This is a genomic window from Ornithinibacillus bavariensis, from assembly GCF_018333235.1.
GTDB classification, from domain to species: Bacteria; Bacillota; Bacilli; order Bacillales; family Amphibacillaceae; genus Ornithinibacillus; species Ornithinibacillus bavariensis.
In genome coordinates this window covers 692,060-807,402 of sequence record NZ_BORP01000001.1, presented here as the reverse complement: position 1 = coordinate 807,402, position 115,343 = coordinate 692,060, and the positions used below count along the sequence as shown (strand labels likewise).

The 115,343-nt window shown below is 36.6% G+C and carries 118 protein-coding genes (2 of these 118 running past the window's edge); 4 read left to right on the top strand and 114 right to left on the bottom strand.

Annotated elements, in window-relative coordinates; translation table 11 throughout:
* The 75 genes from truB to smc form a co-directional block, all read right to left on the bottom strand.
* Window positions 1–426, bottom strand: the 5' portion of a protein-coding gene (gene truB, locus KI338_RS04085; protein ID WP_212919681.1) for a tRNA pseudouridine(55) synthase TruB. 468 nt of this gene lie to the left of the window's left edge; only the first 426 of its 894 coding nucleotides appear in the window; its start codon is at window positions 424–426; its stop codon lies off the left edge, out of view.
* Window positions 427–501: 75 nt separating this feature from the next.
* Window positions 502–846 carry a 30S ribosome-binding factor RbfA gene (gene rbfA / locus KI338_RS04080; protein WP_280530719.1) on the bottom strand — a complete coding sequence of 115 codons (345 nt, stop codon included), beginning with the start codon at window positions 844–846 and terminating at the stop codon, window positions 502–504.
* Window positions 847–883: 37 nt separating this feature from the next.
* The gene (locus KI338_RS04075; RefSeq protein ID WP_212919679.1) at window positions 884–1,162 is read right to left on the bottom strand and encodes a DUF503 domain-containing protein; all 279 of its coding nucleotides are present in this window, start codon (window positions 1,160–1,162) and stop codon (window positions 884–886) included.
* Window positions 1,159–3,417 (bottom strand): translation initiation factor IF-2, encoded by a 2,259-nt coding sequence (gene infB, locus KI338_RS04070; RefSeq protein ID WP_212919678.1) that lies wholly within the window; start codon window positions 3,415–3,417, stop codon window positions 1,159–1,161. Before infB ends, KI338_RS04075 begins: the two co-directional genes overlap by 4 nt.
* Before the next feature lie 20 nt (window positions 3,418–3,437).
* On the bottom strand, window positions 3,438–3,743 hold the full coding sequence (locus tag KI338_RS04065) for a L7Ae/L30e/S12e/Gadd45 family ribosomal protein (protein ID WP_212919677.1): 306 nt from the start codon (window positions 3,741–3,743) through the stop codon (window positions 3,438–3,440).
* A complete protein-coding gene (gene rnpM / locus KI338_RS04060; protein WP_212919676.1) occupies window positions 3,730–4,002 on the bottom strand; it encodes an RNase P modulator RnpM in 273 nt (90 codons plus the stop codon). The genes KI338_RS04065 and rnpM overlap by 14 nt, the downstream gene beginning before the upstream one ends.
* 14 nt (window positions 4,003–4,016) lie before the next feature.
* Complete coding sequence (gene nusA, locus KI338_RS04055) at window positions 4,017–5,117, bottom strand: transcription termination factor NusA (protein ID WP_212919675.1); 1,101 nt, start codon at window positions 5,115–5,117, stop codon at window positions 4,017–4,019.
* Between the two features lie 17 nt (window positions 5,118–5,134).
* Window positions 5,135–5,605 (bottom strand): ribosome maturation factor RimP, encoded by a 471-nt coding sequence (rimP, locus tag KI338_RS04050; protein ID WP_212920043.1) that lies wholly within the window; start codon window positions 5,603–5,605, stop codon window positions 5,135–5,137.
* Window positions 5,606–5,858: 253 nt separating this feature from the next.
* Entirely contained in the window at window positions 5,859–6,728 is an 870-nt protein-coding gene (locus KI338_RS04045; RefSeq protein WP_212919674.1) for an STAS domain-containing protein, read from the bottom strand.
* Between the two features lie 187 nt (window positions 6,729–6,915).
* Window positions 6,916–11,205, bottom strand: coding sequence for a PolC-type DNA polymerase III (locus tag KI338_RS04040; RefSeq protein ID WP_212919673.1), 4,290 nt, complete (start codon window positions 11,203–11,205; stop codon window positions 6,916–6,918).
* Window positions 11,206–11,385: 180 nt separating this feature from the next.
* The gene (gene rseP / locus KI338_RS04035) at window positions 11,386–12,651 is read right to left on the bottom strand and encodes an RIP metalloprotease RseP (RefSeq protein WP_212919672.1); all 1,266 of its coding nucleotides are present in this window, start codon (window positions 12,649–12,651) and stop codon (window positions 11,386–11,388) included.
* A gap of 62 nt (window positions 12,652–12,713) precedes the next feature.
* Entirely contained in the window at window positions 12,714–13,511 is a 798-nt protein-coding gene (locus tag KI338_RS04030) for a phosphatidate cytidylyltransferase (RefSeq protein ID WP_212919671.1), read from the bottom strand.
* Between the two features lie 15 nt (window positions 13,512–13,526).
* Window positions 13,527–14,288, bottom strand: coding sequence for an undecaprenyl pyrophosphate synthase (gene uppS, locus KI338_RS04025; protein ID WP_212919670.1), 762 nt, complete (start codon window positions 14,286–14,288; stop codon window positions 13,527–13,529).
* 226 nt (window positions 14,289–14,514) lie between these two features.
* Entirely contained in the window at window positions 14,515–15,072 is a 558-nt protein-coding gene (frr, locus tag KI338_RS04020; protein WP_212919669.1) for a ribosome recycling factor, read from the bottom strand.
* A 3-nt stretch (window positions 15,073–15,075) separates the two neighbouring features.
* Window positions 15,076–15,798, bottom strand: a complete 723-nt coding sequence (gene pyrH, locus KI338_RS04015) for a UMP kinase (RefSeq protein WP_212919668.1) — start codon at window positions 15,796–15,798, stop codon at window positions 15,076–15,078.
* A 94-nt stretch (window positions 15,799–15,892) separates the two neighbouring features.
* Complete coding sequence (gene tsf / locus KI338_RS04010) at window positions 15,893–16,780, bottom strand: translation elongation factor Ts (protein ID WP_212919667.1); 888 nt, start codon at window positions 16,778–16,780, stop codon at window positions 15,893–15,895.
* A gap of 111 nt (window positions 16,781–16,891) precedes the next feature.
* A complete protein-coding gene (rpsB, locus tag KI338_RS04005; protein WP_212919666.1) occupies window positions 16,892–17,638 on the bottom strand; it encodes a 30S ribosomal protein S2 in 747 nt (248 codons plus the stop codon).
* 168 nt (window positions 17,639–17,806) lie between these two features.
* The gene (locus KI338_RS04000) at window positions 17,807–18,241 is read right to left on the bottom strand and encodes a DUF6115 domain-containing protein (protein ID WP_212919665.1); all 435 of its coding nucleotides are present in this window, start codon (window positions 18,239–18,241) and stop codon (window positions 17,807–17,809) included.
* Window positions 18,242–18,246: 5 nt separating this feature from the next.
* On the bottom strand, window positions 18,247–18,549 hold the full coding sequence (locus KI338_RS03995) for a hypothetical protein (RefSeq protein WP_212919664.1): 303 nt from the start codon (window positions 18,547–18,549) through the stop codon (window positions 18,247–18,249).
* Window positions 18,550–18,563: 14 nt separating this feature from the next.
* Entirely contained in the window at window positions 18,564–19,961 is a 1,398-nt protein-coding gene (locus tag KI338_RS03990; protein WP_212919663.1) for a flagellar assembly protein A, read from the bottom strand.
* Window positions 19,962–19,987: 26 nt separating this feature from the next.
* Entirely contained in the window at window positions 19,988–20,758 is a 771-nt protein-coding gene (locus tag KI338_RS03985; RefSeq protein WP_212919662.1) for a FliA/WhiG family RNA polymerase sigma factor, read from the bottom strand.
* Window positions 20,759–20,794: 36 nt separating this feature from the next.
* Window positions 20,795–21,295, bottom strand: coding sequence for a chemotaxis protein CheD (locus tag KI338_RS03980; RefSeq protein WP_212919661.1), 501 nt, complete (start codon window positions 21,293–21,295; stop codon window positions 20,795–20,797).
* Window positions 21,285–21,923, bottom strand: coding sequence for a chemotaxis protein CheC (locus KI338_RS03975; protein ID WP_212919660.1), 639 nt, complete (start codon window positions 21,921–21,923; stop codon window positions 21,285–21,287). Before KI338_RS03975 ends, KI338_RS03980 begins: the two co-directional genes overlap by 11 nt.
* A 1-nt stretch (window position 21,924) precedes the next feature.
* Window positions 21,925–22,398, bottom strand: coding sequence for a chemotaxis protein CheW (locus KI338_RS03970; protein WP_212919659.1), 474 nt, complete (start codon window positions 22,396–22,398; stop codon window positions 21,925–21,927).
* A 23-nt stretch (window positions 22,399–22,421) separates the two neighbouring features.
* The gene (locus KI338_RS03965) at window positions 22,422–24,455 is read right to left on the bottom strand and encodes a chemotaxis protein CheA (RefSeq protein WP_212919658.1); all 2,034 of its coding nucleotides are present in this window, start codon (window positions 24,453–24,455) and stop codon (window positions 22,422–22,424) included.
* Window position 24,456: 1 nt separating this feature from the next.
* On the bottom strand, window positions 24,457–25,515 hold the full coding sequence (locus KI338_RS03960; protein ID WP_212919657.1) for a protein-glutamate methylesterase/protein-glutamine glutaminase: 1,059 nt from the start codon (window positions 25,513–25,515) through the stop codon (window positions 24,457–24,459).
* A gap of 9 nt (window positions 25,516–25,524) precedes the next feature.
* Window positions 25,525–26,400 carry a MinD/ParA family protein gene (locus tag KI338_RS03955; RefSeq protein WP_244853331.1) on the bottom strand — a complete coding sequence of 292 codons (876 nt, stop codon included), beginning with the start codon at window positions 26,398–26,400 and terminating at the stop codon, window positions 25,525–25,527.
* Window positions 26,381–27,505 carry a flagellar biosynthesis GTPase FlhF gene (flhF, locus tag KI338_RS03950; protein ID WP_212919655.1) on the bottom strand — a complete coding sequence of 375 codons (1,125 nt, stop codon included), beginning with the start codon at window positions 27,503–27,505 and terminating at the stop codon, window positions 26,381–26,383. The genes KI338_RS03955 and flhF overlap by 20 nt, the downstream gene beginning before the upstream one ends.
* Window positions 27,502–29,538 (bottom strand): flagellar biosynthesis protein FlhA, encoded by a 2,037-nt coding sequence (gene flhA / locus KI338_RS03945; RefSeq protein ID WP_212919654.1) that lies wholly within the window; start codon window positions 29,536–29,538, stop codon window positions 27,502–27,504. The genes flhF and flhA overlap by 4 nt, the downstream gene beginning before the upstream one ends.
* Window positions 29,539–29,557: 19 nt before the next feature.
* Complete coding sequence (gene flhB, locus KI338_RS03940) at window positions 29,558–30,637, bottom strand: flagellar biosynthesis protein FlhB (RefSeq protein ID WP_212919653.1); 1,080 nt, start codon at window positions 30,635–30,637, stop codon at window positions 29,558–29,560.
* A 2-nt stretch (window positions 30,638–30,639) separates the two neighbouring features.
* Window positions 30,640–31,419, bottom strand: a complete 780-nt coding sequence (gene fliR / locus KI338_RS03935; protein WP_212919652.1) for a flagellar biosynthetic protein FliR — start codon at window positions 31,417–31,419, stop codon at window positions 30,640–30,642.
* A 3-nt stretch (window positions 31,420–31,422) separates the two neighbouring features.
* Window positions 31,423–31,692: a flagellar biosynthesis protein FliQ gene (gene fliQ, locus KI338_RS03930; RefSeq protein WP_212919651.1), complete on the bottom strand. Its 270-nt coding sequence runs from the start codon at window positions 31,690–31,692 to the stop codon at window positions 31,423–31,425.
* Between the two features lie 36 nt (window positions 31,693–31,728).
* Complete coding sequence (gene fliP / locus KI338_RS03925; protein WP_212919650.1) at window positions 31,729–32,394, bottom strand: flagellar type III secretion system pore protein FliP; 666 nt, start codon at window positions 32,392–32,394, stop codon at window positions 31,729–31,731.
* A complete protein-coding gene (locus KI338_RS03920) occupies window positions 32,387–33,052 on the bottom strand; it encodes a flagellar biosynthetic protein FliO (protein ID WP_244853328.1) in 666 nt (221 codons plus the stop codon). The genes fliP and KI338_RS03920 overlap by 8 nt, the downstream gene beginning before the upstream one ends.
* Before the next feature lie 17 nt (window positions 33,053–33,069).
* A complete protein-coding gene (locus KI338_RS03915; RefSeq protein WP_212919649.1) occupies window positions 33,070–33,432 on the bottom strand; it encodes a response regulator in 363 nt (120 codons plus the stop codon).
* A 21-nt stretch (window positions 33,433–33,453) separates the two neighbouring features.
* Window positions 33,454–34,647, bottom strand: coding sequence for a flagellar motor switch phosphatase FliY (fliY, locus tag KI338_RS03910; RefSeq protein WP_212919648.1), 1,194 nt, complete (start codon window positions 34,645–34,647; stop codon window positions 33,454–33,456).
* Window positions 34,637–35,635, bottom strand: coding sequence for a flagellar motor switch protein FliM (gene fliM, locus KI338_RS03905; protein ID WP_212919647.1), 999 nt, complete (start codon window positions 35,633–35,635; stop codon window positions 34,637–34,639). The genes fliY and fliM overlap by 11 nt, the downstream gene beginning before the upstream one ends.
* A 32-nt stretch (window positions 35,636–35,667) precedes the next feature.
* Complete coding sequence (gene fliL, locus KI338_RS03900) at window positions 35,668–36,087, bottom strand: flagellar basal body-associated protein FliL (RefSeq protein WP_212919646.1); 420 nt, start codon at window positions 36,085–36,087, stop codon at window positions 35,668–35,670.
* On the bottom strand, window positions 36,080–36,298 hold the full coding sequence (locus KI338_RS03895) for a flagellar FlbD family protein (RefSeq protein WP_212919645.1): 219 nt from the start codon (window positions 36,296–36,298) through the stop codon (window positions 36,080–36,082). The genes fliL and KI338_RS03895 overlap by 8 nt, the downstream gene beginning before the upstream one ends.
* A gap of 61 nt (window positions 36,299–36,359) precedes the next feature.
* Window positions 36,360–37,505, bottom strand: a complete 1,146-nt coding sequence (locus KI338_RS03890; protein WP_212919644.1) for a flagellar hook-basal body complex protein — start codon at window positions 37,503–37,505, stop codon at window positions 36,360–36,362.
* A 77-nt stretch (window positions 37,506–37,582) separates the two neighbouring features.
* A complete protein-coding gene (locus KI338_RS03885; RefSeq protein ID WP_212919643.1) occupies window positions 37,583–37,957 on the bottom strand; it encodes a TIGR02530 family flagellar biosynthesis protein in 375 nt (124 codons plus the stop codon).
* Window positions 37,958–37,986: 29 nt separating this feature from the next.
* The gene (gene flgD / locus KI338_RS03880) at window positions 37,987–38,511 is read right to left on the bottom strand and encodes a flagellar hook assembly protein FlgD (RefSeq protein WP_306345293.1); all 525 of its coding nucleotides are present in this window, start codon (window positions 38,509–38,511) and stop codon (window positions 37,987–37,989) included.
* Window positions 38,512–39,735, bottom strand: a complete 1,224-nt coding sequence (locus KI338_RS03875; RefSeq protein WP_212919642.1) for a flagellar hook-length control protein FliK — start codon at window positions 39,733–39,735, stop codon at window positions 38,512–38,514.
* A 30-nt stretch (window positions 39,736–39,765) separates the two neighbouring features.
* Window positions 39,766–40,353: a MotE family protein gene (locus KI338_RS03870; protein WP_212919641.1), complete on the bottom strand. Its 588-nt coding sequence runs from the start codon at window positions 40,351–40,353 to the stop codon at window positions 39,766–39,768.
* Window positions 40,354–40,362: 9 nt separating this feature from the next.
* The gene (fliJ, locus tag KI338_RS03865; RefSeq protein ID WP_244853325.1) at window positions 40,363–40,809 is read right to left on the bottom strand and encodes a flagellar export protein FliJ; all 447 of its coding nucleotides are present in this window, start codon (window positions 40,807–40,809) and stop codon (window positions 40,363–40,365) included.
* Complete coding sequence (gene fliI, locus KI338_RS03860) at window positions 40,809–42,128, bottom strand: flagellar protein export ATPase FliI (RefSeq protein ID WP_212919640.1); 1,320 nt, start codon at window positions 42,126–42,128, stop codon at window positions 40,809–40,811. Before fliI ends, fliJ begins: the two co-directional genes overlap by 1 nt.
* On the bottom strand, window positions 42,125–42,859 hold the full coding sequence (gene fliH / locus KI338_RS03855) for a flagellar assembly protein FliH (protein WP_212919639.1): 735 nt from the start codon (window positions 42,857–42,859) through the stop codon (window positions 42,125–42,127). The genes fliI and fliH overlap by 4 nt, the downstream gene beginning before the upstream one ends.
* Window positions 42,852–43,865: a flagellar motor switch protein FliG gene (gene fliG / locus KI338_RS03850; RefSeq protein WP_212919638.1), complete on the bottom strand. Its 1,014-nt coding sequence runs from the start codon at window positions 43,863–43,865 to the stop codon at window positions 42,852–42,854. The genes fliH and fliG overlap by 8 nt, the downstream gene beginning before the upstream one ends.
* Window positions 43,866–43,877: 12 nt before the next feature.
* The gene (gene fliF, locus KI338_RS03845; RefSeq protein WP_212919637.1) at window positions 43,878–45,443 is read right to left on the bottom strand and encodes a flagellar basal-body MS-ring/collar protein FliF; all 1,566 of its coding nucleotides are present in this window, start codon (window positions 45,441–45,443) and stop codon (window positions 43,878–43,880) included.
* A gap of 161 nt (window positions 45,444–45,604) precedes the next feature.
* Window positions 45,605–45,907: a flagellar hook-basal body complex protein FliE gene (gene fliE, locus KI338_RS03840; protein ID WP_212919636.1), complete on the bottom strand. Its 303-nt coding sequence runs from the start codon at window positions 45,905–45,907 to the stop codon at window positions 45,605–45,607.
* Window positions 45,908–45,918: 11 nt separating this feature from the next.
* Window positions 45,919–46,374 (bottom strand): flagellar basal body rod protein FlgC, encoded by a 456-nt coding sequence (gene flgC, locus KI338_RS03835; protein WP_212919635.1) that lies wholly within the window; start codon window positions 46,372–46,374, stop codon window positions 45,919–45,921.
* Between the two features lie 2 nt (window positions 46,375–46,376).
* Window positions 46,377–46,772 (bottom strand): flagellar basal body rod protein FlgB, encoded by a 396-nt coding sequence (flgB, locus tag KI338_RS03830; RefSeq protein WP_212919634.1) that lies wholly within the window; start codon window positions 46,770–46,772, stop codon window positions 46,377–46,379.
* Window positions 46,773–47,123: 351 nt separating this feature from the next.
* Entirely contained in the window at window positions 47,124–47,903 is a 780-nt protein-coding gene (codY, locus tag KI338_RS03825; RefSeq protein WP_212919633.1) for a GTP-sensing pleiotropic transcriptional regulator CodY, read from the bottom strand.
* 28 nt (window positions 47,904–47,931) lie between these two features.
* Window positions 47,932–49,326 carry an ATP-dependent protease ATPase subunit HslU gene (gene hslU, locus KI338_RS03820; protein ID WP_212919632.1) on the bottom strand — a complete coding sequence of 465 codons (1,395 nt, stop codon included), beginning with the start codon at window positions 49,324–49,326 and terminating at the stop codon, window positions 47,932–47,934.
* Between the two features lie 18 nt (window positions 49,327–49,344).
* Entirely contained in the window at window positions 49,345–49,890 is a 546-nt protein-coding gene (gene hslV / locus KI338_RS03815) for an ATP-dependent protease subunit HslV (protein ID WP_212919631.1), read from the bottom strand.
* Between the two features lie 17 nt (window positions 49,891–49,907).
* Window positions 49,908–50,822 carry a tyrosine recombinase XerC gene (gene xerC / locus KI338_RS03810; RefSeq protein WP_212919630.1) on the bottom strand — a complete coding sequence of 305 codons (915 nt, stop codon included), beginning with the start codon at window positions 50,820–50,822 and terminating at the stop codon, window positions 49,908–49,910.
* A 422-nt stretch (window positions 50,823–51,244) separates the two neighbouring features.
* On the bottom strand, window positions 51,245–53,323 hold the full coding sequence (topA, locus tag KI338_RS03805) for a type I DNA topoisomerase (RefSeq protein ID WP_212919629.1): 2,079 nt from the start codon (window positions 53,321–53,323) through the stop codon (window positions 51,245–51,247).
* 212 nt (window positions 53,324–53,535) lie between these two features.
* Window positions 53,536–54,450: a DNA-processing protein DprA gene (dprA, locus tag KI338_RS03800; RefSeq protein ID WP_212919628.1), complete on the bottom strand. Its 915-nt coding sequence runs from the start codon at window positions 54,448–54,450 to the stop codon at window positions 53,536–53,538.
* Between the two features lie 105 nt (window positions 54,451–54,555).
* Window positions 54,556–55,458 carry a succinate--CoA ligase subunit alpha gene (gene sucD / locus KI338_RS03795; protein ID WP_212919627.1) on the bottom strand — a complete coding sequence of 301 codons (903 nt, stop codon included), beginning with the start codon at window positions 55,456–55,458 and terminating at the stop codon, window positions 54,556–54,558.
* 55 nt (window positions 55,459–55,513) lie between these two features.
* Window positions 55,514–56,680, bottom strand: a complete 1,167-nt coding sequence (gene sucC, locus KI338_RS03790; RefSeq protein WP_212919626.1) for an ADP-forming succinate--CoA ligase subunit beta — start codon at window positions 56,678–56,680, stop codon at window positions 55,514–55,516.
* A 91-nt stretch (window positions 56,681–56,771) separates the two neighbouring features.
* Complete coding sequence (locus KI338_RS03785) at window positions 56,772–57,053, bottom strand: EscU/YscU/HrcU family type III secretion system export apparatus switch protein (RefSeq protein WP_212919625.1); 282 nt, start codon at window positions 57,051–57,053, stop codon at window positions 56,772–56,774.
* Window positions 57,050–58,777, bottom strand: a complete 1,728-nt coding sequence (locus KI338_RS03780) for a hypothetical protein (protein ID WP_212919624.1) — start codon at window positions 58,775–58,777, stop codon at window positions 57,050–57,052. Before KI338_RS03780 ends, KI338_RS03785 begins: the two co-directional genes overlap by 4 nt.
* 1 nt (window position 58,778) lies before the next feature.
* Window positions 58,779–59,552 carry a ribonuclease HII gene (gene rnhB, locus KI338_RS03775; RefSeq protein ID WP_212919623.1) on the bottom strand — a complete coding sequence of 258 codons (774 nt, stop codon included), beginning with the start codon at window positions 59,550–59,552 and terminating at the stop codon, window positions 58,779–58,781.
* Between the two features lie 79 nt (window positions 59,553–59,631).
* The gene (ylqF, locus tag KI338_RS03770) at window positions 59,632–60,486 is read right to left on the bottom strand and encodes a ribosome biogenesis GTPase YlqF (protein ID WP_212919622.1); all 855 of its coding nucleotides are present in this window, start codon (window positions 60,484–60,486) and stop codon (window positions 59,632–59,634) included.
* Between the two features lie 7 nt (window positions 60,487–60,493).
* Window positions 60,494–61,042 (bottom strand): signal peptidase I, encoded by a 549-nt coding sequence (gene lepB / locus KI338_RS03765; RefSeq protein ID WP_212919621.1) that lies wholly within the window; start codon window positions 61,040–61,042, stop codon window positions 60,494–60,496.
* A 153-nt stretch (window positions 61,043–61,195) separates the two neighbouring features.
* Complete coding sequence (gene rplS / locus KI338_RS03760; protein WP_212919620.1) at window positions 61,196–61,540, bottom strand: 50S ribosomal protein L19; 345 nt, start codon at window positions 61,538–61,540, stop codon at window positions 61,196–61,198.
* A gap of 184 nt (window positions 61,541–61,724) precedes the next feature.
* A complete protein-coding gene (gene trmD, locus KI338_RS03755) occupies window positions 61,725–62,459 on the bottom strand; it encodes a tRNA (guanosine(37)-N1)-methyltransferase TrmD (protein ID WP_212919619.1) in 735 nt (244 codons plus the stop codon).
* Window positions 62,459–62,974 carry a ribosome maturation factor RimM gene (gene rimM, locus KI338_RS03750; protein ID WP_212919618.1) on the bottom strand — a complete coding sequence of 172 codons (516 nt, stop codon included), beginning with the start codon at window positions 62,972–62,974 and terminating at the stop codon, window positions 62,459–62,461. Before rimM ends, trmD begins: the two co-directional genes overlap by 1 nt.
* 13 nt (window positions 62,975–62,987) lie before the next feature.
* Entirely contained in the window at window positions 62,988–63,377 is a 390-nt protein-coding gene (locus tag KI338_RS03745) for a YlqD family protein (RefSeq protein ID WP_212919617.1), read from the bottom strand.
* Window positions 63,378–63,546: 169 nt separating this feature from the next.
* Complete coding sequence (locus KI338_RS03740) at window positions 63,547–63,774, bottom strand: KH domain-containing protein (RefSeq protein ID WP_212919616.1); 228 nt, start codon at window positions 63,772–63,774, stop codon at window positions 63,547–63,549.
* A gap of 14 nt (window positions 63,775–63,788) precedes the next feature.
* A complete protein-coding gene (gene rpsP / locus KI338_RS03735; protein ID WP_212919615.1) occupies window positions 63,789–64,061 on the bottom strand; it encodes a 30S ribosomal protein S16 in 273 nt (90 codons plus the stop codon).
* Window positions 64,062–64,363: 302 nt separating this feature from the next.
* Entirely contained in the window at window positions 64,364–65,713 is a 1,350-nt protein-coding gene (gene ffh, locus KI338_RS03730; protein ID WP_212919614.1) for a signal recognition particle protein, read from the bottom strand.
* A gap of 13 nt (window positions 65,714–65,726) precedes the next feature.
* Window positions 65,727–66,053, bottom strand: a complete 327-nt coding sequence (locus tag KI338_RS03725; protein WP_212919613.1) for a putative DNA-binding protein — start codon at window positions 66,051–66,053, stop codon at window positions 65,727–65,729.
* A gap of 141 nt (window positions 66,054–66,194) precedes the next feature.
* The gene (ftsY, locus tag KI338_RS03720) at window positions 66,195–67,199 is read right to left on the bottom strand and encodes a signal recognition particle-docking protein FtsY (RefSeq protein ID WP_212919612.1); all 1,005 of its coding nucleotides are present in this window, start codon (window positions 67,197–67,199) and stop codon (window positions 66,195–66,197) included.
* A gap of 16 nt (window positions 67,200–67,215) precedes the next feature.
* Entirely contained in the window at window positions 67,216–70,782 is a 3,567-nt protein-coding gene (smc, locus tag KI338_RS03715; protein ID WP_212919611.1) for a chromosome segregation protein SMC, read from the bottom strand.
* A gap of 194 nt (window positions 70,783–70,976) precedes the next feature.
* Between smc and KI338_RS03710 the strand changes: the two genes are divergently transcribed.
* The gene (locus tag KI338_RS03710; RefSeq protein WP_212919610.1) at window positions 70,977–71,198 is read left to right on the top strand and encodes a DUF1128 domain-containing protein; all 222 of its coding nucleotides are present in this window, start codon (window positions 70,977–70,979) and stop codon (window positions 71,196–71,198) included.
* A 74-nt stretch (window positions 71,199–71,272) separates the two neighbouring features.
* Here KI338_RS03710 and rnc read toward each other — a convergent pair whose 3' ends face one another.
* The 9 genes from rnc to sdaAB all read right to left on the bottom strand — a co-directional run bounded on the left by rnc (window position 71,273) and on the right by sdaAB (window position 79,257).
* Window positions 71,273–71,956: a ribonuclease III gene (rnc, locus tag KI338_RS03705; RefSeq protein ID WP_212919609.1), complete on the bottom strand. Its 684-nt coding sequence runs from the start codon at window positions 71,954–71,956 to the stop codon at window positions 71,273–71,275.
* 68 nt (window positions 71,957–72,024) lie between these two features.
* Window positions 72,025–72,261, bottom strand: coding sequence for an acyl carrier protein (gene acpP, locus KI338_RS03700; RefSeq protein WP_010093481.1), 237 nt, complete (start codon window positions 72,259–72,261; stop codon window positions 72,025–72,027).
* A 33-nt stretch (window positions 72,262–72,294) separates the two neighbouring features.
* Window positions 72,295–73,035 carry a 3-oxoacyl-[acyl-carrier-protein] reductase gene (gene fabG / locus KI338_RS03695; RefSeq protein WP_212919608.1) on the bottom strand — a complete coding sequence of 247 codons (741 nt, stop codon included), beginning with the start codon at window positions 73,033–73,035 and terminating at the stop codon, window positions 72,295–72,297.
* Window positions 73,035–73,973: an ACP S-malonyltransferase gene (gene fabD, locus KI338_RS03690; protein ID WP_212919607.1), complete on the bottom strand. Its 939-nt coding sequence runs from the start codon at window positions 73,971–73,973 to the stop codon at window positions 73,035–73,037. Before fabD ends, fabG begins: the two co-directional genes overlap by 1 nt.
* Window positions 73,970–74,977, bottom strand: a complete 1,008-nt coding sequence (gene plsX, locus KI338_RS03685) for a phosphate acyltransferase PlsX (protein WP_212919606.1) — start codon at window positions 74,975–74,977, stop codon at window positions 73,970–73,972. Before plsX ends, fabD begins: the two co-directional genes overlap by 4 nt.
* Window positions 74,974–75,552, bottom strand: a complete 579-nt coding sequence (gene fapR / locus KI338_RS03680; RefSeq protein ID WP_212919605.1) for a transcription factor FapR — start codon at window positions 75,550–75,552, stop codon at window positions 74,974–74,976. The genes plsX and fapR overlap by 4 nt, the downstream gene beginning before the upstream one ends.
* 106 nt (window positions 75,553–75,658) lie before the next feature.
* On the bottom strand, window positions 75,659–77,692 hold the full coding sequence (gene recG, locus KI338_RS03675) for an ATP-dependent DNA helicase RecG (protein ID WP_212919604.1): 2,034 nt from the start codon (window positions 77,690–77,692) through the stop codon (window positions 75,659–75,661).
* A gap of 15 nt (window positions 77,693–77,707) precedes the next feature.
* On the bottom strand, window positions 77,708–78,583 hold the full coding sequence (gene sdaAA / locus KI338_RS03670) for an L-serine ammonia-lyase, iron-sulfur-dependent, subunit alpha (protein ID WP_212919603.1): 876 nt from the start codon (window positions 78,581–78,583) through the stop codon (window positions 77,708–77,710).
* An 11-nt stretch (window positions 78,584–78,594) separates the two neighbouring features.
* Entirely contained in the window at window positions 78,595–79,257 is a 663-nt protein-coding gene (gene sdaAB / locus KI338_RS03665) for an L-serine ammonia-lyase, iron-sulfur-dependent subunit beta (RefSeq protein ID WP_212919602.1), read from the bottom strand.
* Window positions 79,258–79,404: 147 nt separating this feature from the next.
* Here sdaAB and KI338_RS03660 point away from each other — a divergent pair, with 147 nt between their 5' ends.
* The gene (locus tag KI338_RS03660) at window positions 79,405–80,676 is read left to right on the top strand and encodes an NCS2 family permease (protein WP_212919601.1); all 1,272 of its coding nucleotides are present in this window, start codon (window positions 79,405–79,407) and stop codon (window positions 80,674–80,676) included.
* Window positions 80,677–80,757: 81 nt separating this feature from the next.
* On the opposite strand, the gene fakA is transcribed toward KI338_RS03660, so the two are convergent.
* Together fakA and KI338_RS03650 are read right to left on the bottom strand one after the other, a co-directional pair.
* Window positions 80,758–82,419, bottom strand: a complete 1,662-nt coding sequence (gene fakA / locus KI338_RS03655; RefSeq protein WP_212919600.1) for a DAK2 domain-containing protein — start codon at window positions 82,417–82,419, stop codon at window positions 80,758–80,760.
* Window positions 82,420–82,451: 32 nt separating this feature from the next.
* Window positions 82,452–82,814 carry an Asp23/Gls24 family envelope stress response protein gene (locus tag KI338_RS03650; protein WP_212919599.1) on the bottom strand — a complete coding sequence of 121 codons (363 nt, stop codon included), beginning with the start codon at window positions 82,812–82,814 and terminating at the stop codon, window positions 82,452–82,454.
* A 279-nt stretch (window positions 82,815–83,093) separates the two neighbouring features.
* Between KI338_RS03650 and rpmB the strand changes: the two genes are divergently transcribed.
* A complete protein-coding gene (rpmB, locus tag KI338_RS03645) occupies window positions 83,094–83,282 on the top strand; it encodes a 50S ribosomal protein L28 (protein WP_212919598.1) in 189 nt (62 codons plus the stop codon).
* 334 nt (window positions 83,283–83,616) lie between these two features.
* Here rpmB and spoVM read toward each other — a convergent pair whose 3' ends face one another.
* The 15 genes from spoVM to KI338_RS03570 form a co-directional block, all read right to left on the bottom strand.
* A complete protein-coding gene (spoVM, locus tag KI338_RS03640) occupies window positions 83,617–83,700 on the bottom strand; it encodes a stage V sporulation protein SpoVM (protein WP_212920039.1) in 84 nt (27 codons plus the stop codon).
* A 47-nt stretch (window positions 83,701–83,747) separates the two neighbouring features.
* Window positions 83,748–84,392 carry a thiamine diphosphokinase gene (locus KI338_RS03635; protein WP_212919597.1) on the bottom strand — a complete coding sequence of 215 codons (645 nt, stop codon included), beginning with the start codon at window positions 84,390–84,392 and terminating at the stop codon, window positions 83,748–83,750.
* Window positions 84,393–84,402: 10 nt separating this feature from the next.
* Window positions 84,403–85,059 (bottom strand): ribulose-phosphate 3-epimerase, encoded by a 657-nt coding sequence (rpe, locus tag KI338_RS03630; protein WP_212919596.1) that lies wholly within the window; start codon window positions 85,057–85,059, stop codon window positions 84,403–84,405.
* Between the two features lies 1 nt (window position 85,060).
* Complete coding sequence (rsgA, locus tag KI338_RS03625; RefSeq protein ID WP_212919595.1) at window positions 85,061–85,942, bottom strand: ribosome small subunit-dependent GTPase A; 882 nt, start codon at window positions 85,940–85,942, stop codon at window positions 85,061–85,063.
* Window positions 85,943–87,961 (bottom strand): Stk1 family PASTA domain-containing Ser/Thr kinase, encoded by a 2,019-nt coding sequence (gene pknB / locus KI338_RS03620; RefSeq protein WP_212919594.1) that lies wholly within the window; start codon window positions 87,959–87,961, stop codon window positions 85,943–85,945.
* A complete protein-coding gene (locus KI338_RS03615) occupies window positions 87,955–88,716 on the bottom strand; it encodes a Stp1/IreP family PP2C-type Ser/Thr phosphatase (RefSeq protein WP_212919593.1) in 762 nt (253 codons plus the stop codon). Before KI338_RS03615 ends, pknB begins: the two co-directional genes overlap by 7 nt.
* A 103-nt stretch (window positions 88,717–88,819) precedes the next feature.
* Window positions 88,820–90,169, bottom strand: coding sequence for a 16S rRNA (cytosine(967)-C(5))-methyltransferase RsmB (rsmB, locus tag KI338_RS03610; protein ID WP_212919592.1), 1,350 nt, complete (start codon window positions 90,167–90,169; stop codon window positions 88,820–88,822).
* Between the two features lies 1 nt (window position 90,170).
* Complete coding sequence (gene fmt, locus KI338_RS03605; protein ID WP_212919591.1) at window positions 90,171–91,115, bottom strand: methionyl-tRNA formyltransferase; 945 nt, start codon at window positions 91,113–91,115, stop codon at window positions 90,171–90,173.
* A gap of 14 nt (window positions 91,116–91,129) precedes the next feature.
* Window positions 91,130–93,538 carry a primosomal protein N' gene (gene priA / locus KI338_RS03600; protein WP_212919590.1) on the bottom strand — a complete coding sequence of 803 codons (2,409 nt, stop codon included), beginning with the start codon at window positions 93,536–93,538 and terminating at the stop codon, window positions 91,130–91,132.
* Window positions 93,535–94,740: a bifunctional phosphopantothenoylcysteine decarboxylase/phosphopantothenate--cysteine ligase CoaBC gene (gene coaBC, locus KI338_RS03595; RefSeq protein ID WP_212919589.1), complete on the bottom strand. Its 1,206-nt coding sequence runs from the start codon at window positions 94,738–94,740 to the stop codon at window positions 93,535–93,537. Before coaBC ends, priA begins: the two co-directional genes overlap by 4 nt.
* A gap of 108 nt (window positions 94,741–94,848) precedes the next feature.
* Complete coding sequence (gene rpoZ, locus KI338_RS03590; protein ID WP_212919588.1) at window positions 94,849–95,046, bottom strand: DNA-directed RNA polymerase subunit omega; 198 nt, start codon at window positions 95,044–95,046, stop codon at window positions 94,849–94,851.
* Window positions 95,046–95,663 (bottom strand): guanylate kinase, encoded by a 618-nt coding sequence (gene gmk / locus KI338_RS03585; protein WP_212919587.1) that lies wholly within the window; start codon window positions 95,661–95,663, stop codon window positions 95,046–95,048. The genes rpoZ and gmk overlap by 1 nt, the downstream gene beginning before the upstream one ends.
* Before the next feature lie 27 nt (window positions 95,664–95,690).
* Window positions 95,691–95,951, bottom strand: coding sequence for an extracellular matrix/biofilm regulator RemA (remA, locus tag KI338_RS03580; protein ID WP_212919586.1), 261 nt, complete (start codon window positions 95,949–95,951; stop codon window positions 95,691–95,693).
* Between the two features lie 123 nt (window positions 95,952–96,074).
* Window positions 96,075–96,956, bottom strand: a complete 882-nt coding sequence (locus KI338_RS03575; protein ID WP_212919585.1) for a YicC/YloC family endoribonuclease — start codon at window positions 96,954–96,956, stop codon at window positions 96,075–96,077.
* Window positions 96,957–97,110: 154 nt separating this feature from the next.
* Window positions 97,111–99,807 (bottom strand): calcium-translocating P-type ATPase, SERCA-type, encoded by a 2,697-nt coding sequence (locus KI338_RS03570; protein WP_212919584.1) that lies wholly within the window; start codon window positions 99,805–99,807, stop codon window positions 97,111–97,113.
* 77 nt (window positions 99,808–99,884) lie between these two features.
* Here KI338_RS03570 and KI338_RS03565 point away from each other — a divergent pair, with 77 nt between their 5' ends.
* On the top strand, window positions 99,885–101,588 hold the full coding sequence (locus KI338_RS03565) for an Rqc2 family fibronectin-binding protein (RefSeq protein WP_212919583.1): 1,704 nt from the start codon (window positions 99,885–99,887) through the stop codon (window positions 101,586–101,588).
* A 51-nt stretch (window positions 101,589–101,639) separates the two neighbouring features.
* Here the strand turns inward: KI338_RS03565 and KI338_RS03560 are convergent, their stop codons facing one another.
* The 13 genes from KI338_RS03560 to ileS all read right to left on the bottom strand — a co-directional run.
* Window positions 101,640–102,500, bottom strand: a complete 861-nt coding sequence (locus KI338_RS03560; RefSeq protein ID WP_212919582.1) for a LysR family transcriptional regulator — start codon at window positions 102,498–102,500, stop codon at window positions 101,640–101,642.
* A gap of 74 nt (window positions 102,501–102,574) precedes the next feature.
* Window positions 102,575–103,204, bottom strand: coding sequence for an orotate phosphoribosyltransferase (pyrE, locus tag KI338_RS03555; protein ID WP_212919581.1), 630 nt, complete (start codon window positions 103,202–103,204; stop codon window positions 102,575–102,577).
* A gap of 1 nt (window position 103,205) precedes the next feature.
* Window positions 103,206–103,907: an orotidine-5'-phosphate decarboxylase gene (gene pyrF, locus KI338_RS03550; protein WP_212919580.1), complete on the bottom strand. Its 702-nt coding sequence runs from the start codon at window positions 103,905–103,907 to the stop codon at window positions 103,206–103,208.
* Window positions 103,904–104,818: a dihydroorotate dehydrogenase gene (locus KI338_RS03545; protein ID WP_212919579.1), complete on the bottom strand. Its 915-nt coding sequence runs from the start codon at window positions 104,816–104,818 to the stop codon at window positions 103,904–103,906. The genes pyrF and KI338_RS03545 overlap by 4 nt, the downstream gene beginning before the upstream one ends.
* Window positions 104,815–105,564 (bottom strand): dihydroorotate dehydrogenase electron transfer subunit, encoded by a 750-nt coding sequence (locus KI338_RS03540; protein WP_280530718.1) that lies wholly within the window; start codon window positions 105,562–105,564, stop codon window positions 104,815–104,817. Before KI338_RS03540 ends, KI338_RS03545 begins: the two co-directional genes overlap by 4 nt.
* Window positions 105,561–108,761 carry a carbamoyl-phosphate synthase large subunit gene (carB, locus tag KI338_RS03535; RefSeq protein ID WP_212919578.1) on the bottom strand — a complete coding sequence of 1,067 codons (3,201 nt, stop codon included), beginning with the start codon at window positions 108,759–108,761 and terminating at the stop codon, window positions 105,561–105,563. The genes KI338_RS03540 and carB overlap by 4 nt, the downstream gene beginning before the upstream one ends.
* Window positions 108,754–109,854: a carbamoyl phosphate synthase small subunit gene (locus KI338_RS03530; protein ID WP_212919577.1), complete on the bottom strand. Its 1,101-nt coding sequence runs from the start codon at window positions 109,852–109,854 to the stop codon at window positions 108,754–108,756. The genes carB and KI338_RS03530 overlap by 8 nt, the downstream gene beginning before the upstream one ends.
* Window positions 109,847–111,136 (bottom strand): dihydroorotase, encoded by a 1,290-nt coding sequence (gene pyrC, locus KI338_RS03525; RefSeq protein ID WP_212919576.1) that lies wholly within the window; start codon window positions 111,134–111,136, stop codon window positions 109,847–109,849. The genes KI338_RS03530 and pyrC overlap by 8 nt, the downstream gene beginning before the upstream one ends.
* Complete coding sequence (locus KI338_RS03520; protein ID WP_212919575.1) at window positions 111,096–112,016, bottom strand: aspartate carbamoyltransferase catalytic subunit; 921 nt, start codon at window positions 112,014–112,016, stop codon at window positions 111,096–111,098. Before KI338_RS03520 ends, pyrC begins: the two co-directional genes overlap by 41 nt.
* A 233-nt stretch (window positions 112,017–112,249) precedes the next feature.
* Entirely contained in the window at window positions 112,250–112,822 is a 573-nt protein-coding gene (pyrR, locus tag KI338_RS03515) for a bifunctional pyr operon transcriptional regulator/uracil phosphoribosyltransferase PyrR (RefSeq protein WP_244853322.1), read from the bottom strand.
* 189 nt (window positions 112,823–113,011) lie between these two features.
* Window positions 113,012–113,920 (bottom strand): RluA family pseudouridine synthase, encoded by a 909-nt coding sequence (locus tag KI338_RS03510; RefSeq protein ID WP_212919573.1) that lies wholly within the window; start codon window positions 113,918–113,920, stop codon window positions 113,012–113,014.
* Window positions 113,920–114,393, bottom strand: a complete 474-nt coding sequence (lspA, locus tag KI338_RS03505) for a signal peptidase II (protein ID WP_212919572.1) — start codon at window positions 114,391–114,393, stop codon at window positions 113,920–113,922. Before lspA ends, KI338_RS03510 begins: the two co-directional genes overlap by 1 nt.
* Window positions 114,394–114,553: 160 nt before the next feature.
* Window positions 114,554–115,343: the final stretch of an isoleucine--tRNA ligase gene (gene ileS / locus KI338_RS03500; RefSeq protein ID WP_212919571.1), read on the bottom strand. The gene runs 1,967 nt beyond the window's last position; the window shows 790 of its 2,757 coding nt (coding positions 1,968–2,757); its start codon lies beyond the right edge, outside the window; the stop codon is at window positions 114,554–114,556.

Here is a 115,343-nt window from a genome sequence, read left to right as displayed (position 1 = left end):
CTTGGGGCGTTCAACAGTTTGATTAGCTCGAGCATACTCATATAGTTTTTTGCCTGCAACCTTTACAGCTGAATACATCGGTGGAACTTGAACAATTTCTCCCATAAATGATTGTAACACGTTTTCAATTTCCTGTTTAGTAGGAAAATGTTCAACAGTAGCCTCTTCCACAATGCCTCCGTACGCATCTTCTGTTTCCGTAGTAGAACCAAGCTTAACCTCGGCAATATAAACTTTCTTTGTATCGGTGAGAAATTGAACAATTTTTGTAGCTTTTCCAATACAAATTGGAAGAACTCCTTCAACCTCTGGATCAAGTGTTCCTGTATGTCCTACCTTTTTAGTTTTAAATAGCTTCCTTATTTTCAAGACACAATCATGAGATGTCATGCCCTTTGGTTTCCAAAGTGGTAAAATACCGTTCATTTATTAACACTCCAAACAGAAAAACTATTTCTGAATAAAAATCTGACTCCTCGGAGCCAGATTTTTATGAAAAGATTAGTGGTTATTTAAATCCTTGAGAATTGTCTCAATTCGATTACCATACTCAAGCGCTTCATCAAATTCAAAGCTAATTTCTGGAGTCTTACGTAATCGAATTCGACTACCTATTTCAGAACGGATATATCCCTTTGCTTTTGCAAGACCTAGTAATGTATCCTTTTTCTTGTCTTCATCACCAAGAACAGAAATATAAACGGTTGCTTGTTGTAAGTCGCCTGTCACCTCTACATCTGTAACAGTTACAAAACCAACGCGAGGATCTTTAATTTTTCTTGTAAGGATTTCTCCTAACTCTTTTTTCATTTGTTCTGCTACTCGATTTGCTCGTAAGTTACTCACAAAATCACCTCTCAACACGAACATACGTCAAAAAAACCTATAGGAATTCTATATTTGTGATTGTTCTGTCCAATTCAGAGTAAGTGTCAATTACTCGAAGTATTTCCTGCATTACCTTTTCACCATGGCTATATTCATTAGTTATGGTTACAATTCCAAGCTTCGTGCGTTGCCATAAATCATGAAAGTCTAATTCAGTTATACTGACATTAAAATCCTTCTGTATCCTTGCAATAAGGCGTTTAATTACGGAGCGCTTTTCTTTTAATGAATGACCATCGTATAGCATGCATTCTACTTCAAGAAGAACAATCATTGACGTTCTATTTCCTCCATGACGTATGCTTCAATAATGTCGCCTTCTTTAATATCATTATAATTCTTAATTGTAATTCCACATTCGTAGTTTTGGGCAACTTCCTTCACATCATCTTTAAAACGTTTTAATGTATCAATTTCACCCTCAAACAGTACGACTCCGTTACGAATTAATCTTGCACCAGCATCTCTTGTAATTTTACCGTCTGTTACATAGCTTCCGGCAATTGTTCCTACCTTTGAAACTTTGAAGGTTTCTCTAACCTCAGCTTGCCCAATAACTTTTTCTTCAAATTCAGGATCAAGCATTCCCTTCATAGCTGCTTCAATTTCTTCAATTGCCTTATAAATAACGCGGTGGAGACGAATATCAACATTCTCAGATTCAGCAGTGTTCTTAGCATTTGCATCTGGACGTACATTGAAACCAATTACAATCGCGTTAGATGCTGAAGCAAGTATGATGTCAGACTCTGTAATAGCTCCTACACCGGTGTGAATAATTTTTATTTTAACGCCTTCTACTTCAATCTTTTGTAAAGAAGAAGCTAGTGCCTCAACGGATCCTTGTACATCAGCCTTGATAATGACATTGATTTCTTTCATTTCACCTTGTTTAATTTGCTCAAATAAATCATCGAGACTGACTTTTGTATGCTCATGACGGTTTTCCTGGATAAATTTCTGGTTACGAGCTTCTCCAATTTGTCTTGCTTTTTTCTCATCGTCAAATACTAGGAATTGGTCACCTGCTTGAGGAACATCATTTAATCCAGTTATTTCAACTGGTGTTGATGGTCCGGCTTCCTTTACTCGCTGTCCAAGATCATTAACCATTGCTCTAACTCTTCCATAGGTATTACCAACAACAATCGGATCCCCAACGCGCAATGTTCCATTTTGGACTAGTAAGGTCGCAACAGAGCCACGCCCTTTATCCAGCTGAGCCTCAATTACAGTTCCTGTTGCATTTCGTTTAGGGTTCGCTTTTAATTCCTCAACTTCTGATACTAGAATAATCATTTCTAGTAAATCGTCAATGCCCTCACCCTTTAATGCAGATATAGGTACAAAGATAGTATCTCCGCCCCAATCCTCCGGTACTAATTCATATTCCGTTAATTCTTGCATGACACGGTCAGGGTTAGCAGTTTCCTTATCCATTTTATTAACGGCTATAATTATTGGTACCTCTGCAGCTTTAGCATGGTTTATTGCCTCAACCGTCTGTGGCATTACTCCATCGTCTGCAGCAACAACCAAGATAGCAATATCAGTTACTTGTGCACCACGTGAGCGCATGCTTGTAAACGCAGCATGCCCAGGTGTGTCCAAAAATGTAATCTTTTTACCATTGCGTGTCACTTGATATGCACCAATATGCTGTGTAATACCTCCAGCTTCTCCAGCGGTAACCTTTGTATTACGGATAGAATCTAGTGTAGTTGTCTTACCATGGTCAACATGCCCCATAATTGTTACAACTGCTGGACGTTCTACTAAATCCGCTTTGTCATCCTCTTCCATATACTTATCAAGATCAGTATCTTCTAAGATAATTTCTTTTTCTACTGCTACATCATATTCAGCGCATATTAATTCAATAGCATCATCATCTAAATCTTGGTTTTTGGTTGCCATTACACCTAAGAACATAAGCTTTTTAATAATCTCAGACGCTTCTTTATTCAACTTTTCTGCTAATTCACTTACGGTTAATGAACCATGATATTTGATTTCTTTTGGTGTCTCTTTCACTACTGGTTGCTGACCCTCTTTTTGTTTATTCTTTTTATTTTTTGGACCTTTATTTTGTTGATATTTATTTTGTTGTTGTTTATTTTGTTGTTGTTTATTTTGTTGTTGTTTATTGTTTTGTGGTTTGTTGTTCTGTTGTTGCTTATTGTTAGGCTTTGGCTTATTATTCGTTTGCTTCTTATTTTGATGTTCTTCGCGCTTTGTATTCAAACTCGAATTAGAATTAGAAGGCTTAGAATCTTTCTTTTTGCTATCACTATTAACCGGACGGTTCGTTTCAGGTAGCTTCTTTTCTGGACTAGCTTTGACAGATCCTTGAACGACCTGTTTATCTTGTTTTGGGTTAAATTTATGGTCAAGCTTATCAATCGTTTCGCCTTCAATTGTGGACATATGATTGGCAACCTCTATATTATTCTCTTTCAAAAAGTTAATAACATCCTTACTGGTAATATTTTGCTTCTTTGCATACTCATATACACGCATCTTACGCATATGTTCACCCCCGAATTTATTTACCCGAGTAACGATTTCAATTTTCCTGCAAAGCCTTCATCTAAGATGGCGATAGCTACTCTTTGGGATTTTCCGATAGCATCAGATAATGTATCTCGATCATCTGCTACGACTATAAAAGGAACTCCATAAGAATTACATTTATCCGTAATCTTCTTTCGTGTTTGGGGACCTACATCATTTGCAATTAGTATTAGTTTTGCTTTTCGCTTTTGTATGTCTTTCACAATCGTTTCTTCCCCAGTAGAACATTTACCTGCTCGAAACGCTAAACCGACAATATTTAAGTAATTATTTTTCGTCATGTACGAACGACCTTAATTCTTCATAAATACTTTCTTCGATTTGCACATTTAGATGCTTACTTAGGATACCAGTTTTTTCTGCCTTATTTATTACATCTAAATCTTTCGTCAAATAAGCGCCTCTACCATTTTTCTTTCCTGTTGAATCAACAAAGACTTCCCCTTCTTTGTTGCGAACGATACGGATTAATTCTTTCTTAGGTTTCATTTGATTTGTGACTACACATTTACGCTCTGGAGTTTTACGCTTTTGAACCATGAAAAATCTCTCCCTTATTCGAATAAGTCCTCTTCGAAATTTACGTAATCTTCTTCCGGTTGTTCTGATAAAAGCCCCTCTTCACGAGCTTCAGTCTCACTCTTAATGTCTATTTTCCAGCCTGTTAATTTAGCTGCTAATCGAGCGTTTTGACCACGCTTTCCAATCGCTAAAGATAGTTGATAATCAGGAACGATAACAGTAGTAGATTTTTCTTCCTCATCTACTAACACTTTAATGACCTTTGAAGGACTTAATGCGTTGGAGACATATGTCACTGGGTCTTCTGACCATTCAACAATATCAATTTTTTCTCCTTTTAGCTCGTTTACAATAGCCTGAACACGCTGTCCCTTCTGACCTACACATGAGCCTACTGGATCAACTTCTGGATTTTCAGCATACACGGCAATTTTTGATCGATCACCGGCTTCTCGTGCTACTGACTTTATTTCTACAACACCATCATAAATTTCAGGTACTTCCATCTCAAACAAGCGTTTTAATAATCCAGGATGTGATCTTGAAATATAAATTTGCGGACCTTTGCTTGTATTTTCAACCTTTGTCACATAGACCTTAATACGGTCATGAACTTGATAATCCTCGGTTGGCATTTGCTCTGCCTCTGGTAATTTAGCTTCGATTTTTCCTAAATTCACATATACAAAACGTGGATCAATACGTTGAATAATACCAGTCATGACATCTTCTTCTCGATCAACATATTCACTAAAGATGACACCACGTTCTGCTTCTCGAACTCGTTGGGTAACGACCTGCTTAGCAGCCTGTGCAGCAATTCTTCCAAAGTCCTTAGGAGTAACCTCAACTTCTATAACATCATCAATGCCATAATTCGGATTTATATGCTTCGCTTCGTCCAATGAAATCTCTTGTTGGTGATCCTCAACATCCTCTACAACGGTTTTGCGTGAGAATACTCGCATTGTTCCAGCATCTTCATCTAATTCAACCCGAACATTAGTAGCTGATTTAAAATTCTTTTTGTATGCAGAAATTAGAGCTGCTTCTAAAGCCTCGATTAATACTTCCTTTTCAATTCCTTTTTCTTTACCCAAATTTTCAATTGCATCAAACAATTGACTACTCATTTCCTTCTTTTCCCCCTTTATAATACAACTGCTAATCTTGCCTTAGCGATTTTATCAAATGGAATTTCCACTTGTTTAGTTCGAGTCTTTTCTTTATATTCGATTGATGCGATGTTATTAGAAAAATCTTTTAAGATACCTTGATATTCTTTTTGCCCATCGATTGGCTCATATAATTTCACAAAAACATTTTTATCGATGCTTTTTGTAAAATCTTCTGCTGTTTTTAATGGACGTTCAACACCAGGAGAAGACACCTCTAGAAAATAGGCCTCTTTTATTGGGTCTATCTCATCCAGTTTTTCACTTAATATCTCCGAAACCTCTCCACATTCGCTAATATCGATTCCACCTTCTTTATCGATAAAAACACGTAGGAACCAATTCTTGCCTTCTTTTACATATTCAATATCCACTAATTCAAGATTTTTTTCAGCCAAAATTGGTAGCACTAATTCTTCGGTTGTTTTTACAACTTGGGAGCTCAAACTCATTAACCTCCTTTTCCTGTAACAATCCTCATATTTGTTATTATGGGCAATCTGGTCTATTTTCATTTCGCCTTCCAATCAATACAAAACCCTTGCCAATAGGCAAGGGAAGTTTCAACAGAGCGAGCAATTTACGAAGAAAGAGTGGGAATACCCACTCTTCATGACCGATACTATCATTGACTTACTACTAAAATATACCATATAATATGGTACCATGCAAGAGTGTATACTATATTAAAATATAGTTTTATCTTGAAAACAAATGATTATTCGACTCCTTAGAGGATTTATCTACAGGCAAATAATCCTGAAGTGCTTTTTGTAATGTAGCCTTCGTTGTTGCCTTCGTTCCAAATTCAACATCTAGCTTGATCATATTCCGAACAATTTCTGGTCTTAAACCAGTTATCACAAGCTTACTTCCCATCATAGATACCCCATCAAGAAGCTTTAAAAACAGCTTAATCGCCTCATTATCCATCTCGGCAATACCAGATAAATCCATAATCAAAGTCTGAATACGTAGTCGACCTACCTCAAATAACACCTTTTCTTCAATGACATTGGCACGATTAGTATCAATAGTACCAATCAGTGGTAATATACTAACATCAGGAGTAATGGGAATGATTGGTGCGGATAGATTGTTAACCAGCTTCTGCTGTCTATCAATTAATTCATCTTTATATTTGGAGTAGCTAATAAAGAATCCATTAATAAATGAGTCAATTAATTCATTATAATGGCTTGTTTCCTTATAGAAGTCATCACTTAGCTTTTCTGTTTTTCCACTTAGTACATCAAAGTGGAATAAAAATTCCCACAATGTCTTTCGAATAGCACGTAGCCATTCCAACTTAAAACTAAGCGTCATTGAATATTTTGCCCATACGATGCCTTCTTTTCTAGCAAAGCTATTAACTTCCTCTTCCTTTTGATCTACAACTAACAGAACTAGATTGTGTGCATTATCTAGTAAATTGATATTACCAATTAAATGTATTTCATTAATTTTATCTCGAACATTTACTGCTTCATTTAGTAAGCTTTCTTCAAATAATGGACGATTATGTACAAGAAATTCATGTATATCATTGCTCTGTATAAACTTAGACACCGAATCACTTCCTAACAGTAATTTATTCGTTATGTAATGAATGTGAAATAATTGTGAACTAATTATACATACATATCATGTTGTTTATCAAGATATTTAGTAATGAGGAATTATAAGAAACCCGCACTCTAAAGCACGGGCTTCAATCTAATATTACGATGTCTTTCAATCCATTTTTGTTAATAGATTAGAATAAGGATAATTGGTTTTTCTCTTCCATTCCTTCTAGACAACCAAGATTATCTAAATATTCAAGAATAGTCTTAGATATTTTACTGCGCTCTCGTAAATCCTCTTTTGATAGGAATTCCCCTTGTTCTCTTGCATTTACAATGTTGATTGCCGCATTAGTACCCAGACCTTCAACTGCATCAAAAGGAGGGATAAGTGTGTTACCTTCCACTATAAACTCAGAAGCTTGTGACTTATATAAGTCAACCTTCTGGAAGGAAAAACCACGTTCACACATCTCAAGTGCAATTTCTAATACTGTTAGTAAACTTTTTTCTTTTGGAGACGCATCATTACCTTTAGCATTAATATTCTCAATCCGCTTACGAATAGCATCTGAGCCTTTAATCATGGTTTCTAAGTCATAATCACCTGCTCTAACAGTAAAATAAGCAGCATAGAAATATAATGGATAATGTACTTTAAAATAAGCAATACGGACCGCCATTAATACGTAAGCAGCTGCATGGGCTTTCGGGAACATGTATTTAATCTTCTTACAAGATTCAATATACCAATCTGGAACATCATGCTTCTTCATTTCTACTATCCACTCATCCTGCAGTCCCTTACCCTTACGAACAGATTCCATTATTTTAAATGCTAACGATGCCTCAAGTCCTTTATGCATTAAATAAACCATGATGTCGTCACGACAACCAATAACATCCGGTAATTCACAAATACCTTCATTAATGAGCTCTTGCGCATTTCCAAGCCAAACATCAGTACCATGGGATAAGCCAGATATGATAACAAGCTCTGCAAACGTACTTGGTTTTGTATCTTCTAACATTTGACGAACAAACTTAGTACCAAACTCTGGTACACCTAAAGTACCTGTTTTACAATTTATCTGTTCCTCTGTGACACCTAATGATTCGGTAGAAGAGAATATTTTCATTACTTCTTTGTCATCAGTAGGAATAGTTTTCGGATCGATTCCACTTAAATCTTGAAGCATCCGAATGACTGTCGGATCATCGTGTCCAAGTATGTCCAGCTTAAGGAGGTTGTCATGAATAGAATGGAAATCAAAATGGGTAGTACGCCATTCACTTTTCCGATCATCGGCCGGATATTGGATCGGAGTAAAATCAAATATTTCCAAATCTGCAGGTACTACAATAATTCCCCCTGGATGCTGTCCGGTTGTCCGTTTAACCCCTGTACAACCTTTTACTAATCGATCGACTTCTGCATTTTTAAAGACCAGTCCTTTATCAGATGCATAGCCTTTTACATAGCCATATGCCGTTTTTTCAGCAATGGTACCAATTGTTCCTGCTCGGTATACATTATCCTCTCCAAACAATACTTTCGTATAATTATGCGCTTGAGGCTGATATTCACCTGAGAAGTTCAAATCAATATCGGGAACCTTATCCCCTTTGAAGCCAAGGAAAGTTTCAAAAGGAATATCTTGCCCATCCTTATTAAAAGCTGTGCCACATTCTGGACAAATTTTATCCGGTAAATCGAATCCACTAGCATACGATCCATCTGTGATAAATTCACTATGATAGCAATTCGGACAAACGTAATGTGGTGGTAAAGGATTAACCTCTGTTATCTCCGTCATGGTAGCGACAAAGGAAGATCCTACTGAACCCCTGGAACCTACCAAATAACCATCATCTAACGATTTTTTAACTAGTTTATGGGCAATTAAATAAATAACAGCGAATCCATTACTAATAATACTATTTAACTCTTTTTCTAGACGATCCGTTACGATTTTCGGTGCTGGCTCACCATAGATTAATTTAGCTCTTTCATAGCATAACTCCCTAATCTCTTGTTCAGCACCTTCAATGGTTGGTGTATAAAGATCATCTTTAACAGGCGAAATTTCTTCTATTTCATCAGCTAAGGCTTGTGTGTTTGTAACTACAATTTCTTTTGCCTTTTCTTCCCCTAAAAACATAAAACAATCTAGCATTTCATTCGTTGTTCGAAATGGTGTATCTGGTAATGTGACACGGTTTAGAGGATTACCAGATTGAGAAGCAATTAGTATCTGCCGGTACATCTTTTCGTGGTTATCAATATAATGTACATTTCCTGTTGCTATTACTTTCTTGTTCAACTTTTTCCCTAATTCTACTAACTTATTAAGAATATCTAGTAATTGTGCCTCATTTTGGACTAACTCTTTCTCAATTAAATGACTATAATTTCGAGGGGGCTGTACTTCAATATAATCATAGAATTCGGCTACCTTTTCTGCCTCATCAGCTGATTTTTGCATCATGGTTTCGAACACTTCTCCATTATCACATGCAGTCCCAACTAAAATACCATTGCGATGCTTTTGTAAAACAGATCTTGGAATTCGTGGGACTCGGTAAAAATAATCAATATGAGCGTAAGAAACGAGTTTATACAAGTTTTTTAAGCCCTCTTGGGTTTTAGCAATAAGTGTACAATGGAAAGGTCTAGAACGTTGATAAGCATTTCCTTCTCCCATATGATCATTAAGTTGATTATGATTCGTTACATCCTTTTGTAAAACTAGCTGTATTAATTTCCAAAGCAAATATGCCGTTGCTTCCGTATCGTAAATAGCACGGTGGTGTTGAGTTAATTCAATGTCTAAATGCTTACATAATGTATTTAAACGGTGGTTTTTTAAACCTGGAAGTAAAAATCTGGACAATTCTAATGTATCAATGATTGGATTACTTACCTTTTCATAACCTATCTTACTAAATCCTTGGTTAAGAAAACCTATATCGAATGTAGCGTTATGTGCAACAAAAACAGCATCCTGACTCCAAGTGTAGAAATCACGTAGCACATCATCTACTTCAGGTGCATCTTTCACCATATCATCTGTAATTCCAGTCAAATCAATAATTGTCTGTGATAGTGGCTTATGTGGATTAGCGAATGACTCAAATCGATCAATTATTTCACCCTTATGAATCTTTACAGCTGCAAGTTCAATAATCGTATCATAAACAGCCGAAAGCCCAGTCGTTTCAACGTCAAAAACCACATATGTTGCATCCTCTAATCCAATGTCCTTTTCGTTATACGCAATCGGTACACCATCATCAACTAGATTTGCCTCCACACCGTAGATTACCTTTATACCATTTTTCTTACCGGCTCCATGTGCTTCTGGAAACCCCTGAACCCCAGCATGGTCGGTAATCGCTATTGCTTTATGTCCCCATTTAGCAGCCTGTTCAACTAATCTTCCCGGTGAAACCACTGCATCCAATTGACTCATCGTTGTATGTGCATGAAATTCTATTCGTTTTTCACCTTCGGGGGCGTTATCCTGCCTAGTTTCAACCTTTATTTCATGAATATCATTCGCCATCATTGCAAGCTCATTAGAATACATATCTGTCTGAATACTTCCTCTAGCCTTTATCCACATTCCCTTTTTTAATTGTTCAAATTTTAATGCATCCTCATCACCCTTGGAGAACATCTTAATCTGAAGTGAATCCGTATAATCCGTCACCTTCGCAATCAACAGACTTCTACCTGAACGAAGCTTGCGGATTTCGACATCGAATACATACCCTTGAACTGCTTTTCTTTTTTCTTCTTCTTGAATATCTCTCATTTCAGTAATTTCGTCTTGAATTTTATAGCCAATCGCAAATGGTTGGTTCTCCTGAACAGGTTTTTCCTTTTCTCGCTTTTCCTTCTCTTGAATGGATTTTAAGATTATTTGTTGATCCTCTAATGCGGTTTGCTGGCGGAAACGTTGAATTGCTTCTTCTTCTTCCTTCACATCAACTGTCAAAGGATAATAAGCAAGCCCAACCTTTTGACAGAATAATTTAAAGCTCTCGTCTAGTCTCTTTTTTAATGCAGTTGCCTCTGCTTCATTCCTTGCAGTTAACATAATCTTATTACCGTTAACTCTAGGCGTTTGATTTAATACTAAATCACGATATGCAGGTGAAATATCTGGGGTTAATTGTAAATAGAGTTGCCAGTATTCACTTACTATGCTTTCATCCACGGATTTATCACGTGTATGTATCGTTAATTCCACTGTAGCTATTTGCTGAAAAGCTCTCTTAATGCTAGCAGTTAATTCTTGATATATAGCTGTTGGCAATACTTGATTTACCTCTATATAGAAATGCCATAACTTTTGTAATTTAAAGATATCAAGTTTTAACAGAGAACTATCTTGAAAATAGTTCTGGATAACCTGATCTTCTATTTTAATTTGTTGGAGTAACAAACCCATTTTCTCTTTACTAGAAATATCCATTCTCATATCCTCCTGCAGCTTGTACCATTTTCATAACATCAGGAATCATTAAAAGATGGAAACCCTTGTCAAATTGAAGAAGACAAGGGTCCATGTAAATTAATTATTCTATTTCTATAGTAACTGCTTTATAAATGAGATACAACCTTTTTAAACACGTAAAAATTTGTATCGGTACTTTTATAAAAACAATCGTTGTATATCATTCCATGTAACGATAATCATTAGAAGCATTAATAAAGCAAAACCAACAAAATGAAAAATACCTTCTTTTTCGGGTTCAATTGGTTTTCCTCGTAGAACCTCAATACCTACAAATAGTAAACGTCCACCATCAAGTGCAGGTAAAGGAACTAAATTAACCACTCCTAGGTTTATACTTAGAATCGCCGTCCATAATAGGAAGTTAACAAAACCAGTTTGTACCACCTGATCTGTGGCATCGTAAATTCCTACAGGTCCAGAAAGCATATCAATACCTAATTGGCCAGTAACTAGCATCGCGAGATTCCTTAAAATCATTGAGGTGGTTTCATAAGTTTGTATAGCACCATACTTGAACGAGCCTAGAAATGACTTTTCATTTGCTTGATATACCCCTATTTGTCCTATCGCCTTTTCCCCTTCAGGTCCAGTAACAGAATTAGGAACAACAGTTATTGTTATTGTTTCACTATTACGCAATACTTTCAATGTAAGTTCTTCACCAGGATTCTCCCTTACGATAGAAGTAAATTCCTTCCATGTTGACACTGGTTGATCATCGATTTGAATGATTTCATCGTTAGCCAGTAATCCCGCCTTCTCCGCCGGACTGCCTGGTTGAACTTGACCCATTTTAGCTTCATCAACTGGAACACCATGGGCAACTCCGATAATGATGAAAATAACGATAGCAAGAATGAAGTTCATCATTGGCCCTGCAAACAACTGCATTGCTCTTTTGCCAGCTGATTTAGATGCAAACTGCCGATCATATGGAGCAATTAACATTTCCTTTTCATCCATTACAAAAAGAGCGCGTCGATCAACATCAAAGTGTAATAGATTCTCTTCTTCGTCTATTTCATAGCCTTTAATAATTAATTCATGATCCAAGTCAACTTTTTCCACTTCAATTACACGTGCATTCGGATGCTTCGATTTATTATTAACAATAATCTTATTTACCTTTCCCTCATCATTAAATTCAAGCCCTATATGATGCCCTGGCTTTAAATCTATGATTTCCGGGTCATCTCCAGCAACACGAACATAACCACCTATTGGCAGTAACCGAATCGTGTACAGTGTATCACTTTTTGTAAAAGCGAATATTTTTGGTCCAAACCCTATCGCAAACTCTCGAGCTAACATACCAGCACGCTTTGCAAAAATCAGATGTCCGAGTTCATGAACAAATACCAAAAGTCCAAACATGCAAATAAATGCTATAACGGTTGTCAAACTGTAACACCTTCCTTTTCCTGAAGTGAAAAAAGCTAGCCTTATTAAAAGTCAACTATAACCTATAAAAGCTGTAATATAAACTGAAGAACTGGGAAAACAAATATAGCACTATCAAATCGGTCTAAAATTCCACCATGTCCTGGAAGGATTTTTCCAGAATCTTTTACATTATAATGCCGTTTAAATGCAGATTCTACTAAGTCACCAATTTGTCCAAAAACAGAAACTACTATTGAAATAATAATGACCGTTACAATACTAAATGGAAAAGGGAAAATCAAATGAAAGATAACCCCAACAATACTAGCAAGTATTATACCACCAATAGCACCTTCAATAGTTTTATTTGGACTAATCTCCGGCCATAGTTTATGCTTTCCAATTGCCCTACCGGTAAAATATGCACCTGTATCTGTAGACCAAATTAAGATAAGTGTAAAGAAAATTTGAGCCAGTCCATTTACTGCATTTCTTGTTTCCAGAAAATAAAAAAATCCCATTCCAACATATAAGACAGCTAATAAAATGAAACCAACATCATCAAAGGTAAACTTATTCTTCAGTAATACAGTATAAGCTAATAAAAGTAGGACAAATAAGACAATATTTTCAGCTGTGCTAGTTGCTAAATTAATATTGTGTATCCCATTAGTTGCTGGGTATAAAAGGAGCCAGAGAAAAATTATCGCAAGTAAGCCAGGAAATGAATTCCATTCAACTTTATGCATTTTCAGTAGCTCCGTTAAACCAATTGTCGCTAGTAGGTAAATTGCAACCGCAAACGGCCAACCACCATAGATAACAAATGGTATGAATAATATTAGTGCTACAATTGCTGTTAAAATTCGTTGTTTCATCTACCATTCATCACCTTATATACCTCCAAATCGCCTTGCTCTCTTTTGATATTCTAAGAGCGCCTCCGAAAATACTTGTTCATCGAAATCTGGCCATAATACATCTGTAAACCAAAATTCCGTATAAGCCAATTGCCAGAGTAAAAAATTACTTAGCCGTTTCTCACCACTTGTACGAATTAAGAGATCAGGATCTGATAAGCCTTCCGTATATAAATATTTTGAGATTAAATCCTCATCAATATTATCCATAGAGACTTTATCATCATCCAAATCATTCATTATAAGCTTAATTGCTCTCATTATTTCACTGCGACTACCATAATTTAGTGCAAAGTTCAGTAATAAACCATCGTTATCCTTCGTCTTTTCCTTCGCATATTGAACTGCTTCCTTTGTATAGGGAGGTAGTGAGTCAAAATCACCAATAGTTTCAATTCGTACATTATTTTTCATTAAGTCAGGTAAATAGATGTGTAAAAATTCCTTAGGTAGTCTTAATAGAAATTCTACTTCGGGCTGAGGTCTTTTCCAATTTTCTGTTGAAAAAGCAAATAGCGTCAAGATTTTTACATTATATTTGATCGCCGCCTCGACAATATTTTTGACAACATCCATACCTGCTTTATGACCTGCTACTCGTGGAAGTCCCCTCTTTTTTGCCCAACGACCATTTCCGTCCATAATAATTGCTACATGTTCTGGGACATTTGTTAATTCGTTATCTTGTAAAGGGTTTTCCTGTTTTGATCTAAAAAAAGGAATTTTAATCGACATAATCTGTCCTCCGAACACTGATGTTTATCCATTTAAAAATACGATTATAATTATGCTTAAGAATATACATATATGACACTATACCAATTGTATATTCTATCATAAGTTTGTCGTTCATCACTAGCAAAAACAAACTATTTTCCATTTTATTATAACGGTAAACCGAAAAGAATACAAAAGCCCCCTTGAATAAGAGGGCTTAAACAGTTGAATTAATGAAGATAATTTATACTTCCATTATTTCCTTTTCTTTATCTTTAGCTAATTGGTCGATTTCAGCAATATGCTTATCAGTCTCTTTTTGTACATCGTCTTGAGCAAGTCGTAGCTCATCCTCAGTAAGACCACCGTTTTTTTCTTCTCGTTTTAAGGCATCATTTGTATCACGGCGTACATTTCTCACTTGGACACGATATTCCTCTGCATACTTTCCAACAACCTTTACAAGATCTTTTCTACGTTCCTCTGTTAATGCAGGGATATTAATACGGATAACATTGCCATCATTTGTTGGCGACAGACCTAAATCCGCTTTTTGAATAGCTTTTTCGATATCATTCATTGCTGTTTTATCATAGGGAGTAATGACAAGCAATCTAGCTTCTGGAGCACTTATCGTTGCTAATTGATTTAATGGTGTGTTAGCTCCATAATACTCAACAAATACGCTATCTAATAGACTAGGATTTGCTCTACCAGCACGCACAGTTGCCAAGCTTCGTGAAAATGACTGAACAGCCTGTTTCATTTTATCCCGACATGAGCCTAGAATTTGTTCTGACATAAATTATTTCCCCCTTATCGTGGTTCCGATTGTCTCACCTTGGACAACCCGTTTAATATTTCCTTCTTCTGTAATAGAGAATACTACAAGTGGTATATCATTTTCCATACATAAAGTGGAAGCAGTTGAATCCATTACACCTAAGCCTTCATTTAACATATCCATATACGTAATATTGTCATATTTCTTCGCACTTTTATTAATTTTTGGATCATCAGTGTATACACCATCGACATTATTTTTTGCCATTAAAATTACTTCTGCCTCAATTTCTGCTGCTCTTAATGCAGCGGTTGTATCCGTTGAGAAGTATGGATTTCCAGTTCCTGCAGCAAAAATGACAACGCGTTTTTTCTCTAGATGACGAATGGCTTTTCTTCGAATATAAGGTTCTGCAACTTGACGCATTTCAATGGAGGTTTGCACCCGAGTCGGAATACCAATTGTTTCCAAGGAATCTTGTAATGCCAACGAGTTCATGACTGTTGCTAGCATCCCCATATAGTCAGCTGTTGCCCGGTCCATTCCCATTTCACTACCGACTTTTCCTCTCCAGATATTTCCTCCGCCTACAACGACTGCAACCTCTACACCTAGTTCTACAACTTCTTTAATCTGAGTTGCGATAGATTGAATTATTTTGGGTTCAATGCCATATCCTTGGTCTCCGCTCAAGGCTTCACCGCTTAATTTTAATACAATTCTACTGTAATGAGCTGTTGTCATAGTAACCTCCACAAGAATAGATTTTTATGTTAACTTAATTGGTTGTACTATGTAATGGTGAAATAGGGAACATTAAATGTTCCCTATTGATCAATTAGTTATTCTTTACTTGACTCATTACCTCTTCAGCGAAGTTGTCAGAACGTTTTTCCATTCCTTCTCCAACCTCATAGCGAGCAAAGGATTTAACAGTTGCTCCTTTTGCAGCAACATACTTCTTAACCTTTTGGTCTGGATCTTTTACAAAGCTTTGTTCTAATAAACAAATTTCTTCGAAGAACTTACCTAAACGGCCTTCAACCATTTTCTCTACGATATTTTCTGGTTTACCTTCGTTTAGTGCTTGTTGTTTTAATACTTCACGCTCGTGATTAATAACATCTTCTGATACTTCTTCACGTGACACGTATTTAGGATTAACAGCAGCAATATGCATTGCAATATCTTTAGCTAATGTAGAATCAGTTGTACCCTCTAATAAAGCAAGCACACCAATTCTTCCGCCCATATGAAGGTATTCACCAAACGCATCATTGTCTGTTTTTGTTATAATTTCAAAGCGACGTAAGGAAATCTTTTCTCCAATTTTAGCAACTGCAGCATTAATAAATGTTTCAACAGTATCTCCATCACCATTAATCTTTTGTTGCAAAGCTTCTTCAACTGAAGATGGTTTTTGAGAAAGCAGGTGATTACCTAAAGCCTCAAGTAAATCTTTAAATTGTTCATTTTTCGTTACAAAGTCTGTTTCACAGTTTACCTCTAATAGCACAGCAGTATTGCCATTAGAAGCGATGTATGTAGAACCTTCCGCTGCAATACGGTCTGCTTTTTTAGCTGCTTTAGCAATACCTTTTTCACGTAAGTAATCAATTGCTTTATCCAAGTCACCGTTTGTTTCTGTTAGTGCCTTTTTACAATCCATCATACCAGCACCTGTTTTTTCACGAAGTTCTTTTACCATTTGTGCAGTAATAGCCATTATAAATCCTCCTTATATAGTAACATTATTATCTAGGTTTACGTTTTTTATAGTTGTCTTTAAAAAAGGTGATAAAAGGCATATCCTCTTATCACCTGACCTTTTCAGAAATTAAGCTTCTTCCGTTTCAAGAACTGGATCTTCAACTACAGCCTCTTCAGCTACTTCTAATTCTTCGCCTTGTTTAACTTCAAGGATAGCATCTGCAATTTTAGCAGTTAGAAGTTTAACAGCACGGATAGCATCATCGTTAGCTGGGATCACATAATCAATTTCATCTGGATCACAGTTAGTGTCAACGATTCCGATAATCGGAATGTTTAATTTGTGTGCTTCTGCAATTGCGATGCGTTCTTTACGTGGGTCAACCACAAATAGAGCATCTGGAAGCTTCTTCATATCTTTAATTCCACCTAGGAATTTAACAAGACGTTCTTTTTCTTTTAATAGTCCTACTACTTCTTTTTTCGGTAAAACATCAAAAGTTCCATCTTCTTCCATTTTTTCAATCTCAACAAGACGGTTAATACGTTTGCGGATTGTTTGGAAGTTTGTTAATGTACCACCTAACCAACGTTGGTTTACATAGTACATTCCAGAGCGGATTGCTTCTTCTTTAACGGAATCCTGCGCTTGTTTTTTTGTACCTACGAAAAGAACTGTACCACCTTCTGCTGCAAGTTCTTTCACATAGTTATAAGCCTCTTCAACCTTCTTTACAGTTTTTTGAAGGTCGATAATATAGATACCGTTACGTTCCGTAAAGATGTATTTTTTCATCTTTGGATTCCAACGGCGAGTTTGGTGTCCAAAATGTACACCAGCTTCAAGTAATTGCTTCATTGAAATTACTGACATAATAAATTTCCTCCTTGGTTTTTTCCTCCGCTTGCATCATTTCTGTATAAAGACCTAACAAGGCACCATTTATACAAATCAACAAACGTGTGTGGTTATAAATAATTAATTTGTATTTACACCAAAAATAAATATAACATACCAGTTTATTGTTATCAAGGATAAATCTTATTTTTCTTCATGAAATTTAATGATTAATTCAACCTCAGTCTTACCACAGGATAGCTCACGTGCAATATCTTCAGGAGAAAGCCCTTCTTTATGAAGTTTTAAGATTTTCGACTGTAGTGATACTTCAACTTGATCTAAGGGTTCATCTTCTATACTAGAAAATGGCAATACTTCTTTTACATCTTCATTCCTAAGCGTTGTTTGCATCACGGTAGTATGTTTCCTAGAGGAATCATTATTATCCCTTTCAGCAAGCCTGTCCTGAAGCATTTTATTTTCCTCTTTTATTTCTTCTAAATAGGATTCCATTAAAGCTACTATTTCTGTAGTGTCATTTTTCTTTTCAACACGTAACTGCTTACTTAAGGCATATATAGCTGTAATAGAAATAATGTGTAATAAAAAGCTAATAATAAGCAAAAATGAAGTCATAAATGTTAACTCCTACTATCAAAGTGATTACCTAAATATGGATGTTGTATATTCTGGTTATTGGTTTTTAATTCTTCTTTGGCCTGATCCTGATTGATTTTCTGATTTGTTTCCGATTTATCATCCTTTAGTAAATGAATGTCTTCAAATTCTTGTACTTTTTTTCTTTTTTGATTTTCTTGAATGACCTGTGTTTGGGCAAGTGCCTCCTGGAAATGCTGATTTTGCTTTAGTATTTGATCCTGAAATTTTCCCGCATCTGTTGTTCTAGGAAGCGCAACCTGCATTTCAACAGATTTCCAACTCATAACCTTCACTTCCTTTAAGCGAAAGAATCCTCCAGAGAACGCATATATATTTCGTTTCGTACTAGCTCAAATTGAACCTTATTATATGATGTGTCAATCATTCGCTTATATTTTCCAAATGCTACAACTGTATTAGCAAATATATTACCTATTACGATTAGTTTAGCATACTTCTCATTCGTTTCATGGTTTAACGATTCCAGCTTTTCCTTAATGGAATCCAGAAGTTCAACGTTTTTATCGTAAGATGCCTTTTGTCTCTGGAGAGCCTGGAATAACTTCGGGTTAGATTCTATATTAGGTACTTGTGATAATTTTTCACCTAAAACCGCTAACTTTTTTAACGTATCCTCGATTTCTTTTTTTTGGCTTTGTAGCTCTTCTGTCTCTTGTAATTCCTTATGATTTTGACCAAGAATTAACTCTGTCCTTGTATTCATATGATTTCCAACATGCTTAATTTGGATAGAGTTACCAGCTGAAGAGTGTCCACCTATCACACTACCTCTTTGACAAATAATCTCATCACCAGCTATACATTCACTATGAAGGATAGAATTTTCTACAAACAATTTATTCGTTGCATAGACATTACCTTGATTAATATAGCCTATTTGTATTGTTTCTCCCGCTTCAATTGTTCCTTTTTGCTGACCTGCTAGTCCTTCAGCCACATAGACAGACCCTTCCGCTTTCACAGTAGCAGCTTCAACCATTCCATAGATTTTAATATCTCCACCTGCTTTTATGGTATAGCCAGAAGGGACATCCCCCTTTATGATAACGGTACCAATAAAATCTATATTCCCTTCCTTCATCGAAAGTGAATCAGACACCTCATAAACCGGATGAACATGTATCGTATTCCCTTGAACATTTGCTTGTCCAACAGATTCTGAATAAAATGTTAAAGATTTTTCCTCAAATCTTACATTTTTACCCGCTTTCATCCGAATAGGCTTACCTGGCTTACTACGTACTAAATTACCATACACATTTGTCCCATCTGTTCCTTCTGTTGGTAAAATAAGTTTAGCAAGTATTTGATTTACTTCTACAGAAGGGATTCGCATTACTTCACGGAAGTCCCATCGATCATCATTTAAGTCCTTTTCAATCATAGGATTAAAATTAATCGTATACTGCACTTTCCCGTCCAAACCAGGTATTGGTTCTATTCCTCGTGCAATGACCATAGGGAAGTCTTCTAAAGGAACCCCCCCAGAGACCACCTTTTCAATACTTCCCTCATCTAAACCAAAGATAATTTTATTATTATGTAGAAATTGCGTGAATTCTTCCATCGTGACATTAAGCTCTTGATGCATTAAATACTCATCTGTGTAGTGGAGTTCAGCAATCATTTGATCATTGGAAACTTTTAATATAAATAGCTGACTAAGTTCTGCCATTGCTATGCCACTCCTTTATCAAGATACTATAAAGCTTCTTTCAGTGTATTACGCAATTTATAAATAGCTTTTTTATGAATCTGAGATATTCTCGATGTAGTTAAGCCTAAGACTTGACCAATTTCCGTAAATGTTAGACCATCGTTATAAAACAAGCTAATAATCATTTGCTCATTTTCTTTCAAACCTTTAATACTTTTTGCAAGCTCTTTATACTCTTCAACCTTTTCCATATGTGCATCTGGTTGGATACTTGTTGAATCTGGAATCGTATAGCCAATACCCTCTTTATGACTGCTATTTCCGTCTTTCGGTTTTTCCTCTATGGAAAGCATATTCGCAAACAATGCATCACGTACATAAGATTCTACTTCTTCTTGTGAGATATCTAGTACGCTTGCAATTTCTTCCAGACTAGGTTCACGTTGATACTTCTGCTCAAGCATTTGTGTAACCTGTTCAATTTTTTTTGTCTTTTCACGGATTGACCTTGGTAACCAATCCTCTTTCCTCAGTCCATCAATAATTGCTCCACGTATACGGAAAGAAGCGTACGTATCAAATTTAAGATCCCTCTCAAGATCAAACTTCTTCAATGCGTCGAATAGTCCTAATAGCCCTAGACTACGTAGGTCATCTTTCATAACAGTACTAGGTAAGTGACTGATCGTTCTTTCAACATGATAAGAAACTAAGTACATATAATTTTGAATTAATTCATTGGCTGCTTCTTCATCTTGATGCTTTTTCCAACGTTCCCATAATTCTTGTTCCAGAGGAGAGATTTTTGTACCCAAACGACATGCTCCTCCCTATCCATATTTTTGTAGGCATTATATGATTTCTTCACCTTTTGTAATGGTTTTTATTCGAAGATTTGCAGTTGCTGGATCGAATTCAATTGTTCTTCCGAAATTCCCTCCAACATCTGATGCAATAACGGGTATATGATGTTCTGCTAATTTTTGTAAAACAGCTTCAATATTCCTTTGCCCAATGCGCATCATATCGTTATTCGAAGAAAATTGAAACATTTGTGCTCCTCCAGCTAGTTTAGCTTGTAGACTGGACTTACGTAATCCTTTTCGGCAAAGCTGGTCTACTAAAATATCAATTGCTGTATCTGCGTATTTATATAAATTTAAGTTAGTTTGTTTCGCTAATTTAGAATTCGGTAGCATGATATGGGCCATGCCTGCTATCTGTTTTGGTTGGTTATATAATACGACCCCAACACATGAGCCAAGTCCAGTTGTTCGTATACAGTCTGGCGCTGAAACAATATTTAAATCTGCTATACCGACTTTTACAATTGTATGCTCGTTATTTATCATCCTGAATACCTAAAGCCTGAAATATTTTAGTGAATGATTCAGGCGAAGGTAGTAACAGAAATTGACCATTAACACCATTATGTTCTCCCTGGACATCATTCATTTTAGTATTAATAATAATTGCATAATCGGTAAATTCAGATATTGGAAGTAATCCAACTGTTAAAATAGCTCCTGCCATATCAATGCTTAAATGTGGAATGGATGGCTGCATATTGATATTAGTAAAATCAGATAGTGCAGATAAATAAGATCCTGCTAGAATATTCCCTGCTTCTTGAAGTGCAGAAAAGGCAATACTGTTTGGTTCTTCACCGTTATATAAGGTCATGCTATTGTCATTAGTCATCTGCTTCACTAATAGTTCCGCTTCCTCCAAAGAAAATAATAGATATACTATTCCAGGTGCTTTCCCATGAATTTCAAACAGAATTCCGACAACCAAGTTCTCAGCTCCGCCTACCATCTCCATTACTTCATCAAAAGCAACAATATTGATATTGGGAACCTCCATATCAACCTTTTTTTGAATAAGTTTTGACATGGAAGTAGCTGCATTGCCAGCCCCAATATTCCCAATTTCTCTTAACGCATCCAATTGAATTAATGAGAGCTGTTCATATTTCATGCTATTGACCTTCAACCATTTTCAACTCGCCGATTTCTTCATTTGTTAATACCTTTTTCAGGTCTAAAAGAATTAGTAAACGGTTATCTAGTTTTGCTACTCCATCAATGTAGTCTGCATTAACCGCACCGATTACTTCTGGAGCTGGTTCGATAACAGTAGAAGGGATATCCATAACATCATTAGCTGCATCCACAATTAGCCCTACTTCCATCTCTTCCAAATTAACAATAATAATACGTGTCGATTCATTATAAGGAGATTCCTCTATACCAAGACGTGTACGTAAATCAATGATTGGGGTAACGACTCCACGTAAGTTTATTACTCCTTTAACAAAGTCAGCAGTATTCGGTACTCGAGTGATAGTTACCATTCGTTCAATCCCGCCTACCTGCTGTACCGATACAGCAAATTCCTCATCCTTTAATTGAAAAACTATAACCTTATTCTCAGTTACTAACTCGTTACTCATTATACTTTCCTCCAGTTCTTCACCTATTTTATAATGGCATTGCTATCGACTATAAGTGCGACTTGTCCATCTCCAAGAATGGTAGCACCTGAAATTGCAAATGTATTACTTAAATAAGAACCAAGTGATTTTAACACTACCTCTTGTTGTCCGATGAAGGAATCAACAACCAATGCTGCCAATTTATCGCCTTTTTTAACAATTACTATGGAAGTGTATGATTCATCCTCATTAGTATTCGGACAGTTAAAGATTTCCTTTAGGTCAATTAAAGGAACTACCTTGCCTCGGAAGTCAATCACTCTCTTATGGTGTGCCGACAAAATTTGATCTTTGGAGATAATTGCTGTTTCAATGATTGATGACAATGGAATCGCATATTTTTCTTGATTTAGTTCTACGAGTAAAACGGAAATAATCGTTAAGGTGAGTGGTAACTGAATAGAGAAAACTGATCCGTTACCCAAGCTAGAATTAATGGAAATATTTCCACCAAGTGATTCTATTGTATTTTTAACTACATCAAGCCCTACTCCACGTCCAGATATATCTGAAATTTTATCTGCTGTGGAGAAACCACTCTCTAATATTAATTCGTAAATCTTCTGCTCTGGTAATGTTTCTGCTTCTCTTTCTGTTAATAACCCATTTCCGATTGCCTTTTTAAGTACTTTGTCCTTATTAATTCCTGCCCCATCGTCAGTAATCTCAATAAAAACATGGTTTCCACTATGATAAGCCTTTAAAGTAATGGTTCCCTTTTCTGGTTTCCCATTCTTTATTCTTTCTTCCTTTGTTTCAATACCATGATCGACCGCATTACGAAGTAAATGGACAATTGGATCACCAATTTCATCTATGACGGTTCTATCCAGTTCTGTATCAGCACCGATAATTTCTAAATCTATATTTTTATGTAAATCTCTCGCAAGCTTTCTAACCATTCTCGGGAATCTACTAAACACATGGTCAATTGGAACCATTCGCATGGTCAAAATAATATTTTGTAGATCACTAGAAACCCTAGCCATTCTCTCCACAGTTTCCTGAAGGTCATTATTCCTTAAATCTGAAGAGATTTGTTCAAGACGTCCTCTATCAATAATAAGCTCCTCGAATAAATTCATTAGGATGTCTAGTTTTTCAATATTCACTCGAATTGTCTTTTGGTGTGCTCCTTTTATTGAATCATGATCTACTGTATTAGATTTTGACTTGTTTTCTTCTGTATTAGTTTCTACTATTTCTAGTATTCCACTAGCTACTTCTTGTTGTGCCATAGATTCACGATATTGGTTTACCGAAAAAGCATTCACAACGACAGAATCGATTTCAGATACCTTCTTAATTTTTTCTTCAATTTCGGTTTCCTCATTTTTACTAACAAGTATTATAGAAAATGTTGATTCAAAGTTTTCCTCTTCCAGATCATTTACGGAAGGCACAGATTTAATTACTTCACCTAATTGTTCAAGAACCTCAAATACCATAAATACGCGAGCACCTTTTAAAAGACAGTCCTCCCTTAATTGGACGGTTACCTCATAATTATGAAAACCTCGTTCATGGGACTCATTTAAGATCGATAGCTCAAACTCATCTAGTTGTGTGAAAACGTTCGATATGGTTTCCTTCTGAACATTGTCATTTGTTAATCCATCGCTTTGAACTGGCATAGTCCCTTTTTCAATTGCTTCTAACTGTTTGGCAATTTCTGTGATATTCAATGAACCTTTACCCCCGCTGGCAATATCCTCTACCATAGCATTGAGACTATCAACTGTATCTACCAATAAATCAATCATACTAGATTGTACTTGCACCTTGTCATAGCGAATGGCATCAAAAACATTTTCAAGTGTGTGGGTTAAGGTTGCTAAATCGGAAAACCCCATCGTAGCTGACATACCCTTTAACGTATGTGCTGCTCTAAAAATTTCTTCTATAATAGCCTTCTCACCAGGATTTTTCTCCAGCTCTAGTAATTTCTGATAGAGAACCTCAATATGCTCATTACTCTCATCAATAAAAACGTCTAAATACTGTGAAGTATCCATTCTACATCCCTCCGGATTTGTCGGTTAGTGCATGTATCATATTACCCATTTGGTGTAAATGTACGATATGGTTTACAGCATTTGTTTTAACTGCTGCTTTTGGCATCCCATAAATTATGGCTGAATCCTCAGACTCAGCTAAAACAACAATTTCTGGATCTTTTTGTTTTAATGAAATAATGCCTCGTGAACCGTCACTACCCATTCCCGTAAGTATTACGACAATTTTATTGACTTTTTCTATCTCAGCTGCTGATTCCAAGAGGACGTCAACAGACGGTCTATGGCCGAATCTTTCTTCTTCCTGAGTTAGTTCGATTGCAGTGGCAGTACCAACCTTTCTAAGCTTCATATGAAAGCCACCAGGTGCAATATATACTGTTCGATCCGCTACAATTTCACCATGTGATGCTTCCTTTATATGTAAATGTGAAAGGTTATTTAATCTTTCTGCAAGCGATTTAGTAAATCCAGCAGGCATATGCTGTACAATTAATACCGGTGCGGTAAAATCTTCAGGAAGATCTAGTATGACACGCTGTAATGCTCTTGGTCCCCCGGTAGAAGAGCCCACTAATACCATTGACCTCGAATAGCGCTGCTTATTACTTTTAGCTACTGGATCTGGTGATTCGATCTGTGCTTGATTTCTAGTAACATCGACATTTGCTGCTGCAACCACCTTCTTGACAATCTCTTGCTTAATGGTTGCAATATCAAGCGATATTGATCCAGACGGCTTTTGAATAAAGTCGACTGCTCCGGTTGTTATAGCTTGGAGTGTATTTTTAGTGCCTTCCTTTGTTAAACTCGAAAGCATGACTACAGGAATTGGATGTTCCTTCATTATGAATGACAAAGCTGTTAGCCCATCCATAATTGGCATTTCTACATCGAGGGTTACAACATCAGGTGCAAGCAATTTTATTTTTTTAATTCCTTCTTCCCCATTCCTAGCTGTTGCAATTACTTGTATCCGTTTGTCACTATCTAATATATCTGTAATCATCTTGCGCATAAAAGCAGAGTCGTCTATGACAATTACTCGAATGGGAGTCATGTTTTTCACCTACCTATTCTTTAGGAGATTTTTTAGCCTTTCAACAAATGAAGTTGGGTGTACACTTTCTATTTCTAACTCCTTTTGAGAATAATTATTTACTAATTGCTTCATTGCTTTGGCAACTGGTGCCTTTTCATTAGTAAGTACAAATGGGGCTTGTTTCATGACTGCAGAAGGAACTGTTTTATCCTCTGGCAAAATTCCCAATAGCTTTAATTCAATTCCTAAAAATCGTTCGATTACTGTTTGAAATCGGTTCACCGTACGTAAACCACTCTTTATACTTTCAGCACGGTTTAGGACCATTTGGATTGGTATATTTTTCCCTGATGCCACTAAATGTTTAATCATACTATAAGCATCAGTAATGGAAGTAGGCTCACTCGTAGTAATTACAATACATTCATCAGAAGCAAGTACGAAATCAATACTAGCTTGACTCGCACCGGCACCTAAATCAAAAATAATATAATCAAATTTGTGTACAATAGATTCATATTGCTGAAGGAAATAATCCATCTTTTCCCCACTCATCGAAAAAATATTACTCAAACCGGAGCCGCCCGCAATAAAGGATAGATTCATAGGTCCTGATTCCATAATATCCGTAATAGGTAAATTGACTTGCAACATTTCTACTATCGTCTTTTTCGCTTGTAACCCAAGAAGTATTTCTACATTGCCCATTCCAATATCCAAATCAATTAACAGTACTTTTTTTCCCAATTTGCATAGCGAAAGCGAAAAATTAACTGCTATATTTGATTTTCCAACTCCACCCTTTCCACTTACAAAAGATATCGTCTTGGCGTGCTTTGGAGTTTTCATCATCTTTAATTGTCTTCTTAAACTATCAGCTTGATCATGTATCAATAAGATCACCTACTATATACTCACTGATGAGTTCTTCTGTTGGTTTTAAAATGTTATCGGGAACTTCCTGGCCATTTGTGATATAGGCAATCCCAATTTGGTGTGCTAACGGTATGTTCAGTAAACCCCCGTATTGTCTTGTCTCATCAATTTTTGTAAAAATTAATCCATTCAGCTTTATATGTCTAAAGCTATGATAAATATCATTCATATCTTTGGATTTAGCTGTTAAAGAAAGAACTAGAAAATTAATAGCCTGATCGTGTCCGTCTATATTTACTGATAGTTCTTTAACAAACTTGTCATCACGATAATTTCTTCCTGCTGTATCAACTAAAATTAGATCGTAGTTCTGAAACTTTGTAATAGCATGATGGTAATCCACCGCGGAGTATGCTACCTCTACCGGTACTTCTAAAATTTTGGCATATGTCTTTAACTGTTCAATAGCTGCAATACGGTATGTATCCATCGTAATGAATGCTACACTCTTTTTGTCTTTAAGCATACTGTTCGCCGCTATTTTCGCTATTGTAGTAGTTTTCCCAACTCCTGTTGGACCAAGAAAATGGATAACCTTAGCATTACTAGGAATACCATCGAATGATAGTCCACCTAACTGTCTTTCTATTTCTAGTTTTAATTCCTGTGCTATTTTAGCAGGGGTCTGAGTAGCCCCTACTTCTGTCAGGTGTTGTTTTACATTTTCTACAATATTTGTAGCTACCCTCTCATCTACCTCTTGGTCAAGAAGATATTGATAGACTACTTGATAATCAAGCTCGAACTTATTATTTTGACCATGTGCCTGTTGTTCGAGAATACGTCGCATATTCTTAATCTCTTGCATCATGTCATTATCTATTGATAGGTGTTGCTTCTTATAATTCGACCTATTCTCATTTTTATTTACAGTTGCTTTTATTTGTTTTGATGGAAGTGGTGCCTTATCCAATGCGGCAACTACTTCTATTTTACGTTTCTTAAAGAACCCTAGAAATCCACCTTCTTCTATTTCCTTAGAGCTCAAGATAACTGCATCGGAACCGAGTTCTTTACGAATTTTGCTCATTGCTTCAGGCATTGTTGGTGCTATATATTTTTTTACCTTCATGCTACATTCACCACTCCAACACTTTGGACTTGTACTGACGGTTCTAGTTCGTTATAGGATAAGACAATAACTTGAGGTAAAAATCTATCTAGTAATTGTTTCAAATACATTCGTATTGCAGGAGAACATAATATAATTGCATTTTCTTCTTGAAGGGTTAGTTTTTCTACCTCTTCATTTATTGCCTGTATGATCTTCTGTTGGGTATCTGGATCTAATGCTAAATAATTCCCATGCTCAGTAGTTTGAATACTCTCTGCAATTATTTTTTCTACCTTACCTGATACTGTTACGACACGTAAAGAATTATCCTGACTCGTATACTGTTTTGTTAACTGAATGGATAACGCTTGTCTTACATATTCTCCTAAAAGCTCAGGATCATTGGTTAGCTTCCCAAAATCAGCTAATGTTTCAAAAATAATAGGCAGATTTCGTATGGAAACATTTTCCCTGAGTAATTTTGCAAGTACTTTTTGAATATCTCCTATAGACAACGGATCTGGTGTTACCTCTTCTACTAATATTGGATAATTTTCTTTTAAGTGGTCAACCAGTTCTTTCGTTTCCTGTCTACCGAGTAATATATGAGCATGTCGTTTAATTACTTCTGTAATGTGAGTTGAAACAACCGATGGTGGGTCTACAACAGTATATCCGGATAGCTCCGCCTCATCTTTAAAATCCTCACTAATCCATTTAGCAGGGAGACCAAATGCTGGTTCCACTGTTTCTATACCTTCAATTAAATCATTATCCATGTCTGGAGTCATTGCCAAATAATGATCAAGCAGTAGCTCTCCCTTAGCAACTTCATTCCCTTTTACTTTTAAGCGGTATTCATTTGGATTTAGTTGTATGTTATCCCGTATTCTTACTACAGGAATTACAATTCCAAGTTCAATGGCTAATTGTCGCCTAATCATAATAACCCGGTCTAATAAATCTCCACCCTGTTTAGCATCTACTAACGGGATGAGAGCATAGCCAAACTCAAATTCAATTGGGTCCATACTTAATAAATTGATAACATTTTCTTGTGTTTTAAGTGCGGTGGTTTCTTCTTGGTCTTCTGCTTCTTCATCCTTAACAAGTGGCTCCTTCTTCTTTTGTAGCATATAGAAAGCTCCAATTGCTAGCAGACCAGAAATTGTTGTCGTTAAAAAGAAGTTAATTGGTGTTAAACCAAGCAAAAATATTGTTCCAGCAGCTATAAATAGTAATCTTGGATATTGCAATAATTGTGCACTCACATCGGTACCAAGATTATCTCCTGTAGCAGAACTTCTTGTTACAACAATACCTGTCGCGGTAGAAATTAATAAGGCAGGAATTTGACTAACTAGTCCATCACCAACCGTTAATCGCATATACGTATCAATTGCTTCTGGAAAGGAGAAGCCCATTTGCGTCATTCCAATAATTAATCCAAAAACGATATTAACTAGAACAATGATAATTCCAGCTATTGCATCACCTTTTACAAACTTACTAGCACCATCCATTGAACCGTGAAAATCTGCTTCATTTTCTACCTTTTTACGTCTCTCTCTAGCTTCTTGCTCAGATATTAAACCTGCATTTAAGTCTGCATCAATACTCATCTGCTTACCAGGCATGGCATCTAATGAGAATCTTGCAGCAACTTCAGAAACACGTTCCGAACCTTTTGTAATTACTAAAAAGTTGATAATAACTAAAATAATGAAAACAACAAAACCAACTAAAGGATTATTACCAATTACAAACGAACCAAAGGTATCTACTACTCCACCAGCTTCTGCATTACTTAAAATTGAACGTGTGGTAGAAACGTTCAATGCAAGCCTAAACAAGGTTAATAGTAATAATAGCGTTGGAAAAACAGAAAACTGTAACGGTTCCAGAGTATTCATGGAAACTAGTAATACAATTAACGCTAGAATAATATTTATTAAAATAAGTACGCTAAGTAGCCATCCAGGTAGCGGGATGACTAACATGACAATTACTAATATGACACCTATTAAAACAGATAAGTCACGGGCTTTCATGGATGTCTCTCCTTAATGGTTAAACTTTTTTCTCCATTCTATACACATAAGCTAGTATTTCTGCTACTGCTTGATAGAATTCTTCTGGAATTACTTCACCTATTTCTACCGATGCATAAAGCGATCTAGCAAGAGGCCTGTTTTCCACAGTCATTACATTGTTCGCTTTTGCTATTTCCCTAATTTTAAAAGCTATATGATCAACACCCTTCCCTATGACATAGGGTGCACTTGCTTCTGTTTCATCATATTTAATAGCAACAGCAAAATGCGTAGGGTTGGTAATTACAACGTCAGCATTCGGAATTTCACTCATCATTCGACGCATCGCAATTTGGCGCTGTTTTTCTTTAATTTTCGATTTAATGAGTGGGTCACCTTCAATATTTTTATATTCATCTTTTATATCTTGCTTTGACATGCGAATATTCTTTTCAAAATCGTAGCGTTGGTATGCATAATCGAAAACTGCTAATACCATCAAAGCAATGATGGCACTAATTCCCATGACAAGAGTTACTTGACCAAAGAATTGTAGCGCACTTTCGGCATTTTTAAAAGCTACCATAAGCATGTCATCTTTATACATCCAAATTATCGAAAAGGTAATGGTACCGATAACTGCTATCTTGAAAATAGATTTAAGCAGTTCAACGATAGCACGTAAAGAAAAGATTCGTTTTGCTCCTTGGATTGGATCAATTTTCTTCAAATCAAACTTTAATGGTTCAGTTGTGAATAAAAATCCTATCTGCATTAAATTCGAGGCAAATCCAGCGATAATTGCAATTAAAAAAACTGGACCGACAATCTTTAATAATTCAATGGCCACTTCTGTAAAAATTTGAAAAAGCGTCTTCTCATTTAATTCCCAATGGATATACTCTGTAAAAGAATGTTGATACAAAGCAAGCATATTATCCTTCATAAAGCTTCCAAATATCGCCATAACAATTAATGAAAAAAGTAATAATAATGCTGTATTTACGTCTTGGCTCTTCGCCACTCTTCCCTTTTTTCGTTCGTCATGTTTTCTCTTTGGAGTTGCTTTTTCTGTTTTTTCGCCTGCAAAAAATTGCAAATCCAATCTTAGTAGCAAGGTTAAGCACCTCCAAATAATTGCATTAACCCACGAATTGTATCAAACATAATATGAAAGAGATTTTTCACTAGGACTACATAAAGACTTATAAAAACAAGTAAAGCAATAAAGCTAACAAGAATTTTGAGTGGTAGTCCTACAACAAATACATTTAATTGCGGTACAGTCCTAGAAACGATACCGAGCGCAATATCCACTAAAAACAAGCATCCAACTATCGGGATTGATATTTGGAAAGCGATTAGAAACATCGTATTAAATGCCTGAATAACAAATTCAACCAAATTTCCATCATGAAACGGTATGTAGGAATCGATTGGAATATATTGATAGCTATTTACTATTCCATCTATTAACAAATGGTGGCCATCGACCGATAATAAAAATAAAAGTGCGATAATATAGAAATATTGACCCGTAATAGGACTCTGTGCCCCAGTTTGAGGGTCCATTACGTTGGCAATTGCAAAGCCCATTTGAAAATCGATGAACCCACCAGCTACTTGAACTGCTGATAGAATGATATAGCCAATTAGTCCTATTAAAACTCCAACTAATATTTCTTTCAAAAGTAAAAAGAAATACATTTCATTGATGGTTATCCCAGTAGCATCAACTGTATAAAACATAATAAAAGCTAAAAAGAAACTAATCCCTATTCGAAATGGTAGTGAGATTGAGCGATAAGAGAATAAAGGCATCGTAACAAAAAATCCTAAAACACGAACTAATATTAATAGAAAGATTGGGAAATTGTTGATACTAATTAATTCAATCATGGCTTACCCTACAAATCGATTTAAATTTTGAAATATATCTAATGTAAATTCAACCATATTCGTAAGCATCCATGGTCCGAAAACTACTAGTCCCACTAAAACAGCAACGATTTTAGGTATAAAAGCAAGGGTTTGTTCCTGAATCTGTGTAGTTGCTTGAAAAATTGAAACAAGTAAACCAACTGCTAACGCTAATATAAGCAGTGGTCCAGTCACTAATAAAACCGTATAAATACCTTTTTCTGCAATGTTTAATACAAATTCACTGCTCATTACAAATACCCCTTCCTTAATATTACTGTCTAATCACTAAAATCCTGACAACAAGGAATTGGTAATTAAGTACCAGCCATCTACCATGACGAATAATAAAATTTTAAACGGTAGTGAAATCATTACAGGTGGCAACATCATCATACCCATGGACATCAGAATACTAGCTACAGCCATATCAATAATTAAAAATGGTATAAATATCATAAATCCCATTTGAAATGCTGTTTTTAGTTCACTAATTGCAAATGCTGGAACTAATGCAGTAATTGGTACATCTTGTATGCTTTCTGGTTTCTCAATTTGTGCATAGCTTAGGAATAATTCCAGATCCTTTTGTCTTGTATGCTTTGCCATAAAATTTTTAATTGGCTCACTTGCACGGTCATATGCTTCATCGAGTGTTATTTCTTCATTAAATAGCGGCTGTAGGCCCTGCTCATAAACCTCACTAAAAGTAGGAGCCATAATAAAAAATGTCAGAAATAAAGCAAGCCCAATTAACACTTGATTTGGTGGCATCTGTTGTGTAGCAAGTGAAGTACGAACGAATGACAATACAATAATGATTCGTGTAAAGCTAGTCATCAATATTAAAATACCTGGAGCTAATGAAAAGACTGTAAGTAATAATAGTAGCTTTATAGATGTCGAGACGTTAGTCGGATCAGAACTAGAAAACATATCTATAAATTCATTCATGGTAATCTTCCTTCTCGGCATGTTTATTCATTAGCTTTTTACGATTAAGCTTTAATTTCTCTAATTCACTAGAGAACAGTTGCTGAAAGTCCCCGGATGATTCCTTTGATGGCCTTTCTTGCTTTGTCAGCTTTTGTTGGAATGAGGTAATTATATTCCCCGGCTTCATCGAACTTTGTTGCTCATAACTGTTCAATATCTCAGCCTTTAATTGTTCATCTTCAATCTCTTCAAGTAATTGAACATCTTCCCCTACGCCGACAAGAAATAGCTTACTTCCTACTCTAACTATTTGAATGGATTTGCTAGGTCCTACAGAGATTCCACCCAAATTCTCTAGAGCCTTCACTTGATTAAGAAGCTTATTCCGTTTATTTAAAAACTTGAGCAGTATGTATATTAAAACAAGAATTAGGAATAGAGCAAAAACCATTTTTACTAAATTAAATACTAGTTCCCCAGTCCCAGTATCCTCTGAGTCATTTTTTTGAGCGTTTTTCGTTTCAGTAGTTTTTCCTTCATTTTGTTTGTCAACAGAGTTGTCATCCCCGTCAAACATATCAATGACCATATTACTATCAGCAAAGATCTCTATAGGGGCACTTAAGAGAATTAATAGAAATCCTGTAAGTATCCCCACCCAAACTTTTTTAATCAATGTAACCCACTCGTTTCTTAATCCAATGCTTTTTGGATTGCTTCAATAACACGGTCAGCCTGGAAAGGTTTTACGATAAAATCTTTTGCGCCTGCTTGAATAGCATCAATTACCATTGCTTGCTGACCCATTGCAGAGCACATAATAACCTTGGCGTTTGGATTTGCTTCTCTAATTTTCTTCAGAGCAGAAATTCCATCCATTTCTGGCATGGTAATATCCATTGTTACCAGGTCAGGGTTTAGTTCCTTGTATAATTCAACTGCTTGTGCACCATCCTGTGCTTCTCCAACTACCTCAAAACCATTTTTTGTTAAAATGTCCTTTATCATCATACGCATAAAAGCTGCATCATCTACGATTAAGATGCGTTTACCCATGTAATTTTCCTCCTAGTATGATTATTTCAGCTTCATTAAACGATCCGTCTGACTAATAATATCTGTCACACGTACACCAAAGTTCTCATCAATGACTACTACTTCCCCTTGAGCTATTAATTTCTCATTAACAAAAATATCAACAGGTTCACCTGCAAGCTTATCTAATTCAATAATAGAACCTGCAGTTAAATCTAAAATGTCTTTAACAGTACGCCTTGTTCTTCCTAGCTCGACCGTAACCTTAAGTGGAATATCTAGAAGCATATCTAAATTCCTTGGTTGACTAACTACAGTCTCTTGTTGTTCAAAGGAAGAAAACTCTGCTTGCTGTATATTAGCATTAGTTTGAATTACATTATTTCCAATAAATTGTGGACTAGTTTTTTGCATCATTGGTTGCATACCTACATTACCATTTCCATTCATTTGATTATTCATTGTCGTGGTCGCAAATGAATTTGTTTCTTCTTGGACTAAAGTCGAATGATCGCTTGCCTCTAAGGATACAGCTACTTCAGAATGTGATTCCTGGTCTTGATTCATTAAATCCTCCACTAATTGTTTGGCAAAATGAACCGGCATTAACTGCATAATATTAGAATCGATTAAATGACCTACCTTTAGTTGGAAGGAAACTTTTACAAATACATCTTCTTGCATGTTATCAGCTTCAACTGTAAAGTTTGATTCTGTAATGGAAGGTGGAGATATATCAACCCGTTTATCAAACACCGTTGACATACTAGTAGCTGCCGCCCCCATCATCTGATTCATTGCCTCTTGAACAGCGCTTAAATGAATTTCATTTAGCTCTCCAAAAGGTCCCTCACCAGTCCCACCGAGCATAATGTCTGAAATGACTGCTGCATCTGAAGCTTTAATTACGAGAACATTCTTCCCTGAGAAACCTTCCACATAATTCACTTGGACACTTACATGTTCAAACTGAAAATCCTCTTCAATTTGATTTCGATGTATAATAGATACCTTAGGTGTTGTGATTTCTACTTTTTGATTTAATAGTGTCGAAAGCGTGGTAGCAGAGCTTCCAAATGAAATGTTTCCAATCTCACCTAGTGCATCTATTTCAATAGTTGAAAGATATTCACTACTGTTTAACATGTTGTTGATTGTACTTTCAGGCTCATCTTCAGCCCCTACGTTTAAAAGAGCATCGATTTCATCCTGGGAAAGCATTCCGTCACTCATCATTTTCAGGCTCCTCCCTTATTTCTTCCAACACCTGTACAGATAATTTATTTTTATATTTTCCAGGCTGAACGTGGAATTTAGGTTCATCATTAATTTTTAACATCAACGGCTGATCAACGGATTGATTTAAGGTAATCAAATCACCAGTTGATAGCATTAGTAATTCATTCATGTTAATTCTTGTTTCACCAAGAATTGCTTTTGCATCGATAAAGACTTTTTCTATGTTTCTAGCAAGCTTATCAACAGCCTCTGGATCTCGTTTCTTAGTAGCATTTTGCATCCAATATTGTACAGAGAGTCGAGATATAATAGGCTCTAATACAATGTGAGGAATGCAAATATTTATCATACCGCTAACTTCTCCAATTGCTGTATTGAGTGAGACGACTACAACTGTCTCATTTGGTGAAACTAGCTGTAAAAACTGTGGATTTATTTCTAAATCCTCTAAAACTGGATCTATATCAATTAAAGAAGACCAAGCTTCCTTTAAACTATGGGTCGCTTTATCAAATAACTGTGTGATAAGTATGGTCTCTATTTCCGTTAAGTTCTCAATCTTATTAATAGAATCTCCTCTACCACCTAGTAATCTATCAAGCATTCCATAAGCAATATTCGGATTTACTTCCATAATAATTCGTCCATCAAGCGGGGAAACATTATAGAGATTTAAGACGGTTACTTTCGGTATAGATCGAATAAATTCTTCATATGGAATTTGGTCGACAGAAGCAACCGTAATATTGACATAGGTTCTTAGCTGTGAAGAAAATAACGTTGTTAATAACCTCGCATAATTCTCATGAATTCTCCCGATACTTCGGATTTGGTCTTTTGAAAATCTGAGAGCCCGTTTAAAATCATAAACCCGAACTCTTTTTTCGTTTTCTTCTTTTTTAAGCTCTTCTGCATCCATATCTCCAGTTGTTAATGCGGATAAAAGGGCATCGATTTCATGTTGCGAAAGAACTTCATCTGCCAAAGATACTCACCTCCATATCGGAGTAATATTAATTACTGTAAAATTTTACTTATTGTATAAACGTCTACTACTTTACCTTTTTTCATTACTTTATTTAGTTCGACTTGGAGAATATCCTCTACATCGCTTAATCCGGATTTAAAGGATTCCTCATCCATTTTTGCCAATTCTTTAATTAAAATGTTTTTAACTTGAAAATCACGTTTTTCAATCTCTTTTCTAGCCTTCTTACCATCAGTTACAATTTGAAATTGCACTCGAACAAAACTTCCATCACTAAGGTCGGTTGTAATTTCAGGTGTTTGATAGGAATACTCGACAATTTCGTCAATGGTCTGTTCATTGCCCTTATCTCGCTTTTCCAATACGTTTAAAACTATCACTGCTGCAACTACACCTACTAATATAATGATAACTAGTGATAAAAGCATAGTTTTTACTAATTTACTCACTTGATCTTTCCACCTCGCTTAGTGAATATACAATTCCTATCCGCCTATAATAAGATGTTATCCGTTCAGTAACCTCTTTTTCAGATTCCTTAACAACTATTTTTTTGCCATTAAGTAACGTAATAGTAGTATCTGGATAGGATTGAATTTGTTCTATCATAAAAGCATTTAAGGTAAATTCATCACCATTAAGTCGCTTGAGTTTTATCATGGTATCAGATGATGTCTCATAGAAGGCTTATCCCCCTATGAGACATCATCCTACCTCCCTATTATCGTTTTAAGTTTACTAGTTCTTGTAAAATCTCATCTGATGTAGTAATAATACGAGTGTTCGCTTGGAAACCACGTTGAGCTGTAATCATTTCAGTGAACTCTTCTGATAGGTCAACATTAGACATTTCAAGTGCGCCACTGACAATTGAAGCACCTTCTGATTCAGGGAAAATAAGACCGGTGTAGCCTGCGTTTGTACTATTTAAAAATAGGTTACTACCAGCCTTTTGAAGACCAGCAGGGTTTGAAAAGTTTGCTAGCGCAATTTGCCCAGCAATCCGTGTATTTCCATTTTCATCAACATAATTTACAATTCCATTCGCTTGAATACTAAAGCTTTGAGCGTTTTCTGGAATTTGGATAGTACCTACCTGTCCGGTTGTATTAATGCTGTCTACCGGGATATTAGAGGTAGTGTAGTCTGCAGGTGCATCAAAATCAACCGTGCCAGAGCCTCCTGTTATACTAACAATACTTGTCCCATCAAGCGTAATTGTTGTACCATCTGATGGTAATGTATATGTTCTCGTTGTACCATTATCAGTGACAGTCACTCCTGTTTCAGTAACGACTTCTCCATTGCTATCAACATACTGTACAGTAGTTTCACCATTTACTGTGGTAATAGAAATTTCATTTCCATTAGCATCTTTAGCATTATATTGAGTTGCATTACTTTCCACCTTGGTAAATCCCATAAGATATAACCCTTGAGGATTAACAATCCTACCATCTTCATCAAGATAAAAATTACCTGCACGAGTGTATGCAACGTTTGAATTTTGTAAATCACCCGGAACAAGATCGGTAGCAAGTACGAACATGCCATCTCCTTCAAGTGCAAAGTCTAATGGATTATTCGTTGTTTGCCGAAACCCTTGTGTGTGTATATTGTCAATTGAACCTAATTGTGAGCCTAAGCCAACTTGAGCTGGATTAACTCCACCTCGAATTAAATTCCCATTGATGCCAACAGTGGGTGCCTGAGCTCCATGTGTCATCTGGCTCATCATATCTTGAAACGTCACACGGCCTTTTTTAAATCCAGCTGTATTCACGTTTGCGATATTGTTACCAATAACATCTAATTTAGTTTGGAAGTTTTTCATTCCTGAAATACCAGCGTACATTGAACGTAACATATTTTTTCTCCCCTTTTAATTGGTTATATAGCTGTATCAATCAGTCAACAGCTTATGGCTTCCCATAAGGGTCCAGCCTAATCATTTATTAAAATAGTTCCATTAATGTTTGTAAAAATTCTATTGGATGCTTCTTCCAAATTCATAGCTGTCACAACCGTATTATTTCTTGTGCTTACTACCAAGGCAGCATTGTTCATCACAACAAGAGAATCCGTTATTCCCTTTTCTTTTGCCTCAGACACCTTGTCATTAATCAATTGCCATTGTCTGTCGTTTAATTGAATATTTCTTTCTTGAAGTCTTTCATTCGCATGCTTGCTTATTTTAAGTTCCTGCTGTTCCTTGAGAACTGTTTTAAAGTCAAGACCGGATTCCGTTGACTTTGGCTTTTTAATGCTAGGAAATTGTAAGGCATACTGTCTTGGTACCTGATGAATACGATGATCCATAACGCTCACTTCCTTTGTTGTAGACCATATTACTCTATAGCGGATTCAGAATCCTCAGGAGTTTCAGGAGCTTCAGGATCTTTAGGATCTTTAGGATCTTCAGTAGACTCCCCTATTGCTTTTACCTCCAGAATGGCATCCGCATATACCCTTTCACCATTTTCCAATTCCAGAACGGCATATCCTTGATGCTGGCTGACTGCTATTACCTTGCTTGTCTTATTTCCTAAACTTTCACCAGTTTCTATATCAAAGCTTTGATAGGTTACTATTTTACCAATCATATGACTATATTGAACTATTGGCGAAATCAATTGGTTTTCTACAAGTGTATTAATAGATTTGGTCATATTCATCATTTGTTCTAAAGAAGAAAACTGAGCCAATTGAGATATAAATTCTCGATCCTCCATTGGATTAGTTGGATCCTGGTTTTGTAATTGGACCATTAAAATTTTCAAAAATTCATCCTTCCCAAGTTCGTTACTTGGAACTCGAGTATTCGATTGATTCTTTAAATATAATGTGGGATCAATTACCGGCAACTTATTCACCTACACTTTCTCATAAATCAATTCACTTAGACGAGCTTCAAAATCTTCCCCGTTTGAATTCTTTTCTGGATGATTAGATTGGTCAGAATTACTTTGTCCTTGTTCATTAAATGATGGTTGATCATTGTCTTCTTTCGACTGATTCTGGGCTTGTCCACCAGTAACATCTTGTCTTTCAATAATGACTTGTTGTGGTGAAAACATATGTCTTAATTGATGCATATTAGATTCAAGCATTTCTTTTGCAGCTTGAGTTGAAACAACAATTTTAACAGTCATCTCACCATTAATTTCTGTTAAACGAACCATCATCTCACCAAGATTTTCTGGTCTAAGCGCAATTGATAATTGATTTATCCCATTCGGCATCGCTAGAAACTTACTTGTTTTAATTACTTGCTGAAATTGTTCCATTAACTGTTGCTCAACAGTGTGCCCACTTTGATTCGGATTAACATAGATGACATATTGCTCTAACTTATGCATCACTCCATTATTCTGGTAGTTCATCTCTCCAGACACAATAGGTTTATCAGATAACGGTTGATTCTTCAGAGCATTTTCAATCCACTTTACTACATCCTTTGTAGTCACTTGGGCATCACTTTGGAATTGCTGTTTAGACATTAGTTTCGTACGTTTTTGGTAAGCTTGAAGAATATCATGCCATGCTTGATTAACCTTTACATTAGTTCCTTCACTCTCTATTACCTGATCAGTAACTGTATTTGAACTTAGCATTTTTTGCTCAATCATTGACCATTGTTGTAAGAGCTCTAAAATTTTTGGAGCAATTTTCTTAATATCCTCAGAAGCTTGAGCAGTTGATAGTAAGTCTTCAAAGTTTGCTAATATAGCAACTAATTGTTGACCAAGTTTTGCATACTCTTCCTGATTCAATTGTATAGGACTTTCCACCAAAATGGATTGAAGATAATTCTCTATCTTATCTTCATCAACCTTCATAAATTCCTCTGAATCTAAGTTCAAGCTCTTAAATAAATCTAATAAGCTTAGTTCAGCACTTTCTGATTCAGTTGATGAGTTCAGAGGATTTGGGATGTTGTCAGAAAAAATCGGATTATCAGTTCCCATTTTTGCTAACAGAAAGGAAAATAATGCGTCCTCTTGCCCTGCATCCAAAGTATTAACCGTCTTTTGAGATTTAGTTGTAATTTCTCCAGTTAATACTGTTGGTTGCATTAACATTCTCACCGCGTCCATTTCTTCACCTCCTTTCAAGTACTTCCATTCTTAATTTGCATTAATAAAGAATTTAGTAATTTCTGCTGCTACTTGAGGGGACATATTTTCCATAATGGAACCACGATCATCAGTTGACATTTCACTTAATATGACGTAAGCAGTTCCTGGTTCGAGCTGTTCCAATATTAAAGCAGCCTGTTTTCCTTTCATATTCGTAAAGGATTTCGAAATTTGTTTAACGGTTTTTTTATCGTCTTCTTGTCCAGGTTTTTGACGTGCAGCATCAAGATCTCTTTCAAGCTTTGTAATCTGTTGCTTTAATTGCTCAACGGTTCCCTCAAGCTCCTTTTTCTCCTGACTTACCTTTTCTATTTCGGCATCCTTCGCGTCTAGTCTCGATTCTATACTTTCTTGCTGTGCTTTCTCTCTTGCCTCATCATCAGTTGTAATAAGCGAAGAAAGAACTGGTATATTATTACCTGTATTCTTTGCCCAGCTTACGACATCTACCCCAGCCACAGCGAACACAACAACCGTTAATGTTATCGCAATTATCACTGGTATCACGATAGCAAAAAGGAACCAGAGAAAAGGATTCATTTTTTCTTTTTCATTTAAAGCTTTTTCTTTCGCCATTGTACTCACCTATTTTTTGTGACTAAGATATTGTTGAATAGACAATTCATTCATGAAGGATTCTTCCATTTTATTTCTCATTATTGTCTCTTCGTTGTTACGAACTTCAATAATCTTTTCGAACTTTTTTGTTTCGACATGTGCTTCGGAAAGTTTTTGTTGTTTAAATTCCATTATTGAACGAGCCTGTTGTACTTGTTTCTGTAGCTCATCAATCCGTTTCGTTAAGGTATCTATGTATGTTAGCTGATCTTGAATAAAATCAAGATGCATACTAGAAAGAAGAGCTTCTTCATAGGCTGCCTCAGCTGCTTCTTTTTTTTGTAATAGATTGAAAAGCTTCGTTGCGATATCCTCAAATACATCAACAGCTTTGTAATAATCAATCTGTGCATCTTTTTTCTCTCGTTCTCTAATATCTAGTATTTTTGATAAGACAGCTGTTCCTGCCATCATCAATTACCCCCATTTAGCACATCCTTAAGTTTTTCTACTGTTTCCTCAAATGTTAATTTTTCATAAATGCTTTGCTTTAGAAATGTCATTATTTGAGGATGATATTTAATCGCCTTATCAATTTCATTATCAGAGCCACGTTTGTAAGCACCAATCTGGATAAGATCCTTATTCTCCTCATACTTAGCAAGTAGAGTCCTTACTTCTTGTGCTAATTTCAATTGTTCTTCTGAAACGACCTGATTCATGACCCTGCTAATGGATTTTAACGTGTTAATAGCGGGATATTGCCCTTGCTCCGCTAATTTTCGATCCATTACAAAGTGACCATCCAAAATACCTCTTACTGTATCAGCAATTGGTTCATTCATATCATCACCATCAACCAATACCGTATAAAACGCAGTAATCGTTCCATTCTTGTTCGTGCCTGTTCGTTCAAGAAGCTTTGGCAAAACAGAAAAAACAGAAGGTGTATATCCCTTTGTCGTTGGAGGCTCACCAGTTGCAAGACCAATTTCTCGTTGTGCCATTGCCACACGCGTTACGGAATCCATCATGAGATTAACGTTATAGCCCAAATCACGAAAGTACTCGCTAATTGCCGTTGCGGTATATGCTCCTTTAATTCTCATGAGTGCAGGTTGATCAGATGTTGCTACAACAACTATGGATTTTTCTAACCCCTCAGGACCTAAGTCCTTTTCAATAAATTCATTTACTTCTCTTCCCCGCTCACCAATTAGTGCAATGACATTTATATCAGCTTTACTGTTTCTAGCAATCATGCCAAGTAATGTACTCTTTCCTACACCACTACCAGCAAATAACCCGATTCGCTGTCCTCTACCAACTGTAAGTAGTGAATCTATTGCCTTAACTCCGACTTGTATTGGTTCAGATATAGTTGGTCTAGACATAGGATTTGGTGGTGATTGTTCGGTCAGATAGCTGGTCAAGCCTTTTGGTAAGGGTGAGCCATCAAGTGGAGTTCCTAGAGAATCAACTACTTTACCAATAAGACCTCTACCAACTTTTACAGTTAATGGCTTCCCAGTAGACTCTACTAAGCAGCCTGGTCCAATTTCAGACACCTCGTTATAGGGCATTAATATAATATTTTCATTATTAAATCCTACAACTTCTGCTAGAACAGGCTTTCTGTTGTTTTTAATACTAGAGTGAATATAGCAGACCTCTCCGATGTTTGCTGCGGGGCCGATAGATTCAATCATGATACCAATTACGCGCTGAACCTTTCCGTAGCGTTTGTATAAATCTGCTTCTTCAATTACTGTTTGGTAAATTGATAGCTTCATTCTCCCTGCTCCATTACAAGTTCATATAATACTTGTTTAACTTGACTTAACTGTGTGTCAATGCTTGCATCGATTCTCCCAAATGGATGTTCTATCACACAACTGCCATCTTGAAGGCTTTCATTGACTAAAATTGACAGTTCAGCACTCGAATCAAGAACCCTTTCCAGCTCACTCTTTTGAGCAAGTACAAATTCATAATTAGAAGGGCTAAGGTATATAGAAAGAACTCGTTGATCCTTTATGGCTTGAATCGCATCCTTGACAATGGGTAAAAATGATTCTGGCTCCTCGCTAAGCTTTTGTTTCATAATCTTCTCTGCCACTTTAATTGCTAGCATAAGCATCGATTCTTCACTTTTTTCCAAAGTGGCTTCATAGTCCTTTTTAGTTGCTAGAATAATAGAATTAGCTTGTTCGATTAATTGTTTAAATTGGAAAAGACTTTCTGCTTTCCCTTGCTCAAATCCCGCTTGATAACCCGCTTCATTAGCCTGTTCAATTAGAGCTAATTTTTCTTGTTCCCAATTTTCACGCTGCTCTTCGATTTGTTTCTCTGTCTCTTCAAGAACTTTTAATTGCTGTTGTTGAACTAATTCAAGTTCCTCTTTCGCACCCTCAAGCTGGGCCAACTTTGATTGAAGTAGCGTATCATCAGCATTATCCTGAATTGGACGCTGAATCGGTTTAAGCTGAATTATACGTTTCGATTGGGGTTCGGAACTAAACAATGATATCGTCTCCTCCACCACGAGCTATTACAATCTCGCCAATGTCCTCTAATCTTCTTATCGAAGCTACGATTCGAGTCTGGGCTTCCTCTACATCACGCAACCTAACAGGACCCATATATTCCATTTCTTCCTTAAAGGTTTCAGCCATGCGTTGTGACATATTTTTGAAAACAATTTCCTTCACTTCTTCACTTGCTACCTTAAGTGCTAGACGTAAATCTTCATTTTCGACTTCACGAATAACTCGTTGTATTGCCCGATTATCCAGAATAACAATATCCTCAAATACAAACATCCGCTTTTTAATTTCATCTGCAAGCTCTGGATCCTGTATTTCTAATGCATCCAAAATAGTTCGCTCTGTGCTTCGGTCAACACCGTTAAGCACTTCTACAACAGCTTGAATACCACCAGTTTGCGTATAGTCTTCTGTAAAGGATGATGAAATATTTCGCTCAAGCACCTCTTCCACCTGACTAATAATTTCTGGTGAAGTTGAATCCATTGTAGCTATTCTTTTAGCGATATCAGCTTGCATTTCCTGAGGTAGGGCAGATAAAATTTGACCTGCTTGTTCAGGGTCTAAATAAGATAAAACTAGTGCAATCGTTTGTGGATGCTCACTCTGAATATAATTCAATACTTGCTGCGGATCAGCTTTTCGAGCAAAATCAAATGGCCTGACCTGTAAAGAGGATGTCAGTCGATTAATGATATTATTTGCTTCCTGTTCACCAAACGCTTTTTCTAAAACTGTTTTAGCATAACCTATACCGCCTTGTGATATATAGTCTTGTGCAAGAGCAATTTGATGAAATTGATCAACTACCTCTTCCTTCATACCTGTATCTACTTTTTTAACAGATGAAATTTCTAGACTGAGCTTCTCAATCTCTTCTTCAGTTAGATGCTTATATACTTGAGCGGAAACATCTGGCCCTAGAGAGATTAAGAGAATAGCTGCTTTTTGTCTACCTGTTAACTTTGTTTGTTGCCTAGCCACTTTACTACCTCCCTAATCTTCTCCAATCCAGCCACGAAGTAATTTCGCAAATTCTTCTGGTTTATCTTTCGCTAGTTTTTCTAATTGTTTCTTACGCTGTATCATGTCATTATCTTCCACTTCAATATCAGGAACTGTTTCCGTTGAAGTATCTATATAATCTTCTTCAATTTCTTCATCTACTTTTGGCTTTCTAACCATGAGCAGAATAATTAAGATGACAATTACTAGTAGCAAGAGCCCACCAACAATGTATAGCCATAGCGGGATTTTAAATCCTGGTTCTTTCTGTAAGGCATTACTTCCATTGAATTCTTGGAATACAATCGATGTTTTTTCATCAGGAATAACCTCTCCATCCTGTCCATCAATTGAAGTTGTGATAATCGAATTTAAGATAGAGGTAATTCCTTGTTCTACTGTCATTTGCTGTTGCGCATCTAAGTCATTTTTATTTACAGCAACCTGTATTCCTAAGTCGCGAACCTTATAAGGTGCCTCTGCTATTTCTTTATGAATACGATTAAATTCATTATTTACAGTTTCTTTAACATATTCATATTCACCGTTGTCGCCTTCTTCTCCACCTGGATAATTAGCAATATCCTCATCACCTGCACCAGCTATCCCGCCAGCTGCAGCTCCATTACCAGTATACGTTTCACGAATTGTTTCCACACTAACTGGTAAACCCTCCATACTTTCGGGGTCAACCGGCTCAATGATTTCTTCCACACGATTTTCTTTTGTGAAATCAACATCTGCTGTCACGGAAACAATCACATTATTCATTCCTACCATCGTACCAAGCATTTGCTGCAGTCTTCTTTGAATATCACGTTCAATATCCTGCTTGACAGTTTGTTGGTATGCATAGGCATCTTCATATCCAGAAGCATTTTGTGCGTTTTGGTCATAGTATTCAAAGTATTGATTCATAATACTAATGTTCTCTGGTTCTAAGTTCGGAACCGCCTTAGATACTAATTGGTATAGAGCATTGATTTGATTCCCCTGGAATTTATATCCGGGTGCAGTCTCTATCATAATGGCAGCACTTGTTGGCTGTGTTGATTCACTTACGAAAACTGGTTCCTTCGGCATTGTTATCATTACGGTTGCATCATTAATTCCATCAATGCGTTTAATTAAGTTTGCTAACTCCGTTTGCATCGCATCTAATTTCATTACATTGAATTCATTATCCGTTATACCCCAAGAAGCATTTTTACTAAAAAAGGAATAATCAATATTTCCACTATCAGGAATACCTTGTACCGCTAAGTCAACCAATAAGCTATCTGCTTGCTCATCTGGCACTAAGATTGTTTTCCCAGCATCTTGCAATTCATACGGGATTCCTCTAGCGTCTAATTCTGACTTGATTTGCCCTACCTCTTGCACGGATAGATTTCTATATAATGGTACATAATTAGATTTCGTCGCAAATAATGAAATAACTGCTATTAATACAATAACTGCAATCGAAGAACCAATTATTATTCCCTTTTGACCCTTTGATCGATTTGACCAAAAGGTTTTTGCCTTATCTGTAAATTTCATTATTTTTTCGTTCATGTACTCCCCCGCCAAATTCCAAAACAATAATTGTAGAAACCATGGCTTCCTTAAACACAACCGGTACCATAGTTTTCATCCATCAAGCCTATAAAATTATTATGTATTTTAAATGTAAACATTAAATTAATGGTAAATCTTCCGATATATTTATAAGAAGACTACACTTGCATTCGCATAATCTCGTTATATGCATCAATTACTTTTCGTTGAATCTCTACAGTTGCTTCTAATGTAATACTTGCCTTTTGAGCTGTAATCATGACATCGTGTAAGTCATTAATTTGCCCTAATGCTAGTGCCTCTGTCTTCTTATCAGATAAATTTTGTAAATCATTAACATCGTTAATGGCATTCTTAAACACATTTGCAAAGCTTGCTTGCGCCTCACCAGGCGATTTGACCTGTTCTTTTACAGTAGTACCAATTGGTGTATTTGTAATGCTATTAACTCCGAGATTCATAACTATTCTCCTTATCTACCAATTTCTAGCGCCTTCATAAGCATACTTTTACTTGCATTTAGTGCTGTGATATTCGCTTCATATGACCTTGTTGCACTCATTAGATCAACCATTTCTTTTAAGGGATCTACATTTGGCATAAGTACATATCCTTCTTCATTTGCATCAGGATGTGTAGGGTCATAGACTAATTTAAAAGGCTCTTCATCTTCTACAATTCTTGTAACCCGCACACCTGTAGTAGGGTTAGTAGATTTATTTTGTGCTTTCTGAAGAAAAGATTGGAAGCTTTTATCTGTAGGCTCTATATTTACCATTTTTCTTCGATATGGTTCATATTCTCCGTTTTCATTTATTGTTGCCCTGGTCGTATTTGCATTGGCCATATTTGAGGAGATAACATCCATTCTCAAGCGATTGGCGGTTAATGCACTCGCACTAGCATTAAACGCATTAAATATTGACACGATTATCTACCTCCTTTTATCACCGTTTGTAAACTATTAAACTTACCGTTTATACGTTCAATTAAACTTTGATAATAAATTTGATTCTGAGCTAATTCAGCCATTTGCTTGTCAATATCGACATTGTTTCCATTGTGATTGTAGGTAGTATCCTGGTTGACCACAATTTTATATGGTTGATTTGATTCATTACTAAACGGGATATGTTTAGGATGTGTGCGTTTAGCTGTAATAGAATTGGAAATTTCGTTTTGAAGGATATCTTTAAAAACAACGTCCCTTGCTTTATAATTAGGTGTGTCAACATTGGCAATATTGGACGTAATCACCTGGTTCTTAACTGAAGCATAATTTAATGATTGCTGTAATGTATTAATCGTCCCACCAAACAACTCCATTTATTTCAAACCTCCCTAATAAATTTCTTTTTTTATTATTGACGGTCAAAAAATATAATTTATATACGAATATTGTAATTTATATCCGCTTTAAAGTCCATCAAAATTCGACATTATTTACCCTTTAACACCGAAAACAGTAGCAAATAACTAGGTATTATTAACTATTTGCGAAAACAACAGCAAATATTGGTGTAGAAATTTGTTATACTACCAAGTGATAAAATTTAGTGAAGTAAATTATCTTTCAAAATAAAAAATCCTAGACCTTTTGGTCTAGGATTTTTAGCTTATATAACTTATACACCAGATAGAAATAAATTACATACTTCCTACTCTTGCTAGTATTATTTATCTAGAGCGTAATCTATCTAATTCTACTAAGAATTTATCATTTAGTACCTTGATATATGTTCCTTTCATACCAAGTGAGCGTGATTCAATAACTCCAGCACTTTCTAATTTTCTTAGTGCGTTTACGATAACGGAGCGAGTGATACCAACTCGGTCAGCAATTTTACTTGCTACTAGAAGCCCTTCATGTCCATTTAATTCTTCGAAAATATGATCAATAGCTTCTAGCTCGCTGTAGGAAAGGGAGCTGATAGCCATTTGCACTACTGCCTTACTTCTAGCTTCCATTTCAATTTCCTCTGTCTTTTCGTGAAGGATTTCCATACCTACAACTGTAGCACCATATTCAGCAAGCAGTAGGTCATCATTGTTAAAGCTTTCCTTTAATCTACCAATAATTAATGTACCTAAGCGTTCTCCGCCTCCAATTATCGGAACGATAGTCGTAAGACCTGTTTTAAATAATTCACGATTCTCCACTGGGAATACAGTATATTGACTGTCGATGTCTAGGTTAGCTGTAGTTTCATGAATATGAAATAGCCCTTCCGTATATTCCTCTGGAAATTGTCTCTCTTCCAGCATAGATTTCATGCGCTCATTCTCAATTTCCTGGTTAATAGCATAACCTAATAACTTACCTCTTCTGCTAAGAATGAAAACATTTCCTTTGATAACATCTGTAAGAGATGCTGCCATGTCATTAAAGTTTACTGATTTTCCTGTAGCCTTTTGCAACATTGAGTTAATTTTTCTTGCGCGATCTAATAGTTCCATTTTACTGATTTCCTCCATTTAATATATTTTATAAGATAAATTGACTTAAATCTTTATTCTTAACAATTGTGCTTAATTTTTGATCAACGTATTCAGGAGTTATTTCCACAGTCTCCATAGAAACGTCCGGTGCTTCAAACGATAGATCCTCTAATAGCTTCTCTAGTATTGTATGAAGCCTCCTAGCACCAATGTTATCTGTATCTTGGTTGACCTGATAAGCGATTTCAGCAATTCTATTAACAGCTTTGTCGGTAAATACGACATTTATACCTTCCGTTTTTAGCAAAGCTTGATATTGCTTTAATAGAGCGTTTGAAGGTTCGTTTAATATTCGTACAAAATCATCTATGGATAATTTTTCTAATTCTACTCGAATTGGAAACCTTCCTTGTAGCTCTGGTATTAAATCTGATGGTTTTGCCATGTGAAATGCCCCAGCAGCAATAAATAGCATATAATCCGTTTTGACAGGACCATATTTTGTTACAACTGTTGATCCTTCAACTATTGGTAAAATATCTCGTTGCACTCCTTCACGCGAAACATTTGGTGAGTTGTCATGTTTCCCTGCAACTTTATCAATTTCATCAATAAAAATGATTCCAGATTGCTCTGCCCTTTTTATTGCTTCCTGAGAAACTTCCTCCATGTCCACCAACTTCTGTGCCTCTTGCTGGGTTAACACTTTTCTCGCTTCGGAAACAGGTAGCTTGCGTTTCTTTTTCTTTTTCGGCATAAATTGCCCTAATGCATCCTGCATATTCATTCCCACTTGTTCCATACCAGACCCCTGTAATAAGTCGAACATGGAAGGGGGAACCTCTTCAATTTCAATTGTTACAATTGTGTCCTCTAACTCTCCTAATGCTAGCTGATGTGCTATTCTACTACGTTTACTTTTAATCTCTTCATCCTTTTCTCCGTTCTCTTCAGAGTCTTCATGACCTCCTCCTCCAGAAAAAAGCATTTCAAATGGGTTGGTAATAGTGGATTGCTTTTTAACTTTAGGAACAAGCAGTTTTACTAGCTTTTTGTCTGCCTCTTCTTTCGCTTTGTCTTTGACACTTTCCAACTTTTCTTCCTTGACCATCCGCATGGACATTTCCACAAGATCACGAACCATGGATTCGACATCTCGACCCACATATCCAACCTCAGTAAACTTTGTCGCCTCTACCTTCACAAATGGTGCACCAACTAATTTGGCTAGTCTTCTTGCTATTTCTGTTTTACCAACACCAGTAGGACCAATCATTAGAATGTTTTTTGGGACTATTTCGTCTCGCAACTTATCGTCTAGTAATGTTCGACGATATCTATTCCGAAGAGCTACCGCTACTGACTTTTTGGCACTGTGCTGACCTATGATATAGTTATCAAGTTGATTCACGATCTGTCTCGGAGTAAAGTTCATTTCCATTTATTTATGGCCTCCTCATTAGTCTAGTACCTCTAGAGTAATCTGATCGTTTGTAAACACACAAATTTCACCGGCAATTTTCATTGCTGCAAGCGCAATATCTTTAGCTGACAAATGCTCTGCATAGGATACAAGAGCTCTACCCGCACTTAGTGCATAATTTCCACCTGAACCAATAGCCAATATTCCATCATCCGGTTCGATTACCTCACCGGTTCCAGAAATAAGTAGCATACTTTCTCTGTTCATCACAATTAACATTGCTTCAAGCTTTCTAAGTACTTTATCACTGCGCCACTCTTGTGCTAATTCAACCGCTGCTCTTGTCAGATTGCCATTAAAAGCCTCTAATTTCCCTTCAAATTTTTCGAAGAGGGTAAAAGCGTCTGCGACAGATCCTGCAAAACCTGCAAGCACTTGACCATTATACAATCTTCTTACTTTTTTTGCTTTATGCTTCATGACAACTGAATTGCCTAGTGTTACTTGCCCATCACCACTCATAGCACATTCACCTTTATGCTGAACGGCAAATATCGTGGTAGCATGAATTTCTTGTGCCAATAAAATCACCTCATCCGTTATTCTCGACTTTTAGCTCTCGGATGGCTATTTAAATAAATATTACGTAAATGATCCTTTGTCACATGTGTATAAATTTGTGTAGTAGATAGATTTTCATGTCCGAGTAACTCTTGAACTGTCCGTAAGTCTGCACCTTCATTTAACATATGAGTCGCAAATGTGTGCCTGATCTTATGAGGGTGAACATTTACAGTTAGCGCTGCTTTTTCTACCATTTTATCAAGTACTAAACGAATTCCTCTTGTTGTGATAGAATTCCCTCTAGCGTTTAGAAATAGAGCTTCAGCATTCGTCCCGTTCTTTTCAAGTAGCTGCCTTCTACCATCCTGTATGTATACCTGAAGTGCCTTTTCGGCAAAGGTACCGAATGGAACGTATCGCTCTTTCCTACCCTTCCCTTTAACAAGCAACGTACCAATTGAAAAGTCTATATCTCGAATCCTTAACTGCTGACATTCACTTACACGGATTCCAGTTCCATATAAAATTTCAATTAGAGCTTGATTCCTTTGACCCAACGGATCTGCTAAGTCATTGACTTCAAATAGTTTTTCTATCTCTTCTTCATATAGGAAGCCCGGAATTGTTTTAGCTGCCTTAGGTAATGTAATTACCATAAAAGGGTTGGAATCTACTATTTCCTCTCGCTCGAGAAACTTATAAAATGTACGTAAACTAGAAATTTTTCTAGATACCGATTTCCGCGATAACTTTCTATCGTAAAGTGTTGTTAAGAAAAGTCGAACAGTTTGTTGGTCAATATCTTGTAACACAATAATTCCCTCTTGCAATAAAAAAGACAAGAACTCCTGCAAATCATGTTGGTAATATTCTATTGTGTATGGTGAAGCATTTTTTTCTATTTGAAGATATTCTGTAAACAACTGTTGATATTCACCAAAGCGTTCCAAATCCTCACCTCAACTTGACAGCCATTTAAAAATATACCATACACAGAGGCGGAAATGCAATAAATTTAACAAAATTGTAACAAAATTCTGAATTGATTGCAATACCTACCCATTCGTGACTATTTTGAAGCATTATCTTACATGATAAACCAATTCTAGTATATAATAGTGTCAAGTACATTCGCTTACCAATGCTTTATTATAGCGATTACGAAATAATTAGTCAACGAAGAAGTCTTCATTTTTCGACATAATTCGATACCTTCAAATATTGCGAATTAACTTTATACACATTATTTTTACCAATTATCCAAAAATTATAATCAAAAGCTATATTACTTTCTTTCCCTTGATAATCCAATATCAAACTTTTCCTATGATTATCCTAAATAGAGTCACTCAGAAACCTGAGTGACTCTTTATTACCCTTGACTATTTTCTTTATAATCACAGTTGGTACATACAATTTGCGTTTCTTTCTTCCCGCGTTTTTCAACGAGTAAAGAATCACATTTTGGACATGGCCTTGCAATCGGTTTATCCCATGAGACAAAGTCACACTCTGGGAATCGATCACAACCATAAAATAATCGCTGTTTTTTGGATTTTCTTTCTACTACATTGCCTTCTTTACATTTTGGACAGGTTACACCTATGTCCTTTAGAATCGGCTTTGTGTTGCGACAATCTGGAAAGTTTGAGCAAGCTAGGAATTTGCCATATCGCCCCATTTTATAAACCATTTCATGACCACAGTTCTCACAAGTGACTCCTGCAGGCTCATCTCTTATCTCAACTTTATCCATTTCCTCTTCAGCTTTTGCTAATCGCTTTTGGAAGCCATTGTAAAAGTCATCAACAATATTAACCCACTCTATCTTTCCCTCTTCTATCGCATCTAAATCATTTTCCATTTTAGCTGTAAAGTCTGCATCAATAATTTCAGGGAAAAACTCTTTTAAGGATTCTATGACAATAATTCCCAGTTCAGTAGGAACAAATCGTTTATTATCTAGTGTGACATAGCCACGACGTTGTATCGTGTCAATTGTTGGTGCGTAAGTAGAAGGTCTTCCAATTCCTAATTCCTCCATCGTTTTTACAAGTCTTGCCTCTGTATAACGTGGAGGTGGCTGTGTAAAATGCTGATTTGGATTAATTTCTTCAGCATTAATTTCCATACCCGCTTCTAAATCAGGTAGCATCCTATTCTCTTCTTTTTGATTATCATCTGATCCCTCTATATAAACTTTCATAAATCCTTTGAATTTTACAGTAGAGCCTGTTGCACGAAATTCTACATTATTATTCAGCATTTTGACAGTCATCGTGTCTAGGATTGCTGGCGCCATTTGGCTTGCCAAGAAACGTTCCCAAATTAATTTATACAGACGAAGCTGATCTCTTGAAAGTTTATCTTTTAGCATGCTAGGTTCTCGAAGTATGGAAGTAGGGCGAATGGCTTCGTGTGCATCTTGTGCATTCCCTTTTTGTTTTTCAGCTTTGTTTTCACCGAGATACGAAGCGCCATAGGTTTGTTCAATAAACCCTTTCGCTTCCTGTTTAGCAGTTTCCGATATACGTGTTGAGTCAGTACGCATATATGTTATTAAACCAGTAATACCTCCTGCCGATTTCCCTAAATCTATTCCTTCATACAGCTGCTGAGCAATCATCATTGTTTTCTTAGCGCGGAAGTTTAGTTTTCTAGCTGCTTCCTGTTGCAAGGATGAGGTTGTAAATGGTTTTGCAGGATTTCGTTTTCTTTCTTTTTTAACAACATTATCAACAGAAAACTTTTTATCCACCATTATATCTAGTATTTCTTTTACATCCTTTTCGGAATTAAGCTCTAATTTCTTACCGTCCATTCCGTAAAAGGAGCCCTCAAATGTATCTTTTCCTTTTTTAAAAACCCCTTCAATGGACCAGTACTCTTCTGGGTTAAAATTATTAATTTCATTTTCTCTATCTATTATTAGTTTTAATGCAACAGATTGAACGCGCCCAGCACTTAGTCCTTTTTTCACTTTTTTCCATAGTAAAGGACTAATATTATAACCGACTAAACGGTCAAGTACTCTCCTTGCTTGCTGAGCATCAACAAGGTCCGTATCTATCGACCTTGGATTTTTAAATGAGTCCTTAATCGCATCCTTCGTAATTTCATTAAATACTACTCGACATTGAGAGTTCTCATCAACATTAAGTGCATGAGCTAAATGCCAAGCAATCGCCTCACCCTCACGATCCGGGTCGGCAGCAAGAAATACTTTTTTCGCTTTTTTCGCAGATTTCTTCAAATCCTTTAAAATATCACCTTTACCTCGAATGGTAATATACTTTATCTTATATCCATCTTCTACATCAACTCCCATTTGACTCTTCGGTAAGTCAATAACATGTCCCATGGAAGCTTTTACTTTATATTTTTTTCCCAAGTATCGTTCAATTGTTTTAGCTTTTGCAGGCGATTCAACAATTACGAGATAGTCAGCCATTCTATTCCTCCTTAACTGAGGTAACGAAAATCTAGTACAAGTAATCCTAAATCCTTCGTGTCCTAAAAAGTGCTATACATCTTAATGTAAGAATAGATAATTAAAATGTCAATATTTTCAGTTTTAACTTTCTATTCAATAATAAAATTCTTCATTAAATCCTCACTAATATTAAATATATACGCTTCATTTGTCAAACATACAATATAACTTTATTTCAAAATACCTGTAATGTGGTACCAATTATCCTTCAAAATTTCCCAGTCTAAAAATATATCTTCATAGGTTTGGACTAGTTTTGCTCCGTCTTGTATCAATTGCAGACAACCCTTTGATTCTAGAATATAAGGTGGTCCTGGTACTGCATATACCTCCCTGCCTTGATCTAAAGCTTGATCAACTGTTATTAATGTCCCACTTTTTTCAGTTGCTTCGATTACAAGTGTACCAAATGACAACCCACTTATTATACGATTTCTTTCGGGGAAGTGATAAGGCTTTGGTCTAACATTAGGCGGATATTCTGATATAGCTAGTCCATTTTGAGTAATATGCTTGAATAGCATACTATTTTCTTGTGGATATACATGATGAAATCCACTACCTAATACGGCTATTGTTTTCCCTTTATGAAGGAGTGCCAATCGATGGGCATAGCTGTCTATCCCCCTAGCCATTCCGCTAACAATGACCCATTTCTGCTGAACTAGTGGCGTTACGATAAATTTCATATTAGGATATGCCAAAGGAGATGGTTTTCTAGTACCAATTACACTTAATAAGGGGGCAGATGTTAATAGGGATAAATTCCCAGCTGCATATAACACGATTGGGGCATCCTTAATAGCTTTTAACATAGGAGGATAGTTATCGTCAAGTATAGTAATAATCGAATATCGTTTTTGATCACGATAAATATCTTGTATTATCTCTTCATTATGTAAATCTTGGTATAGTAATTCAGATTTTTCTTGGTTAGTGGAAAGATATCTACTTAACTGTGAGGAGGATAACTGAAAGACATTTTTAAGGGAAGGATCAATTTGAAGTAGCCTACGGAGTTTTTGGCGTGATATGCCTCGACATCGATGAAGATGTATAAGTCTAATTTTACGATTTATTAGCAAAGCTTCACTTCCTTTCTATATTAAGGAAGGAATCTAAAAGAATTAACTCTTTTAGATTCCTTTTCATTTCGAGAAAAAATATTAGTGAAAATTACCTAAAAGGTATTAGTGAGTTTTACATTTTTCAGCTAATCCTTTTTCCTTAAGAACACGAATCATTGTTTCTCCAATAACCGCTGGTGTTTCAGCAACTTCAATTCCGCATTCATTCATCACACGTATTTTCTCTTCTGCGGTACCTTTACCACCAGAGATAATTGCTCCAGCATGGCCCATTCGTTTTCCTGGAGGTGCTGTTGCTCCACCTATAAAGCCTACTACTGGTTTTGTCATATTTGCTTTAACCCACTCAGCAGCCTCTTCTTCTGCAGTACCTCCAATTTCACCAATCATTACGACTGCATATGTTTCTGGGTCTTCATTAAATGCTTTTAGTACATCAATGAAATTAGTACCGTTTACAGGGTCTCCACCGATTCCTACTGCTGTAGTTTGACCATAGCCAGCTTGGGATAATTGATGAACTGCTTCATATGTTAATGTTCCAGAACGAGATACAACTCCAATATGTCCTTTTGTATGGATATATCCTGGCATAATTCCGATCTTACATTCACCAGGAGTGATGACACCTGGACAGTTTGGTCCTACTAAACGCGTTTTCTTACCTTCCATATAACGCTTTACTTTAACCATATCTAGGACTGGAATATGCTCTGTAATACAAATAACTAGGTCTAGCTCTGCATCTACTGCTTCTAAAATTGCATCTGCGGCAAAAGGAGCAGGAACATATATTACAGATGCAGTTGCACCTGTTGCATCTACCGCTTCCTTCACAGTATTAAATACAGGTACACCTTCAACCTCTGTACCGCCTTTTTTTGGTGTCACACCACCAACTATTTTAGTGCCATACTCAAGCATTTGCTTGGTGTGGAATCTAGCAGTACCACCAGTGATACCTTGGACAATTACTTTTGTATCTTTATTAACATAAACACTCATTTTCGTCCGTCCTTTCCAAAAACTAGTCTATTAATATACAAGATTTATTATCCGATTATGCACCTTTTACTAAAGATACAATTTTTTCTGCACCATCAGCCATAGAATCAGCAGGAATAATATTTAACCCAGATTCGTTTAGAATTTTCTTACCTAGGTCAACATTCGTTCCTTCTAGACGAACAACTAAAGGTAAATTTAATCCTACTTGTTTTGTAGCTTCTACAACACCTTCAGCTATAACATCACACTTCATAATGCCGCCAAAGATATTGACAAAAATACCTTTTACATTTTTATCGGACAAAATGATTTTAAACGCTTCTGTAACCTTTTCAGCAGTTGCACCGCCCCCAACATCTAAAAAGTTAGCCGGTTCGCCGCCATAGAATTTAATAATATCCATAGTTGACATTGCAAGCCCTGCACCATTAACCATACAACCGATATTACCATCTAATGCAACATAGCTAAGGTCATACTTAGATGCTTCGATTTCCTTTTCATCTTCTTCATCATAATCACGATATTCCACTACATCATTTTGACGATATAAAGCGTTATCATCAAAGTTTAATTTTGCATCTAGTGCTAACACTTCTCCATCACCCGTTGTAACAAGTGGGTTGATTTCTGCGATCGAACAATCTTTTTCTACAAATGCTTGATAAAGGCCAGACATGAATTTCACTGCTTTATTAATTAATTCATCTGGAATATTCATATTAAATGCTAGTCTACGAGCTTGATATCCGGATAAACCAACAACAGGGTCAATAATTTCTTTGAAGATTTTTTCAGGTGTCTTCGCTGCCACCTCTTCAATTTCAGTACCACCCTCTTCAGAGCCCATCATGACAACTCGAGAGGTAGCACGATCAAGTACTACACCGATATAATACTCTTTCTTAATATCACAGCCCTCTTCAATTAAAAGACGTTTCACTTCTTTACCTTCAGGGCCAGTTTGATGTGTTACAAGGGTTTTACCAAGAATTTCATTTGCATATGTACGAACTTCATCTAAATTCTTAGCTACCTTAACACCGCCCGCTTTACCGCGGCCACCTGCGTGAATTTGTGCTTTTACTACAGTAACAGAAGTGCCTAATTTCTCCGCTGCCTCTACAGCTTCATCTACTGTATATGCAACATATCCATTAGGAACTTTTACACCATATTTGCGTAAAATTTCTTTCCCTTGATACTCATGAATATTCATTCTTTGTCCTCCCATCAAAATTCACTGCATTTTTATTGTATTAAAAAACAGAAAATTGCACAAGAAAAGAGTAAAAAATATGTCGGAAATACTAGTCTTTCTTAATCCCTTCAAATCGTTGATCAGTTCGATAAATAAAAGCAAAGACTTCAGCCACTGCATGATAAAGCTCTTTAGGGATTTTTTCATTAATATCTAACTCTGCTAGTAATTCGACAAGTGTATGGTCTTCCATAATAGGAATCTGATTTTCTTTCGCTTTCTGAATAATCTCTTCAGCAATTAGTCCCTTCCCTGTTGCCGTCACCTTAGGCGCATAATCTTTTCTCGGGTCATATGATAATGCTACTGCCTTTTGTCTTTTTAGTTTCATATCCGATAATCAACTCCTCGATAGGTTTCATGCTGTTTTTCAGGAATTTTATCCTTTTTGTCAGCTAATTGATTATTCGATAATGGTTTATATGTAACGGATGTTAACTGGTAATCAATTTTTGCCAAACCTTCTTTTAATCCAGATTTTAAATGATGGATGGTTTCATCTATTGGATAATCATTTAATATCGTCAAGGATATAGTACGCTTTTGAACGTGCATATCAATCACTGTTTTTTCAATATGATTCAATTCTAAAAAGAACATAATTCTACAAAACTCTTTATTCAACTCTCCATCTTTATTTTTAGTACCCTCAAAGGATAATTCAATATCGGAGCTTAGCCCAAATTTACCCGCTGGAATAACTAATTGCGCTTGTAAAAAATTGTCAGATTCCTGAATAGATTGTAATTGGACACCATTCATAAAATGTAACAACCTTGTAGCCACTTCCTGCGTATTACCATCAGATTGTTGCATTAATTGAGTTACCAAGCCTTTTAACGTATGCTGAGGATTCATCTCCTCCTGGTGAATTACTTTTTCATAATTTAAACCAGATTGAGTTAGAACATTTCTTGTTTGTTCCAAAAATAAATCCTTTAGTATTCTAGTATGATGTTCACCTATTTTTGTTTGGTTCTCTTGGTTTGCTAAAATCTCTAGATCAATAATAATATTTCGCAAATCCTTTGGAGTATTAAGGACCTGAAAATCTACTTGTTGCGCAACAGTTCTCATTGTTTGCTGTAAGTCATATGTAAGTTTTCCAAACTGCTCTTCAGGTAATGCCATTCCCTTGGTAACACTTTCATGTAGTAAATTTCCCCATGTTTGTAGAAATAAAGCTGCCTGATCGCGGATTACTGGGGCTTTAGGTAAAATATTCGTTAGCACTTGTAAAATCCTATTATGATTATACTCAGTAACCATAACACTAGCATCTTGTTTATTTGTTTGCTGTAACTGTTGTCCCCAATCTGAATATTGCATGTCACGATTAATGAAACGAATTGCTTTTAAAAAGTTAAATGTTGCTGGATTATCTGTCAGTCGCTGAACTAATTCAAATTTGTAATTCTCTGAACTCCCTGTATATCGAGCTAACAGTGTCATTAATTGCTGCTTTACTTGGTGATTGAGTTTCTGTTCTTGTTGAAGCGTCTGTTCAAGTAACAGAAGCTGACTATAAAATTCATTACTTTCCCTTAAAAATAGGGAGAGATAAATATTCGGTGTTATCGGCATCCTATTAGAAAACATTTCTAGTAATACCTGCTGAGCTAATAACCTGTTTCCTGCGCGATCTAATAACAACACTGCTTGCTGTAACTGGTCTTTCTCAAAGGGGATTTTCTGTTGTAATAAAAGCTCAACGAATTCTGCATTGCCTTTTGTTGGTTTTATTCCAAATTGCTGTAAGAGACTTTCAGCGTTACTGAGCTGTGACTGTCTTAGGGCCTCTCCAATTACCTTTAATTGAGGAATTTCTCTTCCCTCCTGAACTTGAAAATGATACTTAGCACCAACCTCCAATGCTGCCTCTAATTGGGCAATCAATAATGTTGTTCCGAGCTGAATCTGAGCTTTATTATTTGGATAAATCGCTACTATTTTCCCTTGTACAATTTGACCAGGTCTTAAAGCTTGACCATCTTGTCTCAGATTTGCAATCACTTTTCCCATTATTTGTTGTATATTCAGCTTAAAACACCTCACTTTATCCTTTTTGACAATCGCGAACAGGTGCAAATGATTGACGATGATATGGTGATATTCCGTACATTTGTAATCCTTCCAAATGAGCTTTTGTACCATAGCCCATATTCGATCGAAAATCATACATCGGATATTGTTTATCAATTTCCTTCATGATACGATCTCGAGTTACTTTTGCTAATATGCTAGCAGCTGCAATTGAAATGCTATTCGCATCACCTTTAATAATAGATTCAGATGAACAATGTAGATTCTCAAGTTGAACAGCATCTATTAATACATGCTCAGCTGGAGGTTGTAATTGACCTATTGCTTTATGCATTGCCATTTTGGTTGCTTCAAGAATATTTAGATTGTCTATTGTTTGATTATCTATTATTGCAATTCCATAGCTTATAGCTTCCTCTTTAATTACAGCAAAGTACTCTTCCCTTTTTTGTTCTGCTAATTGCTTAGAATCATTTAAACCTAGTAACTTAAAATCTCTTGGTAGTATCACCGCTGCAGCCACAACAGGTCCAGCAAGTGGGCCTCTTCCCGCTTCATCAACCCCAGCTACTAGATATTTTCCTTTTTCATAGCTAACTCTTTCATATGTACTCATTTCTTGGAAAAGTTGCTCTAACGCTTTCTCTTTCAATAATTGTTTTTCATAGGACGAGACAATCTGTTGAACGCCTTTGCGCTGATCGTTTTTTAACGTCAGAATGTCCGCTTCTTTTAGCTTCCCTGCTTGAAACAATGCCTTTATTTCATTAATAGATTGAGCTTTCATTTTTAATTTCCTTTCCCTTATGTTCTATATCGGCAGAATTAGAAAAAAGAAAAGACATCCATCTAAATTGATGGATGCCTTATTCTTCCGTTACTGGTTTTTCTAGGGTAATATTTCCAAGTCTACCAGTCCTTAAATCACGTAGTACAATCTCAGCAACCTTATCAAAATTAACATTTCCCCCGCTTTCTAAGGCACCTCGAAGCTTACCAATTTGGATAAAAACTTCCAGCATATCATCCTCCGAGACTTCTATTTGGTACCGTTCCAGCAAAAGGCTAGGGTAATTCTCTTGTAAATAGCGAAGAACAAAAGCAACGATATCTTGCAATGACAATAATTGGTCTTTAATCGTACCAATAGCAGCTAATCGATAGCCGACGATCTGATCCTCAAATTTAGGCCAAAGGATTCCAGGCGTATCAAGTAACTCAAAATCCTTTTTCACTTTTATCCAAAGCTGCTGTTTCGTGACACCTGGCCTGTCTCCAACCTTAGCAATTTTCTTATTTGCTAGCCGATTAATTAAAGTTGACTTTCCTACATTCGGTATACCCACAATCATAGCCCTAGCTGGTCTAGGTTTAATACCCTTTTTAATCATTTTTTCTAATTTTTGCTGTCCTAATTCTTTTGCGAGCTGAATTACACGACTAATATCAGCCTTATCATTTACGTTTACGGCTAATGCGGGAATACCTCTCTCTTTAAAATAAGCTATCCAATCTTCCGTAATTTTTGCATCTGCTAAATCACGCTTCATGAGTAACATCATTTTTGATTTTTGCTGTAATATTTGCTGGAGCATTGGGTTTTGCGAAGATAGTGGTGCCCTTGCATCGACTAGCTCCATGACAAAGTCAACTAACTTCAGTCTTTCTTCAATTTCCCTTCTTGCTTTTGCCATATGTCCTGGAAACCACTGAATTGTCATATAAAATCTACTCTCCTAACAACTGCATACGATCAAATGGCCAATAAATGACACTCGCCTTCCCAACTATTTGATCAATTGGTATCGGTCCAAGTATTCTACTGTCAGTAGAATTCGTACGGTTATCTCCTAATACAAAGACATGTCCTTCGGGAACGGTTGAATAATTCCCGGTAACTTCTTCTAACGTAAAATCATATGTCATTACTATATTATCATCTTGAAAAAACTTTTCCTTTATAGGTTGTCCATTTATGTATAAAACATTGTCCTTATATGCTACATGATCACCAGGCAGCCCAATAACTCGTTTTATAAAGTCCTTTTGATCATTCGCATGAAAAACAACAATATCAAATCTTTCTGGTTCATCAATACGATAAATAAATTTATTTACTATCATTTGGTCACGATTATGTAGTGTTGGCTGCATAGATGGGCCATCGACAACTATTGGTGTGAAAAGAAATGTTCTAACGAGAAAAGCTAATACAAATGCTATTAATAAGGCTTTAACCCAATCAAACCAATCACTTTTTTCTTTTGTCTTTGCCATTTTCTAGAACCTCCAAAACCTACAATATGGATGACATTATTAATATTATCATTCTTTTATCCCTTATGAAACTGGCTGAAGGATTTTCTTAAGTAAAAAGGAGCTTGAACATGTACCAAGCTCCTTTCTAACTTTTGATTTTGTATTCTTTTCTTATCGACGCTCTTTAATACGCGCTGCTTTTCCGCGTAGGTTACGAAGATAGTAAAGTTTCGCACGACGAACAATACCGCGGCGAGTAACTTCAATTTTATCAACACGAGGTGAATGTACTGGGAAAGTACGTTCTACACCAACACCATAAGAAATTTTTCTTACAGTAAATGTCTCGCTGATTCCACCGTTTTGACGTTTAATAACGACACCTTCGAAAACCTGGATACGTTCACGAGTTCCTTCTACTACCTTAACGTGAACTTTAACAGTATCTCCTGGGCGGAAATCAGGATGATCAGTACGAAGTTGATCTTTTGTGATTTCTTCGATTAATTTTTGCATCCTGCTTCACTCCTTCCAAACCAATGCTCTTATTACACGTTATGTAACAGCGGAACATCGTTTATAAGCACTTAAGCGCACTTAAGCACAATAAATAATATACCATAACAAGAAGTAGACTTCAATCTTTTATTTTTTATTTTTCTACGACGAAGATGTAATCTAAATCCATACGACATCTTCCTTATTTATCGTCCATTATTTCCTTTAGAATCAATCTATCTTCTTCCGAAAGAGGATAATTGTTTAATAAGTCCTTACGACGTTGAAGTGTTCTCTTTAGTGATTCTCTATGTCTCCAAGCATCGATTTTTGCATGGTCACCTGAAAGTAGCACATCTGGAACCCTCATTCCCCTAAAATCAGCTGGTCTCGTATAGTGAGGATGCTCTAATAAACCAGATGAAAACGAGTCCATCGGAGCTGACTCACTATTGCCTAGTACATCAGGCAACAATCTAACGATACTATCCACTACTACCATTGCACCTAGCTCTCCACCAGTTAATACATAATCTCCAATGGAGATTTCATCAGTAACTAAATGTTCTCGGATACGTTCATCGTACCCCTCATAATGACCACATATAATGATTAAATGCTCTTCTCTCGACAGTTCTTCAGCTTTCTTCTGCGTATATCTCTCACCCTGAGGACACATTAATAAAACTCGAGGTTTAGAGGGCCTTTTTTTCGTAATTGCTTCCATAGCATCAAAAATAGGCTGTGGTGCTAAGACCATCCCAGCTCCACCACCGTATGGATAATCGTCCACTTTATGATGTTTGTTGGTTGTATAATCGCGAAAATTAACCAGTTGGTAGCTAAAGCTATTTTTATCCTGAGCCTTCTTTAGTATGGATGTATTAAACACGCCTTCAATCATTTCTGGAAATAGCGTTAATATATCAATATGCATTACTCTAGCAATCCTTCCATTGGTTCAATTACTACTTTCTTTCCTTCCACATCGATTTCAAGAACAACATCCTCGATGTATGGAATCAGTATATCCTTCCCGCTTTGTCGCTGAACTACCCAAACATCATTGGCACCCGGTGATAGGATTTCTTTTATATGTCCGACTGCTTCACCAGAGGTTGTATACACTTCACAGCCAATTATCTCATGATAGTAATATTCATTTTCTTCTAATTCAGTTAGCTGGGATTCTGTAATTTTTAAAAAAGAGCCTTTAAAATGCTCTACATCGTTAATATTATTTAACCCTTGAAAATGTATTAAATCATATCCCTTGTGTATCCGATGTCCATCGATAATCAGTTCTTCTATCTTTTTCTGATCACTTACCAGGTAAAGCGTATTCCCAATATTAAATCGTTCATCAAAATCACTGATACGCAAAACCTTTACATCGCCACGTATTCCATGTGTATTAATAATCTTTCCTACCGTGTACATTTTTTCATTCATTCTATCTCACCCACTATTTATCAATCCGAATTACAATGTCATCTTTTATAACGATTGCTGTTTGTTCTATTAATTCATTCCAATGCGTACCAACATTCACTTCAACAAGAGCCTCAACTTCACCTTCCACAATTTCACTTCCAATATCGAGCATTTCTAGTTGTTCTATTTTAAAGACGATAAGGTTGATTTTTTCTTTCCGTTTTTTGATTTCTTGCTGAAAACGACTTTGAAGCTGTTGCTTAGAGATACCTTTTTTATTTTGTAATTTTCGCTGTTCAAATAACAGCTGTTGACACTCTTGTTCAAGACGCATTTTTTGATTATTGAATTTTTGTTTTAAAGCTGATTTACTATTTTCAGTAATGACCTGTTTAATGACTACCTTTTTTATGATATTCATTTAAATTCCTCACTCTCAATCATACCTCTAATAGAAAAATTGAAATCTATTCCAGCACTACTAGAACAGAAGTTATTGTGTTTTCGTGAAGTGAAAATTTAAATTGTTTCTCTAGACGGTGTAATCACCTGTAGGAGAATGAGTAAAAAGGGAAAGGTTTCCCTTTCCCTCACATGATATCTAGATAGATTCGTTTATTTGCATCCGTTTTGGCTGCATAAACCACAGTACGAATCGCTTTAGCGATACGGCCATTTTTGCCAATTACCTTACCAACGTCATTCTGATTGACAGTGAGATGATAAACAATTTTAGTTTCCTCTTCTCTTTCTGTCACATTAACATCCTCTGGATAATCAACTAATGGTGTAACAATCGATTCAATTAGGGCTTTCATGATATCACACTACTTTACTTATTAGTTTTTTGTTCGTGGAATTTCTTCATGATGCCTTCTTTAGAAAATAAATTACGTACTGTATCACTTGGCTTAGCACCTTTTGCCATCCAATCAAGTGCTTTTGCTTCATCTATTTTAACTTCAACTGGATCAACTACAGGGTTATAAGTTCCAATTTGCTCAATAGAACGTCCGTCACGAGGAGAACGTGAATCAGCTACAACAATACGATAGAATGGATTTCTTTTAGAACCCATACGTTTTAAACGAATTTTTACTGCCATTACTTGCACCTCCATTATTATGTTCTCACAAGAATTGATTTTAACAGAAAGTTTTTAGTCTGTAAAGTGTTTTTACATTACATCTTGTTTTTTATACTATTTTTAAACATTATCAATAAATGCTGGTTGTTAGGCCATGTCCGTGATCCGAATACACTTCGCTTTCCACGGGCGGCTGAAGAGACTCCTCGTGTATCGCATTGCGGGGTCTAACCTAGGCCTATCCTCCCGCAGGAGTCTTCGTGTATTCGGATCACTCTGTGCATCAAAAAAATAAAAATACTTAACTCACCACAATTAATCTAAAACGGGTTAAATGGTAGTTTGAAGCCTTTTCCTTTTTTGCCTTTTTGCATGTTTGTCATTTGTTTCATCATTTTTTTCATTTCATCAAACTGCTTTAATAAACGGTTAACCTGAGAAACCGATGTCCCGGATCCTTTTGCGATTCTTTTTTTACGACTAGCATTCATAATTGACGGATCATTTCGCTCTTGTTTTGTCATAGACTGGATTATTGCCTCCACATGAGCTAATTGTTTTTCGTCTACCTGAACATTTTTAAGTCCCTTCATCTTATTAGCCCCGGGTATCATTGCTAATAAATCATCCAGTGGCCCCATTTTCTTTACTTGACTCATCTGTTCTAGAAAATCGTCAAAAGTAAAGGACATTGTACGCATTTTTTCCTCTAAAGCTTTCGCTTGTTTTTCATCAACTGTTGCCTGAGCTTTTTCAATGAGAGTTAGAACGTCACCCATTCCTAAAATACGTGAAGCCATCCGCTCTGGATGAAATGGTTCTAATTGATCTAGCTTCTCACCCATACCTGCAAACTTAATGGACTTACCTGTTACAGCTTTAATTGATAATGCAGCACCACCACGAGTATCCCCGTCAAGCTTAGTTAAAACAACCCCAGTAATATCAAGTAGCTCATTAAAGCTTTCTGCTACATTAACTGCATCCTGTCCTGTCATAGCATCTACAACAAGGAAAATTTCATCTGGTTGAACGGTAGCTTTTATTTGCTCTAGCTCTTCCATTAAATCCGTATCAATATGAAGTCTACCAGCTGTGTCGATTAACACATAATCGTGATGATCTTCCTTCGCCTTCTCCATTGCTTTTTTTGCAATATCGACAGGGTTTGCTTCTGTTCCCATAGAGAAAACAGGCATATCCAACTGTGATCCTAATGTTTCTAGCTGCTTGATTGCGGCAGGACGATATACGTCACAGGCAACAAGTAAAGGCGAGCGATTATGTTTTTTCCTAAGCAAATTAGCAAGCTTACCGGTAGTTGTTGTCTTCCCAGCACCTTGAAGTCCTACCATCATAATAACTGTTGGTGGCCTATCACTTACTGCAATTTTACTCTGTTCCCCACCCATAAGCTCTGTTAATTCTTCTTTTACCACTTTAATAACCTGTTGACCTGGAGTAAGACTTTCCATTACCTCTTGGCCAACTGCACGTTCCTTTATTCGGCCAATTAATTCCTTCACTACTTTGAAATTAACATCTGCCTCTAGTAACGCTAACCGAATCTCTCGGGTCATTTCCTTTACATCTTGCTCTGAAACTTTACCTCTTCCTGTGATCTTCTTAATCGTATTTTGCAGGCGGTCGGCTAATCCTTCAAATGCCATAGAAGGTATCCCCCTAATCTAATTCTTTTAATTGATTCATATAGTTTATCAACGATTCGTCACCGATTGCAGTGACTCTTTCGTCTAGCTTTTGAATAATCTTCAATCGCTCCATAAATTTTTCATATAAATGTAGTTTTTCCTCATAGGATTCAAGCATTGCTTCTGTACGCTTAATATTATCATATACTGCTTGTCTGGAAACATTTGCTTCCTCTGATATTTCACCCAATGAGTAGTCCTCTAGATAGTACATTTCCATATAGCTTCGTTGCTTGGGTGTTAATAATGCTTGATAAAAATCTAATAAATAATTTATTCTTGTTGTTTTTTCTAGCATTCCTCTACACCCCTTGTTAAGTGAAAGTCCTTTACAAATTATGATAACGGACGATGACTGGTTTTGCAAGTAGAAGTACTGATAAAACTGGCATCCGAATATAATTGCGGATGCCAAAAAGTAATTGTCATTTTAACGATTTTACTGTTCTAATTCAGCAGCGTCTTCAATCATGTCTGCAAAGAGTCCGTATACAAAGGCATTTGCATCAAATGTTTGCAGATCCTCTGATTTTTCACCTAAACCAACAAATTTAACTGGTATGTTTAGCTCGTTTCGTATTGCTAAAACAATACCACCCTTAGCAGTTCCATCTAGTTTAGTTAAGACAATACCTGATACATTCGTAGCTTTAGAGAAGGTTTTTGCCTGAGTTAATGCGTTTTGGCCAGTTGTTGCATCTAGAACTAGTAAGACCTCGTGTGGAGCACCTGGAATTTCTCGTTCAATAACTCGCTTAACTTTTTCTAATTCATTCATCAAGTTAACTTTATTCTGCAATCTTCCAGCAGTGTCACATAGTAACACATCTACATTACGAGATTTAGCTGCCTTAATAGCGTCGAAAATAACTGCTGCTGGATCACTTCCTTCATTTTGTTTGATTACTTCGACACCCGCACGCTCGCCCCATACTTCTAGTTGCTCAATAGCACCTGCTCGGAACGTATCCCCGGCAGCTAGCATAACCGTCTTACCTTCACCTTTCAAGCGATGTGCAAGCTTTCCAATTGTCGTAGTTTTTCCAACACCATTTACACCGACAACCAATATGACACTTAAACCATTCTCTAGGAGATGTAACGTTTCAATCACTTCATTGTCATCTCCATAATAAATATCTACTAGTTTTTCAGAGATTACTTCTCTCACTTCTTTAGTATCTTTAATATTTCGACGCTGTACCTCGAACCTCAGCTCATCTATTAATTCCATTACCGTTGTAACACCAACATCAGCGGAAATTAAAACCTCCTCGAGTTCCTCGAAAAAGTCTTCATCAACTTTTCGATAACGTGCAATTAAATCATTTATTCGACCAGAAAATGATTTCCGCGTTTTCTCCATACCTTCCTTATATTTTGCTGAAACCTCTTCTTGATTATCTTGCTTAAATTTATTTTTAAGTTTTTGTAAAAAACTCATTGCTTAACACTCCTTTCTAAGATCGCATTAACTCTTTCGTTTCTTCTAAACGGACTGAAACTAGCCTGGATACCCCTGACTCTTGCATTGTTACACCATATAATACGTCAGCATTTTCCATTGTTCCCTGACGATGTGTGATCACGATAAATTGTGTGTTTTCACTATATTGTTTTACATACTTTGCAAATCGAACAACATTTGCCTCATCTAATGCGGCCTCAACCTCATCAAGAACACAGAAAGGCACTGGTCGAACCCTTAAAATGGCAAAGAGTAATGCAATAGCTGTCAAAGCTCTTTCACCACCTGATAAAAGGCCTAAATTTTGTAGCTTTTTACCAGGAGGCTGTGCAATGATGTCTACTCCTGTTTCCAGTATGTTACTTGGATCTGTTAGTTTTAGCTCTGCATGACCACCACCAAATAATTCTTTAAATACAATCGCAAATTCCTCTTTTATTTGCGAGAAGGTCGAGCTAAATAAATGCTCCATTTCCTCATCCATTTCTTTAATAGCAGAAAAGAGAGTTTGCTTTGCTTGAACTAGGTCATCACGCTGTTCCGATAAGAATGTATAGCGTTCCGAAATTCGTTCATACTCATCAATTGCTCCAAGATTTACGTTTCCTAGTCGTTCTATTTTTAGTTTAATTGCTTTTACTTCATTCTTTGCTTCCTCGATATTTTCAACCTTATCATAATCCTGCTTAGCTTTTTCAAAGGTGATAATATATTCCGTTTGAAGTACTGTTAAACGATTTTCAAGCTCTACATCTATTCGATTCGCTTTTACTTCTTTTTTCTGTAGCTTTTCCAATAATGCTTGATGGTTTTTATTTTCTTCCTTCAATTCTCTCTCATCATCCTGAAGTCTTTTCGTACGTTCCATCCTTTCAGATCGCAGTTCCTGAATGCTTTCGGTAATTGTTGTTTTTTCATTGCTTTTCTCCATTACCTTCTCGCTGATTTCCTCTTCAGTCTCATGAGATTCGGATAATTGTACTAGCTCGTCAAGTTCATCCTCTAAAGTGCGTTGACGCTGTTTTATTTCATTCAGTTGTTCCTGCAGCTTACTTTGATTTTCCTGTTGGTATTTTACACGCTCTTCTTGCTCTGCAAGCTGTACTTGATACTTATGAAAATCCTGCTGTAGTAGATCTTGATTTTCTTTAAATTCAACCTCTTCTTTTGCTAACAGGTCAATTTGAGCGTTTAGCTTTTGTAACTGTTCCTCAATTTGATTTAATTCATCATTTAGTTGACTGTCTCTATCTTCTAAAGTTTTCATATCAAGATGATATTGTTCTTTATCTTGATCATAGATAGAAAGACTATCCTTTAAGGATGCTAGTTTTAATTCTAGTTCTTTATGGGCGGCTCTTGCTTCTTGGAGCTGGAATTGGTCGTCTGATAACGTGTCCTCTAGATTCTGAAGTGCTATCTCCAGTTCTGCTATTTTGTGTTTCTGCACGTGAACCTGCTTCTCAAAATCAACTGCTTTCGCTTCGTAATCTGCTAATTTTTCAGTCAGCTCTGCTAGATCCTTTTCTCTAGTGAACAAGGATTGATTGGTCTTTTTCTGTGCACCACCTGACATGGATCCCCCCGGGTGTACTACATCACCATCTAAGGTAACGACACGATACCTTCTCAAGGTAATTCGCGCAATTTCATTGGCATCCTTTAACGTTTTTGCAATAACCACATGCCCCATTAAATGGTCGACCGACTTTTGAAAAGCACTATTGGTATTTACAAGTTTCCCAGCTATACCTACATATCCGGGATGTGATTCTATTTGTGACAATACATCACTTGGGATAAATCTTGGCTGTATGGATCCTAATGGAAGAAATGTTGCTCTACCTCCATTTGTTTTTTTCAACCAATTAATTGCTTGTCTTGCTGTCTCATCGTTTTCCACCACGATATGCTGAGCTTGTCCACCAAGAACAGTTTCTATTGCTGTTATGTATTCTTTAGGTACATCGATTAATTCAATAACAGCACCATGAATGGAAGATAGTTTCCCTTCTTCTCGAGCTCTTAAGACAGCTTTAACTCCTTGAAAGAATCCTTGAAAGTCCTCCTTCATCTCTTCTAGCATTTCTTTTTTCGATTTAAGTTTTTCTATCAATTGATAGCCTTGGAATAGCTTTGTCTGTGATTCCTGATATTGTTTACGTCGCTTCTCGATATCCAGTTTTAAATTCCTGATGGACTCATCCTTCTCCCGATAATTAGCCTCAATCGTTTGAAGAGTCTTGGTAGCTTCATCAAGGTTTTTTGTATAAATTTCTCTTTGCTTCAGCAAATCATGGAACTTTTCTTCTTGGATATCTTTTTTGCCAGTAATTTGTTGTAGTTGTTGTGCGATAGACTGTTTTTCATTTCGTTTTGCTGCCTGTTGGTTCAAGAACTCAATATATTCAGATTTCAGATCCTCAATTTGCTCTGCTAAGCTCTCTTTATCCGTGGTCAGTTTTCGCCTTAACTCTTCCACAACTTGTTTCGTTTTTTGTCTGGCTTCTATTAATGATTGTAATTTAATCTCTTCTTCTTTAAGTTCTGATTCTAAGATAAAAATCCTGCGCTCAGCTTCTTCTTTATCTGCTACAAGCTTTTCTTTATTTTCAGTATAATGCTTTATTCGTTCATGAAAAACCTGTTTCTTTCCCTCATATTGTTCCAGCTGCTGTGTAGTGATTAGCAGACGTTCCTGTAATTCATTAATTTTATCATCGATTCGATCAATTTCCTGTCTCTCACTAGCAAGAGCTGCTTCCTTCTTCTGAATACCAGTCTTCAATTCAATTTCTGCCATTTTTTCAGATTCTATTTCTTTTAATATAGCTTGCCATTCATCATGCAAGAGTTCAATTTCTGTGATCAGTAAGGAAATTTCATGGTTTTTTAATAACTCTTTTTGGTGTAAATATTCTTTTGCTGTTTCAGCCTGGGCTTTTAAAGGTTCCAATTGACTTTCAATTTCATAAATAATATCTTCTACACGATTTAAATTCTCTTGTGTTTCTGCCAGCTTATATTCCGCTTTTTTCTTTCGCTGTTTATATTTAAGTACGCCTGCCGCTTCCTCAAAAATGGTTCTTCGTTCTTCTGCTTTGGAGCTAAGGATTTCCTCAACTTTACCTTGACTTATGATAGAAAATGCTTCTTTTCCAAGACCAGAGTCTAAGAATAAATCGACAATATCTTTTAACCGACAAGACTGTTTATTAATATAAAACTCACTATCACCAGAACGATAAACTCTTCTTGTTACACTTACCTCATCAAAATCTAGTGGCAATGCATGATCGCTATTATCAAGGACAAGTGTTACTTCGGCAACATTTAGTGGTTTTCTAGTATCACTTCCTTGAAAAATAATATCCTCCATTTTGGATCCACGTAACGATTTTGCTGATTGTTCCCCCAATACCCAGCGCATCGCATCTGTAATATTACTCTTACCACTTCCGTTAGGGCCTACAACCGCTGTAACACCGGGAACAAATTCAACATTAATTCGTTCTGCAAAGGATTTAAACCCAACAGATTCTAATCGCTTTAAATACATAGACATTCTCCTATAGGAAAAAAAATCTTTATTCAGATTTAGTTTCCTTTTCTCTTTTTATACTCGAACTATATAAATTTCTATATTAAACAGTTATAGATTGGCTTTTTAACGCATTTATTTTATCATAATCGTAGACACAAAAGAAGTGTGTCCCTGTTTTTTACTCTATTAAACGTATAAAGAGGTGTATTATGGACTTAGAAAATCCTTCCATGGAAAATTTAACATATATATTGGAAGACATGGCTAAACGATTATCCGTTGTTAATCGTAGCCTATTAAACCCTGATGACTATGATCTTTCAAAATATGAAGATATTAAATTTATGTATGATGTTATTATACAAAAAGGGAGCTTATCTGCTTTCGAAACTCAAGCATTCATTGAGGAATTACGTCATGTACGAAAATAATTGTAATAAATTAAGAAAGACTGCTGTTCACGATGAACACAGTCTTTCTTCGAATACCTTACGTATTTCTCCATTTATACACCTAATTTATCTAGTGCATCCTTAGCTGCTCGTTGTTCTGCCTCTTTTTTTGTCCTTCCAATTCCCGTCCCATATAGCTTTTGATTAATTAAAAGTTCAGCAACGAATTCTTTATTATGAGAAGGCCCTTTTTCTTCTACTATTTGATATTCAATCGTTTGATTTTTGTCTTGTTGAATAATTTCCTGTAGCTTGCTTTTATAATCCATCCCATGCGAAAAAGCACCTGTGTCTATTTTAGGAAATACATGCTTTTCTAGAAAGTCTAACGCAATTTCATATCCTTGATCTAAATAAAGCGCACCCAAAAATGCCTCAAAAACGTCCGCTAGTAATGCAGGTCTGTTTCTTCCCCCAGTCATTTCCTCGCCTTTACCTAAAAGTATGTGACTTCCAAAATCTAGCCCACGTGCAAAAGATGCCAGTGAAGGTTCACAAACGATAGAAGCACGTAGTTTTGTCATTTCTCCTTCAGGCATTGTAGGATATTTTTGATAGAGGTATTGAGAAACCCCAAGCTCTAATACAGCATCTCCTAAAAATTCTAACCGTTCATTATCGGAATAGTTTAACTCACGATGCTCATTCACATAAGATGAATGGGTAAATGCCTGTTGAATTGTTTTGATACGTTGAAATTTAATATTTAACAAGGTCTCTAATTTCTCACGATTCATATAGACCAGTCACCTCTTGTTGTATGGAAAAGTCTCGCATGAACGCGAGACCTCTCTAGCTTCTTATATTATCCCTGTAAATTTTTTATGTAATTTACAGCATCACCAACAGTGTTAATTTTCTCTGCTTCTTCATCAGCAATTTCCATGTCAAATTCATCCTCAAGCTCCATTACAAGCTCAACAACATCTAATGAATCAGCCTCTAAATCATCTTTAAATGAAGCTTCCATCGTTACTTTTGATTCTTCAACATCTAATTTATCAACAATAATTTCTTTTACACGATCAAATACGTCTGCCATACTTCGTTCACCTCCCTTCAAAGGTAATTGTAGTTACATAACCATCCCACCGTCAATATGTATGGTTTGACCCGTAATATAACTTGCATCATCGGATGCTAAAAAGCGAATAACTTTAGCCACATCCTCTGGTTGTCCGAATCTTGCAAGAGGAATTAATTCAAGCATTCCAGATTTTTGTTCATCTGTTAATTCATCGGTCATGTCAGTAGAAATGAACCCTGGAGCGACTGCATTAACGATAATATTACGTGAAGCAAGCTCTTTTGCGGTTGTTTTAGTAAGACCTATAACTCCTGCTTTTGCTGCTACATAATTAGCCTGTCCTGGATTTCCACTTACCCCCACAATGGAAGCAACATTGATAATACGACCTGAACGCTGTTTCATCATTTGTCTTGTTACAGCTTTTGTACAAATGAAAACACCTTTAAGATTTGTATTTATAACTTGGTCAAATTCAGTTTCTTTCATTCTCATTAGCAAGTTGTCGCGAGTAATTCCAGCATTATTAACCAGTATATCAATACTTCCAAAGGTATCTATAGTAGTTTGCATTAATTCTTTCACTTGAGCTTCATTGGCAACATCTGCTTGTACCTTTATTGCTTGAACTCCCAATCCGATGATCTCTTCGACAACTTCTTGTGCCCTAGCTTCATTTCCAGCATAATTTACAACTACATTTGCGCCATTCTTCGCCAATTCTATGGCAATTGCCTTGCCAATCCCTCGTGAACCACCTGTCACGATAGCTGTCTTTCCAGTTAACATTATTCCTCCCCCTTATACCAGGTAATAAAATCTTGTAAGGAAGTTTCATCCTGAATCGTGAAAATAGTTGCTGTCTTATCAATTTTTTTCACTAAGCCGCTTAAGACCTTCCCGTTTCCAACTTCTACAAAAGCATCTACACCTTGAGCGATCATATTACGAACAGATTCCTCAAAACGGACCGGAGAATATAATTGCTTTAATAGTAATTCCTTAATTTCCTGGTGATTCGTTACAGGTTCTGCTGTTACATTAGCAAATACTGGTACATCAGCATCCTGTATTGTAACCCGATTTAAGTATGTGGAGAAATCCTCATTAGCTGTCTTCATCAGTCTAGAATGAAATGGACCACTAACATTTAATGGAAGCACCCGTTTAGCACCCTTCTCCTTCAAAAGAGCTGTCGCCTTTTCTACTCCTTTTTGCGATCCAGAAATAACAATTTGTCCAGGACAATTTAAATTGGCAATATCAACTACCTCATCTGTAATTGTCCCAATTACTTCTTCGATAGCTTCTACCGTTAACCCCAAAACTGCTGCCATGGTACCTTGTCCCTTTGGAAAAGCACGTTCCATTAGTCTACCTCGTGTTGCGACTAAAGGTAATGCTTCTTCAAGCGAAATTGCGCCAGCTGCTACCAATGCACTATACTCTCCTAAGCTATGACCAACAACCATATTTGGCTCTATATTTGCTTCTTTTAATAAGCTGAATAATGCAATACTTGATAGTAATAATGCTGGTTGTGCATTTTCTGTTTCAGTAAGCTCCTCAGTAGGCCCTTCAAACATTATTTGCTTCAAATCTTTTCCTATTGCTTCATTTGCTCTAACGTACATTTCTTGAATACTAGGAAAGGAATCGTGGATCTCCTTCCCCATGCCTACGGACTGTGAGCCCTGACCCGGAAACATAAATGCTATTTTTCTCATTCATTATCCCCCTCATTCGCTTGCATAGCCTCAACAGTATCTTTAATCGTTTCCGTTACATGATTTTCTACCATATTACATGTTTGTTTAATCGCACTGTAGATTGCTCTCCGATTAGAAGAACCATGTGCCTTAATTACCGGAGCTGCTAATCCAAATAGTGCTGCCCCACCATACTCTGAGTAATCTAATTTATTTTTTAATCCCTTCAAATCACCTTTTAACATTCCTGCAGCAATCTTCGTTTTAAAAGATGACATAAAGGTTTCTTTGATCATGGAAAATAATGCCGATGCTGTACCTTCAATAGTTTTTAAGGCAACATTACCACTAAAACCATCGGTCACAACGACATCTGCTACACCTTCTAGTAAATCTCTAGCTTCTACATTTCCTATAAAATTAATAGGCGCTTTTTTCATTAAATCAAATGCCTTTTTCGTCAAATCATTTCCTTTACCATCTTCTGTTCCAACATTTAGTAACCCAACTTTAGGGTTATTAATCGAACGTACTTTTTCTGCATACACAGAACCCATGATGGCATATTGCAGTAAATGTGAAGGCTTTGCCTCGACATTTGCCCCTACATCTAACATCAGGAAGCCCTTGCCATCTAATGTAGGAAGAGTTGGTGATAATGCAGGTCGGTCAATGCCTGGAATACGTCCAACAACAAATAAACCCGCACTCATGAGCGCACCAGTATTTCCAGCTGAAATACATGCATCTGCTCTATTCTCCTTTACTTCAACCGCCATTTTAACAAGGGAAGAATTCTTCTTCTTTCTAACAGCCCGAACAGGTTCATCATCACCTGTTATTACTTCATCTGCATGAATAATTTCGATTCGCTCTGCGTTAGTTAAGAATTGCTTAATCTCATCCTCATGTCCAACCAATGTTATATGTAAATTTGGAATTTCCCTTACAGCATCCATCGCACCAAGTACAATCTCTTTCGGTGCATGGTCGCCCCCCATGGCATCTATTGCAATCTTCATTTTGATTCTCCTCTTTTCTCAGTTGACCGATACATATGAAATTCTCCAGTAAAAACCAGTTCACTGTCTACATAACTATCAACTTTAACAACGGTAAGACCTTTTTCATTTACTCCGTGCACAAATGCCTTTGCCACTACTCGCTCACCTTGATGTACCTGCCGTTTAAAATTCAGTTCAGATTTCGTTGTCAGTGCTAATTCGTCATTAATGACTGCAACAGCGAGAGAGTTAGCTTGTGCAAATAAATGATGTCCTCTTGCAATATTATTTCTTGTAAAAACATGTTCCTTGCCAATATCTAAAATGGAAATCGCACGTTTATCTAATTCTAAATCAATTATTTCCCCAATAACGTCTTCAAGTGGTAATGACCGGACGGTTTCATTCCATTGGTTCTTAGCGACTGTTTTTATTCGTTCACGCAACTCTGGAATCGCCAATTCCATACGGTCTAATCGGATAGTTTGTATACTGACATCAAACTTTTTTGCTAAATCTTCATCAGTAATGAACGGGGTTTCTTCTATTGTTTCCTGTAAACGCTCTTGCCTCTTTACCTTTGGTAATCTCACTCAAAGCACCATCCATCTATTTTTATTCGTCATGATAATACATGCTACTATTATGACTTGGTACTAATAGTAATATATACGAACAATCATAAATTTGCAAGCGAGATTAGTCCAGCTTCGTATCGAATACTCCTTCATTTTCTAGTAGAATTCGTAAATTATTATAATCTGGGTCCTTGCCCAACAGATCAAATTCAATAATTTCCTGAGCATCATTTCGTGCGGTCTCCAGCGCTCGGTAATCATGAATCACATCAGCAACCTTGAAGTCTGGTAATCCACTCTGCTTTGTTCCAAAAAAGTCACCAGGGCCACGTAATTTTAAATCCTGCTCCGAAAGTTCAAATCCATCATTCGTTTCCGTCATAATCCGCATTCTTTCTTTACCTGTATCTCCTTTTGGGTCGGCAATTAAAATACAATAACTTTGTTTATCACCACGCCCCACCCTTCCACGAAGCTGATGAAGCTGAGATAACCCAAATCGTTCGGCATCATAAATTACCATAATGGTGGCATTTGGTACATTGACGCCTACCTCAACTACGGTAGTTGATACTAGGACCTGTATCCGATTAGCTGCAAAATCTTTCATTACTTCTTCCTTTTCATCTGTACGTAACCGCCCATGCATTAATCCAACCCGAACTTGTGGCGGATAAAAATCTACTAATTCTTGATACAAATCAACGGCATTTTGAATGTCAAGTTTATCGGATTCTTCAATAAGTGGACAAATGATGTATGCCTGTTCACCATTATCTACACGTTTTTGAATAAAACCAAGTACCCGATCAAATGTATTTGCCTTGGTCCAGTATGTTTCAATTTCTTTCCTTCCTGCAGGCATTTCATTTATGACTGATACATCCATATCACCAAATGCTGTAATAGCAAGTGTTCTTGGTATTGGTGTTGCCGTCATGAATAATACATCAGGATGAAGGCCCTTATTACTTAAGGCACGTCTTTGTTCTACTCCAAAGCGGTGCTGTTCATCTACGATAACTAACCCTAAATCATCAAAAAACACATCCTCCTGAATTAATGCATGTGTCCCGACAAGAATCTGAACTTGATGCTTCTCCACTTCAGAAAGTATTTCTTTACGCCGTTTTCCTTTGATAGATCCAGTTAACAGTTCAATTCTAGCTCTTTCACCAAAAAGCTTCTGCAATGACTCAAAATGTTGTTCTGCAAGTATTTCCGTTGGAACCATTAACGCCCCCTGCTTATTTGCCGTGATAGCTGCATAAAGGGAAATTGCAGCAACAGCAGTTTTCCCAGAGCCTACATCACCCTGTAGTAACCGATTCATTCGGTATGGCGATTTCATATCCGCTAATATTTGCTGTAATGACTTATGCTGTGCATTCGTTAATGAAAATGGGAATGAATCAATAAAATCTTGAAGTTTCAATGGGTCATAGCTCAGGGAATTTCCAACAGAAGCTTCCCGTCTTCTTTTTCGTAACACCTGCATTTTCAACTGAAAGAGCAATAGCTCCTCATAAGTAAGCCTCCTCCTAGCATGCTTTAAGGAGAGCCGACTTTCTGGAAAATGCATCGTTTTGATAGCAGCTTTGCGGCTCGGAATCTTATAAGCCTGAAGCATATCATCTGGTAATATTTCAATAATTTGATCAGCATATTCGTTAATTGCTTGTTCAATAGCTTTTCTAAGTTTGTAACTCGTGACATTTCCTTTTACAGAATATATGGGATGAATCTTTGTTTCTTTCTCTAATGAACCTTTTGCATAATTACTTACCGTAATTTGCAATCGATGTGCATCCCACTTACCAGTTAACGTTACTGTATCTCCTACTTGAATTTGCTTCTTTGCAAAAGCTCTATTGAACATAACTGCCTTTACAGCAATATCTTCTACTTCAATTGTAAAACTAAGTCTTGATTTTTTTCTTCCATAAAAAGAAAGAGAAGGTGCACTTAGAACCCTTCCCTCAATGGTTACCTTATCCTCATGTACTAAATCACTTAGCGGTAATATTTCTAGCACATCATATCTTGAGGGGAAATAAAACAATAAGTCTTCCACTGTATAAATATTTAATGCCTGCAAATCCTCGGCAAATTTTTCCCCAACGCCTTTAATTTCTAATACAGAGTTACGTAACATAAGAAATCACTCTTTCTAAACTGACATACCAAAAATCTTTTCCTTTAAGAATCTACCTGTTGGTGTATCTGCTAAACCGCCTTCACCTGTTTCACGTAAAGAAGATGGCATCTGTTGTCCAATTCGATACATCGCGCCAATTACTTCATCACATGGAATACGGCTCTGAACACCAGCTAATGCCATATCAGCAGAAACTATTGCCAATGCTGACCCACCAGCATTTCGCTTCACACATGGTACCTCAACAAGTCCCGCAACTGGATCACAGACGAGACCAAGCATGTTCTTTAATGTCATGGCAAACGCATCGGCTGATTGCTGTGGTGTGCCTCCTGCCATTTCTACTATAGCGGCCGAAGCCATCGCACCTGCAGATCCAACCTCTGCCTGGCAGCCACCTGCTGCACCCGAGATGAAAGCGTTATTTGCTACTACTAAACCAAAGGCACCTGCTGTAAACAAATAGCGAATCATTTGTTCACGGGTTGGATTTAATTGTTCTTTTACAGCAAACAATGTACCAGGTACACAGCCTGCACTACCAGCTGTAGGAGTAGCACAAATAACTCCCATTGCTGCATTTACCTCATTTGTACCCATTGCTTTACTAACCGCATCTAACATTAAATGACCAGATAATGGTTTTTTTTCCCGCATATATGCTTGAATTTTTACGGCGTCTCCACCTGTTAACCCAGTAACAGACTGAACTCCTTTTAAACTATCCTCGATTGCCTTTTCCATGACCTGAAGGTTTCTTTCCATTTCTGCAAAAACTTCTTCACGTGTCTTATTTTTAACATCCATTTCCTGCCGTATCATAACCTCGGATATGAGGATATCTTCTTTTTCTGCAATTTCTACCAATTCAGCAACAGTCCGAAACAATTTTACCCCCCCTAGCTAACAATCTTTGAAATTTGTATAATATGATCTGCTTCTTCTAATTCTAGTAATATCGTATCATCCACATTTTGATCGACTTCAATAACCATTAACGCTTCTTTCCCGACATCCTTACGATTAACCTCCATATGCCCAATATTAATCTCATGTTTCGCTAATATTTTCGTTACAGAAGCAATTGCTCCAAAACGGTCATTATGCATAATCAGAATTGCTGGATGATTGCCAGAAAGTCTAAGCTCAAAGCCATTTAATTCGGTAATTTCGATCTTTCCTCCACCAATAGAAATACCGACTATTTCCAAGCTTTCTTTATCGTCACCAATAATTAATCGAACAGTGTTAGGATGATCTGTCTTAGCACTATCCTCAATAAATTTGATAGCGATTCCCTTCTCATTTGCAGCATCTAACGCTTTACTCATTCGTGTATCGTCTGTTTCATAGCCTAGTAATCCACCTACAAGAGCAAAATCAGTTCCATGACCTTGATAGGTTTTTGCAAATGATCCATATAAATGAATTTTTGCCCATTTTGGTTCTTTACCAAATAAACGACGAGCTGTTAATCCTATTCTTGCAGCACCTGCTGTATGAGAACTAGAAGGTCCTACCATAACAGGGCCAATAATATCGAATACGGAGTTATATTTCATAAATGCACCGCCTTTATCTCAAATGTGAAGCCTATTGTAAATTATAACAAAAACTATTATAATAATCATTCATGGATTGTAGAAATTTATAGTAAATGTTTCTATAGTCGGGTGGGAGAGGGATATAGTTAGTTTGAGGAGATTTACATGCCTTTATTTTCAAGAAATAATGGGGCATCCTTCAGAAATGAAATAATTGCAGGAGTGATTGGATATTTAACAACGGTTTATATCGTGGTTGTTAATGGGTCTATCCTCAGTGAAGCCGGTATCACGTTACAAGCAGGAATGATCGCTACCATTTTAGCTAGTTTTATAGGGACAGTCCTAATGGGTATTATCGGAAGATTACCGTTAATCCTCATACCAGGTATGGGAATTAATGCACTATTCGCATATTCTATTATTCAAGGAAATGGTTTAACCTTCCAAGAAGGACTATTAGTAGTACTAATTGCATCGTTAATCTTTTTAGTTACTGCCTTTACGAAACTGGGAACGCTATTAAAAGAAGCAATTCCCGATTCGTTGAAGCATGCGATTAGTGTTGGTTTAGGATTTTTCTTAATCTTAATTGGACTAGAAAAAAGTGGACTGATTCACAATGGAACGAACACAATTATTGCAATTGGTGACTTCGGCTCACCTGCTATTCTTGTGAGTCTAATTACGCTTTTTATCGCGATATTTTTGTTTGTGAAAAATGTTCCTGCTAATTTTCTAATTACGATGGTAATTGGAACTATATTAGCTTCCTTGTTTGGTATTCTAGAGCCTAGAGGAAACACTATTGATATTAGTTCTACTTCTTTACTTTACGTACCATCATTTACCGCTATTAGTGACTTGTCATTTTGGCTTGCAGTTTTTCCTTTAGCAATGATACTGATTTTTGAAAATATGGGACTTATAAATGGACAGGTTACCATGTTAAATCGTGAAGAGTCGTACGGTGCTGGTTATCGTGCAACAGCGATTTCGACTTTAACCTGCGCATTCTTTGGGACATCCCCTACTGTATCCGCAGCGGAAAATGCAGCAGTGATTGCATCAAAAGGGAGGACTGGAATAACAGCTCTAGTTGCAAGTGGATTATTCCTAGCAACCATATTCATTATTCCATGGATCTCGATGATTCCTAATGCAGCGATCAGCCCGATATTAATTATCGTTGGTTTTATCATGGTACAAAATATCCGTCACATACCATTAGATAATTTATCTGAAGCTATACCAGCATTTCTAATTATTGTAATGATTCCATTTACGTACAGCATTGCAGATGGAATGGCATTTGGCTTTATTGCTTATCCTATCGTGAAGATTGCCTTAGGTAAAAAGAAGGATCTGTCAATGGCTATAATCATTATATCTTTCTTATTTATTTGCGATTTTGTATTGAAGATAACTGGAATATAAATAAAAAAAGATTCACCATTTGTCATGGTGAATCTTTTTTTATTGTCTAGCATAACTCTATAGGTAGTTACGCTTTTTTCCTTATTCCACTGAAAAAATATACGAATAAATTGGTTGCTTACCGTCATGAACTTCGATTTCAACTTCTTCGTAATTTTCTTCGACAAAGCTTACAAGCTGATTCACTTCTGCTTCGTCAACATCTTCCCCATACAGAATAGTTAAAATCTCGTCATCCTCCGTAATCAAATCTTTGAAGAGCTCTTTTACTGCTTCAAATCGATCTTTATGGGAGGTAACAATTTTTCCATCATTAATTCCCATGAAGTTACCATTCTCAATATGAATTCCATCAATTTGCGTATCCCTTACTGCATACGTGATTTGGCCGGTCTTAACATGAGAACTTGCTTCAGTCATATTATTTTTATTGGCCTCCAAGTCCTCTTCTGGGTGGAAAGCTAATAACGCACTAATTCCTTGTGGGATTGTTTTTGTTGCAACCACTGCAACATTTACATCTACTACATCAGCTGCTTGTTCTGCAGCCATAACAATATTTTTATTATTTGGTAATACAACGACATTCTTTGCATATGCTTTTTCAATAGCAGTTGCAATGTCCTGTGTACTAGGGTTCATAGTTTGTCCACCTTCAATAACCACAGTGGCACCAAGACTTTCAAATAGAGTCTTCAACCCTGAACCCATTGCAACTGTTACGATGCCAAATTCCGCTTTTTCCTTTGGCTTTGTAGCTGCTTTTTGTTCACCGACAATAGCAGTATGCTGTTCACGCATATTCTCAATTTTCATATTAATCAAGCTACCGTGACGCTGTCCTATTGTTAGCACATTACCTGGATACTCTGTATGAACGTGCACTTTAACAATTTCATCATCCGAAACAACGAGTAAAGAATCACCATGTCCACTTAACTCGTTACGAAAAGCTGTTTCATCAAAAGGATGTTCTTTTAATTTTTCTTCTTCAAACTTAACCATAAATTCCGTACAATAACCGAATTCAATATCAGCTGTATTCATAAAGTCCTGTGCAGAACGATGATGTTCTGCACTTACTAAATCATCCATTTCAACTATATCAGATTCTTCCGGAAGCTCTTCACCTTTTAGCGCTGCCAAGAAGCCCTCATATACTGTAACAAGTCCTTGACCACCTGAATCCACCACTCCTACTTCCTTTAAGACTGGAAGTAAATCTGGTGTGCGCTTTAATGATGCTTTTGCTTCTTTGAGTACCATTTCCATTAGTGTAATGACATCATCTTCATTTCTTGCTACTTCTACAGCTTTCTTTGCGGCATCCTTTGCGACGGTTAGAATAGTTCCCTCAACTGGTTTCATTACAGCCTTATATGCAGTTTGGACACCTGAATCGAAAGCAACCGCTAAATCATGTGTTGTTAATGTAGCTTTATTATCCATTCCCTTTGCAAAGCCTCTAAAAATCTGTGAAAGAATAACACCTGAGTTTCCTCTAGCACCCATTAATAGACCCTTTGAAAAGGCTCCGGCAACCTCAGAGATATTATCAGACTTTTGTTTCTTTACCTCATTTGCGCCTGAGGTCATGGATAAATTCATATTCGTACCTGTATCACCATCTGGTACAGGGAATACATTTAGCGCATCAATTTTCTTGGCATTATTCGTTAAATGGTGTGCTCCAGCGAGTACCATTTGGGAAAATAATTTGCCATCTAGCTTTTGTACTGCCACAATAGTTCCTCCCTTTAAACCGGTGAGCAAAATTAGTCTTTTGCTACACGTACTCCTTGTATGTAAATATTGACAGAATCGATTTCTAGTCCAAGTGTTTTACTCAATGTATATTTAACCTGTGACTGAACATTATGCGCAACCTCAGATATTTTCGTTCCATAGCTAACGATGATATACATATCAATATGTAGTGCGTTATCTTCCTGTCTAACCACAATTCCTCGTGAATAGTTTTCTTTTCGCAGTATTTCCGCTATACCGTCCTTAATTTGGCTTTTAGAAGCCATTCCGACAATACCATAGCACTCGACTGCGGTTCCTCCAGCTATCGTTGCAATTACGTCATTTGTAATGGTTACATGACCGTCTTTTGTATTCAACTCAATGGACATAATTATCCTCCTTTAGGTTCCTTGATCTTAAGGATATTTTACTACAAGCGATACATTTTTGCACTTTACGGTCGTTGAATCTCTTTATATACTTTCCTAATTATGGCTATAAAATTTAGCAAGAAATGGATAGGGCGAACGTTTTCGCCTCTTATTACAATGAACGATTCCATTAATTCTGTCAAGTGATATTTCTTTATATACTTATTGCAATAATCTCTTACTTGTGGTAAATTGTATAAGTATTCAAAGACATTTGTTAGAGTAGGAGGGATTACCATGGCAAGAAAATGTGTTGTAACTGGTCGTAAAACTAGCAGTGGAAACCAACGCTCTCACGCTATGAATTCCAACAAGCGTAAATGGAAAGCTAATGTGCAAAAAGTTCGTATTATGGTAGATGGAAAACCTAAACGTGTTTATGTATCTGCACGCGCTCTTAAATCAGGTAAAGTAGAACGCGTATAATATACTGTTACATTAGTTATTAGCCAAAAGCACCCTTTTAAACAGGGTGCTTTTTTCGTTTATTCACTATTTTAATAGCTCAAGAGGAGAAACTAAAATATTTTTCGGACTGTGATTGGTAAAAAGGCTAATATCCCAAGAATGTTAGCTCTAGAAGGAAAAGACCCAACAGACGAAGAAAACAATGCAAGGTTTTACCAAGCTACCGCGCTCCTAATCCTTATTTTTTAGTTTAGAGTAACATCGGACCCGTGTACTTCGTATAAAATTTTTATGCCTGTACTTTTTCCAAAAAAATTGCTTCTGCCTAATAACGACAAAAGCAAAGGGTTGATTACTTCTCTCTTTTAAAAATTCCAATTACTACACGTACAAATCCTCCGACTACTCTAGGGAGCTTAATTGTATAAAATTTCATGAGTTCGCCCTCCTCCATATCCAACACGCTTACCATGAGTCGTATTTTTAACCACGACTCCTTACAACTAATACTATGCCTTTATCGTACGAAAAAGTACCATAATTTGAAATCAATTGATTAGATATGGAAAGAGTTGAGCCCATTTTAATAGTATGATTTGTTAATGGATAGTAAAACCCTGTCAGGGTCAATCCTCGAACTTCCTCTGTCATCGAAAGAAACGAAATCATCTCATATTCTTCGTCCTTTTCGATCGTATAAGTTCCGGGACATGTCCATTCGATTTTGTTTTGTTTATCAATAATAATAGCGTTAATCTGTTGTTTCACAACAATGTTTAGTAATTGCACATTAATTAGCATATGATCTAGACGACCACCTGTCGCCCCAAAAATATAGATTCTATCTGGCTGAAGGGATAAAGCATGTTCAAGTGCAATCTGTAGATCCGTCTTATCCTTCTCGATAGGATATTCTTGAAAATAGTTCGCATTGTTTTTTATCCGTTCTCTATCTATATCAGAAACAGAGTCAAAGTCTCCATGTGCATAATCGAGTTGAAGCTTATGCTCCAAAATAGTTAATGCACCTCTGTCAGCACCTATCCATATATTAACCGCATCCCGATAGAGAGCTAAGTCAGGTATATTTTCAAGAGGTCCATTTCCAACGATTGCTACAGTACTCATACACTTTTCCCTACTTTTCTACAGCTTGGCGAATCTGTAGGATTGCTTGTTCTCTATCATTTTGATTATAGACTGCACTACCTGCTACTAATACATCTGCTCCAGCTTGTGCACAGCTCTTAGCAGTAGTCGTATTAACACCACCATCTACTTCGATTTCAAAATTAAAGCCATATTGATCCCGCCACTCGGCAATTTGCTTAATTTTATCAATTGTAAATGGTATAAAGGATTGTCCACCAAAGCCAGGATTTACTGTCATGATAAGAACTAGATCTATTTCACCTAATACATCCTTAATCATTTCAACTGGTGTTCCTGGATTTAGTGCAACTCCCGCTTTTACTCCGTTACTTTTTATTAACTGAATCGTCCGGTGTAAGTGCACCGTTGCTTCTTGATGAACAGTAATAATGGATGCACCAGCATTTGCGAATACTGGAATATATAAATCTGGATTATCAATCATTAAATGAACATCAAGTGGAAGACTTGTTATTGGTTTAATAGCTTCCACAATTAATGGTCCAATGGTAATATTCGGTACAAAATTTCCATCCATTACATCTACATGTATGTAGTCTGCTCCTCCTTTATCTACGTCTATTATTTCATCGCCAAGCTTAGCGAAGTTTGCTGATAAGATTGAAGGTGCTATTTTTACCATGTTAATACCTCGGCTTTCTTGAATGTATTTCTTCCAAAAAACTAATGTAATGCTCATAGCGATAGCTTGGAATTCTATGTTCTTCTACTGCAGCTTTTACTGCACATTTCGGTTCCTTTGCGTGCAGACATCCTCTAAATTTACACTGGTCATGAAGCTCTCTAATTTCAGGAAAACAATCGGACAATTCGATAGCCTCTATATGTTCAAAATCTAAAGCACTGAATCCAGGAGTGTCTGCAACTAACCCTCGATAGATCTCAATTAATTCAACATGTCTTGTCGTATGTTTTCCACGTCCTAAGCTTTTAGAAATATCTGCAGTTTGTAATAATAAATCCGGACGAAGTGAATTTATTAAAGAAGATTTACCAACACCAGATTGACCTGCTATTACAGTAACATGATTGGATAAGTATTTCGTTACATTTTCAACTGTTTGTGGTTCCTTTGATGAGAACAACTCAACCTGGTATCCGATGTTTTCGTAATCCTTTTTGTACGCTTCTATCATTTTCAACTGTTTTTCTGTCAATAAGTCTATTTTAGTAATGAAAATAATTGGTTTTATTCCTTTTGCTTCTATATGGACAAGGAATCGATCAAGTAGAGTTGTACTAAAATCTGGCATTACTGCAGAACTAACAATAAATGCCTGTGTGATATTCGCAATAGGGGGACGAATTAATTCATTCGTCCTAGGCTCTATTTCTGTAATATACCCTTCACTTTCCTCTCGAATATCGAATGAGACAAAATCTCCAACAAGTGGTGTTATATTCTTCTTTCTGAATACTCCTCTACCTTTGCACTGAAAAATTCCTTCATCTGATTGTACGTAATAGAATCCACTTAAAGCTTTAATTATTCTGCCTTCTGGCATTTATTCACCTTCTTCATATGGAATCGTTTCGTCATAAATTACTTCATCGTCTCGTAAGACACGGTACCTTGCTGTACTTTTAGGAGCTACCTTTAAATCAATTGTTCGCTGTACATCATCAGTAATTGTAAACTCTTCATAAACGACAGCAATATCCTTGTGTACCATATCTTCTATATATATTCTTACCTTTTGTGGACTTGGTTGTTTATTTTCGTGATCTTCTTCATTGTTATTGTCATCTCCGGTATATTTAATAAATAGCTGTACCGTATGAGACCTAGGGGGTAGTTCCTTAGGTCCTATTGAGATATAAACAACTACAGTGTCTCCCTCATTTACCTCTGAATTTGCATTGGGATCTTGTCTAATAACGTGGCCCATAGGAACTGATTCGGAATTTTCCTTTTTCACACTTACTCTAAGACCATTAGACTCGAGATATTCACGAGCTTCAGCCTCAGTTAATCCTTCTAAATTATTTAACTTAATTGGCTCTTTTCCTTTACTCACTTCGAAGATCACCGATGTTTCTTCAGGGATTACCTCTTCCCCTGGCTCAGGCTCAATCTGCTTTAAAATTTCTCCTACAGGACGATCAGAAAATTCTTCATATACAATGACGGCCTTATACTTTTTCGCATCAAGAATTCTCTTTACGTCTTCAATTTGTTGTCCAACATAATTACCAAATTCTATTTTTTCTTTTCCTTTACTTACAAAAACAGTAATTGTGGAATCCTCTTTAACAGTTCTACCTGGCCTTGGGTCGGTTCTTACAACTAACCCTTCCTCCACATCATTCGAAATAACCTCTTCTTTCGCTACCTTTAATTTATTTAATTCTAATTCTTCCTCTGCTTCACTAAATTCCCAGCCTATTACATCAGGAATTTTGACATCCTTAGGCTTTGTAGCAGAAATTACAAGAGCAGTCACCAAAAGAATGGCTAATAAGGCAAACAATACAATGGAAATAATAAGCCATTTTTTATTTCGTTTCTTTTTCTTTTTAATTTTCTTTTTAATGGCCCCATCTGGAGCCTGTCCAGGTGTAACTTTTTTCGTCTCACCATTTGTTTGGTGAACAATCGTGTCTTGGTGAAGATTAGCTAAATTACTCTCAGTTATTATTGGGATTGCTTTTGTTTCCTCTCCTACTTCCTCTGGAGGAACATATTTAGGTTCATTTAAATTTTCAGGTAAAAGAGCTACTTCTAAACTTTCTTCCATATCATAAACTGTATTATACCGATGGAAAGGATCCTTGGCGGTGGCCTTTAATACTATATTTTCCACACTCTGTGGAACATCTGGACTATAATTACGTACGGATGGTGTTTCACTTTGTAAATGTTTTAAAGCAATAGAGACAGGCGATTGTCCAGAAAATGGTAATCTACCGGTTAGCATTTCAAATAATACAATTCCTAAAGAATATATATCTGACTTTTTAGTTGCCAGCCCTCCCCTTGCCTGTTCAGGGGACAAGTAATGTACAGAGCCTAATATTGAATTTGTTTGTGTAAGAGATGTAGCACTTAATGCTATAGCAATACCAAAATCCGTTACCTTTATATGACCATATGTATCAATTAATATATTTTGCGGCTTTATGTCACGATGAACAATACCATTTTCATGGGCATGGGTAATCGCAGCAGTAATTTGCTTCATGATATTAATAGCCTCAGTAACATCAAGTGGACCATACTTTTGAATAAATTCCTTCAGTGTCATTCCGTCAACATATTCCATTACCATATAAAGGATCTGGTCTTCTTCTCCAACATCAAAAATCGAAACAATGTTTGGGTGGGAAAGACTTGTAGCAGATTGAGCTTCTCGATCAAATCTTGCAATAAACTCTTCATCATTTGCATATTCTAATCGTAATACCTTTATCGCTACTTTACGATCTAAAATAGTATCATCAGCAAGGTAGACATCTGCCATCCCGCCTCCACCTATTTTTTCAATTATTCGGTAACGTTCATCCAGTAAGTGACCTTTTAACATGATGTTTCACCTTCCTCCTCGGTGGAATCATGCTGTAGAATAACTATTGAAACATTATCCTCACCACCACGCTCGTTCGCTAAATTTACTAGTCGTGTGCCAACATCAGCTAGCTTATTAGAAGACTTCATAAATTCTGCTAGTTCTTGGTCTCGTACCTTATCGGTCAAGCCATCGGAACAAAGTAAAATTCTATCGCAAGCCTCCCAGCTAATGGTTTGGATGTCGGGTTCAACAGATTCACCTGTTCCAAGGGCCTTAAGGACAACATTTTTCCGTGGATGAACAAGTGCATCATCTTTTGAAATCTGTCCGGATTGAACAAGTGCATTGACTAAAGAATGGTCCTCTGTTATTTGTTTAAAACTATATTCATTATATAAGTAACAACGACTATCCCCAATATGGGCCACAGTGATAAATTCTGATGTACATATTGCGACAACAATAGTAGTTCCCATACCTTGACATTCTTCCTTCTCTAAGGAATGGTGGTAGATGGCAGTATTAGCTTCTTGTAAGGCATGCTTTAACCATTCTTCCGCTTCCTCAGGCGAGGAAATCCCCTCACTGTCTAACCACTTTTTTTCAAGTATAGTAGTAGCCATCCCACTAGCAACATCACCAGCTTGATGTCCCCCCATACCGTCAGCAATAAGGGCAAGATACTGACCTAAATTATTTTGGTATATTCCACCTGCATCCTCATTATGACTTCTGACCTGACCTCTGTCGGTCCAAAAGTGTCCTTCCATTGTTCCACCCCTTAAATCTAGCAACACCTAATATTTGTATATAAGTATTACACAAATTGCCAAATAAGAATATTTTTTTCTATAACTTTTATTACGAAAATAACTATTTATTACGCTTCAATCTTGTTAAGAAAAATCCATCGGTTTGATAGGTTTGTGGAAAAAGCTGCAATCCGTATTCGGAAACCCCTAACGAATGACGTAACTCATTAGATAGTTCAGCAAAAAAGTGTTTATCAATTTCAAAGTTCTTGTGTGATTTCAAAAATTTATTGACAACATCTTCATTTTCCATTGAGTCAACCGTACATGTGCTATATAGTAACAAGCCACCTATCTTCAACAACGGGGAAACGTTAGCTAAGATATGCTGCTGTATTTCAGCTAGTTTTTCAATATCTGACTCTTTTTTGTTATATTTTATATCAGGCTTTCCTCTCATGACTCCCAATCCAGAGCATGGAGCATCCACTAAAATTCGATCAAATGTATTCGGTTCATAGCATTCCTGTAATTTTCTAGCATCCCAAGCTTTAGCATTAATAATGGTAATATTGAGCTCCTTCGCCTTATTTTGAATGAGCTTGATTTTCTTTTCATGTAAGTCATGTGCATATATGACGCCTTTGTCTTCCATTTTCTCAGCAATATGTGTTGCCTTTCCACCTGGAGCACTACATGCGTCCAATACCGTCTGACCTGGCTTTACAGAAATCATTTCCCCTGCAAGCATCGAGCTTTGATCCTGAATAGTAACTATGCCTTCATTAAAGAGGGAGGACTTTAGAATGTTTCCTTTTTCAATAATAATTCCTTGCGGAGAAAACATAGATTCAGATACTTCATATCCTTCTTTTCTTAAAATGTCTATGGCCTGTTCCCTAGTTATTTTCATCGGTTGGACACGAATTGAAATCGGTTTATGGTGTAGATTTGCTAGACACATTTCTCTCGTTGTTTCATAGCCATAATGATTCATCCATCGTTTAATTAACCATTCTGGGTGGCTGGTTTCCACCGATAATCGCTTCACATCATCTGTGATTGTATTGGTATCTGGTACCCCACTTCGTTGAATATTTCGAAGGACAGCATTCACTAAAGATGCGATTCCTTTATGACCTCTTTGTTTAGCAATTTCAACTGCTTCATGAATGATTGCATGGTCTGGAACTTTATCCAAATAAATCATTTGATAAACGGACATACGAAGCAATGTATGTACCCATGGCCTCAGTTTTTTCTTTTGACTAATAAAATTATTAATATAATAATCCAAAGTTATCTTTCGTGCTGTAGTTCCGTATACAATTTCGGTTAATAATCCCTCATCCTTAGGTGCTATATGCTTAGACTTCATTTCATGACTAATAAGTAAGTGGCTATATCCATTGTCTTGTTCAATACGGAGTAATAAGTCAATTGCAGTATTTCTTAGCAAGTATTTATCCATGTTATTCTCCCAATTTCATTCCTACTTTTATCCGGTCACCGGATCCTTGCAAATAATCCTTAACAGACATTCGCTTTTTTCCTGCAGGTTGTATTTCGGTAATGCGAATTCCCTTATTATTACCACATATTACGATAAATGCTTCATTGGTAGGCTCTTTTTCTACAACCATACCAGGGGTTCCACTGTACTGCTTATCAATAGGCTCACCCCACCAAATTTTCATTGTTTGACCAGCATAAGTTGTAAAAGCGACCGGCCATGGATGTAACCCTCGAATATGATTATAAATTTCATTATTGGCTTTATTCCAGTCTATTTCTTCCTGCTCTCGCTTAATATTGGCAGCAAAGGTAGCCTTTTCCTCATCCTGCTTTACAGCCGTAATCTCCCCGGCAAATAGCTTCGGTAAAGTTTCCATTAAGAGCTCTGCACCAACAATAGAGAGCTTATCATGCATCGTTCCAACATGATCATTAACCTCTATTCGGATACTTCGTTGCGTCAAAATATCTCCAGCATCTAATTTCTCTGCCATATACATAATCGTGATTCCCGTTTCCTTCTTACCTTCCATTATCGCGTAATGTATCGGAGCCCCACCTCTAAGCTCTGGAAGAAGGGATGCATGAACATTAACACAGCCAAACTTAGGTCCTTCCAAAAGTTCTTTAGGTAATATTTGCCCAAATGCCGCTGTAACAATAATATCGGGCTTATAGGATAGAATCTCCTCATATTCATGACGTATTTTTTCCGGCTGAAAGACTGGAATTCCATGTTTTTCAGCTTCTACTTTAACTGGTGGTGATGTGATAACCTTTTTTCTTCCTTTCGGTCTATCTGGCTGTGTTACCACTAAAACTACTTCATACTCTGAATGTATAAGTGAATTTAAAATTGGAACTGAAAAATCCGGTGTTCCCATAAAAGCAATTCGTTTCATCATCATACCTCTTTCTACATTAGGTGATAAGGCTGCATATCAACAGTGATGGATAGATCCTCTTTCCGCATTTCGTCTGCATATAAATCCATCACTTTTTTAATAGTTGATCTTAGCTCCGGTTCATTTTTGTATTTTATCATGCATTGGTAGCGATATCTATCCTTCATCCTTGCAATTGGAGAAGGTGTTGGGCCTAATACAATTGTATCCTTTCCCACAACTTTTAAAAGAAGCTGTGCGATACGACTTGTAATTTGGACAGCTTTTACGTGGTTTTGATGGGATACTGTTATTAATGCTAAATACACATAAGGTGGATATCTAAATTTCTTTCGAATTTGCATTTCATACAGGAAAAACTTTTCGAAATCGTACTCACTTGCTAATTGGATACTGTAATGGTCAGGTGTGTATGATTGAACAATAACCTTTCCAGATAACTCATGTCGACCGGCACGGCCACTGACTTGAGTTAGTAACTGAAATGTTTTTTCACTAGATCGAAAGTCTGGCAGATGGAGCATCGAATCAGAAGTTAAAACACCAACTAAAGTGACATTAGCAAAATCGAGACCTTTTGCTATCATCTGGGTTCCAAGTAAAATATCAGCTTCTTTATTGGCAAACCGCTTTAATAATTTTTCATGGGCTCCTTTTTTCCTTGTAGTATCTACATCCATTCGAATGACTCTAGCATGTGGCATTAATTGGTTTAGTGCTTCTTCTACCCGTTGTGTACCAGTTCCGAAATAACGAATAGACTCGCTATTACATTCTGGGCAAAGATGGGGCATTCTCTCCTCATATCCACAATAGTGGCATTTTAATTGATTACTATTTTTATGATACGTTAAGGCTATATCGCAATGTGGACATCGTTTTACATGACCACAATCACGACACATTACAAATGTTGAATATCCTCTACGATTTAATAGTAATACTATCTGTTCACCACGTTCTATCCCACTCTCCATCTCCCTTTTTAAAGCTATAGAAAACATCGAACGATTCCCTTCGTGCAGCTCATTACGCATATCAACAATTTCGACCTTGGGCAAAGCCTGATTATTTGTCCGTTTATCAAGGGTTGCTAACTGATATACTCCTTTTTTGGCACGTGCATAAGACTCCAAGGTTGGTGTCGCACTTCCAAGCACTACTGGACACTCATGATATTGACCGCGTTTTATTGCCACATCTCTAGCATGATACCTTGGTTGATCCTCTTGTTTATAAGTTGTTTCATGCTCTTCATCAATTATTATAATTCCTAAATTCTCAAAAGGCGCGAAAATAGCGGACCTTGCACCAACCACTACTTTTACTTCCTTCGCATGTATTTTTCTCCATTCATCGTACTTCTCTCCATTCGAAAGCGCACTATGCATGACAGCAACATCACTTCCAAAACGACCTTTAAACCTTTTGACCATTTGTGGTGTGAGCGAAATTTCGGGTACAAGAACAATTGCTTCTTTACCTTGCTTTATTACTTCTTGAATCGCCTGCAAATAGATTTCTGTCTTACCACTCCCAGTAACTCCATGAACTAAAAACACATCATGCTTATGATTATGAATCTTCTCTATAATAGGATGCAAAGCCATTTCCTGTTGTTTCGTCAATGGTAGTGGTAATGTCTTCTCAAATGAAGTGTCATCATACGGATTCCGATATACCTCTTTTTTGTATTCCCTTAAGATACCCTTGTCAACCAACGCTTTTATAACTGCCCGATTCGTATTAGTTAAGTTATATAACTTTTGTTGCTCAACTGGCTCTGGAAACTCTAGAAAAAAGGAAAGTACATGTCGTTGTTTCTTTGCAGAGGGTGATAAATCCATAAATGCCTCTTCCAGTAGATGTGCTTCCTTGTTAGGCTCTATAAACGTAATAACTTTCTTCGTTACCTTTGATTTAACTAGATAATTAATTGAAATAGCTCCATCTTGGATAGCATTCCTAAGCGTTGTATAAGGAACGGTCGATTGAACAAATTCCTCATAACGAATTACATCCCGACCTGCAAATAAAAACTCTAATTCATGGGCTAATTCTTCATCTGTATTGCGAATTAGTTCTTTTTTATATTGCGCTTTTAGCACCTGTGGTAGCATTGCTTGGTATGCAGTAATATATAAGGTCAATGTGTCTTCTGCCACCCATTTTCCTAGCTCTAATAATTCCTCAGTTAAAACGGGATTGATGTCCAACACGTCAATTATTTCTTTTAGCTGTTCAAATTCTGACTCTTCCTTTTTCCCAACAACAAAACCGGTTATTTTCCTAGGTCCAAAAGGTACGATAACCCGCATCCCCTCAGAGAGGATATCACGAAATTTTTCAGGAATTAAATAATCAAATGTCTGATTGATGGCCTTCGCTTGGACATCAACGATAACCTTTGCTATATTCACGCTTCCTCATCCTTCATATCTCTCCATATTAATTGTAGTAATTGTCGGGCGACCTCACTTTTTAAAGCGACAGGAATCTGATATTCTTCATGGTTACGATTGACATAGGTCACAATATTCGTCTCACTTTCAAATCCTGCGCCCTCTTGACTCACATTGTTTATCACGATAGCATCTAAGTGCTTCCGGTGTAATTTTTCCTTTCCATATTCAAGAACGTTTTGGGTTTCGGCAGCAAACCCCACTAGGAATTGATGTGTTTTTTTGCTTCCTAGTTCTGCTAGAATATCTTTCGTTCGTTCCATTTCAAATTTAATACTACCAGCTTGTTTTTTTATTTTGTCATCAAAGACTACCTTAGGTCGATAATCAGCTACGGCAGCAGATTTTATTACAATGTCGTTGCAAGGAAATTCACGCAGCATTGCTTGATACATTTCTTCAGCTGTCGTAACATTGATTCGTTTAATGTTTTTATGTGAAGTATCTAAAAATACTGGACCAGTAACGAGTGTAACCTCTGCACCGTATTCAGCAGCTGCTTCAGCTAGAGAAAACCCCATTTTCCCTGTAGAACGATTGGAAAAATAACGAACAGGATCAATTTTCTCCCTAGTTGGCCCAGCAGAGATTAGTACCTTTTTTCCAGCTAGTAAATTACCATTGCTTTGATGTGATTGAATTACCTGGATAATGGTTTCAGGTTCCTCCAGCCTTCCTTTACCAACCCAGCCACAAGCTAAATACCCTGACCCAGGTTCAATAAAATGATAACCATATTCCGTTAAAGTTTTCATATTCTTGATTACGGATGGATGGTTATACATATTCACATTCATAGCTGGAGCAATATAGATAGGAGCTTTTGTTGCTAAGACAGTGGTGGAAATCATATCATCCGCAATACCAGTTGCTAATTTCCCAATAATATTAGCTGTTGCCGGAGCTAAGATGATAATATCTGCCCAATCTGCTAAATCAATATGTGCTATTTTTTCAGGATCCTTTTCATCAAATGTGTCCGTGTATACTGGATTCCGTGATAAGGCTTGGAATGTAAGTGGGGATACAAACTTTGTTGCATTATCTGTCATGATTACTTTCACATTTGCACCCTGTTGCTGTAATTTACTAGTCAGAGCACATGCCTTATATGCTGCAATTCCTCCAGTAACTCCAAGTAAAATATTTTTATTAATCATTCTTAACACCTTTCCCGGTCAAAATTATCTTCTAGTCTAGTTATACCATAATTTAATAAATAAATAATCCCTTACATACCAGATGTAAGGGATTCATATACATTATTATTATTCATCTTCTATTTTAAGCTTTTCTGCTGCTATTTCCTCTAGTGCCATTCCTACATATTTATGAGACTTAGGACTTTCAATTCGTAAATTTTTTAGTTCACGTAATTGTCTAGCTCTCTTAGCAGACAAGGTTACAAGGGAATACTTTGATTTAATCTTTTCTTGTAAAGCATCAATAGACGGTTCTAACATCATTATAACTCATCCTCCAATATCTTTTTGTATTGTGCAGCTATACGTTCTCTTTTACAATGTTCACTCTGAATAATCGATTGAATCTTATTAACTGCTTTGTCAACATCATCATTAACAACTACGTAATCATAAGCATCCATCATTTCAATCTCATTACGGGCTTCTTTTAATCGATTTAGTATTAAATCCTCTGTCTCCGTACCACGACCAACTATTCTATTTTTTAATTCCTCTAAGCTCGGTGGAAATAAGAAGATAAAAACACCCTCAGGAAAATTATGCTTTACTTGCATCGCGCCTTGAACCTCAATTTCAAGGAATACATCGTAGCCTTCTGCTAGTGTTTTCTCTACATACTCTCTTGGAGTTCCATAATAATTATTAACAAACTTTGCATGCTCTAAAAGTTTATTTTGTTTTATTAAAGATTCAAATTCCTCGTTTGTTTTGAAGAAATAATCAATACCATCTACTTCACCTGGACGCTGTTCTCTAGTCGTAATAGAAATTGAATACTTTAATTCAGTCTTTCGTTTGAATAATTCCTTACGTACAGTTCCCTTGCCTACACCGGATGGCCCAGAGAGAATAAATAAAATTCCTTTCTCATCAATCAAGTTGCTTCCTCCTATATATAAACCAAATCATTCATCAGACATTTCTTCGTGACTAAGTACTCGCTGTCCAACTGTCTCGGGCTGAACTGCTGATAATACGACATGATCACTATCAGTAATAATAACAGCTCTTGTTCTACGTCCATATGTAGCATCTACTAATTTATTATTATCACGAGCGACGGAGATAATTCGTTTGATAGGTGCTGATTCTGGCGAGACAATGGAAATGACTCGATTAGCAGAAACAACATTACCAAACCCAATATTAATTAGTTGTAGTCCCACTTCACTTCCCCCTTATCATTCTTACCTATTATAAAGGCTTTTGTAACAAATTAAAAGTACAAGAATATTAGAAAATTAGTCCTATCTACTTTATAGGACATAACATATTCAATAAAAAAGGAATTACTCTATATTTTGAACCTGTTCCTTTATTCTCTCAATTTCACTTTTCATTGCAACAGTCCATTCACTAATTTTTGTATCTGTTGATTTCGATCCGACCGTATTCGCTTCTCGGTTCATCTCTTGCAGGATAAAATCAAGCTTTCGGCCAATTGGCTCCTCTAGCTTACTCCATTCCTCTAACTGATCCAAATGACTATGTAATCGTGTGATTTCCTCCGCTATATCCCCTTTTTCTGCTAAAAGGGCAATCTCTTGGTGTAGTCTACTAGAATCGACAGTGATTGGATCCTCTATATACTCTTCCATTCGTTGTTTAATTCTAGTACGGTACTCATCGATAACATTTTCTCTTCTACTTTCTATTGACCTTACTATATTCCGAATAATCGTAGCCCGTTCCAAAATATCATCTAACAAATTTTTGCCTTCTTCTATGCGCATTTCAAGAACCTGCAAACAGGCATCCTCTATACATGCTAATATATTTTCCTGTAAGTTATCTGGTTTTTCTTCATTCTCTTGAATCGTAATTAAGTCAGGGAGTTGTGTAAGAACGGAAAAAGGTATTTCACCCTGTAAGCCATAGCGCTCTTTAGCAACCTTCAATTGTTGTATAAATTGATCCAATAATTCCCAATCGGTAGAAATTGATTTTTGAACAAATCCTTCTCCTTCTATATTTATATGTAATTCCACACGGCCTCTGCTAAAAAAATTCTTAACTAACATTTTTATCTTATCTTCAAGGAATAAAAATGTTCGAGGATATTTCGGTATGATATCAAGAAAACGGTGATTAACAGAACGAATTTCTACTGTAATTGTTGTATTTTCGAACTGAGTAGTACTTATACCATAGCCTGTCATGCTTTTTGCCACTACCAACACCTACTTTAATTTTCTTTCATCATTATAGCATATGAAATACTGTTTCTTCATAATGTTGGCTTTTTAAGTTGATATTCGTTAGCTACAGTACTATCTTGAAAAATGAAGACCCTTCCACTTCTTATTGTGAAAAGGTCTTCAGCTTTTATCTTTTTGTAAAGCCAAATAATACAGTAGGGATTGCTGCTAAGCCAAGAATAAGCATCCAATCTCGTAGTCCTAAGGAAATTGTGTGGAAGATTGGCTGTAGTGGTTCCCAGTATATAACTACTAATAACAATAATATGGAGGAAATAACAGCGAAAACAAGGTATATATTTTCAAACGGGTTGCGTTCAAAAACGGATTTTTCACTACGACAATCAAATACATGAATAAGCTGTGCCATCACCAATGTCGTAAATGCTACTGTTTGACCATATACTAGATTTTCCGGATTGTTCTGGTAAGTAACCATAAAGGCAATTAAGGTGACAATTCCGATTAGAATACCTCTAGTAATAATCTTAAAGCCTAAACCTCGGGCAAATACACCTTCTTTTGGACTGCGTGGTCCATGTTTCATAACATCAGCTTCTGGTTTATCCAGTCCTAAAGCCATAGCTGGCAAGCCATCTGTTACCAAATTCACCCATAAGATTTGAACGGGAACTAATGGTAGCGGCATTCCCAGTAATACTGCAAATAGCATGACCAAAATTTCTCCTACATTTGATGCTAAAAGATAACGAATAAATTTCCTAATATTTTCATAGATATTACGGCCTTCTTGAATTGCTGACTTAATCGTTGCAAAGTTATCATCCATTAATACCAATGATGATGCTTCCTTTGTAACGTCGGTTCCACTTATACCCATACTAATACCTATATCACTAGCCTTAATCGCTGGGGCATCATTGACACCATCTCCTGTCATTGCAACAATATGCCCCCTGGCTTGGAATGCTTTAACAATTTTTAGTTTATGCTCTGGTGTTACTCGAGCAAAAACATAGACATCTTCAATAATATTTTCAAGCTCTTCTACAGACATTTTATTTAATTCACTACCCTCTAGAACTAGCCCATTATCTGGTAATAAATTCAAATCCTTTGCAATGGCCCTTGCTGTTTTAACATGGTCGCCTGTAATCATTACCGTTTTAATTCCTGCTTCACGACATTCAGCAATTGCTGCTTTCACTTCCTTACGAGGTGGATCAATCATCCCATATAATCCAATAAAGGTTAAGTCCTTTTCAAGAAATGCGGAGTCTAGTGAAACGTCTTTCGATAAAGGCCGCATACTTATAGCAATCGTCCTTAATGCCTTATCTGCCATCTGATCAATAGCTTGTTCAATTAATTCCTTATCATGTTTCTTTAATAGTTTTCTTCCTTCTTGGTCTACTACATAATTACATCTTGGTAGTAATACATCAGGGGCTCCTTTTGTAATAAGGAAGCGTCTACCATTATCATCTTCTATAATTACACTCATCCGTTTTCGATCCGAGTCAAAAGGAATTTCTTTTACAATTTCAACGTTTTGTCCACTTAATGGGGATAATCCTATTTTTCGGGCTGCAACTAATAATGCACCATCAGTTGGATCTCCATTTACTATATACTTCCCTTTTTTAATTTGTAGTTCTGAATTATTACAAAGCTGTCCATATAAGAGCATGTTTTCTAAATTAGGATGATCTTGTTTAATTTTCTTGTTTCCAATTAAAAAGTCCCCTTCAACGTCAAACCCATCTCCAGTAACCGTAATAGTTTCACCATTTAAGTATATTTCTTTAACAGTCATCTCATTTTCTGTCATCGTACCTGTTTTATCGGAACAAATAACAGATGCACAGCCCAATGTCTCAACTGCTGATAATTTTCTTACGATAGCTCTTTTTCGAATCATCCGCTGTACACCTAATGATAATGCAACAGTAACTATTGCTGGTAATCCCTCCGGTATTGCAGCAACTGCTAACGAAACACCAGCAAGAAACATATTATATATCGGGTGCCCTTGTATAACACCAAGAACTACTACCAAAATAGTCAAAAGAATGGCTACCACGATTAAGATTTTGCCTAACTCTGCCAGTTTCCTCTCTAATGGGGTTGGTATTTTCTTCGTACTTGACATTAAGGAAGCTATTTGCCCCATTACCGTATTCATTCCTGTACCTACAACAATACCTATACCAGAACCACGAGAAACCATCGTGCCTTTAAAGCCCATATTAACTTGATCCTGTGCGTCCAGATCGCTTCTTGAGATAGCAGCTGCATGCTTCATAACAGGTAGTGATTCCCCGGTTAATGCCGATTCTTCCGTTTCAAGGCTCACTGATTTTACAATGCGTATATCTGCTGGTACCCTGTCACCAGTATTTAACCTTACAATATCACCAATAACCAATTCTTTAGAAGCTACCTTTTCCCACTTCTTATCACGAAAAACATTCGCCATCGGGGCTGATAGCTCTTTTAGCTTTTCAAGAGATTTTTCAGCTTTCTGCTCTTGGAAGTAACCAATACAGCCATTAACTAGGACAATGACCATAATCGCTATTGCGTCAACAAATTCCCCTAACATTCCTGCAATCAGGGTGGCAGCAAGTAACACTAGTACCATGAAATCCTGAAATTGCTTTAAAAAAATAATCCATCTAGGAGTTTGTTTATTTGTTTCTAGCATATTGTAGCCATATTGACTCTGTCTTTCACTGACCTGCTTTGAGGTTAATCCCCTACTTACTGTTACTTGCAGTTTTTGTTCTACTTGTTCGACATCTAATTGATACCACTTTTTCACGTTGCATTCCTCCACGCTTATTCGAGAGCATAAAATCATCTCTAGTGTGTTCTTAGTGATATCTATGCAGACTTGTCCTAAATAATGCTATAATTTAATTAGAGAGGTGAGTCGAAATGCCATTTGACGGAATTGTAACAAGAGCAGTGACAAAGGAATTATCGGACATGTTGCTACCAGGAAAAATCACAAAAATTCATCAACCAACAGATACTGAAATAATTATGACCATAAGAAGCCAGGGTAAAAATCATACCCTTTTGTTGTCAATTCATCCATCTTATTCAAGGATACATTTAACAGAAGAAAGCTTTCTTAACCCCGCTGATGCCCCAATGTTTTGTATGGTGCTTAGGAAGCATCTATCAGGTGCCATCATTGAATCAGTGGTACAAGATGGAATGGAACGAATAATCAACTTCCGAATAAAAACAAGAAATGAGATTGGCGATATTTCAGTGAAAACGCTAGTACTTGAATTGATGGGAAAACATAGTAATTTAATTTTAGTTGAAACAGATAAAGGTCATATCATCGATAGTTTAAAGCATGTATCAATGGCACAGAACCGTTATCGAACAGTTTTACCAGGTGTGGAATATATTCATCCACCAATGCAGGATAAACTGAATCCTCTTGAGATAGATGGAGAGACGTTTATTAAAAAACTAGATTTTAATGCGGGTAAGCTAGAAACACAAATTGTTAATCTATTTACTGGTTTTTCCCCATTTATTGCGAATGAGCTTGTCAATCGTGCGAGACTCGGTACGCAGGAGGTATATAAGGATACATTCATTGAAATGCAAGAAAAAATTCTTCACCACCGTTTTCATCCTGCGATTTATCAAGGGAAGAAAGAAGATTTTCACGTATTAGAATTAGTTGATTTTAAAGGAGACAAGAAAACGTTTCCGACTACAAATCAATTACTAGATCAATTTTATTCAGGTAAAGCAGAACGGGATAGAGTAAAACAGCAAGCGAAGGATTTATACCGTTTTATTCAAAATGAAAAGGATAAAAATGATCGTAAACTAAAAAAACATGAGCGTACATTAGAAAAAGCACAGAAAGCAGAAAGGTACCAACGATTAGGTGAATTGTTAACTGCCAATATGCATGTGGTAAAACAAGGAGATACATCTGTTTCAGTAGTGGATTATTATGATCCCGAGCAAAATGAAATTACCATTGATTTAAACCCACATAAAACACCAAGCGAAAATGCCCAGAGCTTATTTAAGACCTATCAAAAATTGAAAACCTCCAAGGCAAAAGTCGAGGAAGAAATAGAGAAAACGTTAAAGGAAACAGCCTATCTTGAACAATTACTACAGCAAATAGATGTTGCTGGTGTAGAAGATATTGAAGAAATACGAGAAGAGCTTCGTGAAGAGGGTTATATTAAAAAGCAAAAATCTGGGAAACGTAAAAATAAACAAGTAGCTCCAAAACCAGAGGAATATATTGCTACAGATGGTACGTCCATTTTAGTTGGAAAGAACAATAAACAAAATGAATTTTTGACGATGAAGTTGGCACACCGAGATGAAATTTGGTTACACACGAAGGATATTCCGGGGTCACATGTGATTATTCGGTCCAAAGAACCGAGTGAAGAGACAATCAAGGAAGCTGCCCAGCTTGCGGCGTACTTTAGTAAATCACAAAATTCATCAGCTGTGCCGGTGGACTACACAAGAGTAAGATATGTAAAAAAGCCAAACGGATCCAAGCCTGGATTTGTGATTTATGATAATCAAAAGACAATTTATGTTACTCCAGAAAAAATGAAGGTAGATAAATTAAAGAAATAATAGGAGATGGATTCCCATCTCCTATTATTTCTTTAAGAATATTTACAGTGATTACATAAAAGTTTCATTAGTAAGCATTTTAATAAATTCATCAACCTGAGGGAGCTCACGGATTCCTTCCTGATAGGAGAGCCATGTATAGCGTGTAACTGGCTTCCCGTCAAGTTCTAATGCTATATGTGGAAACTCATCCATCATAGAATCCGATACGCTTTTTGGTAGAACTGCCATGCCTATTCCCTGTTTCATAAATTGTTTACATGTTTCGATTTGATCCACTGTCATGGTTCGAAGTGGTTTAATTTGTTGTTGATGGTGGTACAACCAATTATCTACTAATTCATGCATACTATCATCACTTTTAAAGGAAATTAGAGGTCGTTCCTTAATTATATCTTTTGGAAATGGCTCCGTATCAAAAATATATAAAGGATCATCAAACAAGTGAATGGAGGTGCTCTCTTTTAATTGTTCACCTCGAATAATACATACATGGTAATCCTTATGATTCCTTCGTATATCCTCACTAATTCCTGTTACTAAATCAATCGTTACCTTTGGAAATTTATTCGTATATTTTCCGAGAATTTTAGGAAGAAAACGTTGGCTAATTAAGGATGAACAGGCAATTGAAAGTGTACCAAGTACTTCATCACTTGATTGAGACAATTTATTTTTTAGAACCTCCTCTTCCTCTATTACTCTTTTTGCATGCTCTAGAATAATTTCTCCACAAGGTGTTAAGACTAAGTTTTTTGGTGTACGAATAAAAATAATTTCACCAAAATAATCCTCAATATACTTTAGTCTTTGTGTAACAGCTGGCTGAGAAATAAGTATAGCTTTTGCTGTACCTCGAATAGTACCTATTTCATTCAATTTTAATAGTAGCTCGTAATCTTCTATCCTCATAATAGAAACCTCAATTTGATAATATTTTATTATACAAATTGATTATATAATAAAACTCTACTTATTGCATTACCTTATCTAGACTCCATAGAACTACGCCATTCTAGTAATTGGGCTTTTTCTTCATTTCCGATAGCCTCATTAACTACCAAAGTTTGAATGAGATCTTCATAGGATGTAATCGTTTGATAATTAACACCAGCCTGTTCAAAATTAGCTGTTGCTTTCGTTAATCCATATGTAAAGATAGCCATTACTTCAAGTATTTCAGCTCCAGCATGCTTTAAAGCATCCACAACTGCAAGTGATGAACCGCCTGTTGAGATTAAATCTTCAATAACTAATACTTTCTTCCCTTGAACATTTTCCCCTTCTATTTGGTTTCCCCTTCCATGTTCCTTCGGTTTAGAACGGACATAAACCATGGGAAGATTTAATTGATCTGCTAACCAAGCTGCGTGGGGAATACCTGCTGTTGCACAGCCAGCGATAACGTCAGGCATTGTTTTCATTTGCTGTACCTTTTCTACAAAAGCTTTGGTAATTTTTTGTCGAACCTCTGGGTAGGACATTGTAATTCGATTATCACAATAGATGGGTGATTTGATGCCTGATGCCCATGTAAAATAATCATTCGGATTCGTTTCAATCTGTACTGCCTTTATTCTTAATAAATCGCTTACTACTGCTTGGCTTAATTTCATTTTACTTCCCCCATTCTTTTACAGCTTGGTCATATGCTAGTCTTGGATTTTTTGCATTAGTCACACTTCGTCCTATTACTAAATAGTCAGCACCATTTTCCCGAGCATAGATAGGAGTAGCAATTCTCTTTTGATCATCTGTATTTGTTTGGTGAAGACGTATTCCTGGAGTAACAGTTAAAAATAAGTCGCCACAATCTTCCTTGATTTGTTTTGCCTCATGTACCGAACAGACTACACCATCCGCACCATTCTCCTTCGCCAATCCAGCTAAATGAATTGTCATGTTCGTAAGGTCGCCAGGTATTAATAGTTCTTTATTTAATTGCCTATTATCCATTGAAGTGACCACTGTTACTGCAATTAATTTTGGATGATTCGTAGAATTACCACTAATTAACCCCTCTTTTGCGTAATGAATCATCTCACTACCACCTAATGCGTGAACATTTACCATATCGACTTCAAGGCTTGATAATATTTTCATAGCTCTCATTACTGTAGTTGGAATATCATGGAGCTTTAAATCGAGAAAGATAGTATGATTGTTTTTTCTTAGTTTTTCGATTATTGATGGTCCCTCACGGTAATAAAGTTCCATCCCTATTTTCACAGGAATTCCTTGTAAATCATTCCTAATTAAAAATGATTCGGTAAGTTCCCAGCTAGGAAAATCAAGTGCCAAATAGATTGATTCTGTCATGCAACTATCCCCTTTCCAATCGCATCCTGTACAGAGTTAAATCCATACTTATCTAAAACCTGAGGCAGTTCATTAATTATTTCGGAGCAAACAAACGGATTTTGAAAATTAGCAGTACCTACTGCTACTGCACTGGCACCTGCAAGAAGAAACTCTAATACATCTTCAGCATTTTTAATTCCGCCCATGCCAATAATTGGTATTTGAACCTGTTTACTTACCTCATAAATCATTCGAACTGCAACAGGTTTTATAGCTGGACCTGATAGTCCCCCTGTTTTATTCGCTATTATCGGTCTTCTACTTGGAAGGTGAATTTGCATTCCAGTTAGGGTATTTATCATGCTGAGACCATCTGCCCCAGCCGCTTCTACCGCCTTAGCAATCGATACAATATCTGTCACATTTGGAGAAAGCTTTACATATACTGGCAGATTACTAGCTTTCTTCACAACTTCCGTTACACGCGAAGCCATAGTTGGATCAGTACCAAATTGAATACCGCCTTCTTTTACATTTGGGCAAGATATATTTAATTCCAATGCATGAACCTTATTCGTTTGGTTAAAGGCTTGTGCTACATATTCATACTCTTCTAGTGTACTTCCTGCAATATTTGCAATAATTTTCGTATCAAATTGTGCTAAAAAAGGAACCTCATTAGCAATTATTTTATCTACCCCTGGATTTTGCAGGCCAATCGCGTTAAGCATACCTGACGATGTCTCCGCAACCCTGGGTGTAGGATTCCCAAGTCGTTCATTTCCTGTTGCTGCCTTCATGATAACAGCTCCTAGTTTACCAAGGTCATAGAAATCACTATATTCACGACCAAATCCAAAGCAACCAGAAGCTGGCATGATTGGGTTTTTTAATGCTAGACCAGGTAACTCAGTGGTTAATCTTGTCATAGCTTGACCTCCCCTGCTACAAATACTGGACCATCTTTACATATTTTTTTATAATTAGTACCATCTTTTGTTGGTACTACACAGGCATAGCAAGCCCCAACACCACAGCCCATCCGCTCTTCAATGGAAATATACCCACGTCTTTCTTTTAGCTCTTGACTCACTGCACGAAGCATTGGAATTGGTCCACAGCTATAGTAATAGTCGAAATGATGAACATGATTTATTACGTCTGTCACGAGCCCACTTTCTCCATACGAACCATTATTCGTTACGATAAAATTTTTACCTAAATTTTTAAATTCGTTTTCATAGAATACATGGTTCTTATCTTGGAAACCTAAAACAGATATAATCGTACATCCCATCTCTCTTAGTGTTTTTCCAAGATAATATAATGGAGGGACCCCAATTCCTCCGCCGATTAATAGAGCGGTAGAATTAGCATGTAGTGGAAATCCGTTACCCATTGGACCAAGTACATTTAGGTACTGTCCTACCTGATAGGCAGATAATTCTCTCGTTCCCTGGCCATTTATCTTAAATATTATTGTCACAGTACTACGACTTGGATCACAATCTGTAATTGAGATTGGCCTTCTTAACGAATGCTCTCCCACTTGAAGATGCAAAAATTGTCCTGGAACAGCATAGTTGCTAATAAAATTATTTTCTAAAATCATTTCAAATGTATCTTGTGCAATACACCGAATCGATATTATTTTCATTCCTACTTTTCTAATCATAGACTTTTTACCTCTTTAGCAAATAATGGGCTTGCACTGAAGGTAGTAGAATCAATTACATGTAAGATTGCATTCACCGTATCTAAACTAGTTAGACAAGCTATCCCTCTTTCTACCGATACCCTTCTAATCATAAAACCATCGGAGCGTGGTTGTTGTCCAGATGTTAATGTATTAATGACAAATTGTACCTTTCCTTGCTCAATAATAGATAGTACATTTGGATCCTTCTCTCCAACCTTATCAACCTCTACAACTGGTAGGTTTGCTCCACGTAAGAAGGATGCTGTGCCAGTAGTAGCATATAGCTGGAAGCCCAATTGATGAAAGCGTTCTGCAATACCTAACATTTCTAACTTATCTTTATCTGCAACAGTAATTAGTACGGCCCCTTCTGTCGGAATTGATATTCCCGCTGCAAGTAACCCCTTATATAGTGCCTTTTCCATCGTTTTATCATAACCGATTGCTTCACCTGTTGATTTCATTTCAGGACCAAGAATCGTGTCAACACTACGAAGCTTTTCAAATGAAAAGACAGGAATTTTAACAGAGACCTGTTTCTTTTCTGGCAGTATTCCAGTTTTAAAGCCCAAATCTGCCAGCTTCTCACCTAGAATACTTCTAGTAGCAAGGTTTGCCATGGTAACTCCTGTTATTTTACTTAAAAATGGGATTGTCCTGCTTGCCCTTGGATTAACTTCTAATACATATACATCATCATCACAAACGATAAACTGGATATTAATAAGTCCCTTTACATCAAGAGCTTTTGAAATTTTTAACGTGGCTTCCAAGCATTTCTCTTTGACTAAACTAGAAAGGCGTTGTGGTGGATAGACTGCAATAGAGTCTCCAGAGTGTACCCCAGAACGTTCAATATGCTCCATGATGCCAGGAACAATGGTCGTTACGCCATCACTAATGGCATCAACCTCTACCTCTATACCAGTGATATATTTGTCAATTAAAATGGGATGACGATCGTTCATCTTTCCCGATTTACTTAAATACGTTAGCAGTTCGTCTCTGTTGTAAACAATTTCCATCCGGCTTCCACCAATTACATAGGATGGTCGAACGAGAACTGGGTAGCCAATAGATTCAGCAACATTAATTGCATCCTCCATCCGTTTAACCGCCTTACCCTTTGGACGAAGTAAGTCTAATTCAGCTAATAATAATTCGAACTTATCTCTATCTTCCGCTTTATCAATTGCTGTTAAGCTTGTTCCGAGAATAGTTACTCCACGCCGGGATAACCCATCTGCTAAATTAATTGCAGTTTGTCCACCGAATTGGACAATAACCCCTTCTGGTTTTTCTAAATTCACAACATGCATAACATCTTCTAAGGTTAGCGGTTCGAAATACAATTTGTCTGAGATGCTGAAATCTGTTGAGACAGTCTCTGGGTTACTGTTCATGATAATCGCCTCGTAACCCATTTCTTTAATCGCCAATACCGAGTGAACTGTCGCATAGTCGAACTCAATTCCCTGCCCAATACGAATTGGCCCAGAACCTAAAACCAATACTTTACGATTTAATGTTGAAACAGATTCATTTTCTTCTTCATAGGTACTATAAAAGTATGGTGTTTGTGACTCAAATTCTGCCGCACAGGTATCAACCATTTTATACACTGGCTGAATATCTGTATTCATCCTATAATGAAACACTTCATCTTCTGTCATTTCCCATAATCTAGCAATTTGTTTGTCTGAGATCCCTTTTTCCTTTGCCTTGCGTAAAATTTCCACCTGATTTATATTTTCCCTAAGTAGTACTTCGAATTGAACAATATCTGCCATTTTTTGAAGGAAAAACGGGTCTATTTTCGTATATTGATGCAGTTGTCTGACAGAATACCCCCTACGAAATGCCTCTGCAATGACATAAATCCGTTCATCGTCAGCTTTCTCTAATCGTGTTTGAATAGTATCATCTGATAAATCCGCTAACGATTCTAACCACAATTCCTCAGTGCCATTATCCATTGATCTAATTCCTTTTAGAAGCGACTCTTCAAAGTTTCTTCCAATTGCCATGATTTCTCCTGTGGCTTTCATTTGTGTACCTAGCTTGCGATCCCCAGAGACAAATTTATCAAAGGGAAACCTTGGCAGTTTTGTCACCACATAATCTAATGCCGGTTCAAATAATGCATAGGTTGTTCCCGTTACTGGATTACTAATTTCGTCCAGTGTCAGCCCAACCGCAATTTTAGCCGCCATTTTTGCTATAGGGTAACCTGTTGCTTTAGAGGCCAGTGCAGAGGAGCGACTAACCCTTGGGTTGACTTCGATTACATAGTAGTTGAAACTGTTTGGATCTAAAGCTAATTGCACATTACATCCACCCTCAATTCCTAAAGCACGAATAATTTTTAAGGATGCATTTCGTAATAACTGGTATTCGCGATCACTCAATGTTTGGGAAGGGGCGACGACAATTGAATCTCCTGTATGGATACCTACCGGATCTATATTTTCCATATTACATACAACAATAGCTTGGTCTTTTTTGTCTCGCATTACCTCATATTCAATTTCCTTATAACCAGCAATATTGCGTTCAATTAAGCATTGGTGAACTGGTGATAATGATAGTCCATTACGGGTTATTTCTCGCAATTCGTGTTCATTATAGCTCATGCCACCACCTGTTCCGCCCAACGTATAAGCAGGTCTAACAATTAAGGGATATCCGATTTCCTCTGCAAAAGCAATTGCTTCCTCAACAGTGTGAACAATTTTACTCTCAGGTATCGGTTCATTTATTTCCTTCATCAAGTTACGAAACATTTCTCTGTCTTCTGCTTTTTGAATTGCTTCTAGTGATGTACCGAGTAATGTCACATTGTACTGGTCTAATATACCAGTATTGTTTAAAGCAACTGCAAGATTTAGCCCTGTTTGTCCTCCTAATGTCGGTAATAATGCATCTGGTTGCTCTTTTCGTATTATTTTCGTTAAAAATTCTACTGTAAGTGGCTCCATATAAACCTTATCTGCAATAGTTTCATCCGTCATTATGGTAGCGGGATTAGAATTAGCCAAAATAACTGTATATCCCTCTTCTCGTAATGCCTGACAAGCCTGTGTACCAGAATAGTCAAATTCTGCTGCCTGACCTATCACAATAGGTCCAGATCCAATAACAAGAATCTTTTTGATAGTTGTATTTTTAGGCATAAATCGTGTCCCCCTCTCGTAAAACATGCTTATGAACCTCTTCCAAAAAGACATCAAATATATAATTAGCATCCTCTGGTCCAGGTGAACTTTCAGGATGATATTGTACAGAAAATGCTGGATATAATTTGTGCTGTATTCCCTCCACTGAATGATCATTTAGATCAATTTGTGTTAGCACTAAATTAGTATGATCTAAGGAACGTTTATTCACTGCATATCCATGATTTTGTGAGGTTAAAAATACGTTTCCTGTCTTGAGATCTTTTACAGGATGATTTCCTCCACGATGGCCAAACTTCATTTTTTCCGTGTCAGCACCACACGCAAGAGCAAGCAATTGGTGTCCTAAACATATCCCGAGGAGGGGAATGCAAGGTAATATCTTTCGGATCATTTCAATGGCTTCTGGTACATCCTTTGGATCTCCAGGTCCATTTGATAGAATGATACCATCTGGCTTTAAACGTATAATATTTTCAGCTGAATAACTATATGGTACAACCGTAACATGGCAATTTCGTTTCGTTAATTCTCTTAAAATATTATGCTTCATCCCAAAATCAATAAGTACGACACGATGCCCCCGACCTGGTACGATATAAGGTCTAGTTGTCGATGATAGCTTAACTTGATTATGGCATTCTTTTATTGCATGTAGTTTACGGAGTACTTCTCCATTCTCTAATGATTCATCTGCAATATATCCTCTAAGTGTGCCTGCCTTGCGAATATGCTTCGTAAGCTTTCGTGTATCAATTCCTGCTATACCTGGTATATCATGTATTTTTAAAAAGCTATCAATAGCTTCATCACTTCTAAAATTAGACGGATGTTTACAATATTCCTTTACAATTAAACCGTTGATAAATGGTGCTACCGCTTCAAAATCTTCGCGATTAATACCATAATTACCAATTAGTGGATAAGTGAAGGAAACGATTTGTCCATAATAGGATGGGTCAGTAAGAATCTCTTGGTAACCAGTCATACTAGTATTAAAGACTACCTCACCGCTAATCTCACGTTGACTTCCAAATCCTTCTCCAAAAAAAACACTCCCATCCTCTAAAACTAATTTTCTCTTAAACATCTGTATCCTCCTCGTAAACTATACTCCCATTACAAATCGTTAATACTGGTGTACCCATTACTGACCATTCATGAAATGGAGTGTTTCGTCCTTTTGAATAGAAGGAATGTTTGTCAATTTTTATTTCTCTCTCTAAATCTATTAAGGTTAGATCTGCAAATGCTTGTTCTTCCAATCTTCCATAAGGTAAATTAAAAACATTTGCTGGTTTAATTGTTAACCAATCGATTAACTGTTTAAGTGTAATTTTGCCTGATTTAACTAGTTTGCTATAAAGTAATGGAAAAGCTGTTTCTAAACCAACAATTCCAAATGGTGCTTTTAGCATTCCTTGATTCTTTTCATCTTCACTATGTGGAGCATGATCTGTAGCAACAAAATCAATTGTGCCGTCTAGTAATCCTTCTAATAGTGCTTCCTGATCCTCTTTACTTCGAAGTGGTGGATTCATTTTATAATTTGTATCATCCTCTAGTACTGTATCTTCATTGAGTAATAGATGATGTGGAGTCACCTCGGCAGACACTGGTATACCTGCCTTTTTTGCATCACGAATTATTCGTACAGATTCCTTTGTACTGACATGGCAAACATGATAGTGACAACCTGTAGCTTCCGCTAATAAAACATCTCGAGCAATTTGTACAGATTCCGTTATGGATGGTATTCCTGGTAGTTTTAATCGCTTACTAACATCTCCATCATGTACAACACCACCATAAACAATGGTATTATCCTCACAATGGGCAACAATTGCCTTCCCATTTTTTGCTGCAGTTTTCATTGCTTGGAGCATTGCATCTGCTGTTTGGATTCCCACCCCATCATCGGTAAATGCAAAAATAGGAAGCTTAGATAGTTGTTCAATATTTGTTAGTTCTTCCCCTTTTAAACCTTTTGTTATCGAGGCATATGGTAATACTCTAACAACAGCATCTTGTTCAATTTTCTTTAACAAGCTGGTAATAGCAGTTTCACAATCTGGAACCGGATTCGTATTTGGCATTGCACATACAGTTGTGTAACCACCTCTAGCTGCTGCTTTTGTTCCGGTTTTTATCGTTTCTTTATGCTCACCACCTGGCTCGCGTAAATGTATATGGACATCAATAAATCCTGGGGTTAACAATTTTCCCCGGCAATCGATTATTCTATCAACTTGATTAGCAGCTTCTATTTTTGTATTGATTTCACTTATTATTCCTTGTTGGATAAGCACCTCACAATCTATCAACTGGCCATTATCCGCTAATTGTTTCGCATTTTTTAATAAAATTCCCATTGATAATCCCCCATTCTGTTAACATATGAACGATAATTGCCATCCGCATATAAACACCATTTGACATTTGTTTAAAGATTCGCGACCGACCACACTCAACAAGGTCACTATCGATCTCGATTCCCCTATTTATCGGCGCTGGGTGAAGAATAATTGCTTGTTCCTTCATTCTTCCTTCCCGTTCTTTTGTCAAACCAAAATATTCCAAATAACCTTCTGTCTTCAATTCTCTTTGATGTCTTTCATGCTGGATTCTTAAAAGCATTAAGACATCTAAATTTTCAACTGCTTCATCAATGGTGATACAAGGAAAACCCAATGTATGGTCCTCATATCCTGGTGGTGAACATAAAAAGACGTTAGCACCTAGATTATGCAGCGCATAAGCATTAGATTTTGCAACACGACTATGCTTGATATCCCCCACAATCCCGATATTCAAGCCAATAAATCTTCCAAATTCCTGATATATGGTCATTAAATCTAACATGCATTGTGTTGGATGCTCCGCCTTTCCAGCACCGGCATTAATAATTGGAATATTAATACCTGTATCCAATTCGGTCATCCAGTCATCCGATTCATGCCTGATAATTGCAATATTTGCCCCAATAGATTCAAGTGTTTTCACTGTGTCATATAAGGATTCACCTTTTTTAAGGCTCGATGTTTCCGTGTGAAAATCTAACATTTCAAGTCCTAGCCTTCTTTCAGCTACGGTAAAACTCATTTTTGTTCTCGTACTAGGTTCAAAGAATAAGTTCGCAGAAAACAATTGATTAGGAATTTTCACATCTAAGGATTTACATAATTCTGCAGTCTCGATCAAATGAAAAATGGTGTCATTTGTCAACTGCTTCATGGAAATAAAATGCTTCATGTTACTCTCTCCTTATATTTTTCTATTTTTAGGCATAAAAAAACCTCTTTGCAAATGGTCGCAAAGAGGTAAACGTGTGGTTTAGAAGATCCAACATCCGCTCATCACTTTTGCGAATGTGTTTGATTTCCTTAACAGACGAGAAAGCTTTTATACTTTCCCTTCTGCAAAAAAACACACGTAAACAAAGCAACCTTGTAAATCTCTCTGGATTTAATTAAAGGTCCTACTTTTTACTTTTCATAAATCGAAACTAGATCCGCTTGATCTACTTCATTTAACTGAACAACAATAATCTCCTTTTCCGATGTCGGTATATTTTTTCCAACATAATCTGCACGAATCGGCAACTCCCGATGACCGCGATCGACAAGTACTGCTAACTGGATTAAAGAAGGTCTTCCTACATCCATTACGGCATCCATGGCTGCTCGAACCGTTCTCCCAGTATAGAGTACGTCATCAATTAAAATAACTTTCTTATTCGAAATATCAACAGGGATATTTGCACCAAGAATTTCAGGCTCATCATTTTCTACCGCCATTTGCAAATCATCTCGATATAACGTTATATCTAATTCACCTATAGGGATCGTGACTCCTTCAATTTTCTTGATTTTTTCCTGTAATCGTTTAGCTAGTGGTGCGCCTCTTGTCTTTATTCCAACGATGACAAGATCATCTCCACCCTTATTTTTTTCAAGGATTTCATGAGCAATGCGGGTTAATGCTCGATTTATTGCTTGCTCGTCTAGTAAGTCTGTCTTTTTATTCACTTCATTCCCACCCTTACATCGTTTTATCATATGCATTAGCTATGAGAGTGGCTTGCCTGGTAGTTACTATTTTTCCCATAAAAAAACCTTTTCTCCATGAGGAAAAAAGGTTTTTATGTAGACATATAGCTACAATAATATCCGCTACCTTCTTGCCTCTCTGGACATGTTTAAAGGTTCTATTCATCTGTTTTATTATTTCAAACTTCCCTCTTACTGTCAATATATTTTTTCAAGCTTTGTTAATAGCTCTTGAAAATACGGTGGAGCATCCACTTCAAAATGTAACCATTCCCCAGTTGTAGGATGCGTAAAACCTAATACTTTGGCATGTAATGCTTGTCCTCCTATATCAAACGTTTTTCTTGGACCATATTTTGGATCACCTACTAATGGATATCCAATATAACGCATATGAACACGAATTTGATGTGTTCTTCCTGTTTCTAACCGACATTCAACATAGGTATATTCCTTGAAACGCTCCAAAACATGAAAATGGGTAACTGCATGTTTCCCATTATCTACGACAGCCATTCTCTGCCTATCATTTGGATCTCTGCCAATAGGTGCATCAACCATACCAGAATCATGATTTATGACTCCATGAACTATAGCCTCATATTTTCTCTCTACATCTTTATTAGCCAACTGCCCTGCTAAACTGGAATGTGCCTTATCATTCTTAGCCACTACTAATAATCCACTGGTATCTTTATCAATTCGATGAACGATACCAGGCCGCTCCACTCCATTTATACCCGAAAGATCGTTACAATGATATAATAATGCATTAACTAGTGTGCCAGATTGATGTCCTGCTGAGGGATGGACAACCATACCCTTTGGCTTATTCACCACTAATAAATCCTTATCTTCATATAGGATAGAGATTGGGATGTTCTCTGGCTCAATATGAAGTGCCTCTACTTCTGGAATTTCCCAGGTTATCACATCACCAGTTTGACATTTATAATTTGCTTTCACAATTTCATCATTAACTGAAACAAGTCCTTTCGTAATCCAGCCTTGAACTTGCGATCTGGATTGCTCTGGATTGATTTCGGCCATCAGCTTATCAATACGCATTTTATTTTCAGTATCTGTTACAGTATGTTGGAATGACATTATGACTTATTCTTCCCTTTCTGTTTCTTCTCTTCGATGATCGTTGCAATGATTACTAGGATTATCCCAACTGTCAGTGCCGAATCAGCAATATTAAAAATTGGGAAATCATACCCGAAAATAGTAAAGTCAAAGAAATCTACAACCTCTTGATGAAGTAGTCGATCAATAAAATTACCAATTGCCCCGCCAAGGATTAATGCTAGGGCAAAAGCAAATAGCCTATTTTCTTTTCCAAACTTATGTAAATAATAGATTACTCCCACAATGACAAGGATTGTAATCGCATAAAAGAAGCCCATTTTCCCTTGAAGCATGCCCCATGCAGCACCACTATTACGGTGTGAGGTTAACGAGAAAAATCCATCAATTATTGGAATTTGTTCATATAGTTCCATGTTTTTGACAACTAGATATTTAGTAAATTGATCTACGGCAATAACTATTACCGCAAGTATGTAATAACGATACATTCCCCATCCTCCGATGTATACGATTTTTATCTACGTGTTTTTTGAAAATCCTTAGTTTATCTTATACTTTATTATAGCAAATTTCAATGATTTACAGGAGATGATAAGAAAAGGAGGACAAATTCATTAACTAATTTGTCCCCCAACATTTAATAATTAATTATACATGGTAATGATTCTCTACAACATCTGCACAACGAGAACATAGAGTTGGATGTTTCTCATTTTGACCTACTGTATCGGATGCCACCCAACAACGTTCACATTTCTCAGCAGGATGTTTTTCTACAAGCACATCCACAAATTTATATGCAGTTGCATTTTCATTATGCTCTACCACATCTGCCTCAGAAACGATTAAGAACTGATGTAAATGCTCGATTGAAGCTAGTACTTCACTCGTATTGTTGTCCTTTGGTATTAGGGTAATCTTTGCTTCTAATGATTTACCGATAACCTTCTCATTTCTTGCTTCCTCTAAGGCTTTTAATACGTCATCCCTGATAGCCATAAAGTGATTCCACTTATCTTCTAGTCCTTTAAAGCCTTCGATAACTCTTTGCTCTGGAATATCTGTAAGCTGTGGACTCTCTGATTGTACACCAGGAATATATTCCCATACCTCATCCGCTGTATGTGGGATGATTGGTGTTAATAGCTGTACCAAGGTCGTTAAAATTTCATAATAGCCTGTTTGGATACTTCTTCTGCGTTGATTATCTGCTGCTTCGATATACAATATATCTTTAGCAAAATCTAAATAGAATGAACTTAGATCATCCGCACAGAAATTATGAATACGATGGAATACTGGTGAAAATTCATATCGTTCATAGCTTTCTCTTACTTCCTTTACTAACTCTTGTAAGCGATGAAGCATAAAGCGGTCTACTTCCTCCATCTGTGCTTCTGGGACACGATCGGTATCAGGGTTAAAATCTGCAAGGTTA

Excerpts from the sequence above, each read along its gene's own strand:
- flgB (WP_212919634.1), bottom strand. The coding sequence starts at position 46,772 with ATGGAGTTGTTTGGTGGGACGATTAATACATTACAGCAATCATTAAAT.
- rpsP (WP_212919615.1), bottom strand. The coding sequence starts at position 64,061 with ATGGCAGTAAAAATTCGTTTAAAACGTATGGGTTCTAAAAGAAATCCA.
- ftsY (WP_212919612.1), bottom strand. The coding sequence starts at position 67,199 with ATGAGTTTTTTACAAAAACTTAAAAATAAATTTAAGCAAGATAATCAA.
- fliY (WP_212919648.1), bottom strand. The coding sequence starts at position 34,647 with ATGATGAGTGACGGAATGCTTTCCCAGGATGAAATCGATGCTCTTTTA.
- lspA (WP_212919572.1), bottom strand. The coding sequence starts at position 114,393 with ATGTATCGTTATTACATACTTGCGGTAATAGTTATTGCCGTAGATCAA.
- KI338_RS03520 (WP_212919575.1), bottom strand. The coding sequence starts at position 112,016 with ATGAAGCATTTTATTTCCATGAAGCAGTTGACAAATGACACCATTTTT.
- KI338_RS03650 (WP_212919599.1), bottom strand. The coding sequence starts at position 82,814 with ATGTCCATTGAGTTGAATACAAAAGACGGTCATGTAACCATTACAAAT.
- pyrF (WP_212919580.1), bottom strand. The coding sequence starts at position 103,907 with ATGACAGAATCAATCTATTTGGCACTTGATTTTCCTAGCTGGGAACTT.
- fliP (WP_212919650.1), bottom strand. The coding sequence starts at position 32,394 with ATGAATGAATTTATAGATATGTTTTCTAGTTCTGATCCGACTAACGTC.
- rpoZ (WP_212919588.1), bottom strand. The coding sequence starts at position 95,046 with ATGATGTTAGAACCGTCTATTGATGCTTTACAAGAAAAGATTAAATCA.
- KI338_RS03885 (WP_212919643.1), bottom strand. The coding sequence starts at position 37,957 with ATGGATCATCGTATTCATCAGGTACCAAGACAGTATGCCTTACAATTT.
- KI338_RS03990 (WP_212919663.1), bottom strand. The coding sequence starts at position 19,961 with ATGGCAGAACTTAGTCAGCTATTTATATTAAAAGTTTCCAATGATCAA.
- rimM (WP_212919618.1), bottom strand. The coding sequence starts at position 62,974 with ATGAATGAAAAAATGTACACGGTAGGAAAGATTATTAATACACATGGA.
- KI338_RS03970 (WP_212919659.1), bottom strand. The coding sequence starts at position 22,398 with ATGAGTAACGAGTTAGTAACTGAGAATAAGGTTATAGTTTTTCAATTA.
- pknB (WP_212919594.1), bottom strand. The coding sequence starts at position 87,961 with ATGTTAAAAGGTCACTTACTGGATGAACGTTACCGAATAATTGAAAAA.
- fliR (WP_212919652.1), bottom strand. The coding sequence starts at position 31,419 with ATGATTGAATTAATTAGTATCAACAATTTCCCAATCTTTCTATTAATA.
- carB (WP_212919578.1), bottom strand. The coding sequence starts at position 108,761 with ATGCCTAAAAATACAACTATCAAAAAGATTCTTGTTATTGGATCTGGA.
- KI338_RS04030 (WP_212919671.1), bottom strand. The coding sequence starts at position 13,511 with ATGAAACAACGAATTTTAACAGCAATTGTAGCACTAATATTATTCATA.
- infB (WP_212919678.1), bottom strand. The coding sequence starts at position 3,417 with ATGCGTAAGATGCGTGTATATGAGTATGCAAAGAAGCAAAATATTACC.
- sucD (WP_212919627.1), bottom strand. The coding sequence starts at position 55,458 with ATGAGTGTTTATGTTAATAAAGATACAAAAGTAATTGTCCAAGGTATC.
- KI338_RS03895 (WP_212919645.1), bottom strand. The coding sequence starts at position 36,298 with ATGATAAAACTCAAGCGACTTAATGGTGATGAATTTACCTTAAATGCT.
- KI338_RS04000 (WP_212919665.1), bottom strand. The coding sequence starts at position 18,241 with ATGACTTCATTTTTGCTTATTATTAGCTTTTTATTACACATTATTTCT.
- KI338_RS03635 (WP_212919597.1), bottom strand. The coding sequence starts at position 84,392 with ATGAGTACTGTAGCAATCGTTGGAAATGGACCTCTTGAAAATATACCT.
- ylqF (WP_212919622.1), bottom strand. The coding sequence starts at position 60,486 with ATGACAATTCAGTGGTTTCCAGGACATATGGCAAAAGCAAGAAGGGAA.
- KI338_RS03560 (WP_212919582.1), bottom strand. The coding sequence starts at position 102,500 with ATGAGGATAGAAGATTACGAGCTACTATTAAAATTGAATGAAATAGGT.
- sucC (WP_212919626.1), bottom strand. The coding sequence starts at position 56,680 with ATGAATATTCATGAGTATCAAGGGAAAGAAATTTTACGCAAATATGGT.
- KI338_RS03890 (WP_212919644.1), bottom strand. The coding sequence starts at position 37,505 with ATGTTACGTTCAATGTACGCTGGTATTTCAGGAATGAAAAACTTCCAA.
- fliI (WP_212919640.1), bottom strand. The coding sequence starts at position 42,128 with ATGAAGCTATCAATTTACCAAACAGTAATTGAAGAAGCAGATTTATAC.
- KI338_RS03975 (WP_212919660.1), bottom strand. The coding sequence starts at position 21,923 with ATGAAATATGAACAGCTCTCATTAATTCAATTGGATGCGTTAAGAGAA.
- acpP (WP_010093481.1), bottom strand. The coding sequence starts at position 72,261 with ATGGCAGACGTATTTGATCGTGTAAAAGAAATTATTGTTGATAAATTA.
- coaBC (WP_212919589.1), bottom strand. The coding sequence starts at position 94,740 with ATGATTAATAAAAATATTTTACTTGGAGTTACTGGAGGAATTGCAGCA.
- rnc (WP_212919609.1), bottom strand. The coding sequence starts at position 71,956 with ATGAATCGTGAGAAATTAGAGACCTTGTTAAATATTAAATTTCAACGT.
- KI338_RS03660 (WP_212919601.1), top strand. The coding sequence starts at position 79,405 with ATGCCTTTATTTTCAAGAAATAATGGGGCATCCTTCAGAAATGAAATA.
- KI338_RS03530 (WP_212919577.1), bottom strand. The coding sequence starts at position 109,854 with ATGTTTAAGAGAAAATTAGTTTTAGAGGATGGGAGTGTTTTTTTTGGA.
- KI338_RS03995 (WP_212919664.1), bottom strand. The coding sequence starts at position 18,549 with ATGAGTTGGAAATCTGTTGAAATGCAGGTTGCGCTTCCTAGAACAACA.
- rsmB (WP_212919592.1), bottom strand. The coding sequence starts at position 90,169 with ATGGATAAATACTTGCTAAGAAATACTGCAATTGACTTATTACTCCGT.
- KI338_RS04065 (WP_212919677.1), bottom strand. The coding sequence starts at position 3,743 with ATGACGAAAAATAATTACTTAAATATTGTCGGTTTAGCGTTTCGAGCA.
- rplS (WP_212919620.1), bottom strand. The coding sequence starts at position 61,540 with ATGCAAAAATTAATCGAAGAAATCACAAAAGATCAACTTCGTACTGAT.
- hslU (WP_212919632.1), bottom strand. The coding sequence starts at position 49,326 with ATGGAAATGAACTTTACTCCGAGACAGATCGTGAATCAACTTGATAAC.
- KI338_RS03785 (WP_212919625.1), bottom strand. The coding sequence starts at position 57,053 with ATGAAACTAAAAAGACAAAAGGCAGTAGCATTATCATATGACCCGAGA.
- spoVM (WP_212920039.1), bottom strand. The coding sequence starts at position 83,700 with ATGAAATTTTATACAATTAAGCTCCCTAGAGTAGTCGGAGGATTTGTA.
- KI338_RS03710 (WP_212919610.1), top strand. The coding sequence starts at position 70,977 with ATGGACTTAGAAAATCCTTCCATGGAAAATTTAACATATATATTGGAA.
- KI338_RS03615 (WP_212919593.1), bottom strand. The coding sequence starts at position 88,716 with ATGGAAGGACACTTTTGGACCGACAGAGGTCAGGTCAGAAGTCATAAT.
- KI338_RS03565 (WP_212919583.1), top strand. The coding sequence starts at position 99,885 with ATGCCATTTGACGGAATTGTAACAAGAGCAGTGACAAAGGAATTATCG.
- KI338_RS03545 (WP_212919579.1), bottom strand. The coding sequence starts at position 104,818 with ATGACAAGATTAACCACTGAGTTACCTGGTCTAGCATTAAAAAACCCA.
- KI338_RS03980 (WP_212919661.1), bottom strand. The coding sequence starts at position 21,295 with ATGATAAATAACGAGCATACAATTGTAAAAGTCGGTATAGCAGATTTA.
- KI338_RS04040 (WP_212919673.1), bottom strand. The coding sequence starts at position 11,205 with ATGGATATTTCTAGTAAAGAGAAAATGGGTTTGTTACTCCAACAAATT.
- KI338_RS03510 (WP_212919573.1), bottom strand. The coding sequence starts at position 113,920 with ATGTCATTCCAACATACTGTAACAGATACTGAAAATAAAATGCGTATT.
- KI338_RS03870 (WP_212919641.1), bottom strand. The coding sequence starts at position 40,353 with ATGGCGAAAGAAAAAGCTTTAAATGAAAAAGAAAAAATGAATCCTTTT.
- rpmB (WP_212919598.1), top strand. The coding sequence starts at position 83,094 with ATGGCAAGAAAATGTGTTGTAACTGGTCGTAAAACTAGCAGTGGAAAC.
- topA (WP_212919629.1), bottom strand. The coding sequence starts at position 53,323 with ATGGCTGACTATCTCGTAATTGTTGAATCGCCTGCAAAAGCTAAAACA.
- KI338_RS03915 (WP_212919649.1), bottom strand. The coding sequence starts at position 33,432 with ATGGGTAAACGCATCTTAATCGTAGATGATGCAGCTTTTATGCGTATG.
- fabD (WP_212919607.1), bottom strand. The coding sequence starts at position 73,973 with ATGAGAAAAATAGCATTTATGTTTCCGGGTCAGGGCTCACAGTCCGTA.
- pyrR (WP_244853322.1), bottom strand. The coding sequence starts at position 112,822 with ATGATAAAACGATGTAAGGGTGGGAATGAAGTGAATAAAAAGACAGAC.
- fabG (WP_212919608.1), bottom strand. The coding sequence starts at position 73,035 with ATGTTAACTGGAAAGACAGCTATCGTGACAGGTGGTTCACGAGGGATT.
- smc (WP_212919611.1), bottom strand. The coding sequence starts at position 70,782 with ATGTATTTAAAGCGATTAGAATCTGTTGGGTTTAAATCCTTTGCAGAA.
- tsf (WP_212919667.1), bottom strand. The coding sequence starts at position 16,780 with ATGGCTATTACTGCACAAATGGTAAAAGAACTTCGTGAAAAAACAGGT.
- rnhB (WP_212919623.1), bottom strand. The coding sequence starts at position 59,552 with ATGAAAGCTCAATCTATTAATGAAATAAAGGCATTGTTTCAAGCAGGG.
- rpe (WP_212919596.1), bottom strand. The coding sequence starts at position 85,059 with ATGGTAAAAATAGCACCTTCAATCTTATCAGCAAACTTCGCTAAGCTT.
- pyrE (WP_212919581.1), bottom strand. The coding sequence starts at position 103,204 with ATGAAATTAAGCCAAGCAGTAGTAAGCGATTTATTAAGAATAAAGGCA.
- KI338_RS03875 (WP_212919642.1), bottom strand. The coding sequence starts at position 39,735 with ATGGACGCGGTGAGAATGTTAATGCAACCAACAGTATTAACTGGAGAA.
- ffh (WP_212919614.1), bottom strand. The coding sequence starts at position 65,713 with ATGGCATTTGAAGGATTAGCCGACCGCCTGCAAAATACGATTAAGAAG.
- KI338_RS03570 (WP_212919584.1), bottom strand. The coding sequence starts at position 99,807 with ATGATTTTATGCTCTCGAATAAGCGTGGAGGAATGCAACGTGAAAAAG.
- KI338_RS04075 (WP_212919679.1), bottom strand. The coding sequence starts at position 1,162 with ATGATTGTTCTTCTTGAAGTAGAATGCATGCTATACGATGGTCATTCA.
- frr (WP_212919669.1), bottom strand. The coding sequence starts at position 15,072 with ATGTCAGAACAAATTCTAGGCTCATGTCGGGATAAAATGAAACAGGCT.
- pyrH (WP_212919668.1), bottom strand. The coding sequence starts at position 15,798 with ATGACAACAGCTCATTACAGTAGAATTGTATTAAAATTAAGCGGTGAA.
- flhF (WP_212919655.1), bottom strand. The coding sequence starts at position 27,505 with ATGAAGGTAAAAAAATATATAGCACCAACAATGCCTGAAGCAATGAGC.
- KI338_RS03540 (WP_280530718.1), bottom strand. The coding sequence starts at position 105,564 with ATGATTAGAAAAGTAGGAATGAAAATAATATCGATTCGGTGTATTGCA.
- fliJ (WP_244853325.1), bottom strand. The coding sequence starts at position 40,809 with ATGATGGCAGGAACAGCTGTCTTATCAAAAATACTAGATATTAGAGAA.
- codY (WP_212919633.1), bottom strand. The coding sequence starts at position 47,903 with ATGGAACTATTAGATCGCGCAAGAAAAATTAACTCAATGTTGCAAAAG.
- KI338_RS03740 (WP_212919616.1), bottom strand. The coding sequence starts at position 63,774 with ATGAAAGCCCTAATTGAATCGATTGTTACACCATTAGTTGATTATCCA.
- lepB (WP_212919621.1), bottom strand. The coding sequence starts at position 61,042 with ATGGCAAAGACAAAAGAAAAAAGTGATTGGTTTGATTGGGTTAAAGCC.
- fliE (WP_212919636.1), bottom strand. The coding sequence starts at position 45,907 with ATGAATCTCGGAGTTAATAGCATTACAAATACACCAATTGGTACTACT.
- fliQ (WP_212919651.1), bottom strand. The coding sequence starts at position 31,692 with ATGAGCAGTGAATTTGTATTAAACATTGCAGAAAAAGGTATTTATACG.
- uppS (WP_212919670.1), bottom strand. The coding sequence starts at position 14,288 with ATGTCGATTAAAATTCCTTTTTTTAGATCAAAACAGGAAAACCCTTTA.
- trmD (WP_212919619.1), bottom strand. The coding sequence starts at position 62,459 with ATGCATATTGATATATTAACGCTATTTCCAGAAATGATTGAAGGCGTG.
- nusA (WP_212919675.1), bottom strand. The coding sequence starts at position 5,117 with ATGAGTAGTCAATTGTTTGATGCAATTGAAAATTTGGGTAAAGAAAAA.
- KI338_RS03725 (WP_212919613.1), bottom strand. The coding sequence starts at position 66,053 with ATGCTAGAAAAAACAACAAGAATAAATTATTTATTAGATTTTTATCAA.
- plsX (WP_212919606.1), bottom strand. The coding sequence starts at position 74,977 with ATGAAGATTGCAATAGATGCCATGGGGGGCGACCATGCACCGAAAGAG.
- fmt (WP_212919591.1), bottom strand. The coding sequence starts at position 91,115 with ATGAAACGAATTGCTTTTATGGGAACACCGGATTTTTCAGTTCCAATT.
- rpsB (WP_212919666.1), bottom strand. The coding sequence starts at position 17,638 with ATGTCAGTAATTTCAATGAAGCAATTACTTGAAGCTGGTGTACATTTT.
- fliF (WP_212919637.1), bottom strand. The coding sequence starts at position 45,443 with ATGAACGAAAAAATAATGAAATTTACAGATAAGGCAAAAACCTTTTGG.
- sdaAB (WP_212919602.1), bottom strand. The coding sequence starts at position 79,257 with ATGAAATATAACTCCGTATTCGATATTATTGGCCCTGTTATGGTAGGA.
- rsgA (WP_212919595.1), bottom strand. The coding sequence starts at position 85,942 with ATGCCAGAAGGCAGAATAATTAAAGCTTTAAGTGGATTCTATTACGTA.
- KI338_RS03745 (WP_212919617.1), bottom strand. The coding sequence starts at position 63,377 with ATGAATATCATAAAAAAGGTAGTCATTAAACAGGTCATTACTGAAAAT.
- KI338_RS03960 (WP_212919657.1), bottom strand. The coding sequence starts at position 25,515 with ATGACTCCCATTCGAGTAATTGTCATAGACGACTCTGCTTTTATGCGC.
- rnpM (WP_212919676.1), bottom strand. The coding sequence starts at position 4,002 with ATGGTTCAAAAGCGTAAAACTCCAGAGCGTAAATGTGTAGTCACAAAT.
- recG (WP_212919604.1), bottom strand. The coding sequence starts at position 77,692 with ATGTTACGTAACTCTGTATTAGAAATTAAAGGCGTTGGGGAAAAATTT.
- pyrC (WP_212919576.1), bottom strand. The coding sequence starts at position 111,136 with ATGGGAATTTTATTAAAAAATGCGAAACAATTAGCGGATAATGGCCAG.
- KI338_RS03965 (WP_212919658.1), bottom strand. The coding sequence starts at position 24,455 with ATGGATACTTCACAGTATTTAGACGTTTTTATTGATGAGAGTAATGAG.
- flhA (WP_212919654.1), bottom strand. The coding sequence starts at position 29,538 with ATGAAAGCCCGTGACTTATCTGTTTTAATAGGTGTCATATTAGTAATT.